An 87,495-nucleotide genomic window follows, 5' to 3' on the forward strand; every position below is an offset into this window, starting at 1 on the left:
AAGCTCGTTGAGCAAGCCTGGAAACGCAGCGATTACTACCAGCATAACCCGCAGAAAAAATCTCAAGATAAGAATTCAAAGTGCGAGCCACTATCCATTCCAGAGTAAATGCGATACAACTAGATCAGTGACAAAGCTTGCTCTGGAAAACCAAAAGCTTGCTTTGGAGAACAAAAGAACACACAGTCCTTGTTCCGCGGTAAGCAACTCAGACCACCGCTTTGATAAAAACGACTCAAAAATCACCATCTATGAATAAAAAGGCTTCCACCCATCAGCTATCCAACTCTCTCTTCTGGGGATTCATTGTTCTATTGTTAATAGCCACCCTGTTTACCTACTACCATTATGAACTTAATCCAGATGCCTCTGAAGAACTAGAAACCCCTTCAGTTTCGGTGATTGCAGTTTATCCCTTTGATGATGAAAACAGCCTGGACGGCAGCCCCCATTTTATTCGTGGCGTTGCAGATACCATTCGCAGTCGTTTAAGTAGCGTGCAAGATATCAAAGTGATCTCTCGCACCACATCCATCGCACTAAAGAACAAAAAAATTCCATTAACTCAATTAAAAGAGACCTATGGTATTGGTGCTGTATTAAAAGGCAGTGTACACAAAGGTTATCAGAGCCTTCGAGTCAGTCTGACGCTCATAAACACTGGCGATGGCAGCATACTCTGGTCAACAGACATTGATGAATACATTCAAGATATCTTTAAAGTTCAGAACGACATCGCTCAAGCTCTGGCCAGCACATTAAAAATAAAGCTATCAAAAGACAACATGCCTTCGGGCATTACGGTTAATGCATTTGAGCACTATCTTTCTGGACGCTTATATTGGAGCCGTCGTAACGTTGAAGATGTAGAGCGTGCTATCCAACATTTTTCTGATGCTATCAAACTGGCACCTGACTACGCACAGGCTTACGTTGGTTTAAGCGACGCCTATCTGTTTCTGCACGAGTATGGTGACTGGCCCAAGGCACAAGCGCACCAACGAGCAGAGCAATATATTCAAAGAGCCCTACTGATCAATAAGGATCTGCCCGAAGCTCATGCCACCATCGGTCGCATGGCCATGGAGAATGGTCATCATAAAGATGCCGAAAAAGCCTACCAGAAAGCGATCGAATTAAATCCTAGCAACGTTAGAGCCTATCACTGGTACGGCATATTAATGAACAACCTGGGCCAGCATAAAAAAGCGCTGGAGTTGCATCAAACAGCACTGTCTCTTGATCCTCTGTCCGTCATTATCAATCGCAACATGGCGTACAGTCATCAGCTTAATGGCCAAACAGAACTAGCAAAGCAGTTTTTTGACCGTTCTATTGATGTTGGGCCGACGGCTTATGGCAATCCCTATTTGCAACTCAATTTTTATCCATTGACACAAACCGTAGCCAAAAACGCCATCACCTTTATCAGCGAAAAGTACCACTCTATTCCGCAAACCGTCCCTCATAAAATCACGCTTAGCCTGTTTGCCATCAGCCTGAACAAGCAAGAGCTTGCCGAACACTTTATTGCCGAAGCCCACACATTGGCCAGTGAGCATCCACGAATTCTGGATGCTCAAATTGCTCTGGAAGCCAGCCAAAAGAAGTGGCCACAAGTCATTACGCTGCTACAACGTAGAATCCAGCAGCAGCCAGAGAATCTGGATTTAAAAGTAGGCCTTGTTTATGCCACATGGCTGAATAACGACACAACCAAAGCGCAATCACTGATTCAACAAGCATCACCCCAGCTTGCAGAACACTGGCGGATCAAATTACTGGCTCAGGAGCAACTCAGCAAAAAAGAACTCAACACATTATCAGCAGACATAGCCTTTGGTACCAATAACGATCCTGTTAAACACGCAGCGATTTTGATTCGACTGGGCGAGACAGACAGCGCCCTGACGATATTAGAAAAAGCCATTAATGCCGGCTGGCTCAATGACGCCAATCAAACCTGGTGGACTCTGGAGCATGATTTAGCATTAAGTCAGTTAAACGAAGAGCCGAGATTTCAGGCATTACTGCAAAAACTTGAAACCAATACATTCGAAACCTCCAAACTCTGGCGACATTCATCCGACATTGCACAAGAATAGCGCCAAAGCACCATAATAGTGCAAGCCGTTTTGCCTTGTAGCAATATTATGGTGCATCCAGTCGCATTTCTGGCTAACTCATCTATAATTGGGCCCAAATTACCCCTACTTCAGGGAGTTTTAGTATGCAACATACACTGGCATACTAATTGCTTATATCGAATCAACTTTATTAAGAAACTCATTTTTCAATTTATTCGGAGAAAAACATGTCGGCAGAAAAAGTCCTCGAAATGATTCAGGAATACGATGTTAAGTTTGTAGACTTACGTTTTACAGACACTAAAGGTAAAGAACAGCACGTATCGATCCCTGTCAGCCAAATTGATGCGGATATGTTAAACGAAGGAAAAATGTTCGACGGCTCATCTATCGCTGGTTGGAAAGGCATCAACGAATCAGACATGATCTTAATGCCGGATTGCGACACAGCCTTAATGGACCCCTTCACTGAAGATGCAACTTTGAACCTGCGTTGTAACGTTTTAGAGCCTACAACAATGCAAGGTTATGACCGTGATCCTCGTTCAATCGCTTGCCGCGCAGAAGAGTACATGCGTTCTATCGGTATTGCTGATGACTGTTTGTTTGGACCAGAGCCTGAGTTTTTCTTATTTGACGACGTTCGCTACAAAACAGACATGAGTGGCTCTTTTTACAAAATCGATTCAGAAGAAGCTATCTGGAACTCAGACAAAGTTTATGAGCACGGCAACACAGCTCATCGTCCTAACGTTAAAGGCGGTTACTTCCCCGTTGCTCCTGTTGATTCATCACAAGACATTCGTTCACAGATGTGTTTGATTTTAGAGCAGTTAGGCATTCAAACAGAAGCTCACCACCACGAAGTGGCTACAGCTAACCAGAACGAAGTAGCTACTCGCTTCAACACTTTGGTTAAGAAAGCCGACGAACTTCAGATTATGAAATACGTTATCCATAACGTTGCTCATGCCTACGGTAAAACAGCAACCTTTATGCCTAAGCCAGTTGTTGGCGATAACGGTAGCGGCATGCACTGTCACCAGTCATTAAGCAAAGGCGGCGACAATGTTTTCTCTGGTAACAAGTACGGCGGTTTGTCAGAAGAAGCACTTTACTACATCGGTGGTATCATCAAGCACGCTAAAGCATTGAATGCATTAACCAATGCGTCAACAAACAGCTACAAGCGTCTGGTTCCAGGCTTTGAAGCTCCAGTCATGTTGGCTTACTCTGCTCGTAACCGTAGTGCATCCATTCGTATTCCATACGTAACTACACCAAAAGCAGCTCGTATCGAAGTTCGCTTCCCAGATCCAACAGCTAACCCATACCTGGCATTTGCAGGCATGTTGATGGCTGGTCTTGATGGAATCAAAAACAAGATCCATCCTGGTGATGCGATGGATAAAGACTTATACGACCTACCTGCAGAAGAAGCAGCAGAAATCCCAACGGTTGCAGCGTCATTCGAAGAAGCTCTGGCTGCTCTTGATAGTGACCGTGCTTTCTTAACTGAAGGTGGCGTATTCAGCGATGACTTCATCGATTCTTACATCGAGCTGAAAAGTGAAGAAGTGACTCGTCTACAAATGACAACTCACCCACTTGAGTTCGAAATGTACTACAGCGTTTAATAAGCTGAGTGATAGTTTAAAGCCCGGTACTCACCGGGCTTTTTTATGCGTTCAATATAGAAATTCATAGCAAATTGAACACGAGGCTTTTGACAAGCCGCCGCTATCTGGATACAAATAAGTATGCAGGTAATACAAACTCTTTTGATGCCGCCCACATTTCCAGACAGTCATCATGATGCTGAGCCGCTGAGGGAAGGAATTTTATGAATAAATTAATGATCACATTGAGCGTTTCAATTCTGGTATCGAGCCCGGTATACCTACCTCCCCTTTATGCTGCAGAAATAAAAGAAGCAGAAGAAGAAAAGGCACCAAAAAAGAAGAAGATATATCGTTGGGTCGATAAATCGGGCAATGTTCATTATTCCGATAAGCCCCAGAAAGGTGCAGAAGAACAAGACATTAAAGAAATTCCAGTAGTGAAGCAGCAAGAGTACATACTGGATGAAAAAATACTCAATCGCTTCCGAGAAAACATGGAGAAAGAGAAAAACAAGGATAAAACCAACAAAGGGAAGGAGCCGTTATACAAATCCATCAAATTCGTTGAACCTACCCAGGAAGGCATCGTCAGAAGCAATGATGGCAATATGTTCGCAACTATATCCGTCGCCCCAAAGCTCAAAGACGGTCACCGTGTCCGACTTTACCTTGATGGGCAGCCTACCAATATCCAAACAGAACTGACGTTTGCCCTCAGCGACGTGCAGCGTGGCCCTCACACTCTAAAGGCAGAGATCGTCGATGCTGATAATAAAAAAGTCCAGAGCAGTAAGCTCCTTAACTTCTTTGTTCACAAAGCCAGTGCTAACCGAAACAACAATTAACGCACCATTTTGGTGATGCAACCCTCATAAAAAGAACTATAATGGTGCAATGACCATGACACCGAGCCCTTCTTTGTATCCTTTGCTCACAACAGCAGTGATTGTTGTGACAGAAAAACTCGAATTCTATTCTATTAATGACGCGGCAGAAGTCCTTTTTGCACAAAGCAAACGTCGAATAGAAGGCGCTAAAGTAGCCGATATCATTATCAGCGACGATCTTAATAGCGAATTTCTGCAACAATGTTTCGAACAAAAAGGTCGTTGGTATCTAGAAGACGCCAGCTTCACCACGACCAAAAGCGAATGGCACCCTATACGCGTTAATATCAGCTACCAGTTGTTAGACAACCAACCCGTGCTAATACTCGAGATACCCGCAGGCAAAGAATCCCGCGATCTTAAAAGAGAGTACCAGCTCATCGATCAAGATCGCATCAGCCACTCCCTTGCCCGCAATCTGGCTCATGAAATAAAAAATCCTCTCAGCGGTTTACGTGGCGCGGCCCAACTGTTGGAGCGAAAACTCAACGACGACAACTTAAAGCGATTCACCAGCGTTATCGTGGCAGAAGCAGATAGGCTACAAAAGCTGGTTGATCGCATGCTAACGCCCGCAAAGATAGAAGCAACACAAACCATCAACATTCACGAAGTAACAGAAAAAGCTATTAATTTTATAGAGTTAGGCCAACATCAAACGCTCACTATTGTGCGCGACTATGACCCAAGCCTGCCGGAGTTGACCATAGCGCCAGAGCAGGTCTACCAGGCGCTGCTAAACCTGATGACCAATGCTTGCGAATCCTTAGACAATAGAGGACAAATCATCATTCGCACCCGAGCAGCCCACCAGCACACTATTGGCCCACGTCAATTTCGTCTTATGGCCAGAATTGATGTTGAAGATAACGGGCCAGGGATCAGCGAAGATCTAAAAGAAGTCATTTTTTTTCCAACCATCAGTGGCAAAGAAAGTTCAGGACTTGGCCTGGGAATTGCACAATCTCTCATTCGACAACATGAGGGCATTATCGAGTTTGACTCGATGCCAGGAAAAACCTGTTTTTCCATCTATTTACCCATAATAAGTTGAGCCTATGAGCAGCCCAAACCTTCCAGTTCTGGTAATTGATGATGATAACTCTATTCGTTGGGTACTCAGCGAAGCACTGACGGATGAAGGCTTTACAGTAGAATCTGCGGCAAATAGCCAAATAGCCCGACGGCTTTTGAGTGAACAAAATTTTGCTGTTGTTTTAAGCGACATTCGCATGCCTGGCGAAGACGGCTTTGTCTTACTCAAAGAGCTGAAACAACAGCAACCAGAAATGCCCGTGATCATTATGACGGCCCACAGTGATCTGGAAAGCGCCGTAACCGCCTATGAACACGGCGCGTTTGATTACTTGCCCAAACCATTCGATGTTGATCAAGCCATCGAATTGGTTAAACGCGCTGCGCAATCGAACCCCAACCTCACGGCCCCTCAAGATCAGCAATCCGTAGACGACGCCCCAATGATTATCGGTGAAGCGCCTGCGATGCAGGAGGTGTTTCGGGCTATAGGTCGACTATCACGTTCTAATATCAGCGTATTAATTAATGGCGCTTCTGGTACAGGTAAAGAGCTGGTTGCTCGTGCGCTACACAATCACAGCCGCCGTGGGACAGGTCCATTTGTGGCGCTTAATATGGCCGCCATTCCCAAAGATTTGATTGAGTCAGAGCTCTTTGGGCATGAAAAAGGTGCCTTTACTGGCGCCAATCAACGTTATCTAGGACGCTTTGAGCAAGCCGATGGCGGAACCCTGTTTTTAGACGAGATAGGCGATATGCCATTGGATACTCAAACTCGCCTGTTGCGAGTTCTGTCCGAAGGCTCGTTTTATCGTGTGGGAGGCACTCAACCGGTACGGGCCAATGTGCGCATCGTTGCGGCCACCCATCAGGATTTAGCAAAGCTGGTAGAGCGCGGCAGTTTTCGTGAAGATCTTTATCACCGAATTCACGTTATCCGCATTGAGCTTCCCAACTTAAAAGATCGCGCCAGTGATATTCCACTGCTGGCTCACTACTTCTTACAGCAAGCAGCCATCGAACTGGAAACAGAACCCAAACAAATTAGCCTCGAAGCCAGCGATCAAATGCTTAAATACGACTGGCCCGGCAATGTACGACAATTGGAGAACGTCTGTCGTTGGCTAACGGTGATGTCTTCTGGGCGCGAAATACTGGCCAACGATCTGCCTCAGGAAATTCGCTTTGATCCAACTCAAAAAGAATCGACTCCAATACAAAGTCCAACTTCCTCCAGTTGGCAAACAGCGTTAAAGCACGCATTAATACAATCGGTTGAAGCTGGAGACGCCGAGGCGCTGCAAATAATACAGGACGATATTGAGCAATTGTTGATAGAATTAGCCCTTAACTTGAGCAAAGGGCACAAACAGGACGCAGCCAAACTGCTTGGCTGGGGGCGTAATACGATCACTCGTAAGCTGAAAAAGTATCAAAACTACTCAGCATAATAAGGTATTACAAAACTCACTCTGCCACCGATATCGATACCATCCACTATGCTAAATATTGTTTTATTTGAACCCGAAATTCCACACAATACAGGGGCGATTATTCGACTCTGTGCCAATACAGGCTACCACCTCCATTTGATAAGGCCCCTGGGCTTTGAGCTGGATGATAAGCGTATGCGCCGTGCAGGCCTTGATTATCATGAGTGGGCAGAAATTAAAATCCACGATAGCTATCAGGATTTCCTTGATAACGAACAGCCAGCGACTCTGTATGCCGCATCAACCAAAGGCAGCAAACATCATCATCAAGTTCAATACAAAGCAGGCGACTACATCATGTTTGGCCCAGAAACTCGTGGCCTGCCAAATGAAGTGTTAGAACGATTAGAGCATCAGCAAATATTGCGACTGCCCATGAAAAAAGAAAGTCGCAGCTTAAATCTGGCAAACAGCGTTTCTATTTTTGTTTACGAGTCCTGGCGTCAGCTGGATTTTATCGACAGCGAATAATCCGTATTCTCTATCCTGAGCCATCCGAAAAGAAAAAGGTATGGCTCTTCTTCATATCGTTTTGTTATTACCCATTCATCACAGCGCTTCCTCTTAATATATTGTATTCACTACAGCCTTTCTAATTAGCATCACTTGCTGTGAGCAAGTACCCACAACCAATAAAGTGTACATTTTTTAAACTCTTGAAAATCAGCTATAAATAAATACAATGTCTGTCCACTTTGGATGCCAATAACCAGTTATAATAATGGCATAACCAAAAGTTATATCGAAGCTATGAATTGGCGACCACGCCGACAGTTCAAAGGCAATCAATCGTTCAATTATTAATGTGAGTACTTCATGAGTCTGGAACGTTACTTTCAACCCTTTAGAGACGGCATAGTCGGCAGCGACTTGACGGCAGAAATCAACTCTCAACAATTGCCAATCGTCTATGCAGACTGGACAGCCAGCGGGCGCCTGTATCAACCAATCGAGGACTTTATGAGTCGTGTTATTGGTCCTTATGTTGCCAACACGCACACAGAAACCACGATGACAGGCACAACTATGACTCATGCCTATCACGAAGCTCAAACCGTCATCAAAAAGCACGTTAATGCAGACGACAATGACGTCTTAATTGCTGCTGGTGCAGGCATGACAGCTGTTATTAATAAATTTCAGCGTATTTTAGGTTTGCGTATACCGGACAAATGGCTAGAGCGCATCGAGATTCCAGAAGAAGAAAAACCTGTTGTTTTTATCACTCACATGGAGCATCACTCCAACCAAACCACATGGAATACCTGTGAAGTGACCGTTCAGATGATTCGACCAGATGCTAACGGCTTACCGGATCTCGAACATCTAGAGTCACTACTAGAAGAGTTTTCTGAACGTACTCTAAAAATAGGTGCCTTTACCGCTTGCAGTAACGTAACGGGAATCAAAACCCCTTATCACCAGATGGCTGAAATCATGCATCGTCATGGTGGGTTATGCTTTGTCGACTTTGCAGCATCAGCCCCCTATGTCGATATTAATATGCACCCAGCGAATCCAGCACAAAAGCTGGATGCTATCTATTTTTCACCGCATAAATTTCTTGGTGGGCCCGGTAGCAGTGGCATATTAATTTTTGACAAAAAGCTTTATCAAAACAAAGTACCTGATCAGCCTGGCGGAGGCACAGTATCATGGACCAATCCGTGGGGTGATCAGAGCTTCTTCGAAGATATTGAAATCCGCGAAGACGGGGGAACCCCTGGCTTCTTGCAACTGATTCGCGCATCTTTGGCTGTTAAAGTGAAAGAAGCTATGGGTGTCAAAAACATTGAATCAAGAGAAAAAGAACTGCGTGATATTCTGCAGGTTGAGCTGGCCAAAAACCCCAAAGTTAATATCCTGGAAAATAAACAACAGGATCGCCTCTGCATCGTGTCTTTCTATGTTTTAGGGTTACACCATAACTTGATCGTACGCTTGCTGAATGATCGCTTTGGTATACAAACTCGTGGCGGCTGCTCCTGCGCGGGAACCTACGGACACATCTTATTAGACGTCGATCAAAACACTTCGAATGAAATCACCGAAAAAATCGATGCAGGCGACTTAACCGATAAGCCTGGCTGGGTTCGGGTTTCTTTACACCCGACCAGCACCGATGCTGATGCGCGTAAAATTGTAGCGGCAATCAACGACATTATCGAAAACGCCGAAGAATGGTCTCAAGATTATTCATTTAAAACCTGCTCAGGTGAATTTGAATTACGCCACGATAACACGCGTTATTTATCACTCGGTGATTTTGATCCTTTATCACCATCTAAGGCACCATCCTCTTCCAGTGGATTATTTAACTGGCTTCACCGTAGCGCCTGATTGAGTTAACCCAAAGGCTTTGCCTTTGGGTTCCTAAACTATAATTCTCCTTTTTTACCTCTATATCCTTTATTTCAATAGGCAATCGTTACTCCACCGTCTATCTTTTAACTATGTTTCTCTAACGCAATCGAAATATGTTAAAAGGAATCACTCAACGTCTATTGCTCTGTTCTTTGCTGCTCATCATAACAAGCTGCACTCAACCTTCTGCCCCAGTAAAAATAGCGATTAATCCCTGGCCCGGTTATGAATTTCTGTATCTGGCAGAGCAAAAAGGTTTTTTCGCTGATGAAAATCTCAATATTAAATTAGTGCAGTTGGCATCGCTGGGTGATGTACAACGGGCCTACCTTCAGGGTCGAGTTGATGGCATGGCAAGCACTGTTATCGAAGTGGTTCAAGTGGCCAGTGTAAGCAACACGTCTGTCGATATCATCCTGATACCCGATTACTCCATGGGTGGAGACGTCATCATTGCCCAAAAAGAGATAACTACACTAGCCGATCTTAAGAATAAACGCGTTGCTGCCGAAGTAGGATCTTTAGATGTTTTCCTGTTGGCACTAGCACTCAAAAAAGCCAACATGCGTTTTTCTGATATTCAGATGGTGGGAATGGGACAATTAAGAATTGCCAGTGCCATGCTAAATGGAGAAATAGATGCCGCAATATCCTATCCACCTCATTCCATCAAACTGCTCTCCCATCAACAACAACATGTTATCTTTAGCAGTGCAGATGTTCCCAAGCAAATCATTGATACCATCAGCTTACGCGGTGATTTGCCACAGGTTGATTCAAACTGGTTAAAAAAATTCTATCGCGTTTGGCAACGAGCTCTGGATTTTGCAAAAACCAATCCAGAAGAAGCCCATCAAATCATGGCGACAAGAGAAGGTATATCATCAGACGAGTTCGAAGAAGCTCTATCGGGGATGGTACTACTTACATCCAGTGAACAACGCGGCGCTCTGACACACCCAACACTGCAAGAAAATGTTGCACTCATTTGCCATACTTTGCTTTCAGAAAACGCATTACAAGGAGACTGTGAAAAAATTCAGGAAAAGGTAAGGGTAAAATACCCTGAGTAAATCACAATGAAACGGATAAAATTAGAAAAGCATTTGACTTCTCGCCTTCTGATTCCAATAGCCATTGGCTTCCCTGCCATTTTCTTCTTTATCATAATGGCTATTAATCAACATACTGAGACATTACTGGTTGATCGAGTCAAAGCCAGGGCTTATGAACTGGCAGAAACTTTGAGCCTGGTCATTGAATCGCGCAGTCACTCCTCCCTTATCATCAGTACAGCAAATTCCGTTGGAACCTTTGAAGATGTCGATCTCATCATTGTTGTTGATGATAGTAATAAACAAGTCATCGCTTCTAATAAGAACCAGCTTGTTAACCAATCCGTTGACACTATTGCGCTTGAAAAGATAAAAAACTATCTGGTTCCTGCTGTTGGTTCCTCCAATCATACATTTTCTAAATATGGAAAGGATCGATATGTCTTAGTGTATAAAGCACCTATAGCTCGCTCACAAAGCACTTCTTTGTCATACCTATCTATCGGTATTTTTTTACATTCCCAACAAAATGTACGAATAATAGAGGACTACACTGATTCCATTTATCTGGTGATTGCCGTCTCTATAGGTGTCCTCATCATCGCTTATGCCTTTATTATCAGAAGAATTATTTTAATCCCCCTTGCTCAGTTAAATCGCTCCATTACCGATAGTCGAGAACAAGATAAACCCTGCTTAAGCCATTACCAATCCACAGACGAGATCGGGCAATTGACACAAACTTATAACAACATGATCGCGGCTCACTACGAACGACAAGAAGCCTTAGAGCAGGCGCGACAATTAAGCGAAGCAGCGGCACAAGCCAAAAGCGATTTTTTGGCGACTATGACTCACGAAATAAGAACCCCACTTAATGGTGTATTAGGAGCCAACGAACTGTTGATGCAGTCCTCTTTGAACAAGGAGCAGCAAGAATATGTTCATCTAATTAAAAGCTCAGGAACACTGTTGCTGGCGGTTGTGAATGATATTTTGGATTTCTCTAAAATAGAAGCCGGAAAACTTGAGCTATCCAAAGAGTCCATTGAACTAAAAGATATCCTCACAGACGTCTCTTCAATATTTCAATTTGACGCCAACCATAAAGGACTGTCTCTCTTTGTGAACCTTCCAACGGAATCCATACCACCACTCTGGGGCGATGGTATTCGCATCCGCCAAATCATGATTAATCTGCTAAACAACGCCGTTAAGTTTACCGATACTGGCCATATTGAAGTCAAATTAGTGATTAAAGAAAAAAGTGCGACCCGCATTCTGATTCAAATTTCGGTCGTAGATACAGGGATAGGTATTGAAGCCGATAAGATTGACCTTCTTTTCGAAAAATTTACTCAAGCGGACTCATCAACCACAAGAAAATACGGAGGAACCGGGCTGGGCCTGTCCATCTGTAAAGAACTGATTGAGTTGATGGAAGGAGAGATCACCGTTAGCAGCCGTCCAGGACAAGGAACTCAATTTAATATCGACTTAGCTTTCCCCATAGTCGATGAAAAAATAAGCGCTCCAACGCCCGCGGCCCCCCTTCCAAGCACCAAATCGCTGTCGATACTCATTGCAGAAGACACCGAGGTTAATCGAATCATCATAACCAAAATACTTCAAACACAAGGACATGAAGCGCTTTGTGTAAACAATGGACAAGAAGCGGTAGAGATACTATCCCGAGAAAACTTTGACTTAATCATCATGGATTGCCAAATGCCCGTCATGGATGGATTCGAAGCTACTCGTCAGATCCGCAAAATGAACAAGGATATCCCCATCATCGCTTTAACAGCAGGAGCCACTCAAGAGACAAAAGACCGATGTCTTGCCAGCGGCATGGACCTTTTTTTAACGAAACCGATCGCTCCCCACCTACTACAAGAAGCACTCAGTAGCTTTACCTAGCTCAGTCTTGCTGATTCTCATCTCTATTCATTACTCAACATTCGTTTCGTCCCATTAGCAATTCGTTACATCTTTGACATAATATGACAGAACTCATCCACTAATATAGCCATTGAGTTCAGTAATCAGCGCACAAAATAAAAATAATTGAAATAACTTATGCTATTTCGGGACTATTTAGGCCGCTTGAACGTTTACTAAAAGAAATCAGAACGAATGTGAACATCATAAGAGCTATGTGAGCATTCCAACAGAATAAATTATGCCGCTTAAGAGAAGGAAAAAGTTATGAAAAATCTAATGGCGATTATTGCTTTTGCGATAACATTAAATGCGGGGGCATCGGAGTGCACGGAGTTTGGCAGTGATATTGCGACAGCGGTAGAAAACGCGGAAGCAAAGTGGCAAAAAGTAAAGATCAATGCCGAAGCAAAGAACAAAAAGATAAAACGAACAGATGCGAAACTCATTAGAACGGAGTTACTCAATCGTGAGCTAAGAAAAAAATCGCTCTCATCTTATTTGAAATATGTCTCTAGAGATTACAACGGATTCAAAGGAAAGCCAGTTAACGGCAGCATCATTGGTGCTGTTTATACTTATGAATGTGAAAATGATATCATTGGCGACACGCACATAGTGAACTTATACAGCTCACTTGAGCAGTGTGCACAAAGTGATGGTGACGATGCTTTTGAAAAAACAAAAAACTGTACTTCACAACAGCTTGCTAATCTGGAGTAATCAGCGATCACCTAAGTACCAAACTGCTCTTTCTGACAGTCTATTAAAGGCACTCGGGTAAACTTATCCGAGTGCCTTTCTTGAATAAAGGAATATCATAATGCAATGTCCTAGTTGTGTTGAAAGTTACTTGCGACCGGTCAAACTTACCGATAGCTTTCCTGCCTATCACTGCTTAGCATGTGAAGGTTATTTAATTGACATATTAAATTATCGAATGTGGCGTGACTCAAATCCACAAAGTGTTGAAGCTAAATCAAGCATCAAGGTGATCGAAGACACATCTAATGCTGTGCATTGCCCTCGTTGCGATAAATTTATGGCAAAGTATCGAATCAGTCATGAAACGGACAATCGCCTCGATGTCTGCAATCATTGCAGCAGCATCTGGTTTGATGGCGGCGAGTGGCATATACTCGCTAAACTTGGTCTCGAAGATAAAATACCCGAAATCATCTCTGAGCCCTGGCAAGTCAACATTAAAAAAACGATTGCACAACAATCCATTGATGGCAAATTTCAACAGCTTCTAGGCGATGACTTTAATAAAACGAAAGACTTCGCAGAATGGATAAAGCAACACCCTAAACAAGATGTTGTATTTGACTATCTTCTAAGAGTAAAAAATAAACTTTAACCTTTAGCTAAGAGAGAATCGAGCCAACGAGTAGGAAGCAGGCGTTTTAATATTGCAAACAAATGAGTTGGAAAAGTCACTCGATAACGAGCTTTAGGATTAGAACTCTCTAAAGCGTGAATCAACTTCTTGGTCACACTAGAAGGCTCCAAAGTAAACTGTGCAGCAATATCGGGTTTACCTAAACGTTCCAGTTGCAACTGATAGTCGGCAGCATGAACTGAGCCTTCAATATCGATATGCTGCTTGAACTTCGCTAAAGCATTCGCTCGAAATTGGGTCTTAATAGGGCCTGGCTCGATCAAACTAACATGAATATCGATATCCATAAGCTCTAACCTTAAGGTATCAACCAACCCCTCCAGCGCAAATTTGCTGGCATTGTAAGCACCACGAAAAGGCATACATACAAAGCCCAGCACAGAGCTGTTATAAATAATACGTCCGAACCCTTGTTTTCTCATCACTGGTAACACCAGACGAGTAAGCTCATGCCAACCGAAAACATTAGTTTCAAACTGCTCTTTTAATACTCCTGTTGGTAAATCTTCCACCGCTCCTGGCTGTCCATAGGCACCATTATGAAAAACCGCATGCAGTTCTCCCTGAGTCTGCTGTAAGATTTCTTCAACCACCCGTGCCATCATATCGAAGTCGGTAACATCTAATTGATAAGCATTTAATCCTTGTTGTTTTAGCTCTTCAACATCTTCTGCTTTTCTTGCTGTTGCAAAAACTTGATAACCTCTTTTATGAAGTGTCAAAGCACTATCCAGCCCAATACCTGTAGAACATCCTGTTATTAATACGGAATGAATTTTAGCCATCATGAGAACCAATATCGCTATGAGAAACTTGGTCATGTTATAACATACTCGCTGTAGATGTATAAAGGAAAGGTTACTCCTTATAGAGTATGAAAGGAGTATCTTATGCTCTTGATTTCAAACTTGAAAGTACCAAACTCTAGCTTTATGAATGTTTTTTAGGCGAATAAAATAATTTGCTGAATAGTCACTTAATCAGAGACTTCATTCTTAAAATATTCTTTAAAAATAAGTCTTTTACTGGCTTCATGCTAGATGATTATTCAGTTATTATTTTCACACCAAATGGAAACAGGATACATATCTATGAAAGCCCTTATCTGTATTTTAGTAATTTCTTTATCAACAACTTATGTATCAGCTCATGATAGGGATAGTATAAGTCGTCATGATTTTTATAAACTTGAAGAGAAAATTGATAAGCTTCTTCGTCAGAATCAGAAGTTAATTAACCGGGTTGCTCAACTAGAAGGTGAAGTTGAGAAAATGTCATCAGACTTAATCAAACTGTCTCACGATCGACCTTCACGGTATCATCCACCAAAGGAAGAATTTGTCTGTACTGTCAGCACCATGTCAAAAGGTACTTTTATCGGTAAGGCAACAAAAAAGATAGAAGCCCGAGCTAAAGCAATTCAAAAGTGTGAAAAAGCCGGTGGCAGAAGTCAATGCCAGATGAACCGTCCCGTTTGTGAGTAATAGAAATAAGCGTTAAGTTCTGATGCTTAACGCTTTTCATTTCCTATCATTTTATACTGCTCCCATAAATACTGAGCAACAGCTCCATGGCGTTTATCTTTACGCCGAAATGCTCTAACTTCTCCACTAAATTCACTTTCGGTATCGTCCAGAATAATTCTTTGCAGTTCACCAGATTTCAATTCATCTTCTATTTCATGACGAGAGATCAGTCCCCACCCAATACCCGATTTAAGCAGTGCCTTTAACGTAATAATATCTCGAGTCTTAAAATGTTGAACACAATTTTGATAACTGGTCAGTCGCTCATTATCAAAACTGAATTCTGTTTCCATGATCGAGGCAACGGGAATATGGCGTAGATCATCTGCTCTTTTGATTTTCTTAACATCAATCAACGATGGAGAAGCAACCAACACAATATTAAATGACATAAGCGGAAGCGTTTCCAGGTCACCTAATGAGTGAAATAAGTGAAACCAGGGGCCAATGCCCAGATCAGCTTCATCCTCGTTAATCTGTTTAAGAGAAGTAAACCGGACTCCCCCTCGGATACGAAACTCAGTGGCCTGAAATCGTTTTTGCGCCTCACACATAGGCCTCATCACCAGATCAACAGGACACACATGCTCGTAACTTAAACGAAATAAAGGCTCATCACCTTGTGCTAATTGTCGACCCAGGGATTTCAAATACTCGCTTTGTTCCAATACACTCAAACTCTGACGATAAAATGTCTTACCTCGTGAGGTTAGCTGCAATCGATACTGGGATCGATCCAGGATCTGGAAGCCAAACTCATCTTCCATTTTACGGATAGCCATCGACAAAGCAGGTTGAGTCTTATGTAATGCCTCAGCGGCTCGTTTCAGACTGCCCAGCTCAACAATTTGCTGCAAAATGCGTAATTGCTCCAGAGTCATAAATAATATTTAACAAGATTTAAAAATAATATAAATTTTATTTTAACACTGATGAGATTATTCTGCCCACCAATAACGTGGAGTTTCTCTGTTTAGACGATGCAAGCACTTACTTCTTGACGTCTCCTCGAGCAAGCCCTCCACGCTTAGATGTCGCCAGCTATACTATTCTGCAAATGTACGTTTATTTGAATTGAGATTATTATGATCGCTCGTTATCCACTAATTCTGATTACTACCATCCTTCTGTTACCGCTTACTGGCTGTGATTCCCCCCAGCAAGCCGCTCAGCAGGAGGTCATCCGTCCAGCCAAAATCACTCAAGTCACCGATGCCTCAGAGCAGTTGATTCGCACTTTTCCAGCTCAGGTTGAAGCCAATGTCGGATCGAATTTGGCATTTCGAGTCAGTGGAGAACTACAAAACTTCGTCGTAAAAGCCGGACAGGAAGTTAAACAAGGACAATTGCTTGCCAAGCTTGACCCAGAAGATTTTCAACTTCAGCTTGATGACCGCACTGCTCGACATCAACTGGCGATCTCTCAGTTCCAACGCGCTGAGGCATTGGTTAGCAAAAACTTATCCTCTCAATCAAATTATGACGAAGCAAAAGCCAATCTACTCATTGCAGAGTCGAACTTAAAGAAAGCAGAAACCGACTTGGCTTATACCGAGTTAAGAGCGCCTTACAACGGCACCATATCGAAAGTGTACATAAAAAATCATGAAAACATTCAAGCTAAGCAAAACATTCTGAGAATCCAAAGCCGCGAAATTATTGATGTATCCATACAACTTCCAGAGCGACTGGTTGCGCATATCAAAAAAGGCACTGGATACAAACCTACCGTTAGATTCGATGCTTTCCCTGAGAAATCTTATGAAATAAAAGTTAAAGAATGGGACACACAAGCGGATGCCGCAACACTCACTTATAAAGTCGTATTTTCTCTGCCGGTACCCGAAGGGTTTAATGTGTTTCCGGGTATGACCGCCAAAGTTTATATGGACCTCAGTAAAATCACTGACTTTGGACAAAACCTCTTTACGCTTCCTGTGGATGCTGTGTTTTCACCTGAAGACATACAACTGCAAAGTGATGAGCGATTTGTCTGGAAATTTGATCCTGAAACACAAACCGTTAGTAGACTTAAAGTAAAAGTAGGAGAAATTCACTCCGAAGGCATTGAGATACTTGAAGGACTCAACTCGGGAGACGAAATCGTCACCGCCGGAGTACATTATTTGTCAGAAGGTATGAAAATACGTCCTTGGTCTAGAGAGCGAGGCCTATAATGAATCTGGCACAAGCTTCTATTGAGAAAAAAGTTATCAGCTGGATGCTGACTCTGATCTTGCTCATTGGTGGAGTCGCTTCTTATTTTGGTTTAGGGCAGCTAGAAGATCCTGAATTTACATTAAAACAAGCCATCATCATTACCGCTTATCCAGGAGCCAGTCCGCAGCAGGTTGAAGAAGAAGTTACTTATCCTATCGAAAATGCCTTACAACAACTTCCTTATGTCGATCATGTGACTTCCATTTCGTCGCCAGGGTTGTCGCAAATTACCGTCGATATGAAAAGTACTTACCGCAAGGAAGATCTGCGACAAATTTGGGATGAACTTAGGCGCAAGGTTAACGACCTGCAAAACAAACTACCTTCAGGCGTACAACCTTCCAGCATCATGGATGACTTTGGCGATGTTTATGGAATTCTGCTGTCGGTCACTGGTGAGGGTTATTCTTATGATGAACTGAGAGATTATGTCGACTACTTACGTCGAGAGTTGGTCTTAGTCAATGGTGTTGGCAAAGTTTCCGTTGCGGGCGAGCAACAAGCGCAAGTGGTTGTAGAAATAGCCAGCCACAAACTCTCTGCGTTAGGCATTCCGCTTTCTCATATTTTTCAGCTATTGGAGACTCAAAATAGTGTCTCAAATGCTGGTCGTATTAAAGTGGGCAGCGAATCCATCCGCTTTCATCCAACCGGTGAATTCAAAAGTGTGGATGAGCTGGAGAATCTATTGATCTCTCAACCCGGCGCTTCCAAACTGGTTTACCTCGGCGACGTAGCCAGTGTTCACAAAAGCTACCAGGAAGTCCCGCAGAATATTATTAATTACAATGGCAAACAGGCTTTGCTTCTGGGTGTTTCTTTTTCTTCTGGTGTTAATGTAGTTGATATTGGTGACAAAATTAATCAACGACTCCAGGAAATAGAATACCAACGACCCATAGGCATGGAAATTAGCACCGTTTATAACCAGCCTAACGAAGTCAATAATTCGGTTAGTAGTTTTATCATCAGTCTGGCTGAAGCGGTCGTGATCGTTATTGTCGTTCTACTCATCTTTATGGGTTTACGTAGCGGCGTTTTGATCGGATTAATATTGCTTCTTACCGTACTCGGCAGCTTTATCTTTATGAAGCTTTACGCCATCGATCTGCAAAGAATCTCACTAGGAGCACTAATCATTGCCTTAGGTATGCTGGTTGATAATGCCATCGTCATAACCGAAGGGATACTCATCGGCCTTAAGCAAGGAAAAACGCGCCTTAAAGCTGCTGTTGATATCGTCCAACAAACTCGATGGCCGTTATTAGGCGCAACCATCATTGCTATTACAGCCTTCGCACCGATTGGTCTTTCTTCCGATGCAACAGGTGAATTTGCTGGCAGCTTATTTTATGTCTTGCTGATTTCATTACTCCTAAGCTGGGTGACCGCTATTACATTAACGCCTTTCTTCGCTAGCTTAATGTTTAAAGAAGAAATAGCTTCCGGCTCAACTGCAGACAATGATCCCTATCAAGGTGTTCTTTTCGTTTACTACAAAAAACTGCTCGACTTTTGTATGCGCTTCCGCTGGTTAACTTTGCTGTCAATGATTGGCCTGCTTGTTGTAGCCTTAATGGCCTTTGGACAAGTAAAACAGTCTTTTTTTCCAGCTTCTAACACGCCCATGTTTTACCTTGATTATTGGCGCTACCAAGGCTCAGATATCAGAGAGACACAAAAAGATATTGAGCAGCTACAAAGCTACCTGGCAAAGAATGATAAAGTGACTAACGTCACCTCCACTGTCGGACAAGGCGCACCACGTTTTATGCTAACTTATGCGCCAAAGCGAGCGTATGCTTCCTATGGGCAACTCATTGTTAGAGTCAAAGAACGTGACGATCTGCAATCAGTGATGGGTGACCTTAGAGACTATGCCAATAAAAACATGCTAAACGCCGAAGTGAAACTTAAACGCATGGAAATAGGACCATCCACGGATGCCAAGATCGAAGCACGTTTTATTGGCCCAGATCCAGATGTACTGAGAGAGCTGTCATTAAAAGCCAAAGCCATTCTTGCCGAAGATCCTAAAGCTTTTAATATCCGAGACAACTGGCGCCAGCGCAGTAAAATTATTCGTCCGCAATTTAATGAAGCAATTGCTCGACGATTGGGTATTAGCAAATCCGATCTCGACACACTGTTATTAAGTAGCTTTACAGGTATGCATGTTGGACTTTATCGCGATGGAACCCACCTACTGCCAATCGTAGCGCGGCTCCCTGAAAAAGAACGCCTGAACGTCGATAGTCTTTCAGGACTACAAATCTATAGTCCGGCAATGAAAGTTTATGTTCCGATCACTCAGGTTGTTGATGGATTTATCACTGAGTGGGAAGATTCTCTTATCATGCGCCGTGATCGAAAAAGAACTTTGACGGTTATGGCTGATCATGATGTGCTCGGTGATGAAACTGCAGCTAAGCTGTTCCAACGTGTGCGTCCGAAAATCGAAGCCATTCCTTTGCCTCATGGATACACTCTAGAGTGGGGTGGTGAGTTTGAATCATCTTCAAAAGCACAAAAAGCTATCTTTGGCTCTTTGCCTCTAGGTTATCTAACCATGTTTTTGATCACCGTCTTATTATTTAACGCCATACGCGCGCCATTAGTCATTTGGGCAACGGTTCCACTGGCTGTTATCGGGGTAGCCTTTGGCTTGTTAATCATGAACGCCTCGTTCAGTTTTATGGCGCTACTGGGATTACTGAGCTTGTCGGGCATGCTGATTAAAAATGGTATTGTATTGGTTGATCAGATCAATCTGGAGCTTGATGGTGGCAAACAACCTTACCAGGCCGTCGTTGATTCTGGAGTCAGCCGTGTTCGTCCTGTATCCATGGCAGCCATCACAACCATTCTGGGCATGATCCCACTCTTATTTGATGTGTTCTTTAAATCCATGGCCGTTACCATTATGTTTGGTTTAGGATTTGCCACGATATTAACTTTGATTATCGTACCCGTCTTATATGCGATGATTCATCGGATCCCCTACGGAGAAAAATAAAGCCTAGCATCGAGAGCATCGCTCTCGATGCTTTTTCCTAACGAGCTTTCGAAAACTTCCGGTATAACACTGGCAAAACTAACAAGGTTAACAAAGTTGAAGTGACAATACCTCCAACAATAACAGCAGCTAATGGACGTTGTATTTCTGAGCCAATACCGCTCGACAATAAAATGGGAATAAGGCCCGAAGCGGATGTTATCGCGGTCATCAACACAGGTCTTAATCTTGACACCGCTCCTTCGATAATGGCTTCTTGCATATCAGCAGTAGCGTCACGTCTTTGATTGATACTTTCCACCATGACCACGCCATTCAATACAGCAATACCAAATAGAGTAATAAATCCAATCGAACTGGGCACAGAAAGATAAAGATCGGAGACATAAAGAGAGATAATACCGCCAATAGTTGCAAGAGGAATATTGACTAAAATCAACGTAGCCTGAGCAATTGAGTTAAAAGCAAAGTAGAGTAACAATGCAATGAGCATTAATACGATAGGAACAACAATCATAAGTCGTTGTTGAGCCCTTTGCTGATTCTTGAACTGACCACCAATCTCAACCGAATAGCCCGTTGGCAACTTTAGGTTTTGATCAATACGATATTTAATATCCGCCACAACACTGCCCATATCACGTCCATCAACATTTGCTTGGACGACCACTCTGCGCTGAACATCATCACGACGAATTTGAGGAGGCCCGGTTTCAATTTTAATGTCGGCAACATCATCAACTAACACCCATGCTCCAGAAGGTGTCAGCAATCGCAAGTTAGCAATTTTTTCAGCACTATCTCGAAAGTTTTTTGCATATCGAACATAGACGTCATAGCGTTCGTTTCCCTTAATGATTTGACCAACTGCCTCACCACCTAAACCGACTTTTATCAGTTCCATCAAATCTTTAACTGAAAGACCAAAGCGTGACAATTGACGTCGGTCGGGGCGTACAGTTAACTGTGCTTCACCAGAAATCGCCTCTAACGCTACATCCCGAGTACCTGGAACAGATTTAACAAGCTGTTCAATGGCTTTTCCGTTCCTAGCAAGCAGATCTAAGTCGGGTCCAAATAATTTAATAGCCAACTGAGCTTTAACTCCAGAAAGCAACTCATCAACACGAGTAGCAATAGGCTGAGAAAAATTGAATAACAAACCAGGATACGAGGATAGCTTTTGCTGCATTTTTTTCTGTAACTCGTAGCGATTTGAAGCACTCGTCCATTCACTAACAGGTTTCATCCCTAAATAAATCTCTATATTGCTGACAGGCTCTGGATCACCGCCTATTTCTGCGCGCCCAACTCGACTGAGAGCATAGTTGACTTCAGGAAACTCCATCAATATAGCTTCTAACTTGGGAGCGACGTCTATAGCCGTTTCCAAACTGCTAGTAGGAGCCAGTGTTACTCGAATATTAAGAGTTCCTTCTTCTAACTCTGGAACAAACTCAGTACCAATACGAGATAGCAACCACAGGGCAATAACAAATAAAAGTAATGATGATGACAATACCCAACCTGGTTTCGTAAGCGCCTTTTGTAATTGTGTTTTATAAAAAGACTGAATTGAAAGCGTCCATTTACTTTCGCTGACTCTTGTACCTTTGCGAAATAAGATAACGGCCAGCGCTGGAACAAACACTAGCGCGACTATCAACGCAGAGATAACCGCAAGAATGATACTGGTCGCCATCGGTTGGAAAAGCTTCGCTTCAACACCTTCAAAACTATAAAGAGGAAGAAAAACCACCAAAATAATGCTGGTTGCAAAAAAGACTGGCCGCGCAACTTGTAAACAAGCAGTTTGTATGAGTTCTTTAGTAGAGTTCAATTCTTCTTTATAAGATAGACGCCTGATAATATTCTCAACCATAACAACAGAACTATCGACCAACATGCCTATTGCTACCGCCATTCCACCTAATGACATTAGGTTGGCAGAGATATCCAGTATACTCATCATCATGAGTGCCATGGCTATAGAAATAGGCACAGAAAGAACAACGAGTAAAGTCGCCCGTAGATTCATCAAGAAAAGTGCCAACACAACAATAATAATGACAAAAGCAAAAATGAGAGCGTCACTAACCGTTTCTATCGCCTTTGATATCAAATCAGCTTGATCATAAAACGCTTCAAATCGTACGCCTTCAGGTAGCGCTTGATTAATGAGTTCAACACGTTGATTGATACCATCTATCGTTTGTTTGGTGTTCGCCCCCATGCGTTTTAATACAATACCAGTAACGACTTCTCCTAGTGCAGTCGCATCACCCTCAGCATTACGTTGAGTCATAGAGACAGCACCTTGTCTTATTTCGCTGCCATAATTGACATTGGCCACATCAGACAGAGTCACAACAGCACCGTTAGTAATTTTTACCGGGATCTGTTTTATCTCTTCAATGCCTAGTTTCTCGCTTGATAACCAACCAACACCGCGGATAACTAATTGTTCTTGCCCACGATTAACATACCAGCCGCCGGCATTTTGATTATTGTCTTCTAGCGCAGTGACAATGTCCTCGATAGTCAGCCCTAACGCTAATAACCTCGATGGGTCTAGGTTCACTTGATATTGCTTTACTTCTCCGCCAAAAGATAAAACATCCGTGACTCCATCAACTGGCATTAACAATATTTTCACAACCCAATCATTGAGACTACGAAGAGCCATAGTATCAAAATCACTGTTAGGCTCTGCCACTAACAAGTATTGATAGATCTGACCAAGTCCAGATGTATCTGGACCTAACACTGGATTACCAACACCACCAGGAATCAACTCCTTAGCAGATTGTAGCTTTTCAAAAGCAAGCTGCCGGGCAAAATAAATGTCGGTTCCTTCTTTAAATACAACCGTAATAATCGATAAACCGGTTTTAGAAATAGAGCGAACTTCTTCAACACTGGGAAGCGAGTACATGACGGACTCAACCGGAAAAGTAATTAACTGTTCAACTTCTTCAGCTGCCAATCCAGGAGCCTCAGTATTAATAACCACTTGAACATTAGTAACATCAGGAAAAGCATCCAGATTGAGTTTAGGTATGGTAACAAAAGAAGTCACAATCAATACCAATAAAATAGCGGTTACTAATAGTGGTTTGCTGGTCGCCATTCTTATACATAACTTAAACATAGATAGACTCCATCAGCAATTAATGGTTATGAGGGTCAAAACCATTTTTTTGCTGCTCAGATGCAACAAAAAAGGCACCTTCTACAACCACACGGGTATTCGACTGAATACCAATGACTTCCTTCAAGTTACCGAATGTCCTGCCAAGTTTTATCTCTTTTGCACTAAAGTGCCCAGGTTCTTCTTCAACGTAAATCGTCCATTGTCCGTCGTTCCCGCGAATCAGAGCAGTTTCTGGCAATACAATTGTCGGGCGGTCTGTTTTGGACTCGAAAAATACATCGACAAACATCCCTGGATGCAACAAGTGTTCTTTGTTGCTTAAAATTAGTCGAATCACTCGCGTTCGCGTCACCGGATCAATGGTATGAGCTTCTTGTGCCAACTGAGCAGAGTACCTTTGGCCCTGAACTTGAATATAGACTTTAGTATCAGGTGTTAGGTTTAATCTCTCATTGACTGACAAACGAGCCTCTACCCATAACTGAGACTCATCTGCGAGCTCAAATAGAGGCTCACCGGCTTCGACTCTTTGTCCTTGATGAAATTTATCACGTAGTACAACGCCTTCGGTTTCTGCATAAAGGGTGTACTCTCCTAAAGCAACTGCTTGACGTGTTTGTAAAGTTTTAATCGCTTTGTCATTTAAGCCAAAAGCTTTTAATTTACCAAGTGACGACTCAAGAGCTACCTGGGCCTCGATACGACGTTTATCTTCGAGCAGGTTTTTACTCAATTTTTTTAGTCGATTCCATTCACTATAAGCCACTCGATACTCACCTTGAGCCTGAGCAATAGATTCACTAAACAAAGTGACCAATGGCTGCCCGGTTTTGACATGGTTACCTAATGATACGTGACGGCGAATAACAATCGAGGCAACACGCGGTGAAACCATAAACGAAGTATATCCATTGGTTTGCAATTCTCCAGGGGCATAACGGGCAAACCTGATAGGCTTTGCTTTTATAGTCTGAATTTTTATCTTGGCTAAAGTGATCTGTTGCGGTGTTAGCTTGATGGATAGCTCATCGCCGTGATTTTCAGTATGCGTTGACTCACTATGTTTATGAGTATCTTTTCTATCTTGATGATGGTGTTTATTTACAGTTTCAGAAGATGCTTGGTGCTCATGTTGTTCGCTGTGTTTCTCGGTATCCGAAAGTTGCGACTCTAGCAGTTCCGTACTGGCAGACAAGGTTGTTACAGCAAAGCACAAGGCCGTGCTCAAGAATACTTTTCTTAAGTTCATAATACTTGCTTCCAATAAAAAGGAGACGAGTTCTGTTGTTCATTAACAACAGTCCCAAAAAACGTGATGAAAGCCGAATGAAATAAGCACTGAGTTCAATACATTAATCTATTTTTGATAATGCAGTGACGGCTTATACAAACAGCAAAATGAACTTAAAGTATCGGTGGTCGATAAAGGGATGAAGGTATGATATCAGGAAGAATACTGAGATAACGAATAAGAGACTGATTGGATTCAATGGGTATCGATGCAGAACTAATATTGAATAAATCTGCAAGCTGTCCTCCATGACAGTGGCAACAATGCCCACAGTCTCCGGCATCTGAGAAGTCAGAAAAAGACTCTGCATGAGCAATATCTAATTCAAGCTCATGCTCATCGAGAACAATATGCTGATTAGGTTCTTGATGAAACTGGTGCACATCAACCGCAGCGACCATTGGCTGAGCCACAATAAGTAACAGTAATGTGAATAGAAAGTACAGTTTCATCAGGACAGCTTAATCAATGAGTCGGTTTGCCTTAAGTAGACCGCTTTATGATAACCAAAAAATATCCGTTAGCAAACCTCCAGATGGAAATTAGTGATTCTCGTCTCGATATAGCGTCCCCATTATCCAGTCAGTTATGGGAAAAGTAATATTGAAATTACAGTGTTGCATGATACGAACATCATGATGATGCTGGTGCCTTTGCTTCATGGAGATAAACCAGGATTGTCGAGTGATCCATCCTTGATAATCAATATGGTATAAAGTATGAAACACCTCATACATCAAATAGTAAGCGGACGCCGTAAAAATAAAAAAGCAGGCGACATTAAGACCAAATAGGTAGTTGACAACTAGGGCACCTGGCAAAGCAAAACCTATAAAAAAGAACAGCACTAAAGACAAAGGAAAAAGAGTGGCACAAAGATCTCTTTTTTCCTGCAACAGCATATTGTTATACGTATAAAAACGATGGTGCTGTAAAGTATGACGACGGAAAACCAGAGACAACCACGAAATACGTCGATGCATAACCCAACGATGTGCAGCATACTCAATCACATTGGCATAAAAAAAGGTGACAGGAATCGTCATTAACTGCCATACAGTGGGTTGTTCTAGTCCAATCAAAGACAACAGCATAATGCTGGTTGCGATAACGACAACCATTTTTGCATGTAGCTCCCCGTTATAACTTTTAGATATTCGGGTTTCCCGATAAATCGAACGATAGTTTAAAACTTTATCAATAACACCTGACATAACATAGTCCAAACGGCACACATTGTTATATTTTTATCGATATGGCTGTGAAATGCTTGACACGAGATGCAATATTTTTAACTCTAGAGACATCTCAGATTACACGGATAATCAATTTGCTATCTGTATCTTCTTATTATTTTAACGAGCTACTGCATTATGTAAGCAAGACTACGGCATTGTCTGTCGAAAAGCTTCAACAGCAGTATCCGTTGACCCCTGGAGGAGATAACTTTGAGATCAACCGTGTTTCTTTTGAACAGCATCAGTCGTTGATGCAACTTGGTGCAACAATCAGTGGTAACAAGCTTTTTGGTTTAGAATTTGGTCAACAAGCTTCCACTCGTTCTTTCTCTTTACTGGCTTACTTAACACTGTCATCAAGCACATTATTACAAGCGGCGAACCTACTACAGAAATATGAAGCATTGGTTAGCACCATTGGGCAAGCAAAGGTCTTCGAGAGAGAAGACAACTACAGTATTTGCTGGCATCCAGACACTTCCATCAATCACCTTAGTTATCATGTTATCGATGCTATTTTGGCTGGCTGGATTAACTTTGCTCGATATATCGTTCAACACGATATGAACCCGATCAAAGTGTCACTAAGCCATCATGGAAATCATGCTGAGATTTATCAATCGATTTGGAACTGCCCTGTCGAAATGCATGCATCAAAATGCGAGTTGTTAATTTCTAAGGCCGATATGGATCGTCCTGTTGTTTTGCAAGACAAGGTGACGAATCAAGCATTACAGATATCAGCCAACCGCAAGCTCAGAGAAATAAAAACCAGCCATGAATATTATGACAAAGTTTATCAATGTATCTACGAACATTACTTAACAACCAATATTGAACTAAAAGTCATAGCGGCCAAACTGGATGTCAACCCTCGTCAGTTACAACATTGCTTAAAGATGGAAGGTTACAGTTTTAATTTTATCTGGGATAGTATTCGCAAAGAACTTGCAATCACTCTGATTAATGGCGCTTCCGACGATTTAGTAGCAATAGCCCATCAATTACAGTTTTCGGAGCAAAGCGCTTTTAATCGAGCTTTTAAGCGCTGGACGGGAAGAACGCCTCGAGAGTATCAAGCTAATCCCGGGCAACTACACCTAACTTAATCAGGCGATCAGTATTTACTTTTCTGACAGCACACCAACGTAACCACGCACTACGTCCTATCAAAATACCAATCACAATTAAAACGACACTGAACATAAATGATAAGACATTAACGCCTAAACCAATAAAGAATAAACCACAAAAAATAAGCGTGATAGATAGCATAAAGTATGCAATTGCAGGAAGTGGGCTCGACACAACATTTTGCGTCAAATTATTGTAGGCCAAAGCTTCGAACTCTCGCCCTTTATTTTTTCCTGCAACAATTATATGGTCACCTTCATTCATCTCAACCGGACAACCAGGTTTCAAACAAACAAAGTGTTGCTCCAGCATAAAGTCAGCAAAATGAGAACGATTAGTAAGAGGACTTGCGTCAAACAACTCAGATGAAAACCGAATGCCTTTTGCGGTCCCGTTTAAAACTTTCAATGCTTTGCCTCCTTGCTCACAATTGACCTCATACTACAACACTCATCTCCAAAAAATCCAGCCACCCTACCTCTAAAATGTTAACGAATATTTCAATTCCAGATATTTTAGTCACTTGTTTTCGTCAACATATCTTTATAACCTTGCACAGTACTCGGTTCAAAGACAATCAACTTTATGGCTTGAGGATAATGAGATCATGACGACTAAGCAGAAAAAAATGTTAAAGCTTCCCATTACCAATATCTTTGCCAAAGGCGATTATAGTGTAAAGCTCTACCTGGGTAGTGAAAGACAACCGGCTTACGTTGTACTGGACACAGGCAGCAGCACATTAGCCATTCATGACGAAGTTTATCATCCACAAAAAGATCAAAACCTGACGCCAACCACTTACGCTCAAGATGTTACTTATGGTGTGGGAGGCTGGGCAGGCCCAGTTGTTCATACCACTTTAGATCTTCATACGGGTGATGAAGACATTCCCTTAAACAACGCGCCTATCGCGATTATGACCTCAGAACAAGAGAACTTTCTGACGGTTGATGGCATTTGGGGACTTGCTTATCATCATTTAAACAAAGCCTACAACATGGAAGAATACCTTAAAGAAAATGAGGTAAATCCCGCTAATACTTATCCTTGGCCTTTCCCGCTCGATGGGCAAGCGTTAAATATTAGAGACTTTAAACATTTGCTACAACAACAGCCCGAGCATGATATTACTCCCTACTTTACCGAGCTTGAAGAACATCAACTAGTCGCCAATAAATTTGCGTTCTATACCAAACGCTCAAGTATTCATATTACTCATGACAATGCACAAGAAGCCGATTTAATGGCCGACCCACTTAATCAAGGTTTTTTTATTATTGGTAGCGGTGAAGAACATACTGAGCTTTATGAGGGAGATTTCGCAGCCGTAAAGATACTTCATGACACTTATTACAATGCCAATTTAAAAAACGTCCGTGTCGAAGGCTGTGCCGATTTTGTTGCACCGCCATTAGATAAAGCCCATATCAATACCGCTTTTACCAATGCCATCATAGATAGCGGAACCACTCTGGCCGTGCTGCAACATTCCATTTATCAATACATTATTGAGAGCTTTACTCAAATAAACGCCGCATTCGCTGATTGCCTGGCACCTTTTAAAAACTTTGACGGAAAAGAACACGGCATTCCGCAGGAGCAAGTAAAACTCGAAGAGTGGCCAAATATCTACTTTACCTTCGAAGGCGAATTCGAAGACGTCACACTCACTTGTACGCCTCAAGATTATTGGCAGGTTAATGCACCACAACATGGACTGATTTCTTTCAAATTTTTGAGCCAACTGCCTAATTGGCCAGAACAATCCATTTTAGGATTGCCCGTTATGAATCCCTACTTTTGTATTTTTGATCGCTCAGAACACCAATTAGGAGTTGTTAAGTTCGCCCGCAGAAAATAATCTTAGTCTTTTTGCCAGGGCATCACATCGCAATCAGCCACCGTACCACTTTCATTAGCCTCAAGTTGCTTTGCTAACTGTTTGCGTCCCATCACTTTATTGTGATGATAATATTGAGCCAGCTTGGGATATTCATGAGCCTGCCCTACTGGGCAGGCGACGCGCGCATTACAACCTTGATGGCAGTCTGTACTGCTTTTGTGATAATCAAAACAGACCTTATAGTTCCAACCGTTATGACTGATCGCAGAAGCTGGACATGCACTCATACATTCTTGTTTGCATTTTTTACAGGGAGCGGGTTCATTTAATGTTGAAGGCGCTATTTTTTCTTTAGTAAAGCAAGCTAACCGAAGTCCAATCCACAAACCAAATTCAGGGTGGATAAGCAGCCCAGTAGGGCTCTTCCAACCCAGAGCGGCAACACCTGCCAACATTCGGAAATCAACAAAGTCCTTATCGGTCATTGAACAACGCCGCCACACGCGCGATGGTGATGGAATATCGACTTGCGACAAAGTATTTTTAATAAATTGGTCGAGAGGATGTTCGTGTTGCTTAAGAAAATTTCGATGCAAACTGAGATGATTGTAAAAAGATTGCCACAGGGCCCCACCACCAGAAGCAAACACGATAACAGACTGACACCCCTCTAAAACGTCTTGATGATTCTGACCATCGGCAACGGCATAGCAATTAATACCAATCTTGTGTAAGCCACCATAAATGGTTGCAATCTCTTGTGGCAGCTCGCTTGCCATTAATCAACGGCCCGATTAAAATAAAATGCAAAACGATCATCGCAATCAACATGAATATCAGGCAGTGGGATACTTTGTTTAAACATAGGTCCATCCGTTACCAAGGTATGAAACTCGCCATTTTCGCCACAAGGATCGACAGAGCTGGGTAGCTCAGCCAGAAATTCTAAATCAAATTTCCTGCCAGCAAAGCTTGCATCGAGCTGTGTCGTATCGACAGAAGCAATGGTCGTCTTTAGATTTTGACTTATCATTTCGCACGCTAACTGATGGGTATCTAACTTCCATAGAGGGAATAACAACGGCATGCCAAACTGATGAAATAAAGCTTCACGATATTTTCGAATATCCGATAAAAAAAGATCACCCATCGCCCAATGACTCACCTCCAGGTGTCGAGTTTGCCCAATCAAATCGGCAATTCCCTGTGCATAAACATCATGAGCAGGTCGCATGGGTAGATAGGTACGATACAGAGGCAACCCAATCGACTCGGCTTGTTTTTCTAGCCAACTTTCGTGTGTCGAATGAATGGCGACTTGGCGAGATTGCTCATCCACCGTCGTTACCAGACCAACCACTTCTACATCGTCTCTTTGCTGCAGCAAATGTAAAGTCCAGGCGCTGTCTTTGCCAGAACTCCACGAAATAAGAACTCGCTTTTTCATCATCAATAGCAGTCGTATTTAAATTGATTTAACCAGATGCAAAAAAGGCCCGCACAAGCGAGCCTTTAATTGCTTACCGTATTAATTAATAACGGTAGTGTTCTGGCTTGTATGGACCATCAATCTTAACATTCAGGTAGTCAGCTTGCTCTTGAGTCAATACGGTTAGATTCGCACCGATTTTCTCAAGATGCAGACGAGCCACTTTTTCGTCCAGATGTTTAGGTAACACGTAAACACTCTTCTCGTAGTTATCACCATTTGACCAAAGCTCAACTTGAGCTAATGTTTGGTTAGTGAAAGAGTTCGACATAACAAAGCTAGGATGTCCAGTAGCACAACCCAGATTTACCAAACGACCTTCGGCCAATAAGATAATACGCTTACCATCAGGGAAAATAACGTGATCGACCTGTGGTTTAATGTTTTCCCACTCATACTTCTTCAATGATGCAACGTCAATCTCATTATCAAAGTGACCAATGTTACAAACGATGGCCTGGTCTTTCATAGCAGCCATGTGATCGTGAGTGATAACATCAAAGTTACCTGTGGTAGTCACAAAAATATCGGCCATACCCGCCGCTTCTTCCATAGTCACAACGCGATAGCCTTCCATCGCCGCTTGCAACGCACAGATAGGATCGATTTCTGTTACTAGAACAGTCGCACCTTGACCACGTAGGGATTGCGCACAACCTTTACCTACATCGCCATAACCAGCAACCAATGCGATTTTACCAGCAATCATCACGTCAGTTGCGCGCTTGATACCGTCAAGTAGTGACTCTCGGCAACCATAAAGGTTATCGAATTTCGACTTAGTCACGGAATCATTAACGTTGATCGCAGGGAAAGGTAAGCCACCGTCTTTTTCCATCTGGTATAAACGATTCACACCTGTTGTGGTTTCTTCAGTAACACCCTGAATGCTCGTAGCTGCGCGCTCATAAAACTCAGGATCTTCTGCCAGCTTCTTTTTGATAGCAGCAAATAAGTACTGCTCTTCTTCACTACCAGGATTATCTAACACAGAAATGTCTTTAGCCGCTTTACGACCTAATACAACCGCTAGAGTCGCATCGCCACCATCATCTAAAATCATGTTAGCTGTTTCGCCATTACCCCAATCTAGAATACGATGGGTGTAGTCCCAATATTCTTCCAGAGTCTCACCTTTGTAAGCAAAAACTGGGATTTCGGCAGCGGCAATAGCAGCAGCAGCATGGTCTTGAGTTGAGTAAATGTTACAGCTCGCCCAACGTACATCTGCACCCAGTGCGGTTAATGTTTCGATTAACACAGCTGTTTGAATTGTCATGTGCAAAGAACCTGCGATACGTGCACCTTTGAGCGGCTGCGACGCGCCAAATTCTTCACGCATAGCCATCAGGCCAGGCATTTCTGTTTCGGCGATCTTGATCTCTTTGCGACCCCAGTCTGCCTCAGCAATGTCTTTTACTATGTAGTCAGAAAAATTCGCTGACATAACTTTCTCCATTCATTGAATGTGAATGGGCGCCCTTGCATCATGACAAGCAATTCATTTGAGCGTGACAAGTTGTTTGTACAAACAACTCGCTGCAGCGCCCCTCAAACGAACAGGAAACCCTGCTGGGTTTCTGACAAAATGATTTACCAAAACCTATGGGGTTATTGTAAACCATAAAATTTTTTATACGCTGTAGATTGGTTCAACAACACTTTGCTACTTAAAGAAAAAGCCCATTGATCATTCAATGAGCTTCGAAATCTGAAATTGGCAATGATTATAGTCCAGCGTCGGCCTTCAGTGCAGCTGCTTTATCCGTTGCTTCCCAGGAGAAATCAGCATCGTCACGACCAAAGTGACCATAAGCCGCTGTTTTGCGATAAATCGGACGGCGCAGATCAAGCATATCGATAATACCCTGAGGAGTTAAATCAAAGTGCTTACGAACCAGATCAGCAATCGCTGACTCTTCGATTTTGTGCGTACCAAATGTATTGATAGAGATAGAAGTAGGCTCAGCAACACCGATAGCGTAAGAAACCTGAATCTCACATCGATCCGCTAGACCAGCTGCAACAATATTCTTTGCAACGTAACGTCCGGCATAGGCCGCAGAACGATCCACTTTTGATGGATCTTTTCCAGAGAAAGCACCACCACCATGACGTGCCATACCACCGTAAGTATCAACAATAATCTTACGTCCAGTTAAGCCACAATCACCAACAGGGCCACCAATGATGAACTGACCGGTTGGGTTAATGTGGTACTGAGTATCAGCGTGTAGCCATTCTGCTGGCAGAATCGGCTTGATAATCTCTTCCATCACCGCTTCGCGAATGTCGCTTTGCTGCACTTCAGGATTATGTTGTGTAGATAATACAACCGCATCAACAGCAACTGGCTTGCCGTTTTCGTAGCGTAAGGTCACCTGCGATTTTGCGTCAGGACGCAACCAGGGTAATACTCCATTTTTGCGTAACTGAGATTGACGCTCCACCAGACGGTGTGAAAAATGAACGGGAGCAGGCATTAAAATATCAGTCTCATTGGTTGCATAACCAAACATTAAACCTTGGTCACCCGCACCTAACTGCTTTGATTCGCCTTCATCAACACCTACAGCGATGTCGGCTGACTGTTTGCCTATAGCATTTAAAACGGCACAACTGGCACCATCAAAACCCACATCAGAGCTATCATAACCAATGTCTAAAATAACGTTACGGACAACCTCTTCGAGATCGACATAGGTAGAAGTTCTTACTTCACCCGCGATAATCGCCATACCCGTTTTAACCATGGTTTCAACCGCAACACGGGCGTGGGCGTCATCGCGAATAATGGCGTCTAGAACAGCATCAGATATCTGATCAGCCATTTTATCTGGATGACCTTCCGATACCGACTCAGATGTAAAAATAGTGTAATCCGCCATTGATTCTAAATCCTCATAGCATTCGTTAAAACTAAACCATCTGGCGATGGCTTAAGGTTGTAGCAGACTGCTAGACTGCCAAAAAATTTGACCAATTTTACTGGTTTAACAGAGCTTTTTCACCCGTTTTTTATTTACCGTTCCATGCCCTTTTGTTCTTGTACATTTAGAACGGCTAAGGACCAGCACGAACAAAGCACTCTGCTTACTCTTAATCTGCTCGACACATTAAATATTGTTGAGAGAGAAAACAACACTTTTCAATCATTTTCGATTCACTATAGAATGGTCACAGATAGAAATATCTTTATGTTGATCAAGTACTTATTTTAGAGTTAAACATCTCTTCAAGAGAACAATAAACTAATTTTTAATCAATGCAATTCTGAAATGATTAAAAACCCAGCTAATAAGTAAGAGGTTGTCGACGGTCTATGAGTCATCGCCACGACGATTGTTACAAAATCTTATTAGGTTGGTAATAAATTGAGCAAGTCCGATTAATAAAACAACAATATTTTAGTTGAAGTATAAAAAACCATTTTATTGGAGCATTGAATTTATGGCGAAGCTACAGACTCCCCGTTGCGAGTTTGGCCTGCAGGCCCCTAATTTTATTTTGCCTGGGGTTGATGATAAACAGTGGACACTAGAACAATGCCGTGGTGCAACAGGCATATTAGTAATGTTTATAAGCAATCACTGCCCTTATGTAAAAGCCATTCGCCAGCAGTTGGTTAGTGATGTAAAAGCACTCAGAGCAATGGGACTTGGGGTTGTTGCGATTAACGCTAATGATAGTCAGCAATACCCTGAAGAGTCCTTACCTTTTATGAGGTCCATTGCCCAGCAACATAATTTTAACTTTCCTTACCTACAAGATACGGATCAAAAAATTGCCAAGGCTTTTGGTGCGGTATGCACGCCTGACTTTTTTGGCTTTAACGCCATGATGGAATTGCAATACCGTGGCCGACTAGATAGCAGTGATTTGGAAAGTCCGGACCAAGAAACACCTAGAGAGTTAGTGCTGGCAATGCGCCAGATAGCAATCACAGGCCAAGGCCCTAAACAACAGAATCCAGGAACAGGTTGCTCAATAAAATGGAAAAAAGAAGGGGCTGATTTATCGCAGTGGATGACGGCTTAGAAACCATCATCCAACTAAACTACTCTGCGCTTATTTCGCCTTGCTCAGAAATCAGTTCTTCAAGCTTTTCCAAATCAGGAATGGTGGCTTGAATGGAACCAATTTTAACGCGTGCTTTATCGGCGATACCTAGCTCAACCTCTTCAACCAAAGAAATGGCTGGCCGTGTTACGTGGGTCAAACGAGGGATGCCTTGTACGATGATCGCAATATAAGGTAGTTCTTCACTATCGCCAATGGTATTCACCACGGCCACACGTGAGCGCTTATTGGCTTGTGGATCTTCGCCGCCATTAAGAATATCAACAGAGACCAAAGGTACTTTCATATTACGCCAGTTAAGATGGCCAATGTACCATTCTGGCCCAACATCATTCAGTCGCTCAACATCCCCAAAAGGTACAATCTCTGCCACTGTTGAGTTGGGCAACAAAATGCTTTGATCAACAATCGGGATCATTAAGCTATAAACTTCATTTATTTGTTGTTCCACACAATTCTCCTGGCTTTATGGTATGGGCGAGGCAACGCTAACTGAATTATACAATTGCGCCAGACGCTCGGCGAGCTCTTCTGGGCTACCAATATACTCAACTTTATCGGTTTCAATAACAGAATCGGGCATGCTGCTATTGGCACAGGTATCCGGCTGCTGTGCCCAGACTTTGCAACCTGATTCACTGGCTTGCAAAATGCCTGCTTTGCCGTCATCACCCATGCCGCTAAATACAATTGCACCACATCGGCTTTGATAAACCGTTGCTGCGGCTTTGATAACATCATCAATGCAAGGCGCATAAGGCGGCGTCCATGGGGTATGTTTAGGACCCAATGTTTTATCTTGGCCGAACACAATATTATGTTTGATGGGTGCGATATAAATCGTTCCAGGCTCCATCGTCACCTGTTGTTCAATGATCTGCGCACTGAAAGGCGTTTGCGTGTCGAGAATATTAGCCAACACAGGCAAAAAGTTTTCGTCAATATGCTGGGCAAGTACAAAAGCAACATTTAATTCTGACGGTAATGCTTGAAGAAAACGTTTAACAGCCGCAGGACCACCAAGAGATGCTCCTAATACCCAAACATTTAAATCGGGTAACTCTGGCTCAGACTCCACATCTTCAAACTCTTCATCATCAGCTACTTCAAACACCATATTAACCGCTGTGTCTTCTAACAACGGTATATCAAAATCATCACTGGACTCGACTTCTGACTCAGAGGATGACTCTATGACTTCATCGGTCGCAGATTCTTCAAAATCCAGATGGGTATCGGTATCTAATGTGGTCTCATCACTGTCCATATCAAGCCCACCAGATGGGAGCTCGAAATCCAGCTCGCTGTCACTGATGGATGTTTTGGGTTGTGATAGATGATCACTGTCATCGCTACTGGCTACCTCGGTATCAAAATCCAGATCCAGAGTTAACTCCGGCTCTGCACTGAAAGTATCTAATTCTGGCTCAATCGCTTCAGGCTCGTTTTGATTCTCAGCGGAAAATATGTCCAGTTGCTCGTCTTCGCTGTTTTCCATTGCCTGAACTTCAGCAGGGATATCTGGCTGACTAGCCTTATGCTCATCAAAAGCACTGTCTAAATCCGCTTCAAAATCCGTCATTGCCTGCTCAAGCTCATCATCACTTAATGACAACTCACCTTCATCGAGTGTAGACACAGGTTCAGTCTCAGGCTCAAGTTCTACTTCGAGTTCTGATTCTACTTCAAAGGCTTCTTCATTAAGCTCATTGGTGTCGATAGCCAATGCATCAGTGGTTTCTTCTTTCCACTCAGTTTCTTCTTCGATGATATCCAGCTCAGGTATCGCAGAACTATCGGTTTCGCTTTCAACAGATTCACCAAAGTTGATATCAAAGTCTTCGTCTTCAATACCTTCAAGGCTGATGGCCTCTATATCATTGTCGTCGTCAGGGCTATCGATTTCATTACTCTGCTCCGATACTCCCATTAATTCGGCGGTAAAATCATCGACAGGCTCAAGACTCTCAGGAAAGCTCTCTTCAATGAGTGTTACTTCTTGTTCCTGAGTATCAAAAGAGTTTTCGTTAGCGCTTTCTGTCGTCAATCCATCATCTAAACTAAAGTCGAGGCTCTCTTCGATGGATTCAATAGAAAGCACTTCTTCGTCATCAGCCTCATCACTGGAGTCAGGAGCATCTTGAATGCTCTCAATATCCTCTTCAAAGTCCAGATCAAAACTTTCTTCAATGGCATCAGCCGACAATTCTTCTGTAGTCTCTTCGTCTATCGCGGCTGGAGGAGCGACAACATTTTCTGCCGTTGGAATATCTTCAGCAGGAGAATCAGCTTCTTCCAGTTCAGACAGTTCTCGAGTTAACTCTTCTGCAGAGAAAGAAGATTCTGAGCTCTCAGGATCGTCGGTTATTTCGTCGAGTACCGACTCCAACTGATGAGTCGCATCATCCAATTTGATGATGGATTCTTCGGTTTCCATAGTCACTGCAAGCGCAGCAGACTCTGAGTCATCTAACAATGAGGGCGCTGGCTGGGTCATTTCGATACCAGCCATCTCATAAAGTCGTTGCAGTAGATTTCGGCACCAGAACTCAGGATGAGTCTGTTTGCCTAAAGAACCCCGTTCATTAAAAAATACTGGGATAGATGATTGATCGAGCAAGTCATCGAGAGCATCGCTCCAATCATTGTCATCAATATCTAGTAACCAGACATGTAGATTTTCAGCAGCGATATGATCGGCTGCAATCTCTTCTGGAGAAATACAATACTCAATCGCAACGGATTGCTCTTTCAACAGGCCGACAAGACTTTCTGTTTCTTCCCCGCCTGATGAAATAATACCTAACGAAAGTGTTCCCTGCTGTTTCATTGCCCATGCCCAGGTAATAAAGACTCAATGGTTTGCAGCAGATCTACCTCATTATAAGGCTTACCCATATAGCGATTCACACCAATAGACTCGGCTCTCTGACGGTGCTTCTCTCCAGTACGAGAAGTAATCATGATAATGGGTAAGTCTTTTAAACGATCATCGTGGCGCATAATGGTTGCCAGCTCAAAACCATCCATACGTGGCATCTCGATATCCAGCAACATAACATCAGGCTTGTGATCATGAAGCACGTTGAGAGCATCAACACCGTCTTTTGCTGTCAGCACTTTATAATCATGGCGCTGTAGCAGACGTTGAGTTACTTTTCTCACCGTAATCGAGTCATCAACAACCATTACTGTTGGCACTCGTTCTTCAACCACGTCTTCAAGAATATGCTCTTCGCTCTGAACCGCATCCACACGACGAGTCAGTGCAGGAACGTCCAATATCAGAACAACACGTCCATCCCCAAGAATCGTTGCTCCAGACAATCCACTTAACAAACTAAGCTGTTGTCCAACGGACTTCACAACGATCTCACGGCTACCTAAGAGTTCATCTACCTGAACCGCTGTTGGATGCTCTGCGCCGTGCAACAATAAGATAGGCAGCGGACGTGTAACCCCTTCCAGATTTGGACGGCGATTATGATCTAATAACTGCCCCATATAGCGCATGGTGTAAGACATACCCGCATACTCAAAACGAGAATCAGGATTGTTGTAGTACTCTTGAACTTCATAAGGGCTGATACGCACAATACCCTCAATGTTGGTCAAAGGTATGGCATAAAGATCATCACCGACCTGAATCATCAACGCTTGGTTGACAGATACGGTAAAGGGCAGTTTTACGGTAAAGGTTGCGCCCTTACCAACTTCAGAGTTGATTTCAACCACACCACCCATTTGCTTGATTTCACTGCTCACGACGTCCATACCGACACCACGACCAGAAATCTGAGTCACTTCGGTGGCGGTACTGAAACCCGCTTCAAAGATCATCTGCTGTAATTCGTGATCCGTTAACTCGGAGTTTTCTGTAATCAACTCACGCTCAAGTGCTTTGGCACGAATAGCATCAATATTTAATCCGCGACCATCATCAGTGATCTCAATGAATACCTCAGAGCCTTGACGATACATTCGAATGCGTACACGACCAGTCTCTGGCTTGCTCGCAGCGATACGCTCTTGAGGGTTTTCGATACCGTGATCCATCGCGTTACGCAGCATGTGCTCAATCGGCGCAATCATACGTTCTAGTACAGTACGGTCCATCTCACCATCCGCACTGATGGACAAGTCAACGGTTTTACCTAATTCGTTTCCTATCTGACGTACGATACGACGCAGTCTTGGTACCAAGCTATCGAACGGAATCATGCGCGTACGCATTAAGCTTTCTTGCATTTCCGTATTCACTCGACCTTGCTGCAACAAGAGCGTTTCTGCGTCACCAGCGAGGTTATCCAAACTGTCTTTTACCGACAGCAAATCCGCAGCACTCTCGCCGAGTATACGAGTCAGTTCCTGCTGACGGGTATAACGGTCAAATTCCAGCGGGTCAAAATCATCATACTGACCAGTAATTTCTCGACGATACTCGATCTGTGCGTCCGTCTCGATTTCCAGATTACGTAGCTGCTCACGTAAACGGTCAATGGCTTGGTCCATCTCGTCAAGGTTGTAACGTAATACCGATACCTGCTGATCCAGACGAGCTCGGAAGATACTGGTTTCACCTGCGAGGTTAACTAAACTTTCAAGCTGATCGGAGCCGATACGAACCACTTCTTGCTGGCGCGAACGACGTTGAGGCGCAGCGTCATCTGCGGTTGTTTCTGGCTCAGGCTTCTTAGTAAAGGGCACCACTTTGGGTGTAGCGGTTTCGGCTTCGACAGGTGCCGGTGCAGAAGTAGTAATCTCTTCAAGCGGCTCGCCTTTCACCAATTGATCCAGCTGTAGCATGTAGGCTGCTGGCGTTGTGATCTGATGCTTACTGCGAACCTCTTCCACCATACTGCCGATAACATCGTAACCTTTCATCACAAATTGAATATGTGATTTATCGGTGGTTATCTTGCCGTCAGCAACAGATTCAAAATAACTTTCGAGCTCGTGAGTCAAATCACCAAGCGCGGTTAGATTTGATAAACGCGCGCCGCCTTTTAAGGTGTGCAGGCTACGCTGTAATGTTTCAATAGACGATTTGTCAGCGGTATCATGACTCCATACCTGCAATGCTTCGTCCATGTTCTCAAGAATTTCATCTGCCTCTTCGAGATAGATATCGAGAACTTCTTCGCCGTCTTCATCCAGCTCAATTTTTTGAACTTCACCACTTTCGGCAGCAACTTCAACAACCTCAGGAACACTTGGTGTAATGTCTTCAACCAATTCATCTTCGGTTGCCACACTAGCGACTTCATCCGCGCTATCGCTGACGGCATCTTCAACAGCATCGGGCTCATCAACGTAACGACGAATCTCAGCTAACAAACGCTCATCAAACTGATAGCTACCGTGATCACGCAGCTCTTCAATCATGACTCGGAAGGCGTCAAGGAATTTGAAGGATACAGTAATGTGTTTATCTTGAAGATCGACTTCGGCACTTGAAATAGCCTGATATAAATCTTCTAAACCGTGGGCCAGATTACCCGCAGACATAACACCAGCCATACGCGCACTGCCTTTTAAGGTGTGCAAATTACGTTGTAGGTTGGCGACATGTATCAAATCTTGAGGCTCAGATTTCCAGGCCTCCATGCGTTCTTCAATTTCTTCAACAAGTTCATCAGCTTCTTCGAGGAAGAACTCTAACAACTCTTCATCGATTTCATCTTCAGCTTCATGAACATCTTCTGGACGAATAGTTTCTGCCTGCTCTTCATGGGTATCTTCGATAGCAGGAGTAACGAACTCCACAACTTCTTCAACGGGAGCTTCAGCAACAGGTTCTTCTTGCGGCTCTTCAGTTGTGCTCTCTTCTACCTCTGGCAGCAGTTCTGGCTCAACAACAATATTTTCAACTTCTGGTGCATCAGCAATGTCTTCTGCAACATCTTCTTCAGACACAGCTTCTTCTGACGCAATATCTTCAGTGAGTATCGGCGACCAGTTTTGCAATTCATCGATGAGGTCGGCAGGACTTGGCAGGCGATGCTCTATCGCGGCTAAGTTCAGATACTCTAAAACTTGCTCTAATGCGCGGCTACCTAGCTGGTAGTAGTCATCATATTTAACTGCTTGAGTGTCTGCATCAAAGAAGCTTTCAAGCTCAGATGCTAACTGCTCCACTTCTTCAAGCACAGCCATATTAGCGCCACGCTTGAGGGTATGCATTTCTGCCTGTAAGTTGGTTTGAGCCTGACCCACATCAGCTTCGCGCCACTGTTCAAGTAGCTCCTGCGCTTCAGACACAATATCCATGCCTTCTGCCAAGAAGATACTGAGCAGCTCAGGATCTCGGTGTACCACATCACCTGACACAGCAACATCTTCGCCGAGTGTTTTCACCATATTAGCGCGCTGTTGAGTGAACTCATCAACCAGCTGCTGTTTTAAATCGTTGTGGTAATGTTTGTTTTCTTTTAGTGCTTCAATGCAATTGTCGAGATAACTTTCGGCTAACACAAAGTGTTCAATAAACTCTTTGCTCAGAGCAAGATCACGCTGTTTGTAATCTTTAATCAACAATTCAAGCGGGCTAACCAGATCAGCAATTTCGGCAACTTCTGCCATGTGTGCACTACCTTTTAAGGTATGTAGAGCACGTAGCAGCTCATCAGATGCCATGTTGCGTTTTTCTGTAGCAACTTCACGATTGAAGCTCTTAATAACTTCTAGATGTCCTTCGGCTTCATTTATAAAGATTTCCAGCAATACTGGATCAATATCAGAATCCAGATGAGCCACTGCATCGTCTGCTTCTGGCTCAAGCGCTTCTTCAAGAGATTCTGCATCTATCTCTAAAGTTTCTTCTGCTGGGCTTTCAGCAAATTCTTCTTCGACAACATGCTCAAGATCTTCTGTTTCGGCAAAACTCAGCTCGTCAACTACAGGGCTGGCTTCTTCTTCGATAACAGGCTCAAGTACTTCATCATCCAGCTCAAGCGGCTCATCTTCGGCAACAAAGTCAACAGACTCAAGTTCATCGGTAACTTCTGCTTCTAAAGTCTCTAGTACAGTCTCGTCTAACTCCGGAGTGACAAGTTCGTCATCTGTTTCCAGTAAGGCTTCATCAATAGCAAATTCATCGGCGGCTTCTCCATCACTGGATAAGTCTTCTGTGTCGAGTTCAAGTGTCTCAGCAAATTCTTCTTCTGCGGGAGCTTCTTCAACAGAGGTTTCTTCAGCAGCTTCAACAATTTCTGGCTCAACAGCCTCAGGCTCTACAACTTCTTCGACTGCTTCTTCTACAGGCTCAGCAACGGCCTCTACAGGTGGCTCTGCAGCAGGAGCAACTTCTTGTGGTAGCGGCAATGGCTCACCATTAGAAATGGCATGAGCTTTGGCCATGATAAAGTCGGGGCCTTCTGCAGGTAACTGATTTTTGGAGAAAGCGTCAACCAGACTCGGCATCATAGCTGTCGCTTCTTTAATAATACTAAAGACAATGTGATCCGCTTTGATGGTGCCATCAAGCACTCGATTTAGCATGTTTTCGATGGACCAGGCCAACTCACCAGCGAGGCTTGCCCCAACTAATCGGCCACTGCCTTTCAATGTGTGATAAGAACGGCGAATCGTCGTCAGCGTTTCTTCATCATCAGGCTTTTCGATCCAACGAGGCAATAATTCATTAATCGACTCAAGTTCTTCTTCAGCTTCTTCAATAAAGATCTCGAGTACTTCGTCATCAATAAGACTTTCGTCGGGAGCTTTATTTACCGCAATACTTTCGGCAGGTGGAGCAACCGCTGGAGCAGGCGTCTCAACAGGCGCAGCCTCTGGCTCCTGTGCCGGAGCGGGCTCAACCGCTTTTTCTGCTGCCGCTGCCGCCGCTTCTTCTTTTGCTTTTGCCTCGGCAGCTGCAATCGCCTCACGCTCAGCAATAATCGCCGCAGATTTCTCTAACTCATCATGCAGGATCTGTTGACTGTTCTTCGCTGCATTTAAGACAGAGTCAAAAGCAGAAGAACCAATTTCGCCGTAATTTTCTAGACAATATTCAATACTGGTAATGATGTCTGCTAAAGCATCCATCACCGACTCACTGGGCTTTTCGTGCAGCTCCAATAAGTTTTGCTCAACAAACAAGTCAGCGTTATTTAACAAGTCAGCGGCGGCTTCAAACCCGATGATGCGTAAGCCACCTTGGATTTCGAGCAACAACTCAGGTACATTTTGAATGAGCTCAAAGTTAAATGAGGATGCAATAAAGTCAACAATGCTGTCTTTCGCTTTTTGTAGATTAGCCTGGCTAGCACTGAGTAATTGAATTTTTGCTTCATCCAGCTGCGCTTCAGCGGATACTGCTTCTTGTCGAGCCGCTAACTCATCGGCCGAAGCTTCTTCTTGATCCGCAACATCAGCAGGTTTCACATTCGCTAAATTGGCTTCAACAAAGAGCAAAGCACCCGCGACATCCATTACTACGGCATCAGAAATTTCATCGCCTGACTCGATGCATTTATTGAGTGTGATGATCTGTTGTTTCACCACATCTCTTGGAATGCCAAGTCCCAGAATACCTAAGGTATCGGTAATCTTTTGCAGACTGGGAATTAACGCCGAAAGTTTTGCATGACTTTTATCACCGCCACGAACAAAAAGATCCAAAGTATCTTTTACGTTAATCAAATCGTCATTAATGGCGCCAACAACGGTTTCAATAGCCCCTGAGTCGGGCCCTTGCATACGACGTCGCTCTTCTTCAACCACCTGATCTGATGGCAAGGCATCGGATAGATTAAACGTCTCTTTTAACCGTTTGATATTGGCATGATTCGATTCAGACTTTGCAACGTAGTACAAAAGGTTCTTTAACAAATCATCAGGGATCTTATCGTTGAGCGCTTCGTTACCGACATCCGCTAAACGTTTAATATAACGATCTACTTTGCCTAACAGCGCATGGACCGCAGGATCCTTGTACTGACCTTTTTCAATAATCGCTAATAAGAAACCATCGGCTATCCACCAAAGATGGCCAACGGGATAACCCGCACTCACGGCTTCTAAACGTTCCAATACTTTGTGCATGCGTTGAATACCTTCTTTGATATTCGTACTGCGCATAACACTGAGCAAACCTTTTTGATAGTGATGGCGGAATTTCTTAGCTAACTCTTTAAACTCAGCAGCTGGAAGTGATTGTTGACCGCCTGCAGGCTCTGGTGGGCTCACACCCGACAACTGAGGCGCAAAAATAGCACTCTCTGCTAGTGGAGCAACGCCACGAGAGGCGCGTAATTCGTTTAATAAAGGTAATAAAACAACCGGTAGATCACGTCGACCTTCTTGGACGCGATCAAGATAACTGGGTAATTGCAGCAAGCTGCCCATTAACACTTCAAGTGCTTTTTCTTTTGCTACGAATTTGCCATTGGCAATCGCATCTGCCAGGTGCTCCATCTCTTCGGCTAGTAATGCAGCGCCGTAGAATTCGAGCATTTGTAACGTGCCGCGAACCTGGTGTAAACAACTGATACAGAAACGGATCTGCGTGACATCACTGTCATTTTCAGCAAACGCTTCTAACCCCTGCCGAGCCTGGTCCAGAGATTTATTAATCTCTTTGCGAACCCAACTGAGAGCTAATTGTTCATTCGTATCGGCCATGCTTGCTCCGTTTATACTTCTTTTTTAACCACCAGCACGTAAATAAGCTTGGCAGTGTTTGGTGGAAACTTTTTCAATCAGAGGATGCGTCAAATTATTTAGCTCACCAGGCCCTAAGACGAGTAATCCGCCTGGCGAAAGTCGCTCAACAAAATGAGTCACGATGTGTTGTCTACGCATGTTCTGAAAATAAATCAGTACGTTCTGGCAATAAATAACGTCGTATTGTTGTTGTGGTGCTTTATCAAGCTCCAACACGTTGCCCTGAACAAAGCAGGTTCGATGACGAATGCTGTTTTTTACTTGCATGTAATCATCAGGCAACTCTTCAAAATATTGTTTTAGCCAGTTAGAAGGTACTGTCGCTAGTTTGCGCTTGTGATAAATGCCTTCTCGCGCTTGTGCCAACGCGGGAAAACTAATATCGATACCGGTGATCCCATAATAAAAATGCCGCCCTTGGTTGGTCAGTGGAGAAGTATCCAGTTCACTCATCAACAGAGCCAAACTATAAACTTCTTCTCCTGTCGAACAACCTGCGCTCCACAGCTGAACATTCAGAGGCTTATCAGAAGGTTCTGCTGCGCTTTTTTTAATGAGCTTTTGAATATGGCTTTGAACGAGCTGCAACGAGGCTTGATCTCGGAAGAACCGCGTTTCGTGAACGGTTAACAGATCAACCAGATTAGTCCACTCTACTGCTGAGCTAACTCCAGACTCCAAACTACGAAAATAACTATCGTAGTCTTCGAAGCCGGTCTCGCGCATACGTTGTGCAAGGCTGGTTATCAGAAAAGACTTACGATTTTCTGATAACCAAACTCCGGTTCGTTTCTCCAGAAGCCCCTGCCAGCGCTGGAACTCTTTTGAGTCCATTTCTGGCAGGTTGAGTATCGCCGCCATAATAAGGGCCGAGTCTTAATATTAATAGGTTGGTAGTTTGAAACCAGCAACCGAGCTGTTCAGCTCGTCTGCCAGCTCAGCCAACTTACCGATACTGCTCGCAGTATTCAGTGTACCTTGCAATGTCTGGTTAGTGATTTCCTGGATAACGTTCATCGTATTGGAAACATGACCAGCTGATGCTGCTTGCTGACGTGCAGCGTTCGATATGTTCTGGATCAATTCCGCCAAACTACTCGATACACGCTCGATTTCTTCCAGTGCAACACCCGCGTCTTGCGCCAGGCGAGCTCCACGTACCACCTCTGCGGTCGACGCTTCCATCGAGATTACCGCTTCGTTTGTATCGGTTTGGATGGTTTTTACCAGTGCTTCAATCTGTTTGGTTGCGTTACCAGAACGTTCCGCAAGTCGCTGTACCTCATCCGCAACAACCGCGAAACCACGACCGGCTTCACCCGCCATCGATGCCTGTATCGCCGCGTTCAATGCCAGAATGTTCGTTTGGTCCGAGATGTCGTTGATCAGAGATACGATATCCCCGATTTCCTGAGATGATTCACCCAGTCGCTTAATACGTTTTGATGTTTCTTGTATCTGCTCACGAATCGTGTCCATACCGCGAATTGTATTACGTACCACTTCGGCACCTTTTTTCGCGATGTCCACCGATTTTTCCGCTACCTGAGAGGACTCAGCGGCGTTGGCAGATACCTGTTCGATAGAGACGGCCATTTCGTTGATCGCCGCAGATGCTCCAGTAATCTCTTGTGCCTGATTCTTAGAGGCCTGGGCCAACTCGTTCGAGATGCCTTGCGTTTCTTCCGTTGCGTTTGACAGTTTTGCAACCGAGTCGTTGATCGTCGATACCAAGCTTCTCAATTGGTCGATGGTGTAGTTCATCGCATCGGCTATCGCACCCGTGAAGTCCTCGGTTACCGTTGCGTTCGCTGTCAAGTCACCATCTGCCAGACCTTCCATCTCGTCCAGTAGTCGGATGATTGCTTGCTGGTTTCTTTCGTTCTGTTCACGTTCTCTCTCTGCCTGAGAGCGAGTTCTTGATTCACGCTGTCTGTCAGAGCTACGAATCTGTAAACCTAGTGCTATCAAAAAGATTAATACTAATGCACCACCAGCAATCGAATACCAGTAGTGACCACTACCTACCTCAACACGTTGACCGTAAGAACGATAAGCATTTGCCAGTAACTCGGCTTGTTCTAGAAGTTTGTTGGATTGATCGAAGATTTGAGTAGAAGCTTGCTGAACTTTAAATAAGGTGTCGGTACTGCTGATTACTTTGGTTACGTGCTCTTTTACTGTGACATAGAGGTTAGCGATTTCTTCCAAATCTTTACGCGCATCGGCGTTGGTGATTCGCTTTACGTCCAACATGGCATCACCGTTCAGCTGAGCATTTAGATACTCACCGAAGGTTTCAACGTCAGTACCAAAGTTTTCTGCAGCAACCAGAGCATCTTCTCCACCCTGCAATACTTTTTGGAAGCTTCGATTCAAACGTTCTGCAAACAGCATCTGACGAGACGCGAAATAGGTTTGCTCACCTGATGCACCAGAATCAAGTAAGATGTCATTAACTGTTTGATAAAGAAACTGCATTTGAGGGATGGTAGCGGATAGTTCGGTCTGTATATCATACAAACCCGTTACTACGTCCTCATTTTCGATGATGATTTCGGCTTGGTCAGAAACCTCATTCCAAGTCGCCAAAATCTGGCCCATCTCTTTGTTGCGGATAGAGGCAGGCGTCTCATCAATTTGTGTAACTGGGTTTTGCCCCTGCTTGCTGTTCAAGCTTTCAAGCAGTTTATCAAAACGCTCTTTGGAGGCTTTTAACTGCCTAAACGCGTCAAGGTTACCCTCAGCGGCCTCGGTCGCGTTCTTTGCTACCTGCTGTGATGTTACCCGTAAGTCTTCCGCATTTGATGACCAACTCAATACGTTGTTACTACTACGGAAACCGAGATACAGATTAGCAATCGTTAATATTAAGAAGAGTCCCAGGAGCCATACAACAATGCGAGTGCCACTGCCCCCATCTGCATTTAGGTTTTTATCTTTTACTGGTGCATTCATAGTTTTTGTTCCCAACTACATTTAGATCAAAGCCAAAAGAAAGGCGAATGGCTGCATACTTACAAAGCAACTTGCATAAATGAAGGACTTTCAGCCAAAGCAAATGGGCTAAATACCTTCCACTCCTCTTCACCACGAGTAAACGCGCCCTTGACGTAAGGCAAGATGGCCTCATCGTCATTAACGTCTTCTCTTCGTTCGGAATCATCGAAGTGCTGTAGCCCCAAGACCTCATCAACCATAACACCGCTATGAATGCCGTTATGGTTGATGACAAGAATTCGCTGGCTACGCATTGAAGGGATTGCTTTACGACCAAGAAAGCCGTGCAAATCCATGATGGGCAATAAAGTACCCCGGATGTTAGCTAATCCCTTCACCCAAGAACGGGCGCCAGGTACTTTGGTAAAACCCGGCATCGAAAGAATTTCGGCTACCTCTTTTAATGGAGCAACATACTGAACTTTATTCAACCGAAATCCAACACCGGTCCAAAATCGCTCAGATTGCTCACTCCGAGGCATCGACGACGCAGCACTGCTTCGCCGTTCAATATCTACCAGAATTTCAAATGCAACATTTTGACTGGTTTCTACCATGCTTATTATTCTCTACACGTGTTATAACAAGCTTCACAAGAAGCCTGAGCCAGGCTTAACCTTGCAAAACACCGTTAACCGTTTTCATTAGATTGCTTTCCTGCACGGGCTTAGTTAAATAATCTTTTGCCCCCTGACGCATACCCCAGATTTTGTCAGTTTCCTGATCTTTGGTGGTTACGATAATGACAGGAATATTGGATGTTTCTGGATCTTTCTTTAACTGACGGGTGGCCTGAAAACCATTTAACCCCGGCATAACAACATCCATCAAAACCAAATCCGGTTTCTCTTTTTTCGCACGCTCAACGCCTGCCTCCCCATTTTCGGCGGTAAGCACTTCGTGCCCATGCTTTTCGAGGATACTGCTCAACACATGCGTTTCTGTTGGCGAATCGTCAACGATCAATACGCGCGCCATGTAAAAACCCCCTTTACTCAAGAGTAAAATCTATTAATTCAACTTGCAGCTAGGCGCTCTGCCTGGCTCCACTAACATGTTGACGAATTGCATTAAGCAATTCATCACGACTAAATGGTTTTGTCAGATACTGATCAGAACCAACAATTCGGCCCTTTGCTTTGTCAAACAAGCCATCTTTGCTCGATAACATAATCACAGGCGTACTTTGAAACGCCTTATTATTTTTAATCAAAGCACAAGTTTGATAGCCATCAAGGCGAGGCATCATAATATCGACGAAAATTATATCAGGCTTATGATCAGCAATTTTTGCTAACGCATCAAAACCATCGGTTGCAGTAACTACTTCGCAACCAACTTTCTTGAGCAGTGTTTCAGCGGTTCGACGAATAGTTTTACTATCGTCAATCACCATTGCCTTTAAACCCTCAAAGGAACTATCCATCACCAACCCTCTAAAAGGCGTAACTATACAGACCTTCTAATATCATTAAACGAGATTAACAAAAAGCTTATTTGCCTATTATTGCAGTTTTTTACCACAACTAACCCCTATAATCTACTCTGATTTTACTTAATATAGAATAAGTTAGCTAACAAAGCTAAAGTAAATCATGGAGATCGAAGGCGACCCTTCCTCCAGCTAGTGATAGTCGCCATTACAGGATATACTCATACCACATAAAAAACAGTCACTTAGCCTGAACAGGCAGTAGGAGCGCATCAATGTCACTTTCGATCGGTGTCATTATGGATCCCATAAACACTATCAATATAAAGAAAGATAGCACGTTTGCCATGTTGCTGGAGGCAGAAATGCGCAATCACCAGCTATTTTACATGGAAATAGAAAATCTTTTACTAAGAGACGGACGCCCATTTGCGATCTGCAAACCACTTCACGTTTATGACAACGATCAAAAATGGTTTGAGCTTGGCGCAACCGAAGAAGTCGACCTGGCCGATTTGGACGTAATACTAATGCGCAAAGACCCGCCTTTCAATATGGATTATATTTATTCCACTTATATTTTAGAGCTTGCTCAAAAAGAAGGCTCTTTAGTGGTTAATAATCCAGCAAGTTTACGAGATTGTAACGAAAAACTCTTTACTGCCTGGTTTCCTGAATTGTGCCCTCCAACACTGGTATCTGCACAAGCCAACACCATCAAAGAGTTTGTAGCCAAACATGGAGACGTCATATTAAAACCACTTGATGGTATGGGCGGCGCTTCTATCTTTCGTATCAAAGAGAATGACCCAAATGTGAGTGTCATTATTGAGACACTTACTAATCATGGAAAACAACTTGCGATGGCGCAACGTTTTATTCCAGAGATCACCGAAGGCGATAAACGCATACTCATGGTTGATGGCGAAGCCATCCCCTATTGCCTCGCTCGTATTCCAGCCAGTGGAGAAACCCGAGGCAATCTGGCAGCAGGCGGACGCGGAGTCGCTCAACCTTTGTCAGAAAGCGATAAAGCCATTGCTGCCAAAATAGGGCCAGAGTTAAAAAAGCGCGGACTCTACTTTGTTGGTCTGGATGTGATTGGTGAATATGTCACAGAGATCAATGTCACCAGTCCCACCTGCATTCGAGAAATAGAAGCCGCTTTTGATACCTCAATCACGGCAAAGCTTTTTGATTCCTTAGAAAATACAGTCAACTCGCAATAACGGTAGTAGTAATGTTAGAAAACGGTGTTTTAAAAGAGACAGGCCCCAAAATCAGTGAGAATGATCGACTCACCTTTACCGTGTTTTTGGCGCTTGCCTTCCATGCAATGTTATTTTTGGGGATCGCTTTTGCAGCACCCGATCCCAATGCATCACTGTCTTCACCAGTGATGCAAGTCGTATTGGCGCAATACCACAGCCAGAAAAAACCTGATCAGGCCGACTTTGTTGGCCAGGATAATCAAGAAGGCGGTGGACAAAAAGACGTTGTGCAAACACCAACCACCACAGAACTGGCTCAAATCCCAGACCCTACTCGCCAGGCATCGGTTTCTTCTGTAGAGCCATCCGGTGCCAAGAGTACTCAGCCGCAGCCAGAGTTTCTAACCGCCGACCAAAGTAAGAACACCATTTTTCTGGCCGAGCAAAGAGACGCTCAACAAACCAATGAGAATACCTTGCTTGATACTGCGACTCTGTTGCAAAAAAGCTACGAGCTTGCAGGTCTAAATGCTCGATTAGACGATAAACATCAAGCAGCTTCCAAAGAGAATTTACGTAAACGACAAGCTTCAGCGGCTATTCACCGCTCCTCTGATGCCATGTATTTAAATTCCTGGATGCGCCGAATCGAAGAAGTGGGCAACAAAAACTACCCGGCTGCTGCACGACAAAAGAAAATCTATGGCGATCTGCTGCTTAAAGTTGCCGTTAACCGTGACGGCACCATCCGAGAAGTGAACATTATGGAATCTTCAGGCCATAAAATTCTGGATGATGCGGCCATTGCCATCGTACGGCGAGCGGCACCTTTTGCGCCATTTGATGAAGAACTTAAAAAGGATACTGATGTGCTAGAAATTGTCCGTTTATGGCAATTCCAGCCCGGTGATATTATCTCAACTCGATAATTTTGCCGATTTGCTCAAAAAACAACGAATTTGCCTTGTTTTTTTGATAGTAGCACTCACAATAAAACTATGAGCGACTTTAATAGCCTAAAAAGCCATTTTCTAATCGCGATGCCTTCGTTACAAGATCCCAACTTTGTACAAGGCGTTGCCTTGCTGTGTGAGCACAACGAAGAAGGTGCCATGGGCATAGTCATCAATCATCCTCTTAGCATCACAACCTCAGAGCTATTTGATCACCTGGAAATTCCTCTAGAAACTTCGCTAATGGAACAAGAAGGTTCGGTGATGGCAGGAGGCCCGGTTCAAACTGATCGCGGCTTCGTGGTTCATAGAACAGGCCAGCTATGGCAATCCAGCTTAGACATTAGCGAACAAATCACGATTACCACCTCTCCAGATATTCTGGTCTCAATGGCTCAAAATGGCGGTCCTGCTGAAGCCTTCATCGCGCTAGGTTATGCCGGTTGGGGCCCAGGCCAGCTCGAGCAAGAGATTACTGATAACTCCTGGTTGTGTGTGCCTGCAGATGCCGATATTATCTTTAACACCAAAGTTGAAGAACGCTGGCAAAAGGCCATTGAATTACTTGGCATCAGTTCAGCTCAAATCAGTACCACAGTCGGACACGCCTGATATCTTTTTATGACAAAACCACAAACTCTCCTAAGCTTTGACTTCGGCGAACGCAGTATTGGTGTCGCTTTTGGGCAAGCTATTACGGGTAGCGCCCGTCCCCTAAATGCCCTTAAGGCAAACAATGGTCAACCCAACTGGGATCAAGTTGCTGCACTTTTAAAAGAGTGGAAACCCGATGCATTGGTTGTCGGCTGCCCTTTGAATATGGATGGGACTGAACAAGAGCTCACACTAAGAGCACGCAAATTCGCCAAACGGCTCCATGGTCGCTTTGGTCTAAAAGTTTACGAAATGGACGAACGACTGAGTACTGTCGAAGCTCGCAGCCGACTGTTTGATGAAGGCGGTTACCGCTCACTGGAAAAAGGCAGGATAGACAGCGAATCAGCTGTCATCATTATGGAATCCTGGTTTAGTTACGGCGATGATACCCCTGCGTATTAAGCAAACTCATTGCACCGCCTACACCGCCCAAACATTTATCGTTGAGGCTGATATTCTTGATAGCTTTCAGGCCTCAGCTTCCTATTATGAAGTCGCCATTAATAATAAAGCATACCCCGTTCTATCCATTCACGAAAACAAGCTAAAACTACTCAGCTCAGAACAAACTCTGCCGCAAACCCTATCATTAGTTCCGAAATCCATTTCGATTGAAGATCCTGAACTTATCATTACCGATAGCAATGGCTTAATCATTGCCAGCCATCTGTTGCTTAAACATCAAAAACAATGGCAAGCCAAACGCTTATTACTCATCAGCAATTATCAGGAGAACACGCTCTTTAAACCGAGACCATCACAAATCATGGTGAGTTCTATCCCTCCATACGCTATAGCCTCCGTTCCACTGTGGGAAGATCTGGGTTTTGCCAGTCGCCTTTGCCATCCGGATCACCCCGGCTGTTATGACGAATCTCCACTTTCACTAAGCCAACGTCTTAAAAGCTCAGATAGTGAAATCGAATCCCTACTCTTGATTGGTGATTTTTCAGAAGAGTTAGATCAATGGGATAAAGAATTTCCCTGTTTCAATTATTGGTCAGTTAAATTAAGCTAAGGCACCACTTTGCAGCAAGGAATGCCAAACAGTAATGAACCAAAAACCTCAAATTTTTCTGCAATATCCTTCTCTCGAAAATAACATTCCCTGGATACCTCTGATAAATGCCCCTACGCCAGTAGAGCAGTTAGAACTTCCACAAAATAGCGAATATGGTGCCATCGACAATTTATGGATAAAACGGGATGACCTGACTCATTCTCTGTATGGCGGTAATAAAGTCAGAAAGCTGGAGTTTATTCTGGCTGATGTTATCAGGAAGAAGAAAAGAAACATTGTTACCCTGGGGGCAATAGGCACTAATCATGGCATTGCCACTTCACTGTTTGGTCATCTAAAAGGCATTGGTTGTACTATTTATACTTTCGATCAACCAGTCACATCGACGGTGAAAGAAAACCAGAAGTTACTCGAGCATCTGGGAACGACATTAAAACACAAAGGCACGATCCTTAGAGCCGCTTTAAGTTTTTATTGCAGCCAAGTTTTTAGCAGAGCCGGTGCTTATTATCTGCCAGCTGGCGGCTCGAGTCTTTTAGGCTGTCTGGGGTTTGTTAATGCGGCGTTTGAGCTCAAGACTCAAATAGACTCTGGACTACTGATAGAGCCAGACTATATTTATTGTCCTGTTGGCTCTAGTGGCACACTTGCCGGGCTAACCCTAGGCTGTAAACTGGCTGGCTTAAATGCCTCTGTAATTGGTGTTCGAGTAGCGCCTTCACATCTGGGTGTTATCCCCATTTGCACGACAAAAACTATCAGCACTCTGATGGAAAAAACCTATAAATATTTAAGAAAACTGGCTATTGAAGTTCCAGAGATATCTATGCCAACAATAGATCTTAAAGAGTCATTTTATGGGGATGGATATGGCTGCCCGACAGAGTCAGGAACCAAAGCCATTAATTTGTTCAGTAAAGCAGATATAAAACTAGAGTCTACCTATACAGCAAAATCAGTGGCGGCGGCATTACAGCACTGTAAAGAAAGTCCTGACAAAAAAACTCTATACTGGCATACTTTTAACTCAGTTGATACTTTATCCCAGTTAAGTAATTAAAGAGTCTAAATGGAATATAACTCAAAGAGGATCACAAACTGGTTTCAGATACTATGAATCGATAGCGTTTCTCTTTTCAATTAGCGACTAGGGGAATTTTTAAGTGTTGAACCGTTTAAAAATAATCATTAACACTTAGTTTATAGGAAAATATTAAGGTTTATTCGTGGACGCTAGTAAGTTATTTGATTTTTCGATTTTCGCTGGAGAGCTTGCTCTCAGTGTGATTATAGATACTTTGCCACGTGCAATTGGCTTCGGGTTGATAGGGGTTATTTTATCAATACTATGCTTAAGTTTTGTGCACAGAAGAAAAATGTATTATAGAGAAAAAATATTGTGGAACCTTGCAACGAAATTGCATTATCCATTGTGGATGTTTGCTTTTCTGATATTTGGTATGGTCTGCGGCTCAATAAGTGCAACGAAGTCTATTGCTGTAAAAACCTTGGATGAACAGCTAGAACCTTTTTTAGTGTCAAAACTTCCAGAGCTTAAGGAGTTTCTGACATCCAGATTACCCGCTCAATTTGGTGATGAATTGCTTACTGTTAACGATGCCTCACAGTATTTCAATGAACAGTTATCTTTACGAGAAGAGCCAGGGAAAAGCACATCCAAAAATGGCATTGAGAATTATATTAGCCAGGAACTAAGTGATCGTATAGCTATCTATATGATGGAATATACGTTACAAGAAGTGATTAAGGAACTGGGATTAACCTCAGGGTTAGACGATAACATAGTTGAGTTTAGCGCTATTCTACTTGTGACAGTTGACTTTTCTAACATAGAAAAAAGTGCAGCTCAAGCTACAACAAAGATAGTAAAGAAACAAACTAAAGCTGCTCTAAATACTTTATATCTTAATGCTCTCCTATATTTCCTCTTGTTCATTAGCATACTTTGCTTGGAGCCATTACTTTATTATAAGTGGTGGCTGCCACGAAATAAGAAGCCACAAACTTACGAAGAACAAAATATTTGAAAACCTAACTTTTGCATCTCAAGATAGCTACCCTACCCCGTTATAACCTTTCGCAGGAGGAAAATACAGCCCCGTCACTCCCTCAGATTCAAGCAACTCTGCCAAGTCAGAGCGAATAATAATCACCGACCCCCAGTGCTTAAGACGAAACAACTTGCTGCTTGGAGGAATTTTATCTTCGTTGAGAACCATACTCTCACACCCCATAAGCTCCTCTGGCGCCAGAGGGTTCCATTCAACCACTGAAGCCTCTTGATCGATACAATCAACGATCTCCTTGGGGTGAAGAATAAAGTAATTATCGGGTTCTGGATGGCCTTTGTGGTTCAGAATAGTCACGGGAAGAAATTCTATATTCCCTTCGGGCAGCTCTTTAGCGAGAATGTCGACGATTTTTTGAGAAACGATTGGAAATATCGAGCCATAAGGATTATCGACAAGCTCTATGTCCTCTGGATAATCATCATCCATTGGGACAGTAACATCATCGGGCCAACTGCAGTGCAAGTCCTCACCCAGATATTGTGACTCATCATCTACAAGTGGCGAGTCTAATACGCAATACCCATCTTCCTGGTCGCTACTCCACCTTAAAAACTCCATCGTCTATCTCCTGATAAATTCTTTTGATCTTCAAGTCATTACTTAAAGTCATTGCCTCTAAACTGCTTAACTTTCTCGACCAATGCCATTACCGCTTCACATTGTTTTTGAGTGCCTTTACTTAACTCACATTTCTTTGCTCGGACCTCAAAAAAATTAATGATAGAGTTATCCATTTTCGATTCTATATCAACTCTTATCTTTTCCTTTTCTGGGCTCTCAGAAATAAAAAAGCAACCACGATATTGAGAGTCGACTTTCCCATCTAACAATATCCATAGGTTTTTCTTATTTCTTCTATCTATTTGAAAAACCATGCTTCCACCATCGGTCATCGAATAGAACTCCACAATACTAGCGTGATTTAATTGAAGAAAACCTTCACTGGTTGCTTCGGCCAGTTGGAAGTAAGCAGAAATAATAAAGAATGTGGCGATCTTCACGCATGTTTTAGTCATAGCAGTCTATCCGCAGCTTTTCCACTCATACTCTACGCGATTCATATCTTCTTAAAGTAGGCTATATTGCAGAAAATGAAAATTTACCTCGGTAGAATTTTTTAACTTTATGTTCTAAAAAGAGCTTTAATATCCTAGGCACTAAGACTCTTTATACTATCTAACTTAAGGTAAGCACTTATCAGCTTTAATCGCATAGACAGTATCACCTAAACCAAGATAAAGCGTTCTGCCATCTTTCGAAAACACCATATCAGAGAAACTGGTTCCATCAATTTTACTAGCAAATACATCGGTATTTCTCCAGGCATCAGCAATAAGTAATTGATGTTTAGATATATCAAGAATGTACATATGATTACCAAAGGGGCCTGACTGACCAAAGCGAATAGAGGTCAGGCTATTTAGTTTTCCTGACTTAAACATTTTCGACATGCTACCATCACTGACAATACGCCAGACTTGCGGGTTGCCAGTGTAGTTATCAGCAACATATAAATCTGCGCCAAAGTCTCCACCTCCACCAAAAATTATATGACGAGGCGACTGATTGACTGTCCAGTTTGTCGGCGCATCAAATAAGCGGCTGCGTGTGCCTGCATGATCCAGTTTATACAAAAAAAGTACATCACTGGAAGCTCCCTGAAAATCCATCACATAAAGACTACCCGGCAAACTTCCCGCTGCATTTTTTTTATCTCTCAAAAAGTTTCCTTTGAACATACTGCAAAGAAGCAGAACATGACTCGATTCCTTTGAGTCATGCTCACTTATCTAGTTCTTCTTAAAACGGTTCATCCTGCTCTTCTAATGTCATACCACCCACGCCACCGACGCCAGTTTCAAGACTTAATTCGGACTCATTGCTATCCAACTTAATCATCAGACGCAGATCGTTTGGAGAGTCCGCATGATGAAGCGCGTCTTCATAAGTCACTTCACCTGTTTTAAATAATTTGAACAGGGCTTGATCGAAAGTTTGCATTCCGTGTTCCGTTGATTTAGCCATCAAATCTTTGATCAAATGCATTTCACCTTTACGGATGTGATCAGCAACCAGTGGCGTATTGATTAATACTTCGATAGCCGCTCGGCGACCTTTTCCATCAGGGGTTGGAATCAATTGTTGTGCAACAATCGCGCGAAGATTTAATGACAGATCCAATAACAGCTGATGACGCTTTTCTTCCGGGAAGAAATGAATAATCCGATCCAGTGCCTGGTTAGCGTTGTTTGCGTGAAGAGTACACATACACAAGTGACCCGTTTCAGCAAAGGCTACCGCATAGTCCATGGTTTCTGAAGTTCGAACCTCACCAATCAAAATAACATCAGGAGCCTGACGCAAAGTATTTTTCAATGCTGCTTCAAAGGTCTCAGTATCTAAACCAACTTCGCGCTGAGTAATAATACACTTAGAGTGCTGATGAACAAACTCGATAGGATCTTCGATAGTGATAATATGACCAGTTGTTGATTGATTACGATAACCAATCATTGCCGCTAACGATGTTGACTTACCAGTACCGGTTGCACCCACAAAGATAATCAAACCACGCTTGGTCAAAGAGAGCTTTTTTAATACCGAAGGTAAACGCAATTCGTCCAACGTTGGAATTTGCGTTTCTATTCGACGTAGAACCATACCAACCTGATTGCGCTGCTGGAAAGCACTCACACGAAAACGGCCAACATTGGAAGCACTAATAGCAAAGTTACACTCACGGGAGCGAGCAAAGTCACGACGTTGTTCTTCGTTCATAACACTCAGAACAACTTCTCGAGCTTTTTCTGCGTTGAGTGCGCGCTGTGTAACAGGCATTATTTTCCCGTTAATTTTTATTGACGGTGGAACTCCTGCTGTAATAAAGAGATCCGAGGCTCGTTTTTGAACCATGAGTCGTAAGAGTGCTTCAAAATCCATTATTGTGTACCTGTTGTTTCAGCCGCTATTAGTTACTCATCAAATGATGCAATAGCCAACTTCTCATAACTAAAAAATAAATGTTCTCAGCAAATTAGAAATCTTCTTTCGCTTTTGCTTTTTCGCGGGCATCGTTACGATTAATCAGCCCTTTTGCCAGTAAATCTTTTAAACATTGATCCAATGTCTGCATACCATGCTGCGCTCCCGTTTGAATGGAGCTATACATCTGTGCCACTTTATCTTCACGAATCAAGTTTCGAATTGCAGGGGTACCTACCATGATTTCATGGGCCGCCACTCGGCCGCCACCCACTTTCTTAAGCAGTGTTTGCGAGATTACCGCTTGCAATGATTCGGATAGCATTGAGCGAGTCATGTCTTTTTCGGCTGCTGGAAATACATCAACAATACGGTCAATGGTTTTTGCAGCAGACGAGGTGTGCAAGGTGCCAAACACTAAGTGACCCGTTTCGGCTGCGGTTAACGCAAGACGAATGGTTTCAAGGTCACGTAGCTCCCCCACCAGTATGATGTCGGGATCTTCACGCAGTGCAGAACGCAGTGCTTCGTTAAAGCCCAGGGTGTCACGATGCACCTCACGTTGGTTAATGAGGCAACGTTTACTTTCGTGGACAAATTCTATTGGGTCCTCTACGGTCAAGATATGTCCGTAGTCGTTATCATTGATATAGTCGATCATGGCAGCCAGTGTCGTACTTTTACCAGAACCTGTTGGTCCTGTTACGAGCACTAATCCTCGAGGATGCATACAGACTTCTTTAAAAATAGCCGGAGCGCCTAGTTCTTCAAGCGTTAATACCTGAGAGGGGATGGTACGAAATACCGCACCTGCACCACGATTATGATTGAAGGCATTCACACGAAAACGTGCAACACCGGGTAATTCAAACGAGAAGTCCGTCTCTAGAAATTCTTCGAAATCTTTACGTTGCTTATCGTTCATAATGTCGTAGACCAGACTATGAACAGTTTTATGATCCAAAGGAGGTACATTGATCCGACGAACATCACCGTCTACACGGATCATAGGCGGCAGGCCCGCCGACAGGTGTAAATCAGATGCTTTGTTTTTTACACTAAATGCCAGTAATTCAGTTATATCCATTCGTTCTCGCCCCGGATTTTCTAGTTTTATTGCATAAATTTAGTAATAATGCACCGAATTAATTCTAGTCGTTGAACTCAGTTTTGTATTGGACTAACTTGAGCGTAAAAGAATGACCATCGAACAAAATCTAAATAAGGTAAATCAACTTTTACAAGATGCCATTGAAGAGGCCAACCGAACTGTTAACTCTGTCACATTGTTAGCAGTGAGTAAAGCGCAGAAAATCAATAACATAGGTGAGGCTTACGCCGCCGGTCAAAAAGCATTCGGCGAAAGCTATGTGCAAGAAGCAGTGGATAAAATACAGGCGCTTCGAGAGTATGATATTGAGTGGCATTTTATCGGTCCGATTCAGAGCAACAAAACGCGAGATATCGCCCAGCATTTTGACTGGGTACAAAGCGTAGATAGGCTCAAGATTGCTCGACGCCTCAATGAGCAGCGTCCAGAAGAGCTTGCGCCATTAAATATTTGTGTTCAGGTCGATCTTTTTGCCGAGTCCTCAAAACAAGGGGCGACAACCGAAGAGCTCAAATCATTGCTAGATTATGTCTGCGATGCTCCCCGACTCAATCTCAAAGGCATAATGGCCATCCCTCCTAAGCAACAAGACACAGCACAACAATTGAAACAATTTGAGCAGATCTCACAGTTGTTTCTTGACTATCAGCACCAATATCCATCATTAACGACTCTTTCTATGGGCATGTCACAAGATATGACAGCGGCCATAGCAGCAGGCAGCACTATGGTGCGAGTAGGGACAGGCATTTTTGGCCCGCGCCCAGCTAACTGGAAACAACAAATTTAATCACCAGCAATACTTAAGAGCTTTGTGTTCATGACGTTACCAACTTCTCTCAATGAAATAACCTTCGGCTTTATCGGCGCTGGCAATATGGCATCGGCCATTGTCCGAGGGCTGCTGGCGGCAGGCCATGATCCCAAAAAGATCATGCTTTCTAACCCAACTCGAGCCAAGCTTGACCAATTGTCGACAGAGCTGAACGTGCAAGTCACCCAATCTAATCAGGCTGTCTGTGATACCGCTGATGTTCTGATCCTGGCGGTGAAACCACAAATGATGACCGCCGCTTTAGAAGATTTAGAATTTACCAAGGTTCATTGCGTTATCTCTGTTGCCGCAGGGCTAACCACCAGCCAACTGAGTGCCCAAGTTAACCAGATGCCCGTCATTCGCTCGATGCCTAATACACCCGCAATAGAATTGCAGGGTGCTACGGGATTGTATGCCGACAGTGCAACCAAAGCCGCCTATCATCCAGTTGCAGAATATTTGTTCGGCGCTGTAGGCGAATTTGTCTGGTTGGAAAAAGAAGACCAGATGGATATAGTGACCGCAATCGCTGGCAGCTCTCCAGCCTATTTCTTCTACTTTATCGAAGGAATGATTGAGGCAGCTAAGGCTCAAGGTATGACCGAAGAGTGCGCCAAAACGTTAGTCGTCCAGAGTGCGCTCGGTGCAGCAACGCTGCTAAAAAATCATCCAGATGTAGACATTGCAGAACGCCGTCAGCAGGTTACCTCACCCGGAGGTACCACAGCGGCCGCCCTAACCAGCCTGCAGCAAGACCAATTACAGCAAATTGTTGCTAATGCAGTGGATGCAGCTATCACTCGCGGCCAAGAATTAGCAGCCAATCATTAGGAGAACCAATGACTATCGTATTAACTGTTTTCGCCATCTTAACCAAGTTGTTTATGGTGTTTGTACTGTTGCGCTTTATAGCCCAGTACTTTAAGGCGGACTTTTATAATCCTGTCACTCAGTCGGTAGTAAAGTTGACCAACCCTGTACTCGCGCCCTTACGACGTCTGATCCCAGGCTTTGGCGGGATCGATCTGGCTTCCATCATCTTAGGTTACTTTTTGTCATTGGCGATCTTGGGATTTGCTTATAATTTCTGGCAAGGCTATGAGGTTCAGTTACTAACCATATTGCTTGGTGGTTTACTGGAGTTGCTGTACGCACTGTTGGATTTGTTCTTCTACCTGCTTATAGGTCGCGTTATTGCTAGCTTCTTAATGATTGGCACTCAGCTGATGAATAATCCCTTTGTCCAATTGGTTATCCAGCTAACGGATCCTATTTTGCGCCCATTCCAGCGAATTATTCCCCCTGTTGGTATGATTGACTTTTCAGCAATCGTTGTTTTTATAATAATCACTTTGTCACAGCAGGGATTACTCAGCTTGGCTGGTAGTATGACAGGAATGCGCTTGATTTAATCTATAAAAGTGATGCTTTGTGTCAGTTTTTTTGACAAAGCTAATAAAAAACCTGATTAAATATCTGCAAATGTGCGTTTTTTAACGTTATTTTCTGCTAAAATGAGTAAAGTTTAGACAACCTAAATAGGTTTAATTGTAGGTGTAATGTTATGGGGCCCAAGCAGTTTGTTGATTCAGTAGGAGAATTTGGTCGCTGGAAAGAGTCCATTGCCAAAGAACTTAAAGGATTCCGTTTGTGGTTACGTAGAAATCAGCTTTGTACTGAAGAAAACGATAGCCGCGTATCCCACATGCTGGAGTCGCTCAAAGCTGAGTATCTGACCATCGCATTTGCTGGTGAATTTTCTCGTGGTAAAACCGAGCTTATCAACGCCATCTTTTTCGCCGATTATGGTCAACGCATTCTGCCTTCTCAAGCGGGCCGAACCACCATGTGTCCGACCGAATTATTGTTTGATCAAAGTTCTCAGACCTCTTACCTGCGCCTGCTCCCTATCGAAACCCGACTACAAGACGTTGCTTTGTCTGACTATCGAGATATGAAAAGCCACTGGGTCGACATTCCTCTGCTAACACATTCTCCACAAGAAATGGCCCAGGCCATGCAAAGCATCACGCAAACCAAAAGCGTGTCTCGTGTTGATGCTATTGCACTGGGTTTTGATGCTGCGACACTGGAAGAAAGCGAAGAAGCCCCCGATAAAGTCGAAATTCCAGCTTGGCGACATGCCATTGTTAGCTTCCCTCACCCATTGCTTAAGCAAGGTTTGAGAATCATCGATACTCCCGGATTGAATGCATTGGGCAGTGAGCCAGAACTCACCTTTAACCTGTTACCTCAAGCTCAGTCCGTTGTTTTTGTTTTAGCTGCTGATGCGGGCGTCACAGCCAGCGATTTGCAGATCTGGGAAGAACATATCGAGCAATTAAAAACTCGTCCCAACCTCGGTCTGTACGCTGTATTGAATAAAATTGATGCGCTATGGGATGATCTGGCGGGCCGTAAGAAAACCGAAAAAGCCATCAATCGCGTGATTCGCCAAACCGCTCGCCATCTGAAGATCAACGAAACCGACGTGATTTCGGTATCTGCTCAAAAGGCTCTATTAGGTAAAGTAAAAGATGACAAAGCGCTGGTTCTAAAAAGCCAGATTGATGAATTAGAAAACGTGCTCTCAGAGACTATCCTCGGCAACAAAGAAAGCTTGCTCTGGGATGGCATTTTGGAACAATCCACTCATTTGATAGAAGACTCCAAACAAGTCCTGAGAAGCCGAAAAGAACAACTCGAATCACAAAGAGGCGAATTAGAACAACTACAGGGCAATCAAGAAACCGAACTACGAGAGCTGTTAGATAAAAGCCGCGACACTCAAGAAGAGTTTAAAAAACGCCACCTGACGTTAAAACCCAGCCAACGCTTGCTAGAGCGGCAGACCGAAATCCTGCTAAACACCGTGAGTCGTAAGACTATGGACGAGATGATTCAGGCAACGCTACAGGATCTGGTAAATAGCCGCACAACCGTGGGCATGATGCGCACACTCAAGCGTTTCTTCCGTTCTATCGAAGGCATGATGAACGAATTCTGCCGCGAAGCAGAGCTCAGTAACAAAATGGCCGAGTCCATGTACATCAAGTTTCAACGCGACTTCGGTATCGAGCTTCTCTCTCCTCGTTTGATTCAAGCCAAGAAGACACGTCGCGAACTACAGCATGTATTAGATAATGCCAGTCAGCTAAATCACAATTTAATCCTGACTTTGAGTGAGCAAAGTGTTGCAGTAAAACGCTTCTTCACCACAACCGTGCACCAGGTTTCTCAGTTCCTTAAACAAGTACGCAAAGAGCTGCGTCAATGGTCTATTGATGTGATGAATCCTTTAGCCCACCAGGTTAACTCACAAAAAGAACTGATGGAAAACCATCATGAAGAGTTACTGTCACTACAGCACACTGATGCCACCATTGAAGGACGTTTAAAAGCTCTGAACATTCTGATACTGGAGCTAGATACTGAACTCGTGAATGCGGAAGACTCGCTCAAAACGCTGCGACAATCAGCCCCTTCAAAGTCTTCTGAAAACGTCGTCGAGTTTGCTCGCGTTAGACGTTAAAACTCTTTTCAATACCTGCTGAACATGGGTTTGGCAGGTATCCTCTCCGCACTCAAAGCGATTGCTTATTCAAGCTCTATTACAAGCCCTACGAATTGTGTGAAACACTTCGTAATTCACCGAACCTGACTCGATCTTATAAATCCGGTACTCTATATTTAATAGGAGCAGTGACCAGCTCTTGCCTCAGTATTTAGCTTGCAGTTTCACTGGTTACTTACAGTTCTTTACGTGCTTAAACTATACCCCAAGCATTTCACACGACATGTAGGCGACAAGCAAACGAATCCCCAGAGCTTAGATACTCTAAGTGGCAGGGGGGGAGTTCGCGCAGTCAACACCCGTGCCGTTTGAAAGACGACGGGGATATACCCCAAACAAGATTACCTGTATGGGCTACGCCTCCACAGATATTCAGTCACTCGATGGAGATACCAATGAACATTCGCCGCATCATCAGTCTTTGTGTCAGTTACGTACTGCTCACCATTTGTTCCAGCGCACAAGCAGAGCAAAGCAAAAATATCGGTGACTATGTGGTGCATTACAATGCATTCACCAGTGACTTTATTTCTCCCGAAACAGCGCGCCAGTATGGGATTCAACGTTCTAAAGCGCTGGGTCTGGTTAACATTACAGTGCTTAAACAAAATACCAAGACACCTGTAGGCACGAGTGCCAATATCATTGGCAATGCCTACAACTTGGCAGGACAAAACAAAGATCTGGCCTTTAAAGAAATCCGTGAGGGTGATGCAATCTACTACCTTGCCAATTTTCGTTTTGCCAACGCAGAAAAACTGACGTTTAAATTGAAAATCACGCCGCGCGGTGAAGAAACGCCACTAGACTTTCAATTTACTCAGCAGCTTTATACCAGCAAATAATTCATCATCGCTTATCTTTGACAATAAGAATACCCATTCCAGCAGGTATTCTTATTGTATATTCGCTACAATAGCCCTTTCATTTTTATCGCGCGTACATCATGTCGAACAAAATTGTTTTAGCCAGTGGCAACCAAAAGAAAATTCAGGAGCTGCAAGATATTCTTGCTCCACTAAATTATGAAATCGTTCCTCAAGGTTCATTGAATATCGATGACGCTGTAGAAGATGGATTGTCTTTTGTTGAAAATGCCATCAAGAAGGCTCGTCATGCAGCCAAGTTGAGCGGCTTGCCAGCACTTGCCGACGACTCAGGTATCGAAGTCGACGCGATTAATGGTCAGCCTGGTATTTACTCGGCTCGATTTTCTGGTGACCAGGCGACCGATCAAAAAAACAACGAAAAGCTATTAAGTTTGTTAAAAGACACGCCAGAGGCTGACAGGACAGCACGTTTTCAGTGTGTCATTGTCTATATGCGACATGCCGAAGATCCCACCCCCATCATCTGTCAGGGCAGTTGGGAAGGCCGCATTCTTAAAGCACCGCAGGGTGATAGTGGCTTCGGCTATGATCCTCTGTTCTATGTATCCGAACACCAATGCTCGGCGGCAGAATTGAGTAAAGAGCAAAAGCATGCTCTCAGCCATCGTGGCAAAGCGCTTGCGTTACTCAAAGCAGCACTCTAACAACTTATGCAACACCTGACTCAACTCCCCCCGCTGTCACTGTATGTCCATATTCCTTGGTGTGTACGTAAGTGCCCCTATTGCGATTTCAACTCTCATGAAAATCGCCAGACTATGGATGAACAAGCCTATATTGATGCCTTGGTCGCCGATCTGACGCAGGAGCTGCCTGCTGTCTGGGGCCGCCGTTTATCCAGTATCTTTATTGGTGGCGGTACGCCTAGTTTGTTTTCGGCTCAAGCCATTGATTCTCTGCTCAGTCAGATCAGAGCATTAATTCCATTCAATGGGGATATCGAAATCACTCTGGAGGCGAATCCGGGTACTGCTGAGGCAGATAAATTTAAAGGCTTCTTCCAGGCAGGGATCAACAGACTTTCAATTGGTGTACAAAGCTTCAATGATCAACATCTACATACGTTAGGGCGCATCCATAAAGCGAATGAAGCGCTTAAAGCCATAAAAATGGCGCAAGAGGCCGGATTTGAGCGCATTAATGTAGATTTAATGCATGGTTTACCCGAGCAGACACAAGCACAGGCCATGCAAGATCTGGCCACTGCGTTTGATTCTGGCGTCAGTCATTTGTCTTGGTATCAACTGACCCTTGAGCCCAATACACTGTTTTATCGCCACCCTCCCAAGCTCCCAGCCGACGATGCCTTGAGCGATATTCAAGATGCCGGAGAAGCCCGTCTAAAAGACGCTGGATTTAATAAATACGAAATCTCAGCCTACGCCAAGGCCCCTTCACTTCAAAGCCGACATAATCTTAACTATTGGCAATTTGGTGATTATCTGGGTATCGGTGCGGGCGCTCATGGCAAAATCACTTTGCCAGCAGAGCAAAAGATCCGACGCTACAGCAAAAAACGCCACCCCAAAAGCTATCTCGATGCTAGCCAGCCCTATTTGGACAACCAAAAAACACTCGCGATAGAAGAACTGCCGTTAGAGTTTTTTATGAACACCATGCGTTTGACCCAAGGAGTAGATCAACAACTGTTTTTTGAGCGAACAGGGTTAACGCCCGCTCTGATAAACGACAACATAGAGCAAGCAGTCTTCAAAGAACTCTTGGATACAACGGAAGGTATTTATCGACCGACCCCATTAGGTCATAAATTTTTAAATGATTTGCTCGAGATGTTTATGCCGGAGAATCTGTCTCCCCGGCTCAGACAATCCATTGATGTGCTTAATCTCTCAAATTAGGCTTGTAGGTGCTTTTAAGGGCAGTGCCTACTAACATCTTTTAAGCGCTCTAGACCTCTAATAGAGCTTTTATAGCCACGAGATCCCTAACGCTTCTTTGCGATTCTACAAACTCCACCACCAATAATCAACAAAACGTTTCATTTCGAAAACAACACCACTTAAACACCAAAACTGGCTCAAAATACAAACTTAACTACTGATCAATATTTAAACTTTATTGCAGTACAATACCAAATGTTTTTCTCTGAAAATCCCAAAACTACCTCTTTTGACACTTTACTAAAAAAGCTTATATCTAGTACGTAAATACTACTTGCATAACTGGTCCAACCATTTATATAATCTCGCACAAGGATATCATAAACGGATTTTGTGACGTCCTTCCTTGCTAAGAAGATAATAATAATTTACGGAACATTTACAAAAATTTCTCATGGAATTGAGGAAATATTTCATAGCTTAGTTGTTAAGCAGTTATCGGGGGCATTCAGCTCATCATAAACAACATAAAGGTTAAAAGTCGTATATGGATAAACTACGAGCGTTTCAAATTAAAATTGAAGAACAAGGGCGTGATCTAGGTCATGCACGTTATGATAAACAAATCACAAAAGCACAAAAAAAAGGAAGAGAAGACCAAACAACATACGGACGTAAAAAGTTAGCAGAAGCATTCCCAGAGCTAACTGAGGGTTTTACATTGGCACTAGAAAGTAAGACAAGGCCCTCTATCCCTGTAAAGTTGGTTAAAGGCTTCGTTGATCCAGAAACATTATCATTTCTAACACTCAAAAGAATCATGGCCCGCTTAACGTCTGCCAGAAGTATGACTAGCGTTGCTATGCGTATTGGTGAAGCTATTGAATTAGAGGTGTTATGGAACTCATTAAATGAAGAAGCACAAAAACACTATGAAAGTATCATGCGGAAAGATAAAGGAGCAAACGAAAGAGAGCGAACACAAACACTCAATTATGTAAACAAAGAACACGGTGAACTCCACAAAAGTTGGGAGGATGATCAAAAACTTAAAGTAGGCTTATTCTGTATCGATACTTTACTTGTACATAGCGATTGGCTTGAAGTTATCCCACCACAAAAAAAAGGAGGTCATAAAGCGCTAGCTCCAACCGCATCTATGAGGAAATGGATTGAAGAAAACAAGGCGAAATATCGAGATTTATCACCAATGTATTTACCAATGATAACTAAACCCAGAGACTGGAACATTCGAAATATTAAATCAGGATGTTATCTAACAGATGCTCAAGAAAGCTTACCGTTAATTAAACGACAAATCCCAGAGCAAAGAGATTTAGTTTACAAAAAGAATCCTGAGAAAGTCTTTAAGGCTCTTAATCTTATCCAAAGCACAGCCTGGAGAATCAGAAAGCCAGTTTTAGATTTGCTTAATACGATGATTGATAAAAAGGATGAGTTAGGTTTACCACCAAAAAAGTTTGTACCGCAAAAAGACATCAAAATTTCGGATGAAATGAACTACTGGAAAAAGAAGGAAGTTGATAAGAAAAATAAAGCGTATGAAAGTCTAAGAGTTAATATGGCTACCAATTTGCAAACAGCAGAGCAATTTAAAGACTTTGAGAAAATCTATATTCCATATCAACTAGATTCTCGTGGGCGTGTCTACGCGGTTCCAAGTCTAAACCCTCAAGGTCAGGACTATATCAAAGCCTTGCTTGAATTTTCAGAGCCAAAACCATTAGGTAAACATGGACTTTTCTGGCTACACCTTCACGCGGCTGGTTGTTTTGGAATAGATAAAGTAAGTTTTCGAGAACGTTACTACTGGGTTAATGACAATATAGAAGAAATCCTTATGTCTGCGGACGATCCAATTAAAAACCTTTTTTGGACAAAAGCTGATAAGCCGTTTTTATTTTATGCTGTGTGTTTAGAGCTTAAGGGTTATGTTGAGCAAGGCGATGACTACCAATCAAGAATGCCTATTGCTTTTGATGGCACGTGTTCTGGACTACAACATCTTGGAGCTGCTTTTAGATGCTCTGACACAGCAAAGTCTGTAAATTTGTTACCACCTAATGAAGTAGAAGACAGTCCCGAAGACGTTTATCAAGAGGTATCTGATATTGTAACGGACATACTTTTAAAAAATGATGATGTCTTTGCGAAAACTTGGCTAGACTACGCAAACGGACGTTTATCAAGAAGTGACTTAAAAACATGTGTAATGACATATTCCTACGGCTCTAAGGCATCAGGATTTCAAGATCAATTATATACTGGAGTTATTAAACCAGCACTTGAAGAAGGTAACTTCAAACTTCCTGATGGTGATAAGTACGGTCACAAGTGTGCTCGTTACTTAGCCGAAATTGTAGAGTTTGTTATAAAGAATAAAGTTGTAAAAGCAGAAGAAGCTATGAACTGGATGCAGGACAGTGCAGGATTAATTGCATCGAACAACAAGCCTATTAAATGGACTACACCACTTGATTTCCCGGTGCTTCAACTGTATCCGAAAACTGAGTTAAAAACTATTAACACCAGATTATCTGGAGGACGTTATCAAATTAGCTATAGGAAAGAGCTTGATAAAATCAACACGCGAAAGATGCGAAATGCTATCAGCCCTAACGTTGTTCACTCATTAGATAGTACCCACTTAATGATGACCGTTTTAGAAGCTAACAAAGAATATGGATTAACAGATTTTTGTTTGATTCATGATTCTTTTGGGGTTCATGCAGGTGACTCTCAGGAGTTTTTCATACTTATCAGAAAAACATTCATTGATTTATATGAACAACCTATTTTTGAGAAGTTAAAACTAGAGTTTGATGCTCAAATGACACCTTCTAAAAGAAAGAAAGCACCGCTTTTACCAGCGTGTGGTGACTTTGACTTGAATGAAGTTAAGGAGGCGCTATACGCATTTAGTTAAACAAGAAAAATGCCCTCACTCGAATCGGGCATTCTATCAGAGTGTCATTTGAGTGAGGGGTAGGGAAGAAAGTATAAACAAAAATCTCTTTTTGTCCTTACTTACAGTACACTAATAAGCTTAATAACTCAGACATAGCACGAGATGAATTAGCACTATATCCAACTTGAATGTAGTACAACTTTTAACTAATTCAAGCTATTTGGCACATCGTTCACAAAGAATCTTGCCAAGCTTTCATTGTCTTTGTAAGTTCAGCAGATAGTCTTGAAAACTCACTTCCTAAACCTATACGTTGACTTGCAGAGTTTTTATCTCCACTCAAAGCCACTTCTAAGATTGAACCAGCCTCTTTGTGAAAGTCTGCATGCAAATTAACAACAGTACTATAATAACTTGAACTCTTCGCTTGGGGATCTATCCGCCCATGTAACCATTTGCCAAATGAACAATTGTTATCTTGCTTAACTTTAGCGGGTGTTGATTCGCATTTACCTGTATCAATAGCATTGCGCAGCTTATTTTTCCATTGGCCGTGAGCTGCTATCGCTTTACTTATCTCATCGTATGTACTCATAGAAATCTCTCTAAGTAAAAATAAATGTAAGAATAGAACATAATTTTCATGCCTACCAAAATCTCAGAAGGAGCTTAAAAACAACGCCCGAACATCAATACAGGGGCAATCCTTACCCTTATCTAAATCTCTGTGTCCTAGAATCTCCTGAATCGGAAAGCGTAGCCTTAAGTCACCATAGAGCTTCTTCAAGGTCTCATACTGTGCGAGCGTGTAATTGGCGTCTGGCTTGCCGTTCTCATCAAGCCCACCTATGAGACACACACCGATAGTTTGAGCGTTATAGCCCCGAACGTGAGCGCCTTGATATTGTAAGGAGCGCCCAGACTCTAAGGAACCATCACGATTAATCACGAAATGATAGCCAATGTCAGACCATCCCCGTTCCTCTGTGTGCCATCTTTTGATTATCTTAGCGTTTACCTTCATGCTTGGCTTTGTGGCGCTACAGTGGACCACAAGGCCGTATACGTTTAATTTATTTAGTTTTCTCATGTCTTTTCATTTTCCTTAATGAATTGTTTCGTTTGATTGTTAAATTTGAAAGGGGCTTAGGACAGCCCCGAGAATAGACTTATATAAAATTACATTGGGGAGTTAGAGCAAACTTGGTGGAATTCAAGTTTTACGCTGCCACTCTAAAGACAGCTTGAGGCTTTTTTCTTATATTCTCCTTTTGTAAGCTCCAGTAAATCTCTTGATAATGATTGTGCTTAAAGCGGCCTCCAACGTCGGTATTTCGAATCGCATCGACCATTAGAATTGTTGGTCTTGATGTTAACCCTCGAAACTTCCTATAGACCTGTAAGCAAATCAAGCCATTCAAAAGCAAAGTTTCATTGCTTTGAGGTAATGTCTTTAAGTTTATCTTTGGTGTTAGTGTTTTGCTTTTTATGAAGAACTGAGATACACCATTATCAATGAACTCCTTTAGCTTGCTTAAAGGGACCTCTTTTCTTACGTTTGAATAACCTCCAAACACCAAATCTTTCTGAAAGTAGCTCGCAATCAATCCATAAGGACCATACTCACTTGGTAAGTTGGCTTTGAGATAAGCTGTTAAACTACCTTCATCAACACTTAATTCATATTCTTTAGTTGTGCCAACACGACACCACTCACTTTCCGTATAAAGTTTCATGACGAAATACCTTTTAGTTTTAATTTAAAGTGAGCAATTCCGTTTGCTCAAAGTTATCTAGGGGATATAAGCCATCCCTTGCTTAACAGAAAAATCAATTTTAGAAATAACGACTTATTGAAGGCTAGTCAACAATCCCCCTTACTTTTACAGCCCTCTAAGTAACATTTAACTTTGTTAAAGTCAGTTTCTTTGAGTGTATTAACAGCAATAACAGTCACCAATGATACCACTCTCAAGACTACAACCAAGCACTTTAATATAGCACCAGAATTTTCTGAATCATTAACGTATATCCAAACAGTGCTGTTTTTTTGGCTTATTAACAACTCTCTATTCCGAGGCAACCCTATGCTGATTCTGGTTCTTGACATCCTTCTTAATCCTCTTAACTCGTTACTTTGCGAGCCACACTGTACCGCCCCATTCTCTTGAACATACTATACGGGGGCATGATACCTTTCCGAAAACATTTAAAAAGAGCGCAATCCATACGCCCGAAGTGTATATTTATACTTGTCTTTCAATATACCCTCTAAAATAAATAAAGCCCAATGCAAACCACAAGATGGAGAGTGGAAGAATAGCCTTGACACCAATAGCTATAGCTGCAATCGAAATTGAAAGGACTATCAATAATATTTGACATATCTTCTTTTTATTTTCCTGAAAAGCAAGAATAACTCCAAAAGAAAAATATATTAAAGACACACTCATCATACTATAGGAAGTTAAAAGATAGTCCGCGACTCTCTTAATTTGAACCTCATTTAAATGAATTAATGTAATTAAAGCGAAAAGACTAACGAAAGAATAATGCACCCAACGAACTAATCTTAAGTTATTCATAAATTAACACTCACAGTTATTTTTTTCATAGTTTGGTCTTAGAGAATTTGCTAAATGTTCAGTTGCTCCACCAATAAAGCCAGAAGCGACATCTCTGTCAATATCATTTAAATCCTCACGAGGTAGAGGTTTGACTTTAAGTCCTGCTTTTTTTGCCCAGTACTTAGGATTTAGCTTAGTTCTTTTCGGTTGATGCCAGTAAGGAGGATAGAGCTTCTTACCAACTATCGCACCAAATTTCCCCCCCAAGCCAGCGGCAATACCACTAGCACCAGCTTCAAGGTAACTAACGTTATCAAAGCCATTACGTCTTGCTTGTTCAACAATAGACAGAGTACTCGATGCTAGTATTGTTCTGATAACTGATCCACCACCAGAAACAATACCTGCTAATCCTGCATAAAGGCCAGCCCTAATGGCACACCATCCTCGTTTGCCAGAAACAAGTGCTGAAACCAGACCAAAACCGAAGCCAGCTAGCCCTCCAGCAAATTGTGCAGCAGGGATCTCGCCAGTTGGATCAACAAAAGATAACGGACTGTTTTCTACATAAGTATAAGTATTAATCCCAGCAGCTAAGCCAATAGGGTCACTTGTGATATATCGGCCTAACATCGGATCATAATAACGATTCCAGTTATAATGCAGATTTGTCTCACTATCGAAATACTGACCTGTAAATCTCAGGTTGTTTTCAACATCACTTACTAAGATTTCGGCACTACCCCATAAATCATAGTCGGCTTGCCATACAACAAACTGCTGTGAGTCGGTTAATATCTCGGGCGTTCCTATATGCGAGTTATGATAATAATAGATATCGTTGTACTCTAACATAGCTAGAGGCCGCTTATTGAGGTAAATATACTCCTTGGAGATATCTCCTTGCTCTGAAACCTCCGCAATTAATACCCCTTCCTGATTATAAATATAACGAGTGGTTACACCGTTAGCCGTTTTATGAGTTCGCAGACCATTCGCATTGTACTTATAGGTAATGAGATTACTGCTATTCATGGCACTGGCTAAACGGCCAGCGTGATTGTATTCAAACAACCAGCCGCCTTTAGAGCGCATATTTCCTGCGGCATCATAAGAGAATGAAAGGTTGTTGAAATCCGTTAACTTATTGTCATCATGACCATAGTTATAAACTGTGTACTTTGGTTCTTGAGTCGGTGTGAAAGCTAAACGTGAGTTAGATTTTCGCTTTTGATTCACTAACCACTTTTCAAAACGTGAGCTACCTTTGGATAGTTCAACCATGTCTGCTGAAAGCATCCCGCCCGCACAAAGCTGACGCAGGTTTTCACATTCTTCTGGAGAAACAAAAGAGCAAACAGTGTCTAAATCATCACATAGATTTGGGTCAGTGTCGCCGCCGCAATCTTGAATAGTCGGGTCACAACTGGGCGGTTCTTGGCAATCCGGTGCGTTAGGCAGGACGCCGCAAAGTGTCACATCACAATCACCATAGGTACAGTTCTGCTCGGTATCCCAAAAGAGAGCAATACAATCGTCTAAGGTGTTGACTCCGAACACACCTACAGGACAAAACAACTCTTTTGTTCTATTGCCTACAAAGTCATAACCGTAAACCTTAAAGCCGCCTTCAACGTTCAGGCCCTTTATTTGATTACGTTCATCAAACCTAACGTTAACACTGCTTAATGGGTTTAAGTTATCCGTAACGCCGCGCAGATTGCCTGCGGTGGTATAGTCATAGCTTTTGTCAAAGATATTACCGATAGTTGTACTCTGTAGATGGTAGTCTAAGTTGTATTGGTTATTTAAAGCCAAACCATTACCAAATGTCATGGATACCATTGGACCAAATGGCAAGTACTCAATATTGCTCGCAATCTCTTTTGACTCTCCATTACTAAGAAGACTTACAGACTTAACCTGACCTTTATCAAGGTGGTAGTTAACCGTCTTACCGCTTGGGTAAATAACGCCTTCAAGCTGACCAAAAGCGTCATAGAGATAATCAGTAGTAAAGCTTTGACTACCGTCTTTCCAGATGACTTTTGTAATAGCGCCAAAGTCATTATAGAAATACTCAGTTACCCCTGAATCATCTTGAACTTTCGTTAGGCGTCCAATGCCCTGATTCCCGTTTTCAATGCTATCATAACTCAAGGTCACGTTTTCTAAGTTGTTAGGCGTGGTAACAGAAACCAAACGCTTTAAGGCGTCATAGACCATGTGTGACTCTGTTCCGCGAGCATCTTTGATATGAACAACGTTGCCTGCATCATCGTATTGATTTTCGGTAACACCGGTATCTGGACTAGTGCGTGTTAACACTTCACCAAACACGTTATTTTCGAAAACAGTTTCTAATGTGTTCTGAGCGGTGACTTTTAAGAGACTATCATCAGCATCAAAGGTTTGTTTGATTGACTCAGAGGCACTATCGCCAAGCTCGGCTGCACGTCCTAATTCATCCAACCAGAAGCCTTTATAATAACCGTCCGCGTCTTCAAAACCTGTGTAGGTTGTTCGAGACCTACTGATATTAGTCTTACTTGAGTTGCTTGCGGTCACTTCTGTCAGTGCATTAAAGCGATTGTAAGCATACTGTGTTGTAAACTGCTTTGCGCCTAAACTATCTATCAGGTTAACAATGTGAGGGCGGTTTTCTTTATCCGGTGTAATATCAACCTTTTCACCTTGAGCATTCACAATGCTGGTTAGCGCTCCCGATGCTGTGTAGTGATAAGTAAATGATTCGCCGTTTGAAACGACCACCGACTTTAGACGATTAACACCTTCATAAGTGAGTTCTAACGTTCTTAACAATTCGCCTTCACTGCTGGCTTGAGTCAGCTTTTTGATTCGCCCTAAGTCATCATAGACAACAGTAATCACTAAACCGTTGGGGCTTTCAATTCGTCCAACCTTGCCATCTAGCGTGTAGTCAGAAAGGTAAGTTACATGACCTAGAGCGTTAGTAATAGACTTTAGTTGACTGCATGAACTGCTTAAGCCAGCGCAATCATAATAGTTTAAGGTCACTACATCATTAACATCTTTTCTAGGGCCGTCAATTGATACCACTTGATTATTATCATTGTATGTCAAGAATGTAACACGACTTGACTCAATGCCTTGCGCATCTTTCCCTACCTCTCTAACGGCAACAACATTATAACTTGCATCATAGTCGAAGTGCTTAGTTAGCTGACCTCCGTTTGCTAACTTCGGATAGGTAATGCTTTTGATTAGGTCCAACTTATCGTTAACATAATCAAAGACCGTTTTGCGCACCAAAGCTTCATCAACGGATTTAAGCAAACCACTACTGGTATACTCATACTTCGTTGTTATTTGGCGATTGCTTTGCCTCTCGGTCCACGAAATCAAACGACCTTCTGAGTCATACTTGATGACGTCGGTTTGAGTATTTTTCTCACCATCATGAAAGTATATTTGCGAAATCTCACCAAAATTGAAGTTATCATCTGAGTGAAAGAGATAGTTTTCTCTTTTAGCCCAGCCGTTGTTCACTTGATTACTTTGGTACTCAATATAATTTTCTGGGCTTACATACCACGAACTTGAGTTACCATCATAAAAGTATTCTGACTTTTTATCATCAGGGTCGGTAACTGTTATGCGATAATACTCCCACATACCGCTATCGCCTGTTGGGTAGCCAATACCAGTATCAACACCATCTGCTGGCTCTGTCTTAAACTTCCAAGTTCCTTCAAACGGCTTTGTTATCTCAGTGATATACACATCACTATCATATTTTATCGTACTCTTATAGCCCCCCATATCTGTGAGAGAAACAAGGTTTTTATTGGAGTCATATTCAAAGATTGCTTTTCTACCGAAGGGATCAGAGACCTCTTTAACTAAACCACTAGAGTAGTAAGTAATTCTTGATTTGCGTCCTTGTGCATCTTGAATAGTTTTTAACTGAATATTGCTGTTATAACCTAACTTTACTTTATGGCCGTAAATGTCTTTTATTTGTGTCAGCAGTACTTGTTGTGAATGGGTGTTATCAGGAATAGCAAAGGTGTACTGAGTACCATCTAATAAAGTCAACTCGTAATGTGTTGAATGAACTTTTTTCAAAGCTGACTCGGAACCATAAGCTTTAGCAAAACCGCCTTTACCATCAGCAATAAACACCATGCGACGGCCATCGGCCATAAATACCGTTGCCGCTTCGCCAGGATCTTCAACTAAGTACATGCCGTAGCTGAAAGACCATTTATTTCCAAAAGGCTCATACTGTTGAAGAGCTGATTGAGAATTGTAACTAAGTTTTAACTCAATGTTGGGACCATAGGGCGTTTCATACCAAATAGGCGTGTCAGTAGCATATAGATTCATACTAACTTTATTCACTGACCAAACAGGGCAGCCTTTACCACCTGCGGGACACTCGTTCTGCTTTGGTTCGCCTAAATCGGATTCTGGTCGTTGGATTCCACAGCAACCGCCATAGGTCAGCTCTGCATCTAACAAAGACATCGCTTTGCTTTCTAATGAAGCGAGTAACGGAGAATCTTTCTCAGAGAACACTAAAAGTTTACCGTCCCACTCTTGAGAAAACTCTTTTTGTGTTTGAGTAAAACGTCGTTGCTTTTGTTCATCATAGATGGTCACACCTTTATCATTGACCTGTTCGACAATCCAATAATGGCCTAAACCATTCGTAGCGCTTCGGTCGATGTGAGCAATGGCAGGTAGAGGCATGTCTTTAAGCTCATCAGGAGACACATTAAGCGCTTTCATGGCATAACCATAATCACCCGCAAGCTCGCTTAACTCTTTAATACTAAAACCCTTAGCATTATTTGGAAGTAGCGAGCGAACTCTTTTTGCTTCGACAAACTTACCATCACGTTCCAGCAAATCACTAAAGGCTCGGTTTCCGCAATTTGCCAGAGCTTTGCCCTGTGCTTTAAGTTTTGCAATACGGCTTATCCACGTAGCCGCATAGGTTCGTTGACGCCAATCAGAGCCATCTTTCTTAAGCTCCGAAAAAATACCTTGTGCATCGCTCAAGCTGTTTTCCATGACTCGTAAAACAGCTAAACGGCTCTTTGCTTTTTCGGCAACTTTTCGAGCGCCTTCAAAACGATGGTTTTCATACTTCTTTACAATGCGAGAAAAGCGCTCATTGGCCTCACGATAACGGCCATTAAAGCGGGCTTCGCAACCCATATGCAAATCGGCCTCACCCGCCCAGATACCGTTCGGGTACTTCGCTAAGTAATCGCTCATTAAATTAGAAGCGTACTTATAGTTGTGCTGATTCCACTCATCCATCGCTTGAGCAAACGCACTATTTTGAGTGGCTATCGTATCTGTGCTGATACGAGAAAGCGAAAGGGATAATGAGGGGTCGTTAGTATCTACGTTAGGATGTAAAATCCCGCCTAGCTGTCCAGAGGCTTTTACATCATCTATTGAGGGGTTTTGAATATTTCCCACCGCTAAAAGTGAGGGCTTTATTTCACTCTGTCTTTCAGTTAATTTAGATTGACTAAACGCAGAGGGTAGACTTAAAACCGATAACGAACTTATTAATGATAAAGCTAAAATATTTTTCCTATTAAAAAACTTCATTTCTTAATTTCTCCTGAAGTTCCATTTAAAAAAAAGCATCAGAAAATCACAGATAGCGACCTTGCTACAATTATGGACTTCCTGATGTCATGCCAATCGCAACAAAACATCCGGTCTTATTGCTGGGCCGAAATGCTACAGAACGGATAGAGCTTTAAAAAGGAAAATATGCAAATATTTCATAATAAATTCACATAGGAGATATATCTGCGAGCAACTACCTCCAAATGAGATACATCACTTAGTAGTACGTAACTTATTGATAAACTGCCTACTTTTTCAAGCGCTTTTGTAACGTGCTATCAACTATCCCACGAAGCAATGAGCGAAAGCCCAACGTATCAATGAAGAGTCCGGCCATCAAATACCAGTACCATTCCGGCGTCTCTTTTAAGGCTTCAAATCCTTGTTTTACATAAATTTGCATATCAGGGATAAACGATAAAATAATTGGAACGGTCCCAATCACCAATAGATATTCATCTTTCCAGCCTCGTGTTTTCAATGCGACTAAATCAAGATTGATGTCTGCGGCTTCCTGATTTTCTGCACGTCTTATTTTACTTTGAGATTCAGCTTTTAAAACTGCTAACTGTGTCTCTGTTTTGATTTTCTTTACTTCTTGTCTGTGAGAGACCCAGTTAACCAACGGACCTGATAAAACTTCTAATACTTTTAATAACATTCCTTTTATTTTCTCCTTAAGCTACTCCCTAGCTGTTTTATAATCATGACATGGATAACAAAGCGATTGCAGATTGTCAGGACTATCGGTCCCGCCTCGCGCTTTCGGTGTGATATGGTCAACCGTTTGTGCTGCTTGTATGCGACTGACTGCGAAACATATCTGACACAAGTACTTATCACGCGCTAAGATTTCCTTTCTTAGCTTTTGCCACTTTGCACCATAGCCACGTTGTGACGATGTTCCCCGCTCACTTTGCCATTTACCCCAACTTGCTAAGTGTGCATGCTCGCTACAATATCCATGTCTTTCTATCGTTAACTTTGTGCAGCCTCTTTTTCTGCACCCTCTAGGCGCTCGCTGCGGCATTCGTTTGCCTCCTTATTGTTTATTACCTACAGCCCTAACAATCGCGATTTCTTTTTGATTCGTTAAGGCTGTCTTGTGTATTTCTTTTAACTGGCTCTCAGTTTGTGAAAGCCTCTGATTTATTGCGGCTAATCTCGCGGCTGTCTCGATAGACATTTCGCGAGTCTCATCTAACTTGACCGCAATCTGATTTAGTCGCGCGTCCACGTTGCGCGTGTAGTAGGTTGTGAAGCCTTGGAGAATCGTGAAGGTAATCCCCAAGACTGCAACCAGTATTTGTGTTTTATTTTCTTTCATCTTTATCACTTTATTGCTATAACTAACCTAATAAGTACAACCGCAAATCAGTGAAAGCTATTTATTTTTTCTCACAGAACAGAGTCTTAGATGCTAATCATTCAAAATATTCTCAGATAATTTTGACTTAATGACTTAGGTGCTGAATCAGGATATGGAAGCAAAGCAATGTTATAGCTTAATTACCAAATACTATGAAGAGGCTTTAACTGAACTGTTTAGCTCTTTTGGATGCGAGGTTGTAAAATGCAACCAAGAAGTCAGCAACCTAACGTCCGAGCCTTTAGCAAGAATAGATGCAGGTACTTTTGATTTAGAGGTAATACTCATTTTAAATGTGCCCATGACAGTCCTCTCACTCACCTATCCAGTAAGCGGTGAGATAATCAACATAGATGATGAGGCTTTAGAGGACTGGCTCCTTGAGCTATCTAACCTTTTGATTGGAAAAGTGAAGTCAAAATTAATCAACCACAATTGCATTCTTCAACTGGGCCTACCTGATGCTATATTTGGAGGTCACCTGTCTAGCTATCAAGAATCTTCTTATGACACGACAAGAGTTAATTTAGAAGTGGATGGAGAGCTGATTGTAACATATATTGGGGTTGATTTTTTATGTGAACATATTTCTTTTGATGAAGCTAAAGGGGAAAGCACCTATGTAGAGGGTGACCTTGAGCTTTTTTAACAAAGTTGATAGTTCAAAACACAGTAGCCCAACCTCTTTATTGATAAGTACAGCCTCTTTATACTCCCCCAGCAAAATAAATAATCTTATTTGCATCATAACCAATACTTACGCCCGCTTTTCCTCTCCCTTGGCGGGCCTCTGAGATTCTTCTAGCTGCCTTGACTATATTCCCCAAATCAAAATCGTTATTGACCATGCAGCGAATAACATCATTGCAAGTTACGTCTAATGATTCGCCTTTCTGATTCGTAATAGTGAAATCATAATAGCTGGAGGAACCGCCAGAACTTTTAATAGATTCATTCTCGTTAACTCTCACAGACTCAGGATAGCCGTTAATAGTCGTTTCAAACCCGCTTTGCTTCCACTCGCCAGCACCAGAACCCTTTTTAATACAATCATGACAACTATAAACGTCGCAGTTTTTAGATTTACTATAATAGAGACAGCTATCTTTTAAGCTGCCTTCTGTTGTTTCGGTTTCCATAAAATCACTTTCTTATTTTCATTATCCCAATCAGAGGCCCTAAGAATACGCGCCATGCGTGCGTTCAATAGTGCAACCTCTTCGCTCAAATCATTTACCTCGTAGGTACTCAAAACGATTTCCCAAGGATCATCGCAAGGAACCTCACGACGCCTTAACTCCGTTTCACCCTTGCGTTTTCCACTCTTAAGAACATGTTCATAAAGCTCAACTTTTTTCTTACTCATAATCAAACGTAAAGCTGTGGCCATGCCAAAACTTGGTGCACCTTGAAAACCATCTGTAGGATCGCCCGCTATGCACTGCGCATAGAAAAAGTTATCTGCGTCTTGCTCTGTGATTAGCCTTGGTGAAGCGTCTTTATCAGGGTTAAAGAAAAGTCCAGGCACTGTTTGAATATCTTTATCTATCGATACAGCGATTTTTTCATAACCTTGTTTATAGCGTGGCTCCGTCATTAGAATGCCTATAATGTCATCACCTTCCAGTTTAGGACGCATAAAAGATTCGTAATGCTCTGCTAGCATTCTTTTCACTTTCTCAAGTCCTAAAGGTCTTATAGATTCTTTTCGACCGCCTTTGTAATCTCCAAGCTCGTGCCTAAAGTAACCGCTTGGATCACTCCAACAAAACACCACCTCGGCTTTGAGTTTCTCTGCGATTGAGTCAATTTGTTTAGTAGCCGATTCAACAGCTCTTTGTTTATTTATGTGTGCCGTACAAATGCCATCACCCCAATCGCTTAGTTTTTCATGAGCAACCGCCGCTTTCCATGCGAACGGATCACCATCTAAAATTAGCACTCTTTTAATCTTCAATCTCCTTATTAAAATCTAATGTGTTTCAAACCAACTCTTACCAATATTTGAATCCGTAGCTAAAGGACACCTAAACGAAAATATTTTTTCTACATTACTCATGGCGTCTTGACTTAAAATTGATAGATGCTCTGCGACTTTCTTTGTCTTACAAGCAATTTGCAATTCGTCATGCACCCAAGCGCAATAAGCAAAATCACCATCCCATCCGTGTTCTAAGCCTTCATCTATAGCCAGCTTCTCTAACTCCACAATCCACGCCTTACAAATTAACGCACCCGCCGACTGTAAGAGCGTATTAAGCGTCGCATGAGCCGAACGGATATACACAGGGCGACCATCAAGGCCAATAATATAACCACGCTTAGCGGCCTTTGCTACGGCGTCTTTGAGATACTTTAGAGCGGGCACACTATTAAAAAACGTTGCTTTTAGTTTCTTACCAATACTCCTTTGTTTCTTGGCGCTAGAATGAGGTTCAACTATGGAACCCACAAGTTGATCACCAGCGCCGTAACATACGGAGTAAATAAATGTTTTCGCGTGGTCCCTTGAAGGCAACCCCGCCGCTTTCTGATTTACCGTGTGAATGTCACCGTTTAGAATCGTATCGATGTATGCGCCATTGTCCCAGCGACTCATGAAGTGACCTAGACAGCGTAATTCAAGGCCGCTTGCATCTGTCCCTAGCAAAAACCAGCCACTGGGAACCGTCCACAGTTCCCGACACTCACGACCAAAAGGAGCGCGCGCGGAAGGTACTTGTGCCACGTTTGGGTAAGCATGTGTAGCTCTTCCAGTTACTGCACCGTTAGGATTAACTGAGCCGTGAATACGTCCTTGCCTGATTGCTTTTAACCAGCCTTGATTCCCTTCGGCAAGTTGTGCAATACGTTTCTGTAATAAGAATTGCTTAGCAAATAGCTTTGCCTCTTCATAAGGCAATTTAGCAAGTATCGTTTCATCAATCTTAGCTTGGCCGCTTGGTGTGAACTCTCGCGGTTTCCATCCCTTTTGCGTTAACACTCTCTCAATGTGTTGCCTTGAGCTAGGGTTGAAGTCAATCCATTTAATTTTACTGTACTCTGCACCTTTGACAGTCGCTAAGGCATTAGAACCCTTTTTCGGTTTTACTGTGCGCTTTGCCTTTTTGACTTCTTCACACTTCCACCAACCATCAAAGCGCTTTTGAATCTCCCTATCAATATCAGAACGCTTTTGTGATAGACGCGCATAAAGTTTTATCGCTTTTCCTTCATCAAAACAGAATCCGTTTCGTTCTTGTTGAGAAAGCACAAACGCTGCTTGATGCTCCAGACTCAGAGCTTGCCGTGATACCTCCTTGCTTTGTAGTTTTCTCCATAAATCCAAATTGAGCTTTGTATCTTGCGTGCAATACTCTAGCATTTCCTCAGTGAAGTGTTGCCAATCCGTAACCTCTGCAAACTCACCTTTATGATTACCCAAGCGGTAGCCCCAAGCTTTCAATGAGTGGGAGCCTATTAATTTGCTGGGTAACTGAAAACGGCCTCTATGCTTAAAATCGATGTCTTTAATATTCGAATAGATAAGCCTAGAGCTTACAAGGGTATCGTAAATCTCTGAGGTCAGTTTAAGATTGACACCATAAAGCTTTTGAATCACTGGTAAATCAAAGTTGATAATATTATGCCCACTCAAATAAGAGGCCGATTTAAGGTAGTCAATCCCTTGCTCTATCTCGTGCGGCCTAAACTCTCTTATGACGTCCGTGTCAATATCGATTGCGGTGATACAGTGTATTTTCGTTGCGTCAAAATATAGTCCGTTTGTCTCAATGTCGAAGACAAGACGCATTCTCACACCTCCTTTGTTATTTCGTTAATAGGAGATTCATTGTTATTGCAGGGCGTTTAAAATTAACTGTGCATTGATTAATGCGCGACGTGTAACAAAGGGGCTAAGGTCGTTTCGACGTTCCATCAAATAAAGCAAATCTGAAACATCTTTAAGCTCTTTAACTTCTACGTCTGATAGTTCGAACTTAGCGCACTTAGTCACTTCTGTTTCTGTCATATCCATAATAAAAATCTCCTAGTAGATTAATTGTGTGTTGTGTTGATTATTTAAAAGTCTGGTGGGTGCTCGTTAAATGGGTTGCTAAATTCCGTTTCAGCCTCAAACATCTTTCCAGTGTCTGAGTTGTACCCTAATGGGATTGTATGGCCAACAGAGCGACCTGTGAGCCTGTCCTTAAGGCATCTTAAAATTGAGGTGTGTCTATCTTCTTCATCATCGGCCTGTTGATTCCTTTCGATTCCGAACATAAAGAATGACCAAAACCCGATTGCTCGACTTCCTTTAAATTGTCGAATAGTCACGCGCCCGCCTTCCTCGTGAGACTTTCCGTCGGGTGTGGTCAAGTGACTAATGACATGAATCATCGCACCTAATCGATTAGCGATTTCGTACAAACCTTTCATGATTCTTTCAAGTTCGGTGCGTTCGTCTTCCTCGGTCCCTGTTGCCATTGCTGTTAGATGGTCGATAAAAAATCGTTTAACACCTTGACCGATGTAATACAACATTACGCCTTGTATTGATTCCCAATCGGTAACGCCATTCGCATCATAAAGGTGTAAGTTTTCATAAAGTCGCGGGTGTGTTAAAGCGTCTTTCAGCTCGCCAGTCTCCCAGCTTCCATCGGGCAAGTGAAAGCGCTTTCCTTGAGCTTTCCCTGCGGTACGTTTCGCGGCTTCTTCGGGGTTCATCTCCATATAGAACACCGCGCAAGGCTCGTTAAGCTCTATACAGTCATAAGCGATTTGCTGCGTGAAAAAATCCGTTTTTCCAACGCCAGTCCCAGCGCCTAGTGTATAGATTTCGCCGTATCTTCTGCCATAGGTTAACCGCGTGAGTTCATCGCACCACCACGGATCACCTTTAACGGGGGGCGTGAGGCAGGATTCAAGAATATCCGAAATTTTTAAAACGCCTGCGGGTTTGTATTCCTGTGCGTTCCAGATAGCTTTAATCAAGTCGGCTTCACGCCCCGCGAGTAACATATCGTTAGCGTCTTTAAGCGGTAGTTTTGCAAGCTTGATTTTTATGTGGCCTAGCAAATGCTTAGCGCATGACTCTGCACTCGTTTGTCCTGGCTCATCACTGTCAAAGCACAATATGACCTCATCGAATCTCTTTAAATACTCAAGGTTTGCCAGTAAAACTTTAACGGCTGACTGAACACCGTTAGGCAAGCTTACAACGGGATAACGATTGCCTTGTGCTTGGCTCAAAGACAACATATCAATTTCACCCTCGGTTATTACAAGCTTGCGGCCACCTGTCCAGAGGTGCATACCTATAAGCGGCTTACTTGATAAATCACCGATTACTCTAAAGTCCTTATTTGCCAACCTTAACTTTTGAGCAACGAGAGTTCTTTTATCATCATAGATATTACAAATATGAACAGGCTTATCTTGATAGGTTCCGATTGTGTAATTGAATAACTTACACGTAGCCTGATTAATACCTCGCTTGGTTAAGGCTCGGCTTTCTCCCTGTATAGAATCTTTTAACGCTCTGGGCTTCCCTTGCCCTTTTCTAATACTTCCTTGTTGCCCATCTGCGGGCGGTTCTCTGTAATCACAGTCATTACCAAAGCAATGCGCCGAACCGTCTTTATATCGCCCTAGATTGTCCTTAGAGCCACACTTAGGGCAGCTCTCTTTGCGTTCATAGTTTGAAACGTCCATTGTTCACCTATGAATTAATGTAATTGTGACTTAAGTAATTTATTCAGCTTTTCTGATTGCTTTTGTGCGAGTTTAAAATCCGCTCGATGCAATGAGTTGTTGATAGCTAACATTAAAAATTCTGATTCTTGCGACACATTACGAACGAGCGTATAGAGCCTTGTGGTTTTGTCTCGGTTGGTTTTTATATTCCAGCCAAGCCCACGCAGACGCATAATGACATCGTGAAGATTGCGCACGCCTTTGACTTGCAAAGCATATTCTTTATCGATGTAGCCATGTGTTAACAAAGCCTCTCCGACTGTTTTGAGTTGACCTTTAAGATTATTTGTAGAATGTAGAATCATGTCTCTCCTTGATATTCTGATAGATTAAAGTTAAAGCTCTCCTTTCCCTTCTTAACGATTTTCTTTGTGGCAATTATTCTAAATATTTGACGGTCGTTGAATCCGTAACGTTCCGCTAAAGCATCTAAAAATGGTTTAAAGGTGTTATCTAGGTCAGAGTTTCTATTACTCACACCAACAACCACTGATAACACCAGTGGACCTTTAGGCACTTCAATGTCAGGAAGTAGTTTTGAAAACTCTTTTCGAAAGTGCCTATAGTTTGGCGAAAGTACTTTTCTACCTAGATGAATCTGGTTCGTTGAAAAGGGTTTTATATATACGGTCACCCATTCAGTTGTCATCAAAAATCAAAGTCCTCTGCATCGCCGCCCGTAGAGGCACTAAAATGATCCTCTGCGCCATCTTCTGAAAACTCGAACCCATCTACAGCGGTAAAGCCAAAGTCCTCTGCATCGCGCTCGTAAGTGTCTACAAGATTAATTACTTGAACCGCGTAGATTCCTAGAGTAATTCCTTTGTTAGCACCGTTGACATAGCCGCGCATAGTTCCTGCGACTTTGATGATTGAACCACCATAAAGTTTTGCTAGCTCCTTAATGCGTTTTCCTTTCGCATCGTAGAAGACCAGCTTCACAGAATCGCCGTTAATCACACCGCTCTGTTTGAGTTTTACTGTGTAGGTTCCATCCTCGTTCAACTCATACGGCACACGAAACTTAGATGCGTCTTGCTTCTTTCCGGTTTTCTCTGAGACTTGGCTAACGTAGTGTTTTAAGTACTTATCAATCTTATCTCTCAGAGGTTTCGATTCTTCCGCGCTCATCACCAAGTCAACTTTGTAAATACCGTCTGCATCAAACTTAGTATCTAGCTGCGTCAATGATGGATATACGGCACGTCCTGCGCCTGTGGTAAATGGTACGTTTTTGTTGTTGCTCAAATTAAATTCCTTTTTGATTGTTGTTTATGCCTTGCTTAATGTGTTGCGCTCCATGCGCTTTGTGCTGCTATTCTCATAGCGGGTGTAATTTCTTGAGGAACGTAACCAAACTGGTCACGCATGTAGTTGATTAGAAATTGTCGTGTCATCTATAACGCTCCTTGCGTTGCTAAAAGTTGTCCTTGAGACGGTCGCCTCTCTATTCAGTGTTTAGCCACTTCTCAAAGCGCCTAAAATTTAAGCGCCTTTTCACGCGCCTTTCTATCCATAGTTTAGCGACTTCTTTTAGGTGCCTTTATGCCAACTATGAAATGGCTATCTGAAATAGGTCAAAAGTTGAAATAATGGTCATTGCTGTTTGATGTGTAAAACTGGTTATAAAAGATCCGGCTAAGCTCTGAATAAAGAGGCGACCCAATGTTGACTGCTTTTTGTTCGTCATAAGATCCGGCTAATCACTGGATAAAAAGGCTAGTGATTGCTGGCTAAGTTCTATCCAAAAAAAGATGTGGCTAAACTCTGGATAAAGAAAAGAGAAAATCTAAGAGATAATCTTAAAGACATCTTTAAGACAATCTATGAGATCAACTTAAAGATAATCTAAAAGATAGGTTCAAAGGTTATCTTTAGGAATATCTTTAAGCACATCTCTAGGCTCTTTCAAGTGGACGAGAACTAGCCAAAAAAAGATGTCGCTAAACTCTGGATAAAGAGGCGACCTATTTTAGAACCTTAAAGATGTCTACGGGGTGTAGGCCAGAAATAATCAAACAAGGAAAATTTAAATTTATGATTAGTACGATTATCAACTATCAAACATTACCTATCAAAGTTTACAAGTTTAACAATGAGACATGGCTAAGCTTAAAAAACATCGCATTCATAGCCAACATTGAGAAACCTATAGGTGAACTTATAAGATTAGTCCGTTTAACGGATTCAGTGGTTAGTTACACCAATCAAGGTGGTTTAAACACGGACATAGTTATCACAGCATCAGAGGCGCTTGATCTTGTAAAACGTTTTGATCCAGTCAATGCAGCTTACTGTGAGGTATGGCTAGAAAATATCGAAGGTGAGTTAATAGAAGCTCAAGACAAAAGTAGCTTAATGGATTTGCAAAGAGAGGAGCTATTAGAACGTCTTAACAAGAGCCTTGCTCGTGCAGAAGAGCTAAAGCAACAACTAGAGAAAAATCGAACTAAGAGCAAAACAACATTTAACCAAGTGCATTAAGACAGGTTGAAAGGAATCTTTAGGTTGGTCATAAGGTCAACCTTTCAGGAAAGAAACATTAAATACAGAAAAGGAAATTAAAATACATGAACGTAATACCATTTGAATTTGATAATCAGAATATTCGAGTAATTGAGAAAAACGGTGAGCCGTGGTTTGTGGCAAAGGATGTCGCTGAGGCTCTGGGCTATCAAAATACAACCTATGCCGTAAAACTCCACTGTAAGTGCATGAAATTACTTAAAAAGAGTAATTTACGCTTTTTAGAAATTCCCCCAAGAGGTTTACAGATTATTCCTGAGCGTGACGTTTACCGACTTATTATGCGCTCAAAGTTACCCAGTGCAGAACGCTTTGAGGATTGGGTTGTGTCTGAGGTGTTACCAAGTATCCGTAAAACGGGTGGTTATGCTATCGACCCTCATAACATTGACCTTGAGCAAGCCTTAACGATTGCTTTAGATGCAACAAAGGAAAACAAAGAGCTTAAGCACCAAGCACAAATTGATGCGCCAAAGGTCCATGCTTATGATCAGTTGATGGACTGTGAGAACTCGCTAACAGTTTCAGAAGCTGCTAAGGCTTTAGGTATTCGACCACAAAAAGATTTAAGAGATTGGATGTTTGCCAATGGTTGGATCT

At 42.7% G+C, this 87,495-nt stretch carries 76 protein-coding genes and 1 riboswitch (1 of these 77 cut by a window edge); of the genes, 36 read left to right on the top strand and 40 right to left on the bottom strand.

The annotated features are described in order from the left end of the window. From NH399_RS12990 to NH399_RS13045, 12 genes are all read left to right on the top strand, one after another. Nucleotides 1-108, top strand: partial view of an FAD-binding oxidoreductase gene (locus NH399_RS12990; RefSeq protein ID WP_253040690.1) — the 3' portion only. It extends 366 nt beyond the left edge of the window; only the last 108 of its 474 coding nucleotides appear in the window; its start codon lies off the left edge, out of view; its stop codon occupies nt 106-108. Between the two features lie 143 nt (nt 109-251). Continuing rightward, entirely contained in the window at nt 252-2,105 is a 1,854-nt protein-coding gene (locus NH399_RS12995) for a tetratricopeptide repeat protein (RefSeq protein WP_253040692.1), read from the top strand. Nucleotides 2,106-2,314: 209 nt separating this feature from the next. After that, nucleotides 2,315-3,724 (top strand): glutamate--ammonia ligase, encoded by a 1,410-nt coding sequence (glnA, locus tag NH399_RS13000; protein ID WP_253040694.1) that lies wholly within the window; start codon nt 2,315-2,317, stop codon nt 3,722-3,724. 206 nt (nt 3,725-3,930) lie between these two features. Next, on the top strand, nt 3,931-4,554 hold the full coding sequence (locus NH399_RS13005; RefSeq protein WP_253040696.1) for a DUF4124 domain-containing protein: 624 nt from the start codon (nt 3,931-3,933) through the stop codon (nt 4,552-4,554). 55 nt (nt 4,555-4,609) lie between these two features. Beyond that, nucleotides 4,610-5,650: a nitrogen regulation protein NR(II) gene (glnL, locus tag NH399_RS13010; RefSeq protein ID WP_253040698.1), complete on the top strand. Its 1,041-nt coding sequence runs from the start codon at nt 4,610-4,612 to the stop codon at nt 5,648-5,650. Nucleotides 5,651-5,654: 4 nt separating this feature from the next. After that, nucleotides 5,655-7,085 (top strand): nitrogen regulation protein NR(I), encoded by a 1,431-nt coding sequence (gene ntrC, locus NH399_RS13015; protein WP_253040700.1) that lies wholly within the window; start codon nt 5,655-5,657, stop codon nt 7,083-7,085. A 48-nt stretch (nt 7,086-7,133) separates the two neighbouring features. After that, the gene (gene trmL / locus NH399_RS13020; RefSeq protein WP_253040702.1) at nt 7,134-7,598 is read left to right on the top strand and encodes a tRNA (uridine(34)/cytosine(34)/5-carboxymethylaminomethyluridine(34)-2'-O)-methyltransferase TrmL; all 465 of its coding nucleotides are present in this window, start codon (nt 7,134-7,136) and stop codon (nt 7,596-7,598) included. Between the two features lie 345 nt (nt 7,599-7,943). Continuing rightward, nucleotides 7,944-9,467: an aminotransferase class V-fold PLP-dependent enzyme gene (locus NH399_RS13025; protein WP_253040704.1), complete on the top strand. Its 1,524-nt coding sequence runs from the start codon at nt 7,944-7,946 to the stop codon at nt 9,465-9,467. Between the two features lie 137 nt (nt 9,468-9,604). Beyond that, the gene (locus NH399_RS13030) at nt 9,605-10,564 is read left to right on the top strand and encodes an ABC transporter substrate-binding protein (protein WP_253040706.1); all 960 of its coding nucleotides are present in this window, start codon (nt 9,605-9,607) and stop codon (nt 10,562-10,564) included. A 6-nt stretch (nt 10,565-10,570) separates the two neighbouring features. Then, entirely contained in the window at nt 10,571-12,466 is a 1,896-nt protein-coding gene (locus tag NH399_RS13035) for an ATP-binding protein (protein WP_253040708.1), read from the top strand. 288 nt (nt 12,467-12,754) lie between these two features. Then, nucleotides 12,755-13,210 (top strand): hypothetical protein, encoded by a 456-nt coding sequence (locus tag NH399_RS13040; RefSeq protein WP_253040710.1) that lies wholly within the window; start codon nt 12,755-12,757, stop codon nt 13,208-13,210. A 100-nt stretch (nt 13,211-13,310) separates the two neighbouring features. Next, on the top strand, nt 13,311-13,847 hold the full coding sequence (locus NH399_RS13045) for a zf-TFIIB domain-containing protein (protein WP_253040712.1): 537 nt from the start codon (nt 13,311-13,313) through the stop codon (nt 13,845-13,847). Here NH399_RS13045 and NH399_RS13050 read toward each other — a convergent pair. Continuing rightward, the gene (locus NH399_RS13050; protein WP_253040714.1) at nt 13,844-14,710 is read right to left on the bottom strand and encodes an SDR family oxidoreductase; all 867 of its coding nucleotides are present in this window, start codon (nt 14,708-14,710) and stop codon (nt 13,844-13,846) included. The genes NH399_RS13045 and NH399_RS13050 overlap by 4 nt on opposite strands. A gap of 270 nt (nt 14,711-14,980) precedes the next feature. On the opposite strand from NH399_RS13050, the gene NH399_RS13055 reads away from it, so the two are divergent. Beyond that, nucleotides 14,981-15,373, top strand: coding sequence for a hypothetical protein (locus tag NH399_RS13055; protein WP_253040716.1), 393 nt, complete (start codon nt 14,981-14,983; stop codon nt 15,371-15,373). A 26-nt stretch (nt 15,374-15,399) separates the two neighbouring features. Here NH399_RS13055 and NH399_RS13060 read toward each other — a convergent pair whose 3' ends face one another. Beyond that, nucleotides 15,400-16,296: a LysR family transcriptional regulator gene (locus NH399_RS13060; protein ID WP_253040718.1), complete on the bottom strand. Its 897-nt coding sequence runs from the start codon at nt 16,294-16,296 to the stop codon at nt 15,400-15,402. A 204-nt stretch (nt 16,297-16,500) separates the two neighbouring features. Here NH399_RS13060 and NH399_RS13065 point away from each other — a divergent pair, with 204 nt between their 5' ends. Together NH399_RS13065 and NH399_RS13070 are read left to right on the top strand one after the other, a co-directional pair. Further along, a complete protein-coding gene (locus tag NH399_RS13065) occupies nt 16,501-17,592 on the top strand; it encodes an efflux RND transporter periplasmic adaptor subunit (protein ID WP_253040720.1) in 1,092 nt (363 codons plus the stop codon). Further along, entirely contained in the window at nt 17,592-20,651 is a 3,060-nt protein-coding gene (locus NH399_RS13070; RefSeq protein WP_253040722.1) for an efflux RND transporter permease subunit, read from the top strand. The genes NH399_RS13065 and NH399_RS13070 overlap by 1 nt, the downstream gene beginning before the upstream one ends. A 37-nt stretch (nt 20,652-20,688) precedes the next feature. On the opposite strand, the gene NH399_RS13075 is transcribed toward NH399_RS13070, so the two are convergent. From NH399_RS13075 to NH399_RS13090, 4 genes are all read right to left on the bottom strand, one after another. Beyond that, entirely contained in the window at nt 20,689-23,802 is a 3,114-nt protein-coding gene (locus tag NH399_RS13075; RefSeq protein WP_253040724.1) for an efflux RND transporter permease subunit, read from the bottom strand. Nucleotides 23,803-23,821: 19 nt separating this feature from the next. Continuing rightward, nucleotides 23,822-25,054, bottom strand: coding sequence for an efflux RND transporter periplasmic adaptor subunit (locus tag NH399_RS13080; RefSeq protein ID WP_253040726.1), 1,233 nt, complete (start codon nt 25,052-25,054; stop codon nt 23,822-23,824). Nucleotides 25,055-25,209: 155 nt separating this feature from the next. After that, the gene (locus NH399_RS13085) at nt 25,210-25,548 is read right to left on the bottom strand and encodes a hypothetical protein (RefSeq protein WP_253040728.1); all 339 of its coding nucleotides are present in this window, start codon (nt 25,546-25,548) and stop codon (nt 25,210-25,212) included. A gap of 90 nt (nt 25,549-25,638) precedes the next feature. Then, the gene (locus NH399_RS13090; RefSeq protein WP_253040730.1) at nt 25,639-26,310 is read right to left on the bottom strand and encodes a sterol desaturase family protein; all 672 of its coding nucleotides are present in this window, start codon (nt 26,308-26,310) and stop codon (nt 25,639-25,641) included. A gap of 116 nt (nt 26,311-26,426) precedes the next feature. Here NH399_RS13090 and NH399_RS13095 point away from each other — a divergent pair, with 116 nt between their 5' ends. Further along, nucleotides 26,427-27,443, top strand: a complete 1,017-nt coding sequence (locus NH399_RS13095) for an AraC family transcriptional regulator (RefSeq protein WP_253040732.1) — start codon at nt 26,427-26,429, stop codon at nt 27,441-27,443. On the opposite strand, the gene NH399_RS13100 is transcribed toward NH399_RS13095, so the two are convergent. Continuing rightward, complete coding sequence (locus NH399_RS13100) at nt 27,415-27,876, bottom strand: hypothetical protein (protein ID WP_253040734.1); 462 nt, start codon at nt 27,874-27,876, stop codon at nt 27,415-27,417. The genes NH399_RS13095 and NH399_RS13100 overlap by 29 nt on opposite strands. Nucleotides 27,877-28,075: 199 nt before the next feature. Here NH399_RS13100 and NH399_RS13105 point away from each other — a divergent pair, with 199 nt between their 5' ends. After that, nucleotides 28,076-29,332, top strand: coding sequence for a pepsin-like aspartic protease (locus NH399_RS13105; protein WP_253040736.1), 1,257 nt, complete (start codon nt 28,076-28,078; stop codon nt 29,330-29,332). Nucleotides 29,333-29,334: 2 nt separating this feature from the next. On the opposite strand, the gene NH399_RS13110 is transcribed toward NH399_RS13105, so the two are convergent. From NH399_RS13110 to metK, 4 genes are all read right to left on the bottom strand, one after another. Beyond that, a complete protein-coding gene (locus NH399_RS13110; RefSeq protein ID WP_253040738.1) occupies nt 29,335-30,093 on the bottom strand; it encodes a hypothetical protein in 759 nt (252 codons plus the stop codon). After that, nucleotides 30,093-30,764, bottom strand: a complete 672-nt coding sequence (locus NH399_RS13115; RefSeq protein WP_253040741.1) for a diphthine--ammonia ligase — start codon at nt 30,762-30,764, stop codon at nt 30,093-30,095. The genes NH399_RS13110 and NH399_RS13115 overlap by 1 nt, the downstream gene beginning before the upstream one ends. 82 nt (nt 30,765-30,846) lie before the next feature. Continuing rightward, complete coding sequence (gene ahcY, locus NH399_RS13120; protein WP_253040743.1) at nt 30,847-32,250, bottom strand: adenosylhomocysteinase; 1,404 nt, start codon at nt 32,248-32,250, stop codon at nt 30,847-30,849. Nucleotides 32,251-32,270: 20 nt separating this feature from the next. Further along, nucleotides 32,271-32,362, bottom strand: a riboswitch (S-adenosyl-L-homocysteine riboswitch). A gap of 168 nt (nt 32,363-32,530) precedes the next feature. Next, the gene (gene metK, locus NH399_RS13125; RefSeq protein ID WP_253040745.1) at nt 32,531-33,691 is read right to left on the bottom strand and encodes a methionine adenosyltransferase; all 1,161 of its coding nucleotides are present in this window, start codon (nt 33,689-33,691) and stop codon (nt 32,531-32,533) included. 562 nt (nt 33,692-34,253) lie between these two features. Between metK and NH399_RS13130 the strand changes: the two genes are divergently transcribed. Continuing rightward, the gene (locus NH399_RS13130) at nt 34,254-34,841 is read left to right on the top strand and encodes a thioredoxin family protein (RefSeq protein WP_253040747.1); all 588 of its coding nucleotides are present in this window, start codon (nt 34,254-34,256) and stop codon (nt 34,839-34,841) included. A 19-nt stretch (nt 34,842-34,860) separates the two neighbouring features. Here NH399_RS13130 and NH399_RS13135 read toward each other — a convergent pair whose 3' ends face one another. From NH399_RS13135 to pilG, 8 genes are read right to left on the bottom strand one after another with little or no spacing between them, the layout of a single operon-like run. Continuing rightward, on the bottom strand, nt 34,861-35,334 hold the full coding sequence (locus NH399_RS13135) for a chemotaxis protein CheW (RefSeq protein ID WP_253040749.1): 474 nt from the start codon (nt 35,332-35,334) through the stop codon (nt 34,861-34,863). A gap of 15 nt (nt 35,335-35,349) precedes the next feature. Further along, the gene (locus NH399_RS13140; protein WP_253040751.1) at nt 35,350-37,713 is read right to left on the bottom strand and encodes a chemotaxis protein CheB; all 2,364 of its coding nucleotides are present in this window, start codon (nt 37,711-37,713) and stop codon (nt 35,350-35,352) included. After that, a complete protein-coding gene (locus NH399_RS13145) occupies nt 37,710-44,507 on the bottom strand; it encodes an Hpt domain-containing protein (protein WP_253040753.1) in 6,798 nt (2,265 codons plus the stop codon). The genes NH399_RS13140 and NH399_RS13145 overlap by 4 nt, the downstream gene beginning before the upstream one ends. A gap of 24 nt (nt 44,508-44,531) precedes the next feature. Next, nucleotides 44,532-45,410 (bottom strand): protein-glutamate O-methyltransferase CheR, encoded by an 879-nt coding sequence (locus NH399_RS13150; RefSeq protein WP_253040755.1) that lies wholly within the window; start codon nt 45,408-45,410, stop codon nt 44,532-44,534. A 21-nt stretch (nt 45,411-45,431) separates the two neighbouring features. Next, nucleotides 45,432-47,507 carry a methyl-accepting chemotaxis protein gene (locus NH399_RS13155; RefSeq protein WP_253040757.1) on the bottom strand — a complete coding sequence of 692 codons (2,076 nt, stop codon included), beginning with the start codon at nt 47,505-47,507 and terminating at the stop codon, nt 45,432-45,434. Nucleotides 47,508-47,566: 59 nt separating this feature from the next. Further along, entirely contained in the window at nt 47,567-48,106 is a 540-nt protein-coding gene (locus NH399_RS13160) for a chemotaxis protein CheW (protein WP_253040759.1), read from the bottom strand. A gap of 55 nt (nt 48,107-48,161) precedes the next feature. Continuing rightward, nucleotides 48,162-48,527: a twitching motility response regulator PilH gene (gene pilH / locus NH399_RS13165; RefSeq protein WP_253040761.1), complete on the bottom strand. Its 366-nt coding sequence runs from the start codon at nt 48,525-48,527 to the stop codon at nt 48,162-48,164. 49 nt (nt 48,528-48,576) lie between these two features. After that, a complete protein-coding gene (gene pilG, locus NH399_RS13170) occupies nt 48,577-48,975 on the bottom strand; it encodes a twitching motility response regulator PilG (RefSeq protein WP_253040763.1) in 399 nt (132 codons plus the stop codon). A 281-nt stretch (nt 48,976-49,256) separates the two neighbouring features. Here pilG and gshB point away from each other — a divergent pair, with 281 nt between their 5' ends. The 7 genes from gshB to NH399_RS13205 all read left to right on the top strand — a co-directional run bounded on the left by gshB (nt 49,257) and on the right by NH399_RS13205 (nt 54,871). After that, nucleotides 49,257-50,210, top strand: coding sequence for a glutathione synthase (gene gshB, locus NH399_RS13175; RefSeq protein WP_253040765.1), 954 nt, complete (start codon nt 49,257-49,259; stop codon nt 50,208-50,210). An 11-nt stretch (nt 50,211-50,221) separates the two neighbouring features. Beyond that, the gene (locus tag NH399_RS13180) at nt 50,222-51,121 is read left to right on the top strand and encodes an energy transducer TonB (RefSeq protein ID WP_253040767.1); all 900 of its coding nucleotides are present in this window, start codon (nt 50,222-50,224) and stop codon (nt 51,119-51,121) included. Nucleotides 51,122-51,190: 69 nt separating this feature from the next. Then, nucleotides 51,191-51,757, top strand: a complete 567-nt coding sequence (locus tag NH399_RS13185; protein WP_253040769.1) for a YqgE/AlgH family protein — start codon at nt 51,191-51,193, stop codon at nt 51,755-51,757. A 9-nt stretch (nt 51,758-51,766) separates the two neighbouring features. Next, complete coding sequence (gene ruvX, locus NH399_RS13190) at nt 51,767-52,204, top strand: Holliday junction resolvase RuvX (protein WP_253040772.1); 438 nt, start codon at nt 51,767-51,769, stop codon at nt 52,202-52,204. Beyond that, nucleotides 52,185-52,820, top strand: coding sequence for a hypothetical protein (locus NH399_RS13195; RefSeq protein ID WP_253040774.1), 636 nt, complete (start codon nt 52,185-52,187; stop codon nt 52,818-52,820). Before ruvX ends, NH399_RS13195 begins: the two co-directional genes overlap by 20 nt. A gap of 34 nt (nt 52,821-52,854) precedes the next feature. After that, nucleotides 52,855-53,883 (top strand): 1-aminocyclopropane-1-carboxylate deaminase/D-cysteine desulfhydrase, encoded by a 1,029-nt coding sequence (locus NH399_RS13200; RefSeq protein ID WP_253040776.1) that lies wholly within the window; start codon nt 52,855-52,857, stop codon nt 53,881-53,883. A gap of 166 nt (nt 53,884-54,049) precedes the next feature. After that, nucleotides 54,050-54,871 (top strand): hypothetical protein, encoded by an 822-nt coding sequence (locus tag NH399_RS13205; RefSeq protein ID WP_253040778.1) that lies wholly within the window; start codon nt 54,050-54,052, stop codon nt 54,869-54,871. Between the two features lie 27 nt (nt 54,872-54,898). Here the strand turns inward: NH399_RS13205 and NH399_RS13210 are convergent, their stop codons facing one another. The 5 genes from NH399_RS13210 to NH399_RS13230 form a co-directional block, all read right to left on the bottom strand. Next, nucleotides 54,899-55,474 carry an imm11 family protein gene (locus NH399_RS13210; protein WP_253040780.1) on the bottom strand — a complete coding sequence of 192 codons (576 nt, stop codon included), beginning with the start codon at nt 55,472-55,474 and terminating at the stop codon, nt 54,899-54,901. Nucleotides 55,475-55,512: 38 nt separating this feature from the next. After that, nucleotides 55,513-55,932 carry a hypothetical protein gene (locus NH399_RS13215; RefSeq protein WP_253040782.1) on the bottom strand — a complete coding sequence of 140 codons (420 nt, stop codon included), beginning with the start codon at nt 55,930-55,932 and terminating at the stop codon, nt 55,513-55,515. A gap of 165 nt (nt 55,933-56,097) precedes the next feature. Beyond that, nucleotides 56,098-56,637 carry a hypothetical protein gene (locus NH399_RS13220; protein ID WP_253040784.1) on the bottom strand — a complete coding sequence of 180 codons (540 nt, stop codon included), beginning with the start codon at nt 56,635-56,637 and terminating at the stop codon, nt 56,098-56,100. A 79-nt stretch (nt 56,638-56,716) separates the two neighbouring features. Then, nucleotides 56,717-57,856: a PilT/PilU family type 4a pilus ATPase gene (locus tag NH399_RS13225; RefSeq protein WP_253040786.1), complete on the bottom strand. Its 1,140-nt coding sequence runs from the start codon at nt 57,854-57,856 to the stop codon at nt 56,717-56,719. 94 nt (nt 57,857-57,950) lie between these two features. Further along, complete coding sequence (locus tag NH399_RS13230) at nt 57,951-58,985, bottom strand: type IV pilus twitching motility protein PilT (RefSeq protein WP_253040788.1); 1,035 nt, start codon at nt 58,983-58,985, stop codon at nt 57,951-57,953. A 112-nt stretch (nt 58,986-59,097) separates the two neighbouring features. Between NH399_RS13230 and NH399_RS13235 the strand changes: the two genes are divergently transcribed. From NH399_RS13235 to NH399_RS13270, 8 genes are all read left to right on the top strand, one after another. Continuing rightward, entirely contained in the window at nt 59,098-59,799 is a 702-nt protein-coding gene (locus NH399_RS13235; protein WP_253040790.1) for a YggS family pyridoxal phosphate-dependent enzyme, read from the top strand. Between the two features lie 30 nt (nt 59,800-59,829). Continuing rightward, nucleotides 59,830-60,657 carry a pyrroline-5-carboxylate reductase gene (gene proC / locus NH399_RS13240; RefSeq protein WP_253040792.1) on the top strand — a complete coding sequence of 276 codons (828 nt, stop codon included), beginning with the start codon at nt 59,830-59,832 and terminating at the stop codon, nt 60,655-60,657. An 8-nt stretch (nt 60,658-60,665) separates the two neighbouring features. Next, entirely contained in the window at nt 60,666-61,238 is a 573-nt protein-coding gene (locus NH399_RS13245; RefSeq protein WP_253040794.1) for a YggT family protein, read from the top strand. Between the two features lie 152 nt (nt 61,239-61,390). Then, complete coding sequence (locus tag NH399_RS13250) at nt 61,391-63,358, top strand: dynamin family protein (RefSeq protein ID WP_253040796.1); 1,968 nt, start codon at nt 61,391-61,393, stop codon at nt 63,356-63,358. 437 nt (nt 63,359-63,795) lie between these two features. Next, entirely contained in the window at nt 63,796-64,245 is a 450-nt protein-coding gene (locus tag NH399_RS13255) for a DUF4426 domain-containing protein (RefSeq protein ID WP_253040798.1), read from the top strand. Nucleotides 64,246-64,346: 101 nt separating this feature from the next. Next, nucleotides 64,347-64,934, top strand: a complete 588-nt coding sequence (rdgB, locus tag NH399_RS13260) for an RdgB/HAM1 family non-canonical purine NTP pyrophosphatase (protein ID WP_253040800.1) — start codon at nt 64,347-64,349, stop codon at nt 64,932-64,934. 6 nt (nt 64,935-64,940) lie between these two features. Then, nucleotides 64,941-66,149 carry a radical SAM family heme chaperone HemW gene (gene hemW / locus NH399_RS13265; RefSeq protein ID WP_253040802.1) on the top strand — a complete coding sequence of 403 codons (1,209 nt, stop codon included), beginning with the start codon at nt 64,941-64,943 and terminating at the stop codon, nt 66,147-66,149. Nucleotides 66,150-66,678: 529 nt separating this feature from the next. After that, the gene (locus tag NH399_RS13270; RefSeq protein WP_253040804.1) at nt 66,679-69,078 is read left to right on the top strand and encodes a DNA-directed RNA polymerase; all 2,400 of its coding nucleotides are present in this window, start codon (nt 66,679-66,681) and stop codon (nt 69,076-69,078) included. A gap of 214 nt (nt 69,079-69,292) precedes the next feature. Here NH399_RS13270 and NH399_RS13275 read toward each other — a convergent pair whose 3' ends face one another. The 8 genes from NH399_RS13275 to NH399_RS13310 form a co-directional block, all read right to left on the bottom strand. Continuing rightward, nucleotides 69,293-69,655: a CZB domain-containing protein gene (locus NH399_RS13275; protein WP_253040806.1), complete on the bottom strand. Its 363-nt coding sequence runs from the start codon at nt 69,653-69,655 to the stop codon at nt 69,293-69,295. 63 nt (nt 69,656-69,718) lie between these two features. After that, the gene (locus NH399_RS13280; RefSeq protein ID WP_253040808.1) at nt 69,719-70,150 is read right to left on the bottom strand and encodes an N-acetylmuramoyl-L-alanine amidase; all 432 of its coding nucleotides are present in this window, start codon (nt 70,148-70,150) and stop codon (nt 69,719-69,721) included. 130 nt (nt 70,151-70,280) lie between these two features. Next, nucleotides 70,281-70,796 carry a hypothetical protein gene (locus NH399_RS13285; RefSeq protein ID WP_253040811.1) on the bottom strand — a complete coding sequence of 172 codons (516 nt, stop codon included), beginning with the start codon at nt 70,794-70,796 and terminating at the stop codon, nt 70,281-70,283. Nucleotides 70,797-71,306: 510 nt separating this feature from the next. Further along, a complete protein-coding gene (locus NH399_RS13290; protein WP_253040813.1) occupies nt 71,307-71,645 on the bottom strand; it encodes a hypothetical protein in 339 nt (112 codons plus the stop codon). A 3-nt stretch (nt 71,646-71,648) separates the two neighbouring features. Beyond that, nucleotides 71,649-77,240, bottom strand: coding sequence for an RHS repeat-associated core domain-containing protein (locus NH399_RS13295; RefSeq protein WP_253040815.1), 5,592 nt, complete (start codon nt 77,238-77,240; stop codon nt 71,649-71,651). Nucleotides 77,241-77,511: 271 nt separating this feature from the next. Next, nucleotides 77,512-77,925 (bottom strand): hypothetical protein, encoded by a 414-nt coding sequence (locus NH399_RS13300; RefSeq protein ID WP_253040817.1) that lies wholly within the window; start codon nt 77,923-77,925, stop codon nt 77,512-77,514. Nucleotides 77,926-77,946: 21 nt separating this feature from the next. Continuing rightward, nucleotides 77,947-78,294, bottom strand: coding sequence for an HNH endonuclease (locus NH399_RS13305; protein WP_253040819.1), 348 nt, complete (start codon nt 78,292-78,294; stop codon nt 77,947-77,949). 12 nt (nt 78,295-78,306) lie between these two features. Next, nucleotides 78,307-78,591 carry a hypothetical protein gene (locus NH399_RS13310; protein ID WP_253040821.1) on the bottom strand — a complete coding sequence of 95 codons (285 nt, stop codon included), beginning with the start codon at nt 78,589-78,591 and terminating at the stop codon, nt 78,307-78,309. Nucleotides 78,592-78,745: 154 nt separating this feature from the next. Here NH399_RS13310 and NH399_RS13315 point away from each other — a divergent pair, with 154 nt between their 5' ends. Continuing rightward, nucleotides 78,746-79,282 carry a hypothetical protein gene (locus NH399_RS13315; protein ID WP_253040823.1) on the top strand — a complete coding sequence of 179 codons (537 nt, stop codon included), beginning with the start codon at nt 78,746-78,748 and terminating at the stop codon, nt 79,280-79,282. Nucleotides 79,283-79,340: 58 nt separating this feature from the next. Here the strand turns inward: NH399_RS13315 and NH399_RS13320 are convergent, their stop codons facing one another. Genes NH399_RS13320 through NH399_RS13355 form a run of 8 tightly spaced genes read right to left on the bottom strand, consistent with a single transcriptional unit; the run spans nt 79,341 to nt 85,617 of the window. Beyond that, a complete protein-coding gene (locus tag NH399_RS13320; RefSeq protein WP_253040825.1) occupies nt 79,341-79,772 on the bottom strand; it encodes a hypothetical protein in 432 nt (143 codons plus the stop codon). Beyond that, nucleotides 79,742-80,575 (bottom strand): hypothetical protein, encoded by an 834-nt coding sequence (locus tag NH399_RS13325; protein ID WP_253040827.1) that lies wholly within the window; start codon nt 80,573-80,575, stop codon nt 79,742-79,744. Before NH399_RS13325 ends, NH399_RS13320 begins: the two co-directional genes overlap by 31 nt. Before the next feature lie 30 nt (nt 80,576-80,605). Beyond that, entirely contained in the window at nt 80,606-82,426 is a 1,821-nt protein-coding gene (locus NH399_RS13330; protein ID WP_253040829.1) for a DNA polymerase, read from the bottom strand. Nucleotides 82,427-82,468: 42 nt separating this feature from the next. After that, nucleotides 82,469-82,651: a hypothetical protein gene (locus tag NH399_RS13335; RefSeq protein WP_253040831.1), complete on the bottom strand. Its 183-nt coding sequence runs from the start codon at nt 82,649-82,651 to the stop codon at nt 82,469-82,471. A 44-nt stretch (nt 82,652-82,695) separates the two neighbouring features. Then, the gene (locus NH399_RS13340) at nt 82,696-84,327 is read right to left on the bottom strand and encodes a toprim domain-containing protein (RefSeq protein WP_253040833.1); all 1,632 of its coding nucleotides are present in this window, start codon (nt 84,325-84,327) and stop codon (nt 82,696-82,698) included. Nucleotides 84,328-84,341: 14 nt separating this feature from the next. Continuing rightward, nucleotides 84,342-84,674: a helix-turn-helix domain-containing protein gene (locus NH399_RS13345; RefSeq protein WP_253040835.1), complete on the bottom strand. Its 333-nt coding sequence runs from the start codon at nt 84,672-84,674 to the stop codon at nt 84,342-84,344. After that, on the bottom strand, nt 84,671-85,018 hold the full coding sequence (locus tag NH399_RS13350; protein WP_253040837.1) for a RusA family crossover junction endodeoxyribonuclease: 348 nt from the start codon (nt 85,016-85,018) through the stop codon (nt 84,671-84,673). Before NH399_RS13350 ends, NH399_RS13345 begins: the two co-directional genes overlap by 4 nt. Further along, on the bottom strand, nt 85,018-85,617 hold the full coding sequence (locus NH399_RS13355) for a hypothetical protein (RefSeq protein ID WP_253040840.1): 600 nt from the start codon (nt 85,615-85,617) through the stop codon (nt 85,018-85,020). The genes NH399_RS13350 and NH399_RS13355 overlap by 1 nt, the downstream gene beginning before the upstream one ends. A gap of 789 nt (nt 85,618-86,406) precedes the next feature. On the opposite strand from NH399_RS13355, the gene NH399_RS13360 reads away from it, so the two are divergent. Both NH399_RS13360 and NH399_RS13365 read left to right on the top strand, forming a co-directional pair. Next, the gene (locus tag NH399_RS13360) at nt 86,407-86,853 is read left to right on the top strand and encodes a hypothetical protein (protein ID WP_253040842.1); all 447 of its coding nucleotides are present in this window, start codon (nt 86,407-86,409) and stop codon (nt 86,851-86,853) included. A gap of 86 nt (nt 86,854-86,939) precedes the next feature. Next, nucleotides 86,940-87,495, top strand: a 556-nt coding sequence (locus NH399_RS13365) for a BRO family protein (RefSeq protein ID WP_253040844.1), incomplete at its 3' end; no start/stop codon positions are given.

This window comes from Pleionea sp. CnH1-48 (assembly GCF_024124665.1).
In the GTDB taxonomy this organism is placed as follows: Bacteria; Pseudomonadota; Gammaproteobacteria; order Enterobacterales; family Kangiellaceae; genus JAMXSB01.

What these genes read in the sequence shown, in the direction of transcription:
- NH399_RS13195 (WP_253040774.1), top strand. Translation starts at nt 52,185, where the DNA reads ATGATACCCCTGCGTATTAAGCAAACTCATTGCACCGCCTACACCGCC.
- NH399_RS13230 (WP_253040788.1), bottom strand. Translation starts at nt 58,985, where the DNA reads ATGGATATAACTGAATTACTGGCATTTAGTGTAAAAAACAAAGCATCT.
- NH399_RS13255 (WP_253040798.1), top strand. Translation starts at nt 63,796, where the DNA reads ATGAACATTCGCCGCATCATCAGTCTTTGTGTCAGTTACGTACTGCTC.
- NH399_RS13050 (WP_253040714.1), bottom strand. Translation starts at nt 14,710, where the DNA reads ATGACCAAGTTTCTCATAGCGATATTGGTTCTCATGATGGCTAAAATT.
- NH399_RS13275 (WP_253040806.1), bottom strand. Translation starts at nt 69,655, where the DNA reads ATGAGTACATACGATGAGATAAGTAAAGCGATAGCAGCTCACGGCCAA.
- trmL (WP_253040702.1), top strand. Translation starts at nt 7,134, where the DNA reads ATGCTAAATATTGTTTTATTTGAACCCGAAATTCCACACAATACAGGG.
- NH399_RS13150 (WP_253040755.1), bottom strand. Translation starts at nt 45,410, where the DNA reads ATGGCGGCGATACTCAACCTGCCAGAAATGGACTCAAAAGAGTTCCAG.
- NH399_RS13085 (WP_253040728.1), bottom strand. Translation starts at nt 25,548, where the DNA reads ATGAAACTGTACTTTCTATTCACATTACTGTTACTTATTGTGGCTCAG.
- ntrC (WP_253040700.1), top strand. Translation starts at nt 5,655, where the DNA reads ATGAGCAGCCCAAACCTTCCAGTTCTGGTAATTGATGATGATAACTCT.
- NH399_RS13200 (WP_253040776.1), top strand. Translation starts at nt 52,855, where the DNA reads ATGAACCAAAAACCTCAAATTTTTCTGCAATATCCTTCTCTCGAAAAT.
- NH399_RS13360 (WP_253040842.1), top strand. Translation starts at nt 86,407, where the DNA reads ATGATTAGTACGATTATCAACTATCAAACATTACCTATCAAAGTTTAC.
- NH399_RS13070 (WP_253040722.1), top strand. Translation starts at nt 17,592, where the DNA reads ATGAATCTGGCACAAGCTTCTATTGAGAAAAAAGTTATCAGCTGGATG.
- NH399_RS13145 (WP_253040753.1), bottom strand. Translation starts at nt 44,507, where the DNA reads ATGGCCGATACGAATGAACAATTAGCTCTCAGTTGGGTTCGCAAAGAG.
- NH399_RS13035 (WP_253040708.1), top strand. Translation starts at nt 10,571, where the DNA reads ATGAAACGGATAAAATTAGAAAAGCATTTGACTTCTCGCCTTCTGATT.
- proC (WP_253040792.1), top strand. Translation starts at nt 59,830, where the DNA reads ATGACGTTACCAACTTCTCTCAATGAAATAACCTTCGGCTTTATCGGC.
- hemW (WP_253040802.1), top strand. Translation starts at nt 64,941, where the DNA reads ATGCAACACCTGACTCAACTCCCCCCGCTGTCACTGTATGTCCATATT.
- NH399_RS13295 (WP_253040815.1), bottom strand. Translation starts at nt 77,240, where the DNA reads ATGAAGTTTTTTAATAGGAAAAATATTTTAGCTTTATCATTAATAAGT.
- gshB (WP_253040765.1), top strand. Translation starts at nt 49,257, where the DNA reads ATGTCACTTTCGATCGGTGTCATTATGGATCCCATAAACACTATCAAT.
- NH399_RS13315 (WP_253040823.1), top strand. Translation starts at nt 78,746, where the DNA reads ATGGAAGCAAAGCAATGTTATAGCTTAATTACCAAATACTATGAAGAG.
- NH399_RS13055 (WP_253040716.1), top strand. Translation starts at nt 14,981, where the DNA reads ATGAAAGCCCTTATCTGTATTTTAGTAATTTCTTTATCAACAACTTAT.
- NH399_RS13330 (WP_253040829.1), bottom strand. Translation starts at nt 82,426, where the DNA reads ATGCGTCTTGTCTTCGACATTGAGACAAACGGACTATATTTTGACGCA.
- NH399_RS13045 (WP_253040712.1), top strand. Translation starts at nt 13,311, where the DNA reads ATGCAATGTCCTAGTTGTGTTGAAAGTTACTTGCGACCGGTCAAACTT.
- pilH (WP_253040761.1), bottom strand. Translation starts at nt 48,527, where the DNA reads ATGGCGCGCGTATTGATCGTTGACGATTCGCCAACAGAAACGCATGTG.
- NH399_RS13300 (WP_253040817.1), bottom strand. Translation starts at nt 77,925, where the DNA reads ATGTTATTAAAAGTATTAGAAGTTTTATCAGGTCCGTTGGTTAACTGG.
- NH399_RS13340 (WP_253040833.1), bottom strand. Translation starts at nt 84,327, where the DNA reads ATGGACGTTTCAAACTATGAACGCAAAGAGAGCTGCCCTAAGTGTGGC.
- NH399_RS13185 (WP_253040769.1), top strand. Translation starts at nt 51,191, where the DNA reads ATGAGCGACTTTAATAGCCTAAAAAGCCATTTTCTAATCGCGATGCCT.
- NH399_RS13030 (WP_253040706.1), top strand. Translation starts at nt 9,605, where the DNA reads ATGTTAAAAGGAATCACTCAACGTCTATTGCTCTGTTCTTTGCTGCTC.
- NH399_RS13225 (WP_253040786.1), bottom strand. Translation starts at nt 57,856, where the DNA reads ATGGATTTTGAAGCACTCTTACGACTCATGGTTCAAAAACGAGCCTCG.
- NH399_RS13210 (WP_253040780.1), bottom strand. Translation starts at nt 55,474, where the DNA reads ATGGAGTTTTTAAGGTGGAGTAGCGACCAGGAAGATGGGTATTGCGTA.
- NH399_RS13110 (WP_253040738.1), bottom strand. Translation starts at nt 30,093, where the DNA reads ATGGCAAGCGAGCTGCCACAAGAGATTGCAACCATTTATGGTGGCTTA.
- NH399_RS13060 (WP_253040718.1), bottom strand. Translation starts at nt 16,296, where the DNA reads ATGACTCTGGAGCAATTACGCATTTTGCAGCAAATTGTTGAGCTGGGC.
- NH399_RS13180 (WP_253040767.1), top strand. Translation starts at nt 50,222, where the DNA reads ATGTTAGAAAACGGTGTTTTAAAAGAGACAGGCCCCAAAATCAGTGAG.
- NH399_RS13310 (WP_253040821.1), bottom strand. Translation starts at nt 78,591, where the DNA reads ATGAAAGAAAATAAAACACAAATACTGGTTGCAGTCTTGGGGATTACC.
- NH399_RS13250 (WP_253040796.1), top strand. Translation starts at nt 61,391, where the DNA reads ATGGGGCCCAAGCAGTTTGTTGATTCAGTAGGAGAATTTGGTCGCTGG.
- NH399_RS13005 (WP_253040696.1), top strand. Translation starts at nt 3,931, where the DNA reads ATGAATAAATTAATGATCACATTGAGCGTTTCAATTCTGGTATCGAGC.
- NH399_RS13235 (WP_253040790.1), top strand. Translation starts at nt 59,098, where the DNA reads ATGACCATCGAACAAAATCTAAATAAGGTAAATCAACTTTTACAAGAT.
- NH399_RS13350 (WP_253040837.1), bottom strand. Translation starts at nt 85,018, where the DNA reads ATGACAACTGAATGGGTGACCGTATATATAAAACCCTTTTCAACGAAC.
- rdgB (WP_253040800.1), top strand. Translation starts at nt 64,347, where the DNA reads ATGTCGAACAAAATTGTTTTAGCCAGTGGCAACCAAAAGAAAATTCAG.
- NH399_RS13065 (WP_253040720.1), top strand. Translation starts at nt 16,501, where the DNA reads ATGATCGCTCGTTATCCACTAATTCTGATTACTACCATCCTTCTGTTA.
- NH399_RS13290 (WP_253040813.1), bottom strand. Translation starts at nt 71,645, where the DNA reads ATGAATAACTTAAGATTAGTTCGTTGGGTGCATTATTCTTTCGTTAGT.
- NH399_RS13245 (WP_253040794.1), top strand. Translation starts at nt 60,666, where the DNA reads ATGACTATCGTATTAACTGTTTTCGCCATCTTAACCAAGTTGTTTATG.
- NH399_RS13335 (WP_253040831.1), bottom strand. Translation starts at nt 82,651, where the DNA reads ATGGATATGACAGAAACAGAAGTGACTAAGTGCGCTAAGTTCGAACTA.
- NH399_RS13105 (WP_253040736.1), top strand. Translation starts at nt 28,076, where the DNA reads ATGACGACTAAGCAGAAAAAAATGTTAAAGCTTCCCATTACCAATATC.
- ruvX (WP_253040772.1), top strand. Translation starts at nt 51,767, where the DNA reads ATGACAAAACCACAAACTCTCCTAAGCTTTGACTTCGGCGAACGCAGT.
- NH399_RS13115 (WP_253040741.1), bottom strand. Translation starts at nt 30,764, where the DNA reads ATGATGAAAAAGCGAGTTCTTATTTCGTGGAGTTCTGGCAAAGACAGC.
- NH399_RS13075 (WP_253040724.1), bottom strand. Translation starts at nt 23,802, where the DNA reads ATGTTTAAGTTATGTATAAGAATGGCGACCAGCAAACCACTATTAGTA.
- NH399_RS13285 (WP_253040811.1), bottom strand. Translation starts at nt 70,796, where the DNA reads ATGAAACTTTATACGGAAAGTGAGTGGTGTCGTGTTGGCACAACTAAA.
- NH399_RS13130 (WP_253040747.1), top strand. Translation starts at nt 34,254, where the DNA reads ATGGCGAAGCTACAGACTCCCCGTTGCGAGTTTGGCCTGCAGGCCCCT.
- NH399_RS13140 (WP_253040751.1), bottom strand. Translation starts at nt 37,713, where the DNA reads ATGAAACAGCAGGGAACACTTTCGTTAGGTATTATTTCATCAGGCGGG.
- NH399_RS13345 (WP_253040835.1), bottom strand. Translation starts at nt 84,674, where the DNA reads ATGATTCTACATTCTACAAATAATCTTAAAGGTCAACTCAAAACAGTC.
- glnA (WP_253040694.1), top strand. Translation starts at nt 2,315, where the DNA reads ATGTCGGCAGAAAAAGTCCTCGAAATGATTCAGGAATACGATGTTAAG.
- NH399_RS13080 (WP_253040726.1), bottom strand. Translation starts at nt 25,054, where the DNA reads ATGAACTTAAGAAAAGTATTCTTGAGCACGGCCTTGTGCTTTGCTGTA.
- NH399_RS13155 (WP_253040757.1), bottom strand. Translation starts at nt 47,507, where the DNA reads ATGAATGCACCAGTAAAAGATAAAAACCTAAATGCAGATGGGGGCAGT.
- NH399_RS13280 (WP_253040808.1), bottom strand. Translation starts at nt 70,150, where the DNA reads ATGAGAAAACTAAATAAATTAAACGTATACGGCCTTGTGGTCCACTGT.
- NH399_RS13215 (WP_253040782.1), bottom strand. Translation starts at nt 55,932, where the DNA reads ATGACTAAAACATGCGTGAAGATCGCCACATTCTTTATTATTTCTGCT.
- glnL (WP_253040698.1), top strand. Translation starts at nt 4,610, where the DNA reads ATGACACCGAGCCCTTCTTTGTATCCTTTGCTCACAACAGCAGTGATT.
- NH399_RS12995 (WP_253040692.1), top strand. Translation starts at nt 252, where the DNA reads ATGAATAAAAAGGCTTCCACCCATCAGCTATCCAACTCTCTCTTCTGG.
- NH399_RS13160 (WP_253040759.1), bottom strand. Translation starts at nt 48,106, where the DNA reads ATGGTAGAAACCAGTCAAAATGTTGCATTTGAAATTCTGGTAGATATT.
- NH399_RS13320 (WP_253040825.1), bottom strand. Translation starts at nt 79,772, where the DNA reads ATGGAAACCGAAACAACAGAAGGCAGCTTAAAAGATAGCTGTCTCTAT.
- pilG (WP_253040763.1), bottom strand. Translation starts at nt 48,975, where the DNA reads ATGGATAGTTCCTTTGAGGGTTTAAAGGCAATGGTGATTGACGATAGT.
- NH399_RS13040 (WP_253040710.1), top strand. Translation starts at nt 12,755, where the DNA reads ATGAAAAATCTAATGGCGATTATTGCTTTTGCGATAACATTAAATGCG.
- NH399_RS13025 (WP_253040704.1), top strand. Translation starts at nt 7,944, where the DNA reads ATGAGTCTGGAACGTTACTTTCAACCCTTTAGAGACGGCATAGTCGGC.
- NH399_RS13305 (WP_253040819.1), bottom strand. Translation starts at nt 78,294, where the DNA reads ATGCCGCAGCGAGCGCCTAGAGGGTGCAGAAAAAGAGGCTGCACAAAG.
- NH399_RS13090 (WP_253040730.1), bottom strand. Translation starts at nt 26,310, where the DNA reads ATGTCAGGTGTTATTGATAAAGTTTTAAACTATCGTTCGATTTATCGG.
- metK (WP_253040745.1), bottom strand. Translation starts at nt 33,691, where the DNA reads ATGGCGGATTACACTATTTTTACATCTGAGTCGGTATCGGAAGGTCAT.
- ahcY (WP_253040743.1), bottom strand. Translation starts at nt 32,250, where the DNA reads ATGTCAGCGAATTTTTCTGACTACATAGTAAAAGACATTGCTGAGGCA.
- NH399_RS13270 (WP_253040804.1), top strand. Translation starts at nt 66,679, where the DNA reads ATGGATAAACTACGAGCGTTTCAAATTAAAATTGAAGAACAAGGGCGT.